This window comes from Microlunatus antarcticus (genome assembly GCF_014193425.1).
Lineage (GTDB): Bacteria > Actinomycetota > Actinomycetes > Propionibacteriales > Propionibacteriaceae > Microlunatus > Microlunatus antarcticus.
Map to the genome: position 1 here is coordinate 57,672 of NZ_JACHZG010000002.1, position 99,838 is coordinate 157,509.

Annotated in this window: 85 protein-coding genes and 3 rRNA genes (1 of these 88 running past the window's edge); 27 read left to right on the plus strand and 61 right to left on the minus strand. The window is 72.0% G+C overall.

Annotated features, from left to right (window positions below):
- On the plus strand, positions 1-985 hold the 3' portion of the coding sequence (locus tag FHX39_RS18185; RefSeq protein ID WP_183341833.1) for an aldo/keto reductase family protein. The gene continues 20 nt to the left of window position 1, outside the view; the window shows 985 of its 1,005 coding nt (coding positions 21-1,005); its start codon lies off the left edge, out of view; it ends in the stop codon at positions 983-985.
- Between the two features lie 71 nt (positions 986-1,056).
- Here the strand turns inward: FHX39_RS18185 and FHX39_RS22320 are convergent, their stop codons facing one another.
- From FHX39_RS22320 to FHX39_RS18205, 4 genes are read right to left on the minus strand one after another with little or no spacing between them, the layout of a single operon-like run.
- The gene (locus tag FHX39_RS22320) at positions 1,057-1,953 is read right to left on the minus strand and encodes an ABC transporter permease (RefSeq protein WP_198424014.1); all 897 of its coding nucleotides are present in this window, start codon (positions 1,951-1,953) and stop codon (positions 1,057-1,059) included.
- Positions 1,950-2,807 carry an ABC transporter permease gene (locus tag FHX39_RS18195; protein ID WP_332836968.1) on the minus strand — a complete coding sequence of 286 codons (858 nt, stop codon included), beginning with the start codon at positions 2,805-2,807 and terminating at the stop codon, positions 1,950-1,952. The genes FHX39_RS22320 and FHX39_RS18195 overlap by 4 nt, the downstream gene beginning before the upstream one ends.
- A complete protein-coding gene (locus FHX39_RS18200; protein WP_332836969.1) occupies positions 2,804-3,649 on the minus strand; it encodes an ABC transporter ATP-binding protein in 846 nt (281 codons plus the stop codon). Before FHX39_RS18200 ends, FHX39_RS18195 begins: the two co-directional genes overlap by 4 nt.
- A 35-nt stretch (positions 3,650-3,684) precedes the next feature.
- Complete coding sequence (locus FHX39_RS18205) at positions 3,685-4,791, minus strand: ABC transporter substrate-binding protein (protein ID WP_198424015.1); 1,107 nt, start codon at positions 4,789-4,791, stop codon at positions 3,685-3,687.
- A 250-nt stretch (positions 4,792-5,041) separates the two neighbouring features.
- On the opposite strand from FHX39_RS18205, the gene FHX39_RS18210 reads away from it, so the two are divergent.
- Together FHX39_RS18210 and FHX39_RS18215 are read left to right on the plus strand one after the other, a co-directional pair.
- Positions 5,042-6,385 (plus strand): hypothetical protein, encoded by a 1,344-nt coding sequence (locus FHX39_RS18210; protein WP_183341837.1) that lies wholly within the window; start codon positions 5,042-5,044, stop codon positions 6,383-6,385.
- An 85-nt stretch (positions 6,386-6,470) separates the two neighbouring features.
- On the plus strand, positions 6,471-8,441 hold the full coding sequence (locus FHX39_RS18215; RefSeq protein ID WP_183341839.1) for a M13 family metallopeptidase: 1,971 nt from the start codon (positions 6,471-6,473) through the stop codon (positions 8,439-8,441).
- Positions 8,442-8,562: 121 nt separating this feature from the next.
- Here FHX39_RS18215 and FHX39_RS18220 read toward each other — a convergent pair whose 3' ends face one another.
- The 19 genes from FHX39_RS18220 to FHX39_RS18310 form a co-directional block, all read right to left on the minus strand.
- On the minus strand, positions 8,563-8,976 hold the full coding sequence (locus tag FHX39_RS18220; RefSeq protein WP_183341841.1) for an ester cyclase: 414 nt from the start codon (positions 8,974-8,976) through the stop codon (positions 8,563-8,565).
- 211 nt (positions 8,977-9,187) lie between these two features.
- Positions 9,188-9,304, minus strand: a 5S ribosomal RNA gene (gene rrf, locus FHX39_RS18225).
- 99 nt (positions 9,305-9,403) lie between these two features.
- Positions 9,404-12,530: ribosomal RNA gene (locus tag FHX39_RS18230) — 23S ribosomal RNA — on the minus strand.
- Between the two features lie 368 nt (positions 12,531-12,898).
- Positions 12,899-14,416, minus strand: a 16S ribosomal RNA gene (locus FHX39_RS18235).
- The 16S, 23S and 5S rRNA genes sit together here, the layout of an rRNA operon.
- Positions 14,417-15,321: 905 nt before the next feature.
- Complete coding sequence (locus FHX39_RS18240) at positions 15,322-16,302, minus strand: polyprenyl synthetase family protein (RefSeq protein WP_408631506.1); 981 nt, start codon at positions 16,300-16,302, stop codon at positions 15,322-15,324.
- Between the two features lie 68 nt (positions 16,303-16,370).
- Positions 16,371-17,969 (minus strand): NADH-quinone oxidoreductase subunit NuoN, encoded by a 1,599-nt coding sequence (gene nuoN / locus FHX39_RS18245; RefSeq protein WP_183341843.1) that lies wholly within the window; start codon positions 17,967-17,969, stop codon positions 16,371-16,373.
- Complete coding sequence (locus FHX39_RS18250) at positions 17,969-19,531, minus strand: NADH-quinone oxidoreductase subunit M (protein ID WP_183341845.1); 1,563 nt, start codon at positions 19,529-19,531, stop codon at positions 17,969-17,971. Before FHX39_RS18250 ends, nuoN begins: the two co-directional genes overlap by 1 nt.
- Before the next feature lie 10 nt (positions 19,532-19,541).
- On the minus strand, positions 19,542-21,446 hold the full coding sequence (nuoL, locus tag FHX39_RS18255) for an NADH-quinone oxidoreductase subunit L (protein ID WP_183341847.1): 1,905 nt from the start codon (positions 21,444-21,446) through the stop codon (positions 19,542-19,544).
- A 16-nt stretch (positions 21,447-21,462) separates the two neighbouring features.
- Positions 21,463-21,759, minus strand: a complete 297-nt coding sequence (nuoK, locus tag FHX39_RS18260) for an NADH-quinone oxidoreductase subunit NuoK (protein WP_091075780.1) — start codon at positions 21,757-21,759, stop codon at positions 21,463-21,465.
- A 13-nt stretch (positions 21,760-21,772) separates the two neighbouring features.
- The gene (locus tag FHX39_RS18265; RefSeq protein ID WP_183341849.1) at positions 21,773-22,678 is read right to left on the minus strand and encodes an NADH-quinone oxidoreductase subunit J; all 906 of its coding nucleotides are present in this window, start codon (positions 22,676-22,678) and stop codon (positions 21,773-21,775) included.
- On the minus strand, positions 22,678-23,337 hold the full coding sequence (nuoI, locus tag FHX39_RS18270) for an NADH-quinone oxidoreductase subunit NuoI (RefSeq protein ID WP_183341852.1): 660 nt from the start codon (positions 23,335-23,337) through the stop codon (positions 22,678-22,680). Before nuoI ends, FHX39_RS18265 begins: the two co-directional genes overlap by 1 nt.
- Positions 23,337-24,680 (minus strand): NADH-quinone oxidoreductase subunit NuoH, encoded by a 1,344-nt coding sequence (nuoH, locus tag FHX39_RS18275; RefSeq protein ID WP_183341854.1) that lies wholly within the window; start codon positions 24,678-24,680, stop codon positions 23,337-23,339. The genes nuoI and nuoH overlap by 1 nt, the downstream gene beginning before the upstream one ends.
- Positions 24,677-27,172: an NADH-quinone oxidoreductase subunit G gene (locus tag FHX39_RS18280; RefSeq protein WP_183341856.1), complete on the minus strand. Its 2,496-nt coding sequence runs from the start codon at positions 27,170-27,172 to the stop codon at positions 24,677-24,679. Before FHX39_RS18280 ends, nuoH begins: the two co-directional genes overlap by 4 nt.
- Positions 27,169-28,491 (minus strand): NADH-quinone oxidoreductase subunit NuoF, encoded by a 1,323-nt coding sequence (gene nuoF, locus FHX39_RS18285; RefSeq protein WP_183342004.1) that lies wholly within the window; start codon positions 28,489-28,491, stop codon positions 27,169-27,171. Before nuoF ends, FHX39_RS18280 begins: the two co-directional genes overlap by 4 nt.
- A gap of 8 nt (positions 28,492-28,499) precedes the next feature.
- Positions 28,500-29,225 (minus strand): NADH-quinone oxidoreductase subunit NuoE, encoded by a 726-nt coding sequence (nuoE, locus tag FHX39_RS18290; protein WP_183342005.1) that lies wholly within the window; start codon positions 29,223-29,225, stop codon positions 28,500-28,502.
- 65 nt (positions 29,226-29,290) lie between these two features.
- Positions 29,291-30,709: an NADH-quinone oxidoreductase subunit D gene (locus FHX39_RS18295; RefSeq protein WP_183341858.1), complete on the minus strand. Its 1,419-nt coding sequence runs from the start codon at positions 30,707-30,709 to the stop codon at positions 29,291-29,293.
- Entirely contained in the window at positions 30,706-31,443 is a 738-nt protein-coding gene (locus FHX39_RS18300; protein WP_183342007.1) for an NADH-quinone oxidoreductase subunit C, read from the minus strand. The genes FHX39_RS18295 and FHX39_RS18300 overlap by 4 nt, the downstream gene beginning before the upstream one ends.
- A gap of 203 nt (positions 31,444-31,646) precedes the next feature.
- Complete coding sequence (locus FHX39_RS18305) at positions 31,647-32,201, minus strand: NuoB/complex I 20 kDa subunit family protein (RefSeq protein ID WP_183341860.1); 555 nt, start codon at positions 32,199-32,201, stop codon at positions 31,647-31,649.
- Positions 32,202-32,253: 52 nt separating this feature from the next.
- Positions 32,254-32,613 (minus strand): NADH-quinone oxidoreductase subunit A, encoded by a 360-nt coding sequence (locus FHX39_RS18310; RefSeq protein ID WP_183342009.1) that lies wholly within the window; start codon positions 32,611-32,613, stop codon positions 32,254-32,256.
- Between the two features lie 270 nt (positions 32,614-32,883).
- Between FHX39_RS18310 and FHX39_RS18315 the strand changes: the two genes are divergently transcribed.
- From FHX39_RS18315 to FHX39_RS18325, 3 genes are all read left to right on the plus strand, one after another.
- A complete protein-coding gene (locus tag FHX39_RS18315; protein ID WP_183341863.1) occupies positions 32,884-34,119 on the plus strand; it encodes a geranylgeranyl reductase family protein in 1,236 nt (411 codons plus the stop codon).
- A gap of 74 nt (positions 34,120-34,193) precedes the next feature.
- Positions 34,194-34,811, plus strand: a complete 618-nt coding sequence (locus tag FHX39_RS18320; RefSeq protein ID WP_198424016.1) for a PadR family transcriptional regulator — start codon at positions 34,194-34,196, stop codon at positions 34,809-34,811.
- Complete coding sequence (locus FHX39_RS18325) at positions 34,804-36,348, plus strand: MFS transporter (RefSeq protein WP_183341865.1); 1,545 nt, start codon at positions 34,804-34,806, stop codon at positions 36,346-36,348. The genes FHX39_RS18320 and FHX39_RS18325 overlap by 8 nt, the downstream gene beginning before the upstream one ends.
- Positions 36,349-36,386: 38 nt before the next feature.
- Here the strand turns inward: FHX39_RS18325 and mobA are convergent, their stop codons facing one another.
- Both mobA and FHX39_RS18335 read right to left on the minus strand, forming a co-directional pair.
- Positions 36,387-36,968, minus strand: coding sequence for a molybdenum cofactor guanylyltransferase (gene mobA, locus FHX39_RS18330; protein WP_183341867.1), 582 nt, complete (start codon positions 36,966-36,968; stop codon positions 36,387-36,389).
- A 3-nt stretch (positions 36,969-36,971) separates the two neighbouring features.
- Complete coding sequence (locus tag FHX39_RS18335) at positions 36,972-38,276, minus strand: isochorismate synthase (protein ID WP_332836971.1); 1,305 nt, start codon at positions 38,274-38,276, stop codon at positions 36,972-36,974.
- An 88-nt stretch (positions 38,277-38,364) separates the two neighbouring features.
- Here FHX39_RS18335 and FHX39_RS18340 point away from each other — a divergent pair, with 88 nt between their 5' ends.
- Positions 38,365-39,231, plus strand: coding sequence for a class II fructose-bisphosphate aldolase (locus FHX39_RS18340; protein WP_183341869.1), 867 nt, complete (start codon positions 38,365-38,367; stop codon positions 39,229-39,231).
- A 35-nt stretch (positions 39,232-39,266) separates the two neighbouring features.
- Positions 39,267-40,298, plus strand: coding sequence for a zinc-dependent alcohol dehydrogenase family protein (locus FHX39_RS18345; protein ID WP_183341871.1), 1,032 nt, complete (start codon positions 39,267-39,269; stop codon positions 40,296-40,298).
- A gap of 75 nt (positions 40,299-40,373) precedes the next feature.
- Here FHX39_RS18345 and FHX39_RS18350 read toward each other — a convergent pair whose 3' ends face one another.
- A complete protein-coding gene (locus tag FHX39_RS18350; RefSeq protein ID WP_183341873.1) occupies positions 40,374-42,023 on the minus strand; it encodes a DUF6297 family protein in 1,650 nt (549 codons plus the stop codon).
- On the minus strand, positions 42,020-42,664 hold the full coding sequence (locus tag FHX39_RS18355; protein WP_183341875.1) for an ABC transporter ATP-binding protein: 645 nt from the start codon (positions 42,662-42,664) through the stop codon (positions 42,020-42,022). Before FHX39_RS18355 ends, FHX39_RS18350 begins: the two co-directional genes overlap by 4 nt.
- Positions 42,665-42,919: 255 nt before the next feature.
- Between FHX39_RS18355 and sigK the strand changes: the two genes are divergently transcribed.
- The 4 genes from sigK to FHX39_RS18375 all read left to right on the plus strand — a co-directional run bounded on the left by sigK (position 42,920) and on the right by FHX39_RS18375 (position 46,948).
- A complete protein-coding gene (gene sigK / locus FHX39_RS18360; protein WP_332836972.1) occupies positions 42,920-43,486 on the plus strand; it encodes an ECF RNA polymerase sigma factor SigK in 567 nt (188 codons plus the stop codon).
- Positions 43,483-44,322: an anti-sigma factor gene (locus tag FHX39_RS18365; protein WP_183341879.1), complete on the plus strand. Its 840-nt coding sequence runs from the start codon at positions 43,483-43,485 to the stop codon at positions 44,320-44,322. The genes sigK and FHX39_RS18365 overlap by 4 nt, the downstream gene beginning before the upstream one ends.
- A 74-nt stretch (positions 44,323-44,396) precedes the next feature.
- The gene (locus FHX39_RS18370; protein WP_183341881.1) at positions 44,397-45,122 is read left to right on the plus strand and encodes a demethylmenaquinone methyltransferase; all 726 of its coding nucleotides are present in this window, start codon (positions 44,397-44,399) and stop codon (positions 45,120-45,122) included.
- Positions 45,119-46,948, plus strand: coding sequence for a TM0106 family RecB-like putative nuclease (locus FHX39_RS18375; protein ID WP_183341883.1), 1,830 nt, complete (start codon positions 45,119-45,121; stop codon positions 46,946-46,948). Before FHX39_RS18370 ends, FHX39_RS18375 begins: the two co-directional genes overlap by 4 nt.
- 28 nt (positions 46,949-46,976) lie before the next feature.
- Here the strand turns inward: FHX39_RS18375 and FHX39_RS18380 are convergent, their stop codons facing one another.
- The 3 genes from FHX39_RS18380 to FHX39_RS18390 all read right to left on the minus strand — a co-directional run bounded on the left by FHX39_RS18380 (position 46,977) and on the right by FHX39_RS18390 (position 50,124).
- Complete coding sequence (locus FHX39_RS18380) at positions 46,977-47,438, minus strand: group II truncated hemoglobin (protein ID WP_183341885.1); 462 nt, start codon at positions 47,436-47,438, stop codon at positions 46,977-46,979.
- Between the two features lie 66 nt (positions 47,439-47,504).
- Positions 47,505-49,130, minus strand: a complete 1,626-nt coding sequence (menD, locus tag FHX39_RS18385) for a 2-succinyl-5-enolpyruvyl-6-hydroxy-3-cyclohexene-1-carboxylic-acid synthase (RefSeq protein WP_183341887.1) — start codon at positions 49,128-49,130, stop codon at positions 47,505-47,507.
- On the minus strand, positions 49,123-50,124 hold the full coding sequence (locus FHX39_RS18390; RefSeq protein ID WP_183341889.1) for an o-succinylbenzoate synthase: 1,002 nt from the start codon (positions 50,122-50,124) through the stop codon (positions 49,123-49,125). The genes menD and FHX39_RS18390 overlap by 8 nt, the downstream gene beginning before the upstream one ends.
- Positions 50,125-50,166: 42 nt before the next feature.
- On the opposite strand from FHX39_RS18390, the gene FHX39_RS18395 reads away from it, so the two are divergent.
- The 4 genes from FHX39_RS18395 to FHX39_RS18410 all read left to right on the plus strand — a co-directional run bounded on the left by FHX39_RS18395 (position 50,167) and on the right by FHX39_RS18410 (position 54,858).
- On the plus strand, positions 50,167-51,339 hold the full coding sequence (locus tag FHX39_RS18395; RefSeq protein WP_332836973.1) for an AMP-binding protein: 1,173 nt from the start codon (positions 50,167-50,169) through the stop codon (positions 51,337-51,339).
- Positions 51,336-52,244, plus strand: a complete 909-nt coding sequence (locus FHX39_RS18400; protein ID WP_183341891.1) for a 1,4-dihydroxy-2-naphthoate polyprenyltransferase — start codon at positions 51,336-51,338, stop codon at positions 52,242-52,244. Before FHX39_RS18395 ends, FHX39_RS18400 begins: the two co-directional genes overlap by 4 nt.
- Positions 52,245-52,496: 252 nt before the next feature.
- Positions 52,497-54,008: a glycosyltransferase family 2 protein gene (locus FHX39_RS18405; RefSeq protein ID WP_183341893.1), complete on the plus strand. Its 1,512-nt coding sequence runs from the start codon at positions 52,497-52,499 to the stop codon at positions 54,006-54,008.
- Between the two features lie 160 nt (positions 54,009-54,168).
- On the plus strand, positions 54,169-54,858 hold the full coding sequence (locus FHX39_RS18410) for a hypothetical protein (protein ID WP_183341895.1): 690 nt from the start codon (positions 54,169-54,171) through the stop codon (positions 54,856-54,858).
- A gap of 43 nt (positions 54,859-54,901) precedes the next feature.
- On the opposite strand, the gene cds1 is transcribed toward FHX39_RS18410, so the two are convergent.
- Together cds1 and FHX39_RS18420 are read right to left on the minus strand one after the other, a co-directional pair.
- The gene (gene cds1 / locus FHX39_RS18415) at positions 54,902-55,993 is read right to left on the minus strand and encodes an L-cysteine desulfhydrase Cds1 (protein ID WP_183341897.1); all 1,092 of its coding nucleotides are present in this window, start codon (positions 55,991-55,993) and stop codon (positions 54,902-54,904) included.
- Entirely contained in the window at positions 55,983-56,906 is a 924-nt protein-coding gene (locus tag FHX39_RS18420) for an RNase H family protein (RefSeq protein WP_183341899.1), read from the minus strand. The genes cds1 and FHX39_RS18420 overlap by 11 nt, the downstream gene beginning before the upstream one ends.
- Before the next feature lie 91 nt (positions 56,907-56,997).
- Here FHX39_RS18420 and FHX39_RS18425 point away from each other — a divergent pair, with 91 nt between their 5' ends.
- On the plus strand, positions 56,998-57,639 hold the full coding sequence (locus tag FHX39_RS18425; protein WP_183341901.1) for a dihydrofolate reductase family protein: 642 nt from the start codon (positions 56,998-57,000) through the stop codon (positions 57,637-57,639).
- A 21-nt stretch (positions 57,640-57,660) separates the two neighbouring features.
- Here the strand turns inward: FHX39_RS18425 and FHX39_RS18430 are convergent, their stop codons facing one another.
- From FHX39_RS18430 to FHX39_RS18440, 3 genes are read right to left on the minus strand one after another with little or no spacing between them, the layout of a single operon-like run.
- On the minus strand, positions 57,661-58,305 hold the full coding sequence (locus tag FHX39_RS18430) for a dihydrofolate reductase family protein (protein WP_183341903.1): 645 nt from the start codon (positions 58,303-58,305) through the stop codon (positions 57,661-57,663).
- A gap of 24 nt (positions 58,306-58,329) precedes the next feature.
- Entirely contained in the window at positions 58,330-59,232 is a 903-nt protein-coding gene (locus FHX39_RS18435) for a glycosyltransferase family 2 protein (RefSeq protein WP_332836974.1), read from the minus strand.
- On the minus strand, positions 59,229-60,017 hold the full coding sequence (locus FHX39_RS18440; RefSeq protein ID WP_183341905.1) for a CDP-alcohol phosphatidyltransferase family protein: 789 nt from the start codon (positions 60,015-60,017) through the stop codon (positions 59,229-59,231). The genes FHX39_RS18435 and FHX39_RS18440 overlap by 4 nt, the downstream gene beginning before the upstream one ends.
- Positions 60,018-60,090: 73 nt before the next feature.
- On the opposite strand from FHX39_RS18440, the gene FHX39_RS18445 reads away from it, so the two are divergent.
- Entirely contained in the window at positions 60,091-60,351 is a 261-nt protein-coding gene (locus FHX39_RS18445) for a PLD nuclease N-terminal domain-containing protein (protein WP_183341907.1), read from the plus strand.
- 10 nt (positions 60,352-60,361) lie between these two features.
- On the opposite strand, the gene FHX39_RS18450 is transcribed toward FHX39_RS18445, so the two are convergent.
- Together FHX39_RS18450 and gndA are read right to left on the minus strand one after the other, a co-directional pair.
- Positions 60,362-61,597: a CDP-glycerol glycerophosphotransferase family protein gene (locus FHX39_RS18450; RefSeq protein WP_183341909.1), complete on the minus strand. Its 1,236-nt coding sequence runs from the start codon at positions 61,595-61,597 to the stop codon at positions 60,362-60,364.
- The gene (gndA, locus tag FHX39_RS18455; protein ID WP_183341911.1) at positions 61,594-63,108 is read right to left on the minus strand and encodes an NADP-dependent phosphogluconate dehydrogenase; all 1,515 of its coding nucleotides are present in this window, start codon (positions 63,106-63,108) and stop codon (positions 61,594-61,596) included. Before gndA ends, FHX39_RS18450 begins: the two co-directional genes overlap by 4 nt.
- A gap of 132 nt (positions 63,109-63,240) precedes the next feature.
- Here gndA and FHX39_RS18460 point away from each other — a divergent pair, with 132 nt between their 5' ends.
- Positions 63,241-64,209 carry a helix-turn-helix domain-containing protein gene (locus tag FHX39_RS18460; RefSeq protein WP_183341913.1) on the plus strand — a complete coding sequence of 323 codons (969 nt, stop codon included), beginning with the start codon at positions 63,241-63,243 and terminating at the stop codon, positions 64,207-64,209.
- 103 nt (positions 64,210-64,312) lie between these two features.
- Here the strand turns inward: FHX39_RS18460 and FHX39_RS18465 are convergent, their stop codons facing one another.
- Positions 64,313-64,459: a hypothetical protein gene (locus tag FHX39_RS18465; protein ID WP_183341915.1), complete on the minus strand. Its 147-nt coding sequence runs from the start codon at positions 64,457-64,459 to the stop codon at positions 64,313-64,315.
- A gap of 521 nt (positions 64,460-64,980) precedes the next feature.
- Here FHX39_RS18465 and FHX39_RS18470 point away from each other — a divergent pair.
- A complete protein-coding gene (locus tag FHX39_RS18470; RefSeq protein WP_183341917.1) occupies positions 64,981-66,438 on the plus strand; it encodes a protealysin inhibitor emfourin in 1,458 nt (485 codons plus the stop codon).
- A gap of 360 nt (positions 66,439-66,798) precedes the next feature.
- On the opposite strand, the gene FHX39_RS21485 is transcribed toward FHX39_RS18470, so the two are convergent.
- From FHX39_RS21485 to FHX39_RS18500, 6 genes are read right to left on the minus strand one after another with little or no spacing between them, the layout of a single operon-like run.
- Positions 66,799-67,515: a ZIP family metal transporter gene (locus FHX39_RS21485; protein WP_183341920.1), complete on the minus strand. Its 717-nt coding sequence runs from the start codon at positions 67,513-67,515 to the stop codon at positions 66,799-66,801.
- A 9-nt stretch (positions 67,516-67,524) separates the two neighbouring features.
- Positions 67,525-68,547: an ankyrin repeat domain-containing protein gene (locus FHX39_RS18480; RefSeq protein WP_183341922.1), complete on the minus strand. Its 1,023-nt coding sequence runs from the start codon at positions 68,545-68,547 to the stop codon at positions 67,525-67,527.
- A gap of 5 nt (positions 68,548-68,552) precedes the next feature.
- Positions 68,553-68,945 carry a universal stress protein gene (locus tag FHX39_RS18485; protein WP_183341924.1) on the minus strand — a complete coding sequence of 131 codons (393 nt, stop codon included), beginning with the start codon at positions 68,943-68,945 and terminating at the stop codon, positions 68,553-68,555.
- Positions 68,942-70,435 carry a tripartite tricarboxylate transporter permease gene (locus FHX39_RS18490; RefSeq protein ID WP_183341926.1) on the minus strand — a complete coding sequence of 498 codons (1,494 nt, stop codon included), beginning with the start codon at positions 70,433-70,435 and terminating at the stop codon, positions 68,942-68,944. The genes FHX39_RS18485 and FHX39_RS18490 overlap by 4 nt, the downstream gene beginning before the upstream one ends.
- Positions 70,435-71,016 (minus strand): tripartite tricarboxylate transporter TctB family protein, encoded by a 582-nt coding sequence (locus tag FHX39_RS18495; RefSeq protein WP_183341928.1) that lies wholly within the window; start codon positions 71,014-71,016, stop codon positions 70,435-70,437. The genes FHX39_RS18490 and FHX39_RS18495 overlap by 1 nt, the downstream gene beginning before the upstream one ends.
- The gene (locus FHX39_RS18500) at positions 71,013-71,990 is read right to left on the minus strand and encodes a Bug family tripartite tricarboxylate transporter substrate binding protein (RefSeq protein ID WP_183341930.1); all 978 of its coding nucleotides are present in this window, start codon (positions 71,988-71,990) and stop codon (positions 71,013-71,015) included. Before FHX39_RS18500 ends, FHX39_RS18495 begins: the two co-directional genes overlap by 4 nt.
- Before the next feature lie 170 nt (positions 71,991-72,160).
- Between FHX39_RS18500 and FHX39_RS18505 the strand changes: the two genes are divergently transcribed.
- Entirely contained in the window at positions 72,161-73,357 is a 1,197-nt protein-coding gene (locus tag FHX39_RS18505) for a TerC family protein (RefSeq protein WP_183341932.1), read from the plus strand.
- A 69-nt stretch (positions 73,358-73,426) separates the two neighbouring features.
- Here the strand turns inward: FHX39_RS18505 and FHX39_RS18510 are convergent, their stop codons facing one another.
- Positions 73,427-73,729: a DUF427 domain-containing protein gene (locus tag FHX39_RS18510; RefSeq protein WP_183341934.1), complete on the minus strand. Its 303-nt coding sequence runs from the start codon at positions 73,727-73,729 to the stop codon at positions 73,427-73,429.
- A 91-nt stretch (positions 73,730-73,820) separates the two neighbouring features.
- Here FHX39_RS18510 and FHX39_RS18515 point away from each other — a divergent pair, with 91 nt between their 5' ends.
- The gene (locus FHX39_RS18515) at positions 73,821-74,723 is read left to right on the plus strand and encodes a 2-deoxy-5-keto-D-gluconate 6-phosphate aldolase domain-containing protein (RefSeq protein ID WP_183341936.1); all 903 of its coding nucleotides are present in this window, start codon (positions 73,821-73,823) and stop codon (positions 74,721-74,723) included.
- 216 nt (positions 74,724-74,939) lie between these two features.
- Here FHX39_RS18515 and FHX39_RS18520 read toward each other — a convergent pair whose 3' ends face one another.
- The 3 genes from FHX39_RS18520 to FHX39_RS18530 are packed head-to-tail and all read right to left on the minus strand — an operon-like array spanning position 74,940 to position 79,720.
- Positions 74,940-77,411 (minus strand): phosphoketolase family protein, encoded by a 2,472-nt coding sequence (locus FHX39_RS18520; protein WP_183341939.1) that lies wholly within the window; start codon positions 77,409-77,411, stop codon positions 74,940-74,942.
- Between the two features lie 51 nt (positions 77,412-77,462).
- Positions 77,463-78,524 carry a glycosyltransferase family 9 protein gene (locus FHX39_RS22325; RefSeq protein ID WP_183341941.1) on the minus strand — a complete coding sequence of 354 codons (1,062 nt, stop codon included), beginning with the start codon at positions 78,522-78,524 and terminating at the stop codon, positions 77,463-77,465.
- Positions 78,521-79,720 (minus strand): glycosyltransferase, encoded by a 1,200-nt coding sequence (locus FHX39_RS18530; protein WP_183341943.1) that lies wholly within the window; start codon positions 79,718-79,720, stop codon positions 78,521-78,523. The genes FHX39_RS22325 and FHX39_RS18530 overlap by 4 nt, the downstream gene beginning before the upstream one ends.
- Before the next feature lie 66 nt (positions 79,721-79,786).
- Here FHX39_RS18530 and FHX39_RS18535 point away from each other — a divergent pair, with 66 nt between their 5' ends.
- Positions 79,787-80,683: a glycosyltransferase gene (locus tag FHX39_RS18535; RefSeq protein WP_183341945.1), complete on the plus strand. Its 897-nt coding sequence runs from the start codon at positions 79,787-79,789 to the stop codon at positions 80,681-80,683.
- A 57-nt stretch (positions 80,684-80,740) separates the two neighbouring features.
- Entirely contained in the window at positions 80,741-81,523 is a 783-nt protein-coding gene (locus FHX39_RS18540) for a lipase family alpha/beta hydrolase (protein WP_183341947.1), read from the plus strand.
- 104 nt (positions 81,524-81,627) lie between these two features.
- Here the strand turns inward: FHX39_RS18540 and FHX39_RS18545 are convergent, their stop codons facing one another.
- Genes FHX39_RS18545 through FHX39_RS22330 form a run of 3 tightly spaced genes read right to left on the minus strand, consistent with a single transcriptional unit; the run spans position 81,628 to position 84,451 of the window.
- Entirely contained in the window at positions 81,628-82,440 is an 813-nt protein-coding gene (locus FHX39_RS18545; protein ID WP_183341949.1) for an ABC transporter permease, read from the minus strand.
- Positions 82,437-83,378 carry an ABC transporter ATP-binding protein gene (locus FHX39_RS18550; RefSeq protein WP_198424018.1) on the minus strand — a complete coding sequence of 314 codons (942 nt, stop codon included), beginning with the start codon at positions 83,376-83,378 and terminating at the stop codon, positions 82,437-82,439. Before FHX39_RS18550 ends, FHX39_RS18545 begins: the two co-directional genes overlap by 4 nt.
- Positions 83,375-84,451 (minus strand): sigma-E factor regulatory protein RseB domain-containing protein, encoded by a 1,077-nt coding sequence (locus FHX39_RS22330; RefSeq protein ID WP_183341951.1) that lies wholly within the window; start codon positions 84,449-84,451, stop codon positions 83,375-83,377. Before FHX39_RS22330 ends, FHX39_RS18550 begins: the two co-directional genes overlap by 4 nt.
- Positions 84,452-84,629: 178 nt before the next feature.
- Between FHX39_RS22330 and FHX39_RS18560 the strand changes: the two genes are divergently transcribed.
- Positions 84,630-85,955 (plus strand): hypothetical protein, encoded by a 1,326-nt coding sequence (locus FHX39_RS18560; protein ID WP_183341953.1) that lies wholly within the window; start codon positions 84,630-84,632, stop codon positions 85,953-85,955.
- 32 nt (positions 85,956-85,987) lie between these two features.
- Here FHX39_RS18560 and FHX39_RS18565 read toward each other — a convergent pair whose 3' ends face one another.
- The 7 genes from FHX39_RS18565 to FHX39_RS18595 all read right to left on the minus strand — a co-directional run bounded on the left by FHX39_RS18565 (position 85,988) and on the right by FHX39_RS18595 (position 95,086).
- The gene (locus FHX39_RS18565) at positions 85,988-86,572 is read right to left on the minus strand and encodes a pyruvoyl-dependent arginine decarboxylase (RefSeq protein ID WP_198424019.1); all 585 of its coding nucleotides are present in this window, start codon (positions 86,570-86,572) and stop codon (positions 85,988-85,990) included.
- On the minus strand, positions 86,569-89,973 hold the full coding sequence (locus FHX39_RS18570) for a hybrid sensor histidine kinase/response regulator (protein ID WP_183341956.1): 3,405 nt from the start codon (positions 89,971-89,973) through the stop codon (positions 86,569-86,571). Before FHX39_RS18570 ends, FHX39_RS18565 begins: the two co-directional genes overlap by 4 nt.
- Before the next feature lie 128 nt (positions 89,974-90,101).
- Positions 90,102-91,193, minus strand: a complete 1,092-nt coding sequence (locus FHX39_RS18575; protein ID WP_183341958.1) for a VWA domain-containing protein — start codon at positions 91,191-91,193, stop codon at positions 90,102-90,104.
- Positions 91,190-92,149, minus strand: coding sequence for a VWA domain-containing protein (locus FHX39_RS18580; RefSeq protein WP_183341960.1), 960 nt, complete (start codon positions 92,147-92,149; stop codon positions 91,190-91,192). Before FHX39_RS18580 ends, FHX39_RS18575 begins: the two co-directional genes overlap by 4 nt.
- Complete coding sequence (locus FHX39_RS18585; RefSeq protein WP_183341962.1) at positions 92,146-93,060, minus strand: DUF58 domain-containing protein; 915 nt, start codon at positions 93,058-93,060, stop codon at positions 92,146-92,148. Before FHX39_RS18585 ends, FHX39_RS18580 begins: the two co-directional genes overlap by 4 nt.
- Before the next feature lie 17 nt (positions 93,061-93,077).
- Positions 93,078-94,160, minus strand: a complete 1,083-nt coding sequence (locus tag FHX39_RS18590) for an AAA family ATPase (protein WP_183341964.1) — start codon at positions 94,158-94,160, stop codon at positions 93,078-93,080.
- Positions 94,157-95,086, minus strand: coding sequence for a S1C family serine protease (locus tag FHX39_RS18595; RefSeq protein ID WP_232531477.1), 930 nt, complete (start codon positions 95,084-95,086; stop codon positions 94,157-94,159). The genes FHX39_RS18590 and FHX39_RS18595 overlap by 4 nt, the downstream gene beginning before the upstream one ends.
- Positions 95,087-95,187: 101 nt before the next feature.
- On the opposite strand from FHX39_RS18595, the gene FHX39_RS18600 reads away from it, so the two are divergent.
- Positions 95,188-96,015 (plus strand): SDR family NAD(P)-dependent oxidoreductase, encoded by an 828-nt coding sequence (locus tag FHX39_RS18600; RefSeq protein WP_183341966.1) that lies wholly within the window; start codon positions 95,188-95,190, stop codon positions 96,013-96,015.
- Between the two features lie 34 nt (positions 96,016-96,049).
- Here the strand turns inward: FHX39_RS18600 and FHX39_RS18605 are convergent, their stop codons facing one another.
- The 3 genes from FHX39_RS18605 to FHX39_RS18615 form a co-directional block, all read right to left on the minus strand.
- Positions 96,050-96,880, minus strand: coding sequence for an oxidoreductase (locus tag FHX39_RS18605; RefSeq protein ID WP_183341968.1), 831 nt, complete (start codon positions 96,878-96,880; stop codon positions 96,050-96,052).
- Between the two features lie 84 nt (positions 96,881-96,964).
- Positions 96,965-97,831, minus strand: a complete 867-nt coding sequence (locus FHX39_RS18610; protein WP_183341970.1) for a DUF4097 family beta strand repeat-containing protein — start codon at positions 97,829-97,831, stop codon at positions 96,965-96,967.
- Between the two features lie 86 nt (positions 97,832-97,917).
- The gene (locus FHX39_RS18615) at positions 97,918-98,403 is read right to left on the minus strand and encodes a histidine kinase (RefSeq protein ID WP_183341972.1); all 486 of its coding nucleotides are present in this window, start codon (positions 98,401-98,403) and stop codon (positions 97,918-97,920) included.
- Positions 98,404-98,556: 153 nt separating this feature from the next.
- On the opposite strand from FHX39_RS18615, the gene FHX39_RS18620 reads away from it, so the two are divergent.
- The coding region (locus FHX39_RS18620; protein WP_198424020.1) for a GH1 family beta-glucosidase at positions 98,557-99,838 on the plus strand (1,282 nt) is incomplete at its 3' end.

Genomic DNA, 99,838 nt, shown 5'->3' on the forward strand with positions numbered 1-99,838 from the left:
CCGCTCCGGCCTGAAGATCTCCGAGATCACCTACGGCAACTGGCTGACCCACGGGTCCCAGGTCGAGAACGACATCGCCACGCAGTGCGTGCGCGCGGCGCTCGACGCCGGGATCACCACCTTCGATACCGCCGACGCGTACGCCAACACCAAGGCCGAGACGGTCCTCGGCGACGCCCTCGCGGGCGAGCGGCGCGAGTCGCTCGAGATCTTCACCAAGGTCTACTTCCCGACGGGCCCCGCCGGCCCCAACGACTCCGGCCTGTCCCGCAAGCACATCCTCGAGTCGATCAACGGCTCGCTGACGCGGCTCAAGACCGACTACGTCGACCTCTACCAGGCCCACCGATTCGACTTCGAGACCCCGCTCGAGGAGACGATGCAGGCCTTCGCCGACGTCGTCCGCCAGGGCAAGGCCCTCTACATCGGCGTGAGCGAGTGGACCGCCGAGCAGCTGCGCGAGGCGCACGCCCTCGCGGTCGACCTCGGCGTCTCGCTGATCTCCAACCAGCCGCAGTACTCCATGCTCTGGCGCGTGATCGAGTCCGAGGTCGTGCCGACGAGCGAGGAGCTCGGCATCGGCCAGATCGTCTGGTCCCCGATCGCCCAGGGCGTCCTGACCGGCAAGTACGCGCCCGGTCAGCCGCTGCCCGAGGGCTCGCGGGCGACGGACGAGAAGGGCGGCGCCGACATGATCAGCCGCTTCATGAACGACCGCGTCCTGGGCGCGGTGCAGGAGCTGAAGCCGGTCGCGTCCGACCTCGGCCTCTCGATGGCCCAGCTGGCCGTCGCCTGGGTGCTGCAGAACGACAACGTCTCCGCCGCGATCATCGGTGCCTCCAAGCCGGAGCAGGTGGCCGACAACGCGGGCGCCAGCGGGGTCAAGCTCGACGCCGACGTCCTCAAGCGCATCGACGACGTGCTCGGCGACCTCCCGTCGACCGACGCCTCGCAGACGCGCTCGCCGGAGGGCCGCCCGAGCTGATCGGCTGAGCTGACGGACGAAGACGCCCCCTGAGCCGGCCGGCTCAGGGGGCGTTCTCGCGCTCGGAGGGCCTACCTGCGGGCGGACTTGCCCGCGTCCGGGCCCCAGGCGGCCAGCGCGGCGGCCTCGACGACGGCGGCGACCGCGTAGCCGACGATCGAGGTGACGACCGAGACGACGACGATGGCCCAGACGCCGGAGAAGTTGCCGCGGCCCTTGTAGGCGTTGAGGATCCCGCCGAGGCCGGTGAAGCCGGACAGCCACTCGGCCAGCATGGCGCCGACGATCGCTCCCGGCACCGAGATCCGGATCGAGGCGAACAGCGCCGGCAGGGCCGAGGGCACCCGCACCATGAGCAGCATCTTGAGGTCGGTGCCGCCGTTGACCTTGATCAGGTCGAGCGACATCGGCGACGCGGAACGCAGCCCGAGCACGATGTTCACCAGCGCGGGGAAGAGCACGACGATCGCCCCGATCGTCGCGATGCCGAGCTTGCCCTGCCCGAAGATCAGCAGCAGCACCGGCGCCATGGCGACCAGCGGCACCGAGCGCAGCAGCATCGCGATCGGCATGAACGCGAACTCGAACGGCTTCACGAGCACGAAGAGGGCAGCGATGACGCTCGCCACGACCAGGCCGGTGACGAAGCCGATCGCCGCGTCGCCGACCGTGACCAGCCACGCGTCGAACAGCTGCGAGCGGGCCGTCTCCGCGGTCAGGTTCGACGCCCGTACGGCCCGGGCCGGCGCGTCGCTGAACAGGTAGCCGAAGACGTCGAGCGGAGTCTTGCCGACGAAGCTGGACACGTCGAAGAGGCGCAGCAGCGCCACCCAGGCCACGGCGAGCACGACCAGGGCGACGACGACCACGAGCAGCGACGTGCCGAGCCGGCGGAGCGCGGCGGCGGCCACGCCCGCGTTCGAGACGCGCTCGGCCACGGGGGCCGCGTTGGCGACAGCGGCGGTCACAGCTGACCTCCGGAGCCCGACGACCAGGGGGTGACGAACCGCCCGACCAGGCCGATCAGCGCGTACGCGAGGCCCGCGACGGCGCCCGACACCAGGGCGAGGAACCAGAGCTGGGGTGCGTCGGAGTTGCTCTGCGCGGCGATCAACGCCCGGCCGAGGCTGCGGTCGCCGCCGCTGCCGAGGTACTCGGCGAGCACGGCTCCCAGGAACGCGGCCGGCGCGGCGATCTTGAGCGCGGCGAACAGGTTGGGCAGGGCGGCGATGATCTGGACCTTGCGCAGCTGGGTGAGGCGGCTGCCCCCGTACGCGGCGATGACGTCCAGGCTCGTCCGCGGCGCGGCGCGCAGCCCGAGCAGGGCACCGACGACGGTGGTGAAGAAGACGCTCAGCGCGGCCAGGGCGACCGAGGCGCCCTGCGGAGCGTCCCGGCCGGCGACGATGACGAGGATCGGGCCGATCGCGACGAGCGGGAGGCAGTAGGTGACGATCGCCATCTGGGTTGCGACCTGCTCGAGCTGGGGCACGAGCAGCACGAGCGCGGCCAGGAGCAGCGCGACGACGTTCCCGATGAGGTAGCCCTCGCCGGCGGCCGCGAGGGTGCCGGTGAGGTTGCCGAGCGTGTCGGTCCAGGTGGTCGCGGAGAACAGCTTGGCCAGCACGGCGCCCGGGTACGGGATCGCCCCGCTCGCGGTGAACAGCGTGCGGGAGGCGATCCACCAGATGACGATGATCGCCACGACGCCGACGATCCCGCCCACCCAGGTCGGCAGCCCGTCGACCCGGGTCCGCAGCGACGTCGGCGCGACAGGGGCGGTCGGGACCGGAGCGCTCGAGGCAGTGACCGGCGCGCTCACTCGGCCGTCTCTCCCCCGCGCCCGAAGAGGACCTCCGAGAGGCGGTCGTGGTACGCGTGGAACTCGGGCGTCCGCATCATGTCCGGCGTCCGCGGCCGCGGGAGGTCGATCGTCACGACCTCCACGACCTGCCCGGGCCGGGGGCTCATCACCGCCACCACGTCGGACAGGAACACGGCCTCGGCGATGCCGTGCGTGACCATGAGCGTGGTCGCGGGCTTCTCGGTCCAGATCCGGAGCAGCTCCACGTTCAGCCGCTGCCGGGTCATGTCGTCGAGCGCGCCGAACGGCTCGTCCAGGAGCATCACCGACGGCTTGACCACCAGGCAGCGCGCGATCGCGACCCGCTGCCGCATCCCGCCGGACAGCTGCGCCGGCTTGGCCTTCTCGAAGCCCTGCAGGCCGACGAGGGCGATCAGGTCGGCGATCAGACCCGGCTCGGGCCGGATGCCGGCCACCTCGAGCGGGACGCGGATGTTGCTCTCCACCGTCCGCCAGGGCAGCAGCGCCGCGTCCTGGAAGGCGATGCCCAGGTGGTGCTCGCGCTGGGTCTCCCCGGTCGACATCCCGTTGATCAGCGCCGTGCCCGACGTCGGCTCCTCGAGCCCGGCGAGGATGCGCAGGACCGTCGACTTGCCGCAGCCCGAGGGACCGAGCAACGACAGGAACGTCCCCTGCGCGGTCCCGAGGTCGGTCGGCGCCAGCGCCTGCACCTGGTTGCGCCCGAGCGTGAAGGTCTTGCTCAGGCCCTGCAGGTTGAGCCCGGTCGCCGCCTGCGGGGCGGCGGCCGGGTCACGGGTGGCGAGCAGGCGTGCCGCGGGAGCCGGGGAGGGTGTGACCACCCCGACATCCTGCGCCTGGACGGGCGACGTCACGGTCAGCCCTTGACGATCAGGCTCGGGTCGGCGGCGTAGATCTCGGACAGCAGGCTCATGTCGAAGAGGTCCGCCGCCGTGATCTGGGTGCCGAGCGCGCCGATGGCGGCGACGATCTTGGTCTGGAAGTCGTCGGTCAGCGTGAAGAGCCCGTTCGCCTTCGTGTCGTCGCTGACGATCAGCTTCAGCTGCGCCTCGAGCTGCTCGGTCTGGCCCTTGACGTCGAGCCCGAGACCCTTGCCGTACGTGTCGGCGGCCAGGGCGGCACCGGCGGCGGGGTCGGCGACGGCGTCGTTCCAGCCCTTGATCTCCGCGGTCAGGAACGCCTTGAGCTTGTCGCGGTCGCTCTCGAGCGTCTCCTGCGTCACGACGAAGGTCTCCGAGGCCAGCGGCAGGCCGTTGTCGGCGAAGGAGAGCGTGACCGGGGTGAAGCCCTTGGACTGCACGATGAACGGCTCGTTGGTCAGGTAGGCCATGAAGCCGTCGATCTTCTTCTCGGTCAACGGGGTCGGCTCGTACTGCACGACGGTCGTCTTGATCGTCGCCGGGTCGATGTTGTTGGCCTTCAGCAGGCCCTCGAAGATCGACTGGTTGGTGCCGGCCTGGATGCCGATCGTCTTGCCCGCGAGGTCGGCGAGCGTCCGGATCGGCTTGCCCTCCTCGAGCGAGAGGATGCAGAACGGGTTCTTCTGGAACGTCGCCCCGATGATCTTGAGCGGGGCGCCCTGCTCGGCGATGAGGCGGGCCGTCGCGTCGGGCGCGGAGAGGCCGACGTCGATCGTGCCGGCGACGACGAGCGCGTCCGCGCTGTCCACGGGGCCGGTCACGAGGTCGACGCTCTCGAAGCCCGCCTCCTTGTAGTAGCCCTTCGAGTCGGCGAAGAACTCACCCGCGAACTCGATGTTCTTGATCCAGGAGAGCTGGAGCGAGAGCTTGCCGTACGTGCCGGGGGCCACGGAGCTCGGGCCGGCGGCGGCCGCGCTGCTGCTGGCCGCCCCCTCCGGGGCCGCCGTGCCGCCGCAAGCGGCGAGAGCCCCGAGGCTCAGCGCGCCGAGGCCGCTCGAGGCCAGAAAGCTCCGACGGGTGGACTTCGAGGTGAAGAAGGGCACGGAGCCTCCAGGGCTGGACGTCAACGAGGTGCGGGCGCGCCACCGACGGACGCTGCCACACCGTCTCAACTCGGCTTGGCGACGTCGTGTCAGCCGTGTGACGGACAGGTTTCTGCGCTCGCCGTGCCGGGTGCGCCGACGCGTCCGGATCGTGCTCCGAAACCCGCTCGGACGAACCGGACGCGACCTAGAGTGTCGCCCGCGACGTCGGCAGCCGCCGACCCGAGGACCCGCGAGAAGGCACGAGAGCATGAGCCAACCGCCGCAGGGCGACCAGCCGCAGCAGCCTCCCCACCCGCCGCAGAACCAGCCGGCGCAGGGCAACCCGCCGCAGGGTCAGCCGCCGCAGGGCTATCCCCAGCAGGGTCAGCCGCAGCAGGGCTATCCGCAGCAGCAGGGCGGGTTCGGGCCCCAGCAGGGCCGACCCGGCCAGCCCCCGTACGCGGGCGGCCCCGGTCCCTACCCGCCGCAGCCGTACCCGCCGGCGCCGTACCAGCAGGGCCCCTACCAGCCGGGTCCGTACCCGCAGGGTCCTCCGCCGCAGGGCGGCTACCCGCCGGGCGGCTACCCGCCGGGGCAGGGGCCGAAGAAGAAGCGCACGGGCCTCTTCGTGCTCATCGGCGCGGGCGCGCTCGCGCTGATCCTGGCCGTCGTCGCCGTCGCGGTGAACCTCGGCGGGCGGGACGACGTCGCCGGGGGCGGCACGACGACCGGCGGCAGCACGGCAGCGGCACCGGCGGCGGCCACCGCCTCCGACGCGGTGAACGGCTACCTCCAGGCCGTGGCCAAGGGCGACGCCGCGGCCGCGGTCGCGTACGCCTACGACCCGTCGACGGTCGACACGACCGCCCTGACCCCCGAGGTCCTCGCGGCGTCGGGCAAGGCGGCCCCGATCACCGACATCCAGGTGGGTAGCTCCGACCCCGACTCGACGTCGGTCGCCGCGTCCTACCAGCTCGGGTCGACCCCGGTGTCGACGTCGTTCGACGTGCTGAAGGCCAGCAACGACACGTGGAAGCTCGTGACCGTCGCCACCGACGTCGACCTCACGTCGATGCAGGACAGCGGCATCCCGCTGCTGATGAACGGGAGCAAGATCAAGCCGGGCCCGCTCAGCCTGCTGCCCGGCTCCTACCGCTTCAGCAGCGGCGTGCGGAACTTCGACTACGGGTCCAAGCCGGTGCTCCTCGTGCGCTACCCGGCCGACTACCCCGACACCAGCCAGGTCCAGCCGCGGATCAGCAGCAAGGGCCAGGCCAGCGCGGTGGCCGCGGTGAAGAAGAGCTGGAACAGCTGCCTGGACAAGAAGGCCCAGAAGCCGAAGGGCTGCCCCAACCAGTTCGTCTACAAGGACTTCAACTTCCGGGACAGCACGGTCCGCTGGTCGCGCAAGGGGTCGGACCCGTTCAAGAACCTCAAGCCGACCTACTCCGACACCACGACGCTGCAGTACTACGTCAAGCGCGACCTGGCGCTCAAGGGCACCTGCACGGCCAGCGGTCGTACGGGCACCTGCACCGGCACCCTCAAGGGGACCGCCCAGGTGGAGGCCCGTCTGAAGGGCGACAAGATCACGGTGGACTGGCTGCAGTGAGGGCGGCGCGGCTGCCCCCTCCGCGGGCAGCCGCCCGGGCTCTGCGGCCCAGGTCGCGTCAGGCCTGCTCGGTAGCATCGGCCGGGTGACGCAGACCACCGACGAGACCGTTCCCGCCCTCGACCTCTCCGACTTCGACGACACCGTCCGGGTGCAGGACGACCTCTACCGCCACGTGAACGGTGCCTGGGCGGAGCGCACGGAGATCCCCGAGGACAAGCCGATGGTGGGGGCCTTCGTCGAGCTGCGCGACGCGGCCGAGGCGGCCGTCCGCGACATCATCACCACCGTCGAGCCCGGCGCCCCCGGCAGCGAGGCGCAGAAGATCGCCGACCTCTACGCGAGCTTCATGGACGCCGACGCGGTCGAGGCGGCCGGGGCGACCCCGCTGGCCGAGCCGCTCGCCGCCATCGCCGCCGTCGGCACCGTCGACGAGCTCGTGGGCCTGGTCGGACGGCACACCCGCCAGGGCGTCCGCGGCCTGTTCGACATCGAGGCCGAGTCCGACCCGGGAAACCCGGACCGCTACGTCATGTTCGTGGGCCAGGGCGGCCTCGGGCTGCCCGACGAGGAGTACTACCGCCTCCCCGCGTACGCCGACATCCGTACGGCCTACCGCACCCACGTGGCCGGCTCGCTCGCGCTGGCCGGGTTCTCCGACGCGGAGGCGCAGGCCGACGCCGTCCTCGAGCTGGAGACCGCGATCGCGGCCTGCCACTGGGACAAGGTCCGCACCCGTGACCTCCGCGCCATGTACAACCTGATGCCGCTCGCCGACTTCGAGGCGTCGGCGCCGGGCCTGCCCTTCGCCACCTGGCTCGCCGGGCTGGGGATGTCGGAGGAGGCCGCGGGCGAGCTCGTCGTCACGCAGCCGTCGTTCTTCACCGACGTCGCCGGCCTGCTCACCGAGGACCGGCTGCCGGCCTGGCGCTCGTGGGCCGCCTGGAGCCTCGTCTCCTCGCGCTCCCCCTACCTCGCCTCGGCCTTCGTGCAGGAACGCTTCGGCTTCTACGGCACGGTCCTCTCCGGCACCCCGGTGCTCAAGGAGCGGTGGAAGCGCGGCGTCGACCTCGTGGAGGGTGCGCTCGGCGAGGTCGTCGGCAAGGTGTACGTCGAACGCCACTTCTCGCCCGTGGCCAAGGACCGGATGGACACCCTCGTCGCCAACCTCATCGAGGCCTACCGACGCTCCATCTCCGACCTGGCCTGGATGACCGAGGAGACCAAGGCCCGGGCCCTCGACAAGCTGGGGAAGTTCCGCACGAAGATCGGCTTCCCCACGCAGTGGCGCGACTACAGCACGCTCGAGATCGTGCCCGGTGACCTGCTGGGGAACGTCGCCCGGGCGACGGAGTTCGAGCTGCAGCGCAGCATCGCCAAGATCGGTGCGCCGATCGACCGCGAGGAGTGGCTGATGACCCCGCAGACGGTCAACGCCTACTACCACCCGCTGCGCAACGAGATCGTGTTCCCGGCCGCCATCCTGCAGCCGCCCTTCTTCAACGAGCACGCCGACGACGCCGTGAACTACGGGGGGATCGGCGCCGTCATCGGTCACGAGATCGGACACGGCTTCGACGACCAGGGGTCGACCTGCGACGGGGACGGCCGCCTGCAGAACTGGTGGACCGACGCCGACCGCGAGGCCTTCGAGGAGCGGACGAAGGTCCTCGTCGCGCAGTACGACGCCCTCTCCCCCGTCCAGACGCCCGACATGCACGTCAACGGCTCCCTGACGATCGGCGAGAACATCGGCGACCTCGGGGGACTCTCCATCGCCCACCTGGCGCACCACATCGCCCAGGAGGGCCGCGAGCCCGAGGCGATCGAGGGCTTCACCGCCGAGCAGCGGCTGTTCCTGTCCTGGGCCGCGGTCTGGCAGACCAAGGCGCGTGACGAGCTCGTACGCCAGCGGCTCGCGACCGACCCGCACTCGCCGGCCGAGTTCCGCTGCAACCAGATCGTCCGCAACGTCGACGCCTTCTACGCCGCTTTCGACGTGCGCGCGAGCGACGAGCTGTGGCTCGAGGAGGACCAGCGCGTCAGCATCTGGTGATGGTCCTGCGGTGCTGAACCCGTCGAGGTCCTGTACGTCATGAGAACGACAGAAGCCCGGTTGGTCCCCTCTGCTTGAGGGAGACCAACCGGGCTTCTGCTTTCTCGTGACGAGAGGTCGTTCAACGGGTGAGGTGAGCGGGAGACCTCAGCTCGTCGCGGACGACGGCGTAAAGGTCGCCCCAGCACTGGACGATCTTCCCTTCGGCCCAGCGGTAGACGACCAGCTCCTGCACGCGGACCTGTCGACCCGTGGGTTCGACGTCACCGAACAGTCCGGTGTGCGTCCCCTCGTCGACGAGCCGGGCCACGATCGTGCTGCCCTCGACGAGCAGGTCCTGCAACGTCCACCGGAAGTCGGGAAAGCCGACGAAGATCTCGTTGATCCGGTCGACGTACGCGGAAAGCCCGTCGTCCGCCCCGGAACCACTCACGTCGTCCGCGACGAACTCGCCCAGCTCGTCGAACCGGCGTTCATTGCAGTACGCCAGGTAGCGCTCGTAGCGGGAGACGAGGTCTTTACGATCGGTGGCCATGCCGTCATGCCCACACAACGGCCTACCCGCTTAGCAGCGGGGCGAGCTGTGTTTTTGCGGTGCCGATCAACGTTCTTGTCGCGCGGAGACCTACCGTTCGCCACAGTCGACGAATGAACGGTTCTCGAATGCGATTGAGTCTACGGAATGCGTCTGGACGTAGAAACACCTCAGGGTCGACCACGAATGGTCGACCCTGAGGTGTTGTGTTGTCCGGCGACGTCCTAGTCTCCCACACGGTCTCCCGTGCAGTACCATCGGCGCTGTAAGGCTTAACTTCCGGGTTCGGAATGGGACCGGGTGTTTCCCTGACGCTTTGATCACCGAAACTCTATAGAGATGTGGTGCGAAACCAGTCTCGATCGGAGACGACTGGTCTTTCGACCGTGTCTCGAGAGACCTCACAGTGGACGCGTAGCATCTTTGTAGGAACAAGCCCTCGGCCTATTAGTATCGGTCAGCTCCACACATTGCTGTGCTTCCACATCCGACCTATCACCCAGTGTTCTGCTGGGGGCCTTACCAGGCTATCCTGTGGGAGCCTTCATCTTGGAGCGTGCTTCCCGCTTAGATGCTTTCAGCGGTTATCACTTCCGAACGTAGCCAACCAGCCGTGCCCTTGGCAGGACAACTGGCACACCAGAGGTTCGTCCGTCCCGGTCCTCTCGTACTAAGGACAGCCCTCCTCAAGACTCCTACGCGCGCAGCGGATAGGGACCGAACTGTCTCACGACGTTCTAAACCCAGCTCGCGTGCCGCTTTAATGGGCGAACAGCCCAACCCTTGGGACCGACTCCAGCCCCAGGATGCGACGAGCCGACATCGAGGTGCCAAACCATGCCGTCGCTATGGACGCTCGGGCAAGATCAGCCTGTTATCCCCGGGGTACCTTTTATCCGTTGAGTGACGGCGCTTCCACATGCCACCGTCAGATCACTAGTCCCGACTTTCGTCCCTGCTCGAGGTGTCCCTCTCACAGTCAAGCTCCCTTGTGCACTTACACTCGAAACCTGATTGCCAACCAGGCTGAGGGAACCTTTGGGCGCCTCCGTTACCTTTTGGGAGGCGACCGCCCCAGTCAAACTACCCATCAGGCACTGTTCCTGATCCAGATAATGGACCTAGGTTAGATATCCAGAACAACCAGAGTGGTATTTCAACGTTGACTCCACGACAACTGGCGTCGCCGCTTCACAGTCTCCCACCTATCCTACACAAGCTGTACCGAACACCAATACCAAACTATAGTGAAGGTCCCGGGGTCTTTCCGTCCTGCTGCGCGTAACGAGCATCTTTACTCGTAGTGCAATTTCGCCGAGTCCGTGGTCGAGACAGCGCCCAAGTCGTTACGCCATTCGTGCAGGTCGGAACTTACCCGACAAGGAATTTCGCTACCTTAGGATGGTTATAGTTACCACCGCCGTTTACTGGCGCTTAAGTTCACCGCCTCGCTCGTGAGAGCTAACAGTTCCCCTTAACGTTCCAGCACCGGGCAGGCGTCAGTCCGTATACATCGTCTTACGACTTGGCACGGACCTGTGTTTTTAGTAAACAGTCGCTTGGGCCTGGTCTCTGCGGCCTTTCACGCCAACCACAGCTTGTGTGGCGAACGCGTCCGGCCCCCCTTATCCCGAAGTTACGGGGGCATTTTGCCGAGTTCCTTAACCACGGTTATCTCGATCACCTTGGTATTCTCTACCTGACCACCTGTGTCGGTTTAGGGTACGGGCGGCTCTAGAACTCGCTCACGAAGATTTTCTAGGCAGCATAGGATCACTCACTCGCCGGTCCGTAGACCGACCAGCCGTCACGTCTCAGGCATCATGAAGTGCGGATTTACCTACACTTCGCCCTACACGCTTAGCCCGGGATCACCTTGCGGATACCATCGCCCGGGATGAGCTACCTTCCTGCGTCCCTCCGCAGCTTGCCTAATACAAGTCTGGTTCGCAGACTCGTCGACACATCACCCGAAGGCTCCGTGCGACTCGCGTGCTTAGCATCGCTCGCCTCGGCATGATCGCGCTAGCGCCGGTACGGGAATATCAACCCGTTGTCCATCGACTACGCCTGTCGGCCTCGCCTTAGGTCCCGACTTACCCAGGGCAGATTAGCTTGACCCTGGAACCCTTGGTCTTTCGGTGGAGGAGTTTCTCACTCCTCATTCGCTACTCATGCCTGCATTCTCACTCGTGTGCTCTCCACGGCTAGGTCACCCTGCCGCTTCATCGCGCACACGACGCTCCCCTACCCATCCACGCCCCTGCACCGAAGTGAGGGTGTTACGTAGATGACACAGCTTCGGCGGATGGCTTGAGCCCCGCTAAATTGTCGGCGCGGAATCACTTGACCAGTGAGCTATTACGCACTCTTTCAAGGGTGGCTGCTTCCAAGCCAACCTCCTGGTTGTCTCCGCAACTCCACATCCTTTTCCACTTAGCCATCGCTTAGGGGCCTTAGCTGGTGTTCTGGGCTGTTTCCCTCTCGACTACGAACCTTATCGCCCGCAGTCTCACTGCCGCGCTTGGCTTACCGGCATTCGGAGTTTGGCTAATTTCGGTAAGCTTGTGGGCCCCCTAGACTATCCAGTGCTCTACCTCCGGCAAGAAACACGCGACGCTGCACCTATATGCATTTCGGGGAGAACCAGCTATCACGGAGTTTGATTGGCCTTTCACCCCTATCCACAGCTCATCCCCCAGGTTTTCAACCCTGGTGGGTTCGGGCCTCCACGACGTCTTACCGTCGCTTCACCCTGGCCATGGATAGATCACTCCGCTTCGGGTCTAGAGCATGCGACTCGACGCCCTATTCGGACTTGCTTTCGCTACGGCTTCCCCACACGGGTTAACCTCGCCACATACCACTAACTCGCAGGCTCATTCTTCAAAAGGCACGCCGTCACCTCACCCTTACGGGCTCAGCTCCGACGGATTGTAGGCAATCGGTTTCAGGTACTATTTCACTCCCCTCCCGGGGTACTTTTCACCTTTCCCTCACGGTACTAGTCCGCTATCGGTCACCAAGGAGTATTTAGGCTTAGCGGGTGGTCCCGCCGGATTCACAGCCAATTTCAGGGGTTGGCTGCTACTTGGGGTGACACTCAGCAGTGACACACTTACGTCTACAGGGGTGTTACCTGCTATGCCGCGCCTTCCCAGAACGCTTCGACTTCATGTGTCATTTTTGACTGCTCGACCGGTCGACAGCACGGTCAGAATGGCCCCACAACACCGCACATGCAACGCCTGTCAGCTATCACACACGTACGGTTTGGCCTCTTCCGCGTTCGCTCGCCACTACTGACGGAATCACTGTTGTTTTCTTTTCCTGTGGGTACTGAGATGTTTCACTTCCCCACGTTCCCTCCAACCGCCCTATATATTCAGGCGGAGGTCGCCGGACATTACTCCGGTCTCTTTCGAGGTTTCCCTATTCGGAGATCCCCGGATCGAAGCTCGTTTACCAGCTCCCCGGGGCTTATCGCAGGTTACGACGTCCTTCATCGGCTCTTGGTGCCTAGGCATCCACCGATTGCCCTTAGTAGCTTGTTGTTACTACAAAGATGCTCGCGTCCACTGTGAAGTTCTCAACACACGGGCGGTAGCACAGCCCCACCACCGAGGTGGCGGGGTCTGAGTCCGCACAGAAAGAAAGGCTGCCACCCCAACCCCTTGACGGGGTTGGAGGGCGACCGAACCTTCAGGACCCAACAGCGTGCCCAAACCGACCCCCACCCTCGCCCCGGATTTCCACTCCCACGACTCCTCCTTACAAAGAAGAGCGGGTTGTACTCACGAGGCCAGCAGCAGACGCCGGCTCAATAGTCAATGTTCCACATTCCAGAGCTGCCCAGCCAGACACGAACGGCCTGGCACTGAGCGCATGGACCCACCCGAAGGCGAGCCGCAATGCTCCTTAGAAAGGAGGTGATCCAGCCGCACCTTCCGGTACGGCTACCTTGTTACGACTTAGTCCTAATCGCCAGTCCCACCTTAGACGGCTCCCTCCACAAGGGTTGGGCCACCGGCTTCGGGTGTTACCGACTTTCATGACTTGACGGGCGGTGTGTACAAGGCCCGGGAACGTATTCACCGCAGCGTTGCTGATCTGCGATTACTAGCGACTCCGACTTCATGGGGTCGAGTTGCAGACCCCAATCCGAACTGAGACCGGCTTTTTGGGATTCGCTCCACCTTGCGGTATCGCAGCCCTTTGTACCGGCCATTGTAGCATGCGTGAAGCCCTGGACTTAAGGGGCATGATGACTTGACGTCATCCCCACCTTCCTCCGAGTTGACCCCGGCAGTCTCCTATGAGTCCCCACCATGACGTGCTGGCAACATAGAACGAGGGTTGCGCTCGTTGCGGGACTTAACCCAACATCTCACGACACGAGCTGACGACAGCCATGCACCACCTGTACACCGACCTTGCGGGGGCTACATCTCTGCAGCTTTCCGGTGTATGTCAAACCCAGGTAAGGTTCTTCGCGTTGCATCGAATTAATCCGCATGCTCCGCCGCTTGTGCGGGCCCCCGTCAATTCCTTTGAGTTTTAGCCTTGCGGCCGTACTCCCCAGGCGGGGCACTTAATGCGTTAGCTTCGGCACGGAGAACGTGGAATGTCCCCCACACCTAGTGCCCACCGTTTACGGCGTGGACTACCAGGGTATCTAAGCCTGTTTGCTCCCCACGCTTTCGCTTCTCAGCGTCAGGTGATGCCCAGAGAACCGCCTTCGCCACCGGTGTTCCTCCTGATATCTGCGCATTCCACCGCTCCACCAGGAATTCCGTTCTCCCCTGCATCCCTCTAGTCCGCCCGTATCAAAAGCAGGCTCGGGGTTAAGCCCCGAGTTTTCACTCCTGACGCGACGGACCGCCTACAAGCCCTTTACGCCCAATAATTCCGGACAACGCTCGGACCCTACGTATCACCGCGGCTGCTGGCACGTAGTTAGCCGGTCCTTCTTCTGTAGGTACCGTCACTTGTGGCTTCGTCCCTACTGAAAGCGGTTTACAACCCGAAGGCCGTCATCCCGCACGCGGCGTTGCTGCATCAGGCTTGCGCCCATTGTGCAATATTCCCCACTGCTGCCTCCCGTAGGAGTCTGGGCCGTATCTCAGTCCCAGTGTGGCCGGTCGCCCTCTCAGGCCGGCTACCCGTCGAAGCCTTGGTGAGCCATTACCTCACCAACAAGCTGATAGGCCGCGAGCCCATCCCTGACCGCCGGAGCTTTCCACCCCAGTCCAGGAGGACCAGGGTCATATCCGGTATTAGCAGCTGTTTCCAGCTGGTATTCCGAAGTCAAGGGCAGGTTGCTCACGTGTTACTCACCCGTTCGCCACTCGTATGACCCCGAAAGGCCTTACCGTTCGACTTGCATGTGTTAAGCACGCCGCCAGCGTTCGTCCTGAGCCAGGATCAAACTCTCCGTTGAAAAATATCGGAAGACGACCCACACCCGAAGGCGCAGACCGTGGAACCGTCAAAAACAACGAGCTTGACCTTGACATTAGACCCAACTGGGTCAATCAATTTCAATCTCAAAGGAACCACACCCGACCAGAACAACCCCCAAGATAGGAGGCAGCCTCGCCGAGCACGGGTTCGATAGTGCTATTTGGCATTGACTTTTAAGCACGCTGTTGAGTTCTCAAACTTCGCTCGCACACCGCACCAGACCCTTACAGCCTGACTTGGGGCAACTCGATAAACACTACCCGGTCTCATCCAGCAGATCAAATCCGCCTTTTTCGACCCCCCCGATCTCCAGCCAGCTCCTGCTCGCCCAGAGGACGTGCAGAACCAGATGCTCTTGGTCTGAGGTTCCCCCGGCCGGCCGCACTCGCAAGCGCGTCCTTGACCCGAAGGGGATGCCCCTACTGTAGCCGAACCCTGCGAGGACGCAACTCGGGCCGACAAGATCATCAGAAGAGGCACTCCCCCTACCGGCACTCCCCCTACCGGCACTCCCCTACCGGCACTCCCCCTACCGGCACTCCCCCTACCGGCACTCCCCCTACCGGCACTCCCCCTACCGGCACTCCCCCTACCGGCACTCCCCCTACCGGCACGATCATCCGGAACCACCACCGAGCGGGGAGCACCGCCAGCTGCTGAGCCTTCGCGCACCAGCGAGCGACAGCCGGCGTACGGACGACGGCACGTGGCCGCGCCTCAGCCTTCGCACTGACCGGGAAGGCGTACGGGTGCAGCAAGGCAGGTCGCCGAGGCCGAAGGCGGGGCGAGCGCCGACGGCTCTGCCCCACGCACGGGGTCGTCAGACCGTTCGAGCCGCTCGGGCCCGGGGTGGTGGAGCAGAAGGAGGCGTTCGCGCCGTCGTCAGACGTTGCGGCTGACGACCGTGTCGCAGAGCTCCTCGAGGGAGTCGCGGGCCGGACCGCTCGGCAGTCCCTCGAGCAACCTCCGCGCCGCCTCCGCGCGACGGAGCACCTGGGTACGGGCCTCGTCGATGCTGCGGTGGCGGCGGAGGAGGCTCAGGACCTCGGCCAGGTCGGCGTCGGAGCTGAGGTCGGAGTCGAGCAGCGTGAGGAGGCGGGCGTCGGCGGGGTCGGTCGACGTCCGGGCGAGCAGCGTGGGCAGGGTCGGGATGCCCTCGCGCAGGTCGGTGCCCGGCGTCTTGCCCGTCTCGTCGCTCGTGATGTCGATGATGTCGTCGCTCAGCTGGAAGACGACGCCGATCTGCTCGCCGAAGTCGGCCATGAGCTGCTGCTGCGCCGGGGTCGCCCCCGCGAGCTTCGCGCCGAAGAGCGCCGAGGTCGCGATCAACGAGCCCGTCTTGTCGGCCACGACCTTCAGGTAGTGCTCGAGCCGGTCCTGACCCGGGGCCGGCCCCACCGTCTCGGCGATCTGTCCCTGGACCAGCCGGGCGAAGGTCCGGGCCTGCAGCCGGACGAACTCCGGACCCAGGTCGGCGACGAGGTCGGAGGCCCGGGCGAAGAGCAGGTCACCCACCAGGATCGCGACGGTGTTGCCCCAGCGGGCGTTGGCGCTCACCGACCCCCGCCGCAGGCCCGCCTCGTCCATGACGTCGTCGTGGTAGAGGCTCGCGACGTGGGTCAGCTCGACGACGACGGCCGCGCGCTCCACGTCGGCGTCGACGGCGGCGGGGCCCAGGTGCGAGGCCAGGACCACGAGCAGCGGACGGAAGCGCTTGCCGCCGGCCAGGATGACGTGCTGAGCCGCCTCACGCACCATCGAGCTCTCCGCCTCGGCCGCGTGGACCAGCGCTACCTCGACGCGGTCGAGCTGGTCGCGGACCGCGGTCTCGAAGACCGGGTCACGCGTCTGGCTGGCGAGCACGTCACTCCTTCAGTGGCGCCGGCGTGGCCTCCGGGCGCCCTCCAGCGTATCGGCTGCCTCAACGCCGGTCAGCGGATGAACTCGCTCGCCTGCTGGGCCATGGTCAGCAGCGGCCCGGGGTAGATCCCGAAGACCACCGTGGCCGCGACGCCGACCCCGACCGCGGCCAGCGTGGTCCAGCCCGGCCGGACGACCTCGGCCGGCCGTGCGGCGTTCTCCTCCGGGTCGGTGAAGAACATCAGCACGATCACGCGGATGTAGAAGAAGGCGGCGACGACGCTGATGACCACCGCGACGACGACGAGCCAGTGCAGCCCGCCGCTCCACGCGGCGGCGAACACCGACCACTTGCCGATGAAGCCGCTGGTGAGCGGGATCCCGGCGAAGCTGAGGAGGAAGACGGAGAAGACGAGCGCGGCGAGCGGTGACCGGCGGCCGAGGCCCACCCAGCTCGACAGCTGGGTCGCCTCACCGGTCGAGTCGCGGACCATCGTCACCAGCGCGAAGGCGCCGATCGTGGCGGCCCCGTACGCGACGAGGTAGAACATCACCGACGAGACGCTGGTCAGCGACCCTTCGCGAGCGCCGGTGACGGCCTGGGACGCCCCCACGAACGCCGTGAGGATGAAGCCCGCGTGCGCGATCGAGCTGTAGGCGAGCATCCGCTTCACGTCGGTCTGGGTGATCGCCAGGATCGACCCGACGGCCATCGTGGCGACGGCGACGGCGGCCATCAGCGGCTGCCAGTCCCAGCGGTCCGCGCCCAGGCCCACGTAGAAGACCCGCATGAGTGCGCCGATGGCGGCGATCTTGGTGCAGGAGGCCATGAACGCGGTGACCGGCGTCGGCGCCCCGGTGTAGACGTCCGGGGTCCAGGAGTGGAACGGCACCGCGCCGAACTTGAACAGCAGCCCCACCGCGATCAGTCCCATGCCGGCCAGCAGCAGCCCGGTCCCCTGCGGCCCGGTGCCCGAGACGCCGTTGCGGATGGCGTCGTCGATCCCCGACAGCAGGAACGAGCCGGAGTAGCCGTAGAGCAGCGCCATCCCGTACAGGAAGAAGGCGGACGACAGCGCGCCGAGCAGGAAGTACTTGAGCGCCGCCTCCTGGGAGAGCAGCCGGCGCCGGCGGGCCAGCCCGCAGAGCAGGTAGAGCGGCAGCGAGAGGATCTCGAGCGCGACGAACATGGTGATCAGGTCGTTCGACGCGGGGAAGAGCATCATCCCCGAGAGCGCGAACAGCGCCAGCGGGAGGACCTCGGTGTGCTCGCGCCGGGCCTCGATCGCCTCCCGCTCGTCGAGCGTCCCGGGCACGGCGGCAGCCATCGGCGCGAAGGCGCTGACGCCGGCCGTCACCTTGCGCTCGGCGAACATGCCGAACGAGACCGCGCCGAAGACGAGCAGGATCGTCCAGATGAAGGACGTCGGCCCGTCGACCGCGACCGACGCGACGCCCACGACGACGCCACCCCCGCCGGCGGACCAGTTCAGGACCGTGATGACGAGCGCGACGACCACTGCGACGAGCGCGATGACGATCTGGGCCGCCCGGCGCAGGTCGCGCGGGACGACGGCCTCGGCGAGCACCCCCACGCAGGCGGCGGCGAAGACGACGATGAACGGCAGCAGGAACGCGTAGCCGATCGTCGGTGCGGCGATGGTGCCCATCAGCGGGTTCCTCCCACGAGCGGGGCGGGGTCGCTGACGCCCACCGAGGTCTGGAGCAGCGCGGTCGACGGCTCGATCAGCGCGAGCACCGGCTTCGGGTACACCCCGAGCACGAGGATCAGCACGACCAGCGGCGCGATGGCCAGCCGTTCGCGGGTGCTCACCTCGGTCACGGTCGCGGCCACCGCCGGAGCGACCGGCCCGGTCATCGTCCGCTGGTAGGTCACGAGGATGTAGAGCGCGGCCAGCACGATCGCCAGGGTGGCGACCCCCGCGTACACGGGGTGCTTGCCGAACGTGCCGGCCAGCACCATGAACTCCGACACGAAGCTCGACAGACCCGGCAGCGACAGCGTCGACAGCCCGGCGAAGAGCAGCAGCCCGGCGGCGACCGGCGCCACCTTCTGCACCCCGCCGAAGTCGGCGATGTCGGCCGACCCACGCCGCTTGACCAGGTAGCCGGCGACCAGGAACAGCGCCGCCGTGGAGAGCCCGTGGTTGAGCATGTAGAACGTCGAGCCGGTGAGCGTCTGGCGGGTCAGCACGAAGATGCCCAGCACGATGAAGCCGAAGTGGCTGATCGAGGTGTAGGCGACGAACCGCATCAGGTTCTTGGAGCCGATGGCCAGGACCGCGCCGTAGACGATCGACAGCACCGCGAGCACGATCACCACCGGGGTGGCCCACTGGCTCGCCTCGGGGAAGAGGCCGAGGCAGAACCGGATCATCCCGAAGGTGCCGATCTTGTCCATGATCCCGACCATCATCGTGGCGCCGCCGGGGCTCGACTGCTCGGCCGCGTCGGGCAGCCAGGTGTGCAGCGGGACCAGCGGGGCCTTGATCGCGAAGGCGAACATGAAGCCGATGAACAGCCAGCGCTCCTGGCCCGTCCCGAGGGTCAGCCCGCTGAGGTCGGACAGCAGGTAGCTCGGCGTGCCGACCTGGGCGGAGGCGACGTAGAGCCCGATGACCGAGGCCAGCATCACGAAGCCACCGAGCAGGCCGAAGATCAGGAACTTGGCCGCGGCCTTCGAGCGGCGGGCGCCGGGGCCGAAGCCGCCGATGAGGAAGTACATCGGGACGAGGACGACCTCGAAGAACACGTAGAACAGGAAGACGTCGGTGGCCAGGAAGAGGTAGAGCGCGCAGGTCTGCACGGCCAGAACGAGGGCGAAGAAGACCTTGCTGTCGTAGCGGGCGGGCTCACCGGCCGGCCGTACGGTCCCGGGCGCCGGGACGCGGTCGTAGTCGCCCCAGGTGGCCAGGACGACGACGGGCGTCACGATCGAGGCGAGCAGCACGAGCGTCGCGCCGATGCCGTCGAGGCCCAGGGCGTAGTGCGCGCCGAGCGGGCCGATCCAGACGACGTCCTCGCTCAGCTCCATCCCGCCGCCGCCGCGGAGGCCGACGGTCAGCACGACGGCGAGCACGACCGTGACGAGCGAGGTGGCGAGCGCGACGACCTTGGCGGCGCCGCTGCGTCCGAGCAGCACGACGACCGCACCGAGCGCCGGCAGCAGGGCCAGGACGGTGAGCCAGGGGACTCCGGAGGTGGTGTTCATGCGTCCTTCCTCAGCCCAGCCGGCCGAGCAGGATGATGGCGCCGACGACGGCCGCGCCGGCGGTCATGGTGAGGGCGTACGAGCGGACGAAGCCGTTCTGCACGCGCCGCAGCCGTTCGGAGAAGCCGCTGATCACCGTGCCGGTGCCGTTCGCGACTCCGTCGACCACGCCCGCGTCGAAGCGGGTGATGTCACTGGTCATCCGGATGCCCGGGCGCATGAAGACCGCCTCGTTGAAGGCGTCGCCGTAGAGGTCGCGCCGACCGGCCCGGACGAAGGGCGAGCGGGTCGCGGGCTGCACGTCGGCGATCGCCTTCTGCGGCCCGAAGAAGACGAAGCTGACGGCGATGCCGGCCACCACGACGGCCATGGTCACGAAGCCGATCACCGTCGGGTGGATGAGGCCCTCGGTCTCGGCCTCGCCCTGCACCGCCGGGTTCAGCCACTCGGCGATCCAGCCGTTGAGGACGAGCCCGCCCACGACGGACGCGGCACCGAGGACGATCAACGGGATCGTCATCGTCAGCGGCGACTCGTGCGGGTGCACGTTCTTGCGCCACCGCTTGTCCCCGGCGAAGGTCATCAGCATCAGCCGCGTCATGTAGAACGCGGTCACGCCGGCCCCGATCAGCGCACAGGTGCCGGCGACCGGGCTCGCGTGGAACGCGGCCTCGATGATGTGGTCCTTGGAGTAGAAGCCGGCGAAGAACGGGAAGCCGATGATCGCCAGGTAGCCCGCGGCGAACGTGACGAAGGTGATCGGCAGCGCCCGCGCCAGCGCGCCGTAGTGGCGCATGTCGACGTCGTCGTCCATCGCGTGCATGACCGAGCCGGCGCCCAGGAACATGTTCGCCTTGAAGAAGCCGTGCGTGAGCAGGTGGAAGATCGCGAAGGCGTACCCCGCCGGGCCGATCCCGGCGGCCAGCATCATGTAGCCGATCTGGCTCATCGTGGAGCCGGCCAGCACCTTCTTGATGTCGTCCTTGGCGCAGCCGATCCAGGCGCCGAAGAGCAGGGTCACGGTCCCGACGATCACGACCACCTCGCTCGCGACGGGGGCGTGGAGGAAGATCGCGTGGCTGCGGACGACGAGGTAGACGCCCGCCGTGACCATGGTGGCCGCGTGGATCAGGGCCGACACCGGGGTCGGGCCCTCCATCGCGTCGAGGAGCCAGGACTGGAGCGGGACCTGCGCCGACTTGCCGCAGGCACCGAGCAGGAGCAGCAGCCCGAGCAGGGTGGCGAGCGGCACGCTCAGCCCGCCGATGCCGGCGTTCACGTCGACGAAGGCCGACGAGCCGAAGGCGGCGAGCATCAGCATCACGGCCAGCGACATCCCCATGTCGCCGACGCGGTTGACCACGAACGCCTTCTTGGCCGCCGTCGCCGCGCTCGGGCGCTCCTGCCAGAAGCCGATGAGCAGGTACGACGCGAGCCCGACGCCCTCCCAGCCGACGAACAGCACGAGGTAGTTGTCGGCGAGGACCAGCAGCAGCATCGAGGCGATGAAGAGGTTCAGGAACCCGAAGAACCGCCGGCGCCGCGGGTCGTGCGCCATGTAACCGATCGAGTAGACGTGGATCAGGCTGCCGACGCCGGTGATCAGGAGCACGAAGACGATCGAGAGCTGGTCGAGCTGGAGCCCGACGCGGATGTTCCAGGCGCCCGAGGTGATCCAGTCGTACAGCGGCACGCTCACCGAGCGCTGCGACTCCTCGCGGCCGAGCAGCTGCACGAAGTAGCAGAGCCCGATCGCGAACGACACGATCGGCGCCAGGGTGCCGAGGAAGTGGCCCCAGCGGTCGCCGGCCCTCCCGATCAGCAGGAGCACGGCGGCGCTGGCGGCCGGCACGGCGATCAGCAGCCAGGCCAGGGTGAAGAAGCCCGTCCCCAGGACGGGCGTCACGGTTTCCATCGGGGTGCTCTGCCTTTCAGAACTTCAGCAGGTTGGCGTCGTCGATGGAGGCCGACCGCCGGGTCCGGAAGATGGTCACGATGATCGCCAGGCCGACCACGACCTCGGCGGCGGCCACCACCATGACGAAGAAGGCCGCGATCTGGCCGTCCAACGCGCCGTTCTTGTGCGAGAAGGCGACGAGGGCGAGGTTCGAGGCGTTGAGCATCAGCTCGACGCACATGAAGGCGACGATCGCGTTGCGCCGGGTCATGAACCCGATCGTGCCGATCGCGAAGAGGATCGCCGACAGGACGATGTAGTGGTCGGTCATGCTGCGTCCCCCGTCACTCCGTGCCTCCGTCGGGCTCGGCCCCGGGGCCCGGGGTGTCGCCCCGATGACCCCCGTGCTTCTGGTCCTCGATCGGCAGCAGGTCCGCCCGTCGGGTCAGGGCCGCACCGGGCTTCGTCACCTGCGGCAGCTCGCCGTCGGCCTGGAGCTCGGCGATCGTGCGCTGGATCGGGCGTACGAGGTCGCGCCGGTCCGGCTGGCCGCTGCGGTTGCGCAGCGTGGCCGAGACCGAGAGCTCGCTCAGGGTGCCGTCGGGGAGCATCGCCGGGGTGTCGACCGCGTTGTGCCGGGCGTAGACGCCGGGCGTCGGCAGCGGGCCCGGGTGCTGGCCGGTCTCGGCGTAGCGGCGCATCCGCTCCCCCACCAGGTCGCCCTGGGTCTTGCGCTTGGTGAGGCGCTCACGGTGCGCCAGCACCATCGCACCGACCGCGGCGGTGATGAGCAGCGCGGAGGTCGCCTCGAAGGCGATGACGTACTTGGTGAAGATCAGGTTGGCCAGGCCCTGGACGTTCCCGCCGTACGCGGCGTTGTCCGCCCGCAGCCCGATGTCGGGACCCACGACGGCACGGCCGACGGCGAGGACCAGCAGCAGGCCGAAGCCCACGCCGGCCAGGACGGCGAGCGGACGCTGGCCGCGGATCGTCTCCACCAGCGAGTCCGCGGCGTCGACGCCGACGAGCATGAGGACGAAGAGGAAGAGCATGAGGATGGCGCCGGTGTAGACGATGATCTGCACGGCGAACAGGAACGGGGCGTCCAGCGCCGCGTACTGCACGGCCAGCGAGATCATCACCGCGGCCAGGCAGAGCGCGGAGTGCACCGGCTTGCGGGCCAGGATCATGCCGAGCGCACCCAGCACCATGACCGGCGCGAGCAGCCAGAAGGCGATGGCGGGGCCCATCAGAGGATCCCGCCGTTGCTCGTGTTCGGCTGGACGGAGCTGGTGCGGTCCTGCGGGTTCGGCCGGCCGCCCTGGTGCTTGCGCTTGTTCTCGTAGCCGGCGTTGACCGGCTCGGGGACGAAGCCGCTGATGTCACCCGCCCGGTCGTCGGGCGTGCCCATCGCGGGCAGGCCCATGAAGTAGACCTGCTCGTCGTCGCCGAGACGGCGCGGGTGCGGCGGCTGCTCCATGCCGGGCAGCAGCGGCCCGAGGAGGTCGTCCTTGTCGTAGATCAGGTCGGAACGGTTGTCGTTCGCCAGCTCGAACTCGTTGGTCATCGTGAGCGCCCGGGTCGGGCACGCCTCGATGCACAGCCCGCACAGGATGCAGCGCAGGTAGTTGATCTGGTAGACGCGGCCGTAGCGCTCGCCCGGCGAGAAGCGTTCCTCGTCGGTGTTCTGGGCGCCCTCCACGTAGATCGCATCCGCCGGGCAGGCCCAGGCGCACAGCTCGCAGCCGACGCACTTCTCGAGCCCGTCGGGCCAGCGGTTGAGCTGGTGCCGGCCGTGGAACCGCGGCGCGGTCACCTTGGGCTTGTTCGGGTACTCCTCGGTGAAGGTCTTGCGGAACATCGTCTTGAACGTGACGCCGAAACCGGCGACCGGGTCGAACAGACCCATCAGGAACGCCCTCTCTCGTACGTGTCGTCCGGATCGCGCTGGTACTCGGGCCCGTCGGCGTCGGTCGTCGAGCCGTCGGGTGAGGGCACAAGCCGTGCGAGCTCCGGCAGCACCTCGTCGCCCTGCGGCGGGACCGGAAAGCCGCCGGCGAAGGCGTCGAACTCCTCGGGCGCGGTCGGCGGCTCCTCCTCCTCCTCGCCCTTGGTGAAGAAGGTCGCCACGAGCAGCACCACGACGACCACGCCGAGCGCGCCCAGCAGCACGCCGCGGTTCACCCGCAGAGCCGCGATCAGGACGATCCAGACCAGGGAGATCGGGATGAGCCACTTCCAGCCGAAGCGCATGAACTGGTCGTAGCGCAGCCGGGGCAGGGTGCCGCGCAGCCAGACGAAGACGAACAGCAGCACCAGCATCTTGACCAGGAACCAGATGATGCCGAGGTAGCCGGCGTCGGCGCCGGGGATCAGGTTGAACGGGAAGATCGCGTGCCAGCCGCCGAGGAAGAGGGTCGTCGCGAGCGCCGAGACCGTGATCATGTTCATGTACTCGGCCATGAAGAACATGGCGAAGCGCATCGAGGAGTACTCGGTGTGGAAGCCGCCGACGAGCTCGCCCTCGGCCTCCGGCAGGTCGAAGGGGGCCCTGTTCGTCTCGCCCACCATCGAGATCAGGTAGATCACGAAGGACGGCAGCAGCTGCAGGCAGAACCAGATCGGGTACTGATGGCCGAAGATCTCCACGCGCGGGACGGCCTGCGCCGCGACGATCTCCGAGGTCGACAGCGAGCCCGCGTAGAGGAACACCCCGACCAGCGCCAGGCCCATCGCGACCTCGTAGCTGATCACCTGCGCGCTCGAGCGCAGGGAGCCGAGGAGCGCGTACGTGGAGCCCGACGACCAGCCCGCGAGCACGATGCCGTACACGCCGACCGAGGCGAGGGCGACGATGAACAGCACCGAGACCGGCAGGTCGGTGACCTGCAGGGGCGTCGTGATGTTGGTGAACGGGACCTTGACCTCGCCGGCGATCGGAATCACCGAGATGGCCACGACGGCCGGGATCGCGGAGACGAACGGCGCGATCATGAAGACGACCTTCTCGGCGGCCTTCGGGGTGAAGTCCTCCTTGAACATCAGCTTCATGCCGTCGGCGAGCGACTGCAGGGAACCGAAGGGGCCGTTCATGGTCGGGCCCTTGCGGTGCTGCATCAGGCCGACGACCTTGCGCTCGTACACGATCGTGAAGAGCGTCAGGACCATCAGCAGCACGAAGGCGAACAGGGCCTTGATCAGCACGACCCACCACAGGTCGTTGAAGAAGGGGGTCAGGTCGAGCGCGGTCATGCGGTGGCCTCTGCTTCCTGCACGGGTCGGAGGACACGCACCTGCACGAGGTCGCCGGGCAGCAGGGCGAGGTGCTCGCCGACCCCGAGACCCGGTGCCCGGGCCGGGAGCCAGACGACCCCGTCGACCATGCTCGACTCCACGAGCAGCGGCAGCGCGAGCTCACCCCGGTCGTTCGTGAGGACGACGTCGGCACCGGCGACGCCGTCGGGGCCGGTCTCGATCCCGTACGTCGCCGCGGTCGTCGGGCTGAGCCGCGCGACGGGCGGCCGGGCCGTGGCCGCCAGGTACGGGTCCCCGGCCAGCGCGTGGCTGTCGTCGAGCAGCATCCGCCAGGTGGCCAGGACCAGCTGGTCGCCGCGGGCGGCGGCGGGCTCGCCGGGACCGAAGGCGGGCGCCGGCGCCGGGCTGCCGTCCCAGGGACCGAGCTCGTCGAGCTCGGCCAGGGCGGCGGCCGGGGTCCGGAAGCCGAGCGGCTTGCCGAGGGCGTCGGCCAGGGCGGCGAGCACCCGGAGGTCGGACATGGCGTTCGGGGACTCGAGCACGGCCGGGAACGAGCGGCGACGGCCCTCCCAGTCGACGAACGTGCCCGCGCGCTCGGCCATCAGCGACACCGGGAGCACGACGTCGGCGCGCTCGGTGACCGACGACGCCCGCGTCTCCAGGCTGACGACGAAGCCGACGCGCTCGAGGCCGTCGAGCGCGGCGGCCGGGTCGGCCAGGTCGAACGGGTCGACCCCGCCGACGACCAGCGCCGCGAGCTCGGCGTCCGCGGCGGAGACGAGCATCTCGTCGCCGTCGGTGCCCTCGTCCCGCGGCAGGGAGCCGATGCCCCAGGTGGAGGCGACGTCCACGCGGGCCGACGGGTCGGCCACCGGACGGCCGCCGGGCAGCAGGGTCGGCAGGCAGCCGGCCTCGACCGCACCGCGGTCGCCGGCCCGACGCGGGACCCAGGCCAGCCGGGCGCCGGTGCGCTCGGCCAGGCGCAGGACCGCGCTCAGGGTGCCGGACAAGGCGGCGGCACGTTCGCCGACGAGGATGACGGAGCCGGAGTCCAGCTCTACCCCGGTGGCGCTGCTCCAGGCGTCCAGCCAGGCCGCCTCGGCGCCGGGGACGGTCGGGACGAGCGTCGAGCCGGCCTTGACGGCCCCCCGGGTGCGGTAGGGCGCGAGGGTCGCCGAGACGAGGCCGCGCTTGCGGTTCGCCTTGCGCAGGCGCAGGAAGATCGCGCCCGCCTCCTCCTCGGGCTCCAGGCAGACGAGCAGCACCGACGAGGCGGTCTCGAGGTCGCCGTACGTGACGCCGCACCCCGAGCCGGCGACGACGGCGGCCAGGAAGTCGGCCTCCTCGGCGCTGTGCGGACGGGAGCGGAAGTCGATCGAGTTCGTGCCGAGGACGCCGCGGGCCAGCTTGCTGTAGGCGTACGCGTCCTCGAGCGTCAGCCGGCCGCCGGTCAGGACGCCGATCCGGTTGCCGTGCTGGCCTGCGCCGGCGGCCAGCAGGCCCTCGGCGGCGACGTCGAGGGCCTCGGGCCAGGACGCGGGCCGCAGCACGCCGTCCTCGCGGACCAGCGGGCGGGTGAGGCGGTCGTCGCCGCGGCCGTACGCGAAGGCGAAGCGGTCCTTGTCGGTGATCCACTCCTCGTTGACCTCGGGGTCGTCGCCCGAGAGCCGCCGCATGACCTTGCCGCGGCGGTGGTCGACACGGATCGCCGAGCCGCAGGCGTCGTGCTCGGCGACCGACGGCGTCGAGACGAGGTCGTACGGTCGGGCGCGGAAGCGGTACTCCGCGCTGGTCAGCGCCCCGACCGGGCAGATCTGGATCGTGTTGCCCGAGAAGTAGGACTGGAACGGCTCGCGCTCGTAGATGCCGACCTGCTGCAGCGCCCCGCGCTCGATCAGCGAGATGAACGGGTCGCCGGCGACCTGCTCGGAGAAACGGGTGCAGCGCGCGCAGAGGACGCAGCGCTCGCGGTCGAGCAGCACGTTCGGCGAGATCGCGACGGGCTTGGGGTAGGTCCGCTTGACGTCGGTGAAGCGGCTCTCGCCGTAGCCGTTGCTCATGGCCTGGTTCTGCAGCGGGCACTCCCCGCCCTTGTCGCAGATCGGGCAGTCGAGCGGGTGGTTGACGAGCAGGAACTCCATGTTCCCGTGCTGCGCCTTGTCGGCGACCGGCGAGGTCACCTGCGTCTTGACGACCATGCCAGCTGCGACCTCGAGCGTGCAGGAGGCCTGCGGCTTGGGGATGCCGCGGCCGTTCCCGGCGTCGGGCACCTCGACGAGGCACTGGCGGCAGGCGCCGACCGGGTCGAGCAGCGGGTGGTCGCAGAAGCGCGGGATCGCGACGCCGATGAGCTCGGCCGCGCGGATCACGAGCGTGCCCTTGGGCACGGAGACCTCGACGTCGTCGATGGTGAGCGTGATGAGGTCCTCGCGCTGGGCGAGCTCGCCCCCGCTGGTGGAGCCTGCCGGCGGCTTGGCGGTGACGGTCATGCCGGGACCCCCTCGCGCACGAGGACCGTGCTGCGCTCGTACGGGAACAGCTCCCAGGCCGGGGTGTGCATCCCGGCCTCGAACTCGCTGCGGAAGTACTTGATCGCCGAGCTGATGGGCGAGGTCGCCCCGTCGCCAAGGGCGCAGAACGAGCGGCCGAGGATGTTCTCGCAGAGGTCGAGCAGCTTGTCGATGTCGCCCTCCTCGCCCTGGCCCGCCTCGAGGCGGTGCAGGATCTGCACCAGCCACCAGGTGCCCTCGCGGCAGGGCGTGCACTTGCCGCAGGACTCGTGCTTGTAGAACTCGGTCCAGCGCAGCACGACCCGGACGACCGACGTCGTCTCGTCGAAGCACTGCAGCGCCTTGGTGCCGAGCATCGACTTCTGCGCGGCCACGCCCTCGTAGTCGAGCGGGACGTCGAGGTGCTCGGGCGTCAGCATCGGCGTCGACGAGCCGCCCGGCGTCCAGAACTTCAGCTCGTGGCCCGCGCGGATGCCGCCGGCCAGGCCGAGCAGCTCGCGCAGCGTGATGCCCAGGGGCGCCTCGAACTGCCCGGCGTTGGTCACGTGGCCCGAGAGCGAGTAGATCGTCATGCCCTTGGACTTCTCGGTGCCCATCGAGGAGAACCAGGCCGCGCCGTTGCGGATGATGCTCGGCACGGACGCGATCGACTCGACGTTGTTGATCACGGTCGGGCTCGCGTAGAGGCCGGCGACCGCGGGGAACGGCGGGCGCAGCCGCGGCTGGCCCCGACGCCCCTCGAGGGAGTCGAGCAGCGCGGTCTCCTCGCCGCAGATGTACGCGCCCGCTCCGGCGTGGACGATGATCTCGAGGTCGTAGCCGGTGCCGAGCACGTTGGGCCCGCAGTAGCCGGCGGAGTACGCCTCGCGCACCGCCTGCTGGAGGCGGCGCACGACGTGCAGCACCTCGCCGCGGACGTAGATGAACGCCGTGCTCGCGCGGATCGCGTACGCCGAGATGATCACGCCCTCGACGAGGGTGTGGGGCGAGGCCATCATCAGCGGGATGTCCTTGCAGGTGCCCGGCTCGGACTCGTCCGCGTTGACCACGAGGTACTTGGGCTTCGGGTTGTCCTGCGGGATGAAGGACCACTTCATCCCGGTCGGGAAACCGGCGCCCCCGCGGCCGCGCAGACCCGAGTCCTTGACCACGGAGACGACCTCGGACGGCTCCATCCGCAGCGCCGTGCGCAGCGCCTCGTAGCCGCCGCGGCGCTCGTAGTTGCCGATCTTCCAGGCGCGGTCGTCGCCCCAGTTCGCGGTGAGGACGGGCGTGAGCACGCTGGCCGTCCGCTGCATCTCCTCGGTCACGAGGTCTCCTCGTCCTGGTCGCTACGGAAGTCGGCGGGGTCGGGCGCGCTCCAGCCGTTCTCGGCGGCGATCCGGAGGCCCAGCCGGGAGGTCGGTCCGGACGTGGGGCCCTCGTCGGCGCGCCCGTCCGGGAACCCGGCGAGCACCCGCTCGGCCTGCTGCCAGCTCACGACGCGGGCGCCGCGGGTCGGGGTGACCTCGTCGCCGGCGCGCAGGGCGTCGACGACCTCGCAGGCGCGCTGCGGCGTGGTCCGGTCGAAGAACTCCCAGTTGACCATCATCACCGGGGCCATGTCGCAGGCCGCGTTGCACTCGAGGTGCTCGAGCGTGACCATCCCGTCGTCGGTGGTCTCGTCGTTGCCGACCCCGAGGTGGCTCTGCAGCCGGGAGAAGACCTCGTCGCCGCCGAGCACCGCGCAGAGCGCCGTGGTGCAGACGCCGACGTGGTACTTCCCGACCGGCTTGCGCTTGTACATCGTGTAGAAGGTCGCGACCCCCGAGACGTCGGCGGTCGACAGCCCGAGCAGGTCGGCGCAGGCCTCGATCCCGGCCGGCGTCACCCGCCCCTCGACGCTCTGCACGAGGTGCAGCATCGGCAGCAGCGCAGACCGCGGCTGCGGGTAGCGCGCCGCGATCTGCAGCAGCTCCTCGCGCACGCCGTCGTCGATCAACGTCTCCGTCACCTCGTAGTCGAGGCTCGGCTCGTCGAAGTACGTCTTCATCTGGTGCTCGGGCGTGTGCTCCCCGTGCCGTCCGTCCGCGTCGGGACGCGGTTCCAGCAGCTCGCTCATCGGTCGACACCACCCATCACCGGGTCGAGCGACGCGACGGCGACGACCACGTCGGAGACCATCGCGCCCTCGCAGAGCGCGGGCATGGCCTGCAGGTTCGCGAAGCTCGGGTCACGGAAGTGCGCCCGGAACGGTCGCGTCCCGCCGTCGCTCACCACGTGCGCACCGAGCTCGCCGCGGGGCGACTCGACCGGCACGTACGCCTGCCCCGGCGGCACGCGGAAGCCCTCGGTGACGAGCTTGAAGTGGTGGATCAGCGCCTCCATGGACTGGCCCATGATGTGGCGGATGTGCTCGTTCGAGTTGCCCATGCCGTCGCTGCCGACGGCGAGCTGGGCGGGCCAGGCGATCTTGGGGTCGGCGATCATCACGGGCTGGCCCTCGGTGCGCTCGAGGCGCTCGACGCACTGCTCGACGATCTTGAGGCTCTCCCACATCTCGTTGACGCGGATGCGGAACCGCCCGTACGCGTCGGCGGTGTCCCAGGTCTGGACGTCGAAGTCGTACGTCTCGTAGCCGCAGTAGGGCTGCTTCTTGCGCAGGTCCCAGTCGTAGCCGGTGGCGCGCAGCGGCGGGCCGGTGACGCCGAGGGCCAGGCAGCCCGCGAGGTCGAGGTGCCCGACGCCGACGAGGCGGCCCTTGAAGATCGGGTTCTCGTTGCAGAAGGCGGCGTACTCGGGCAGGTGCTTGCGCATCCAGGCGACGAGGCCGCGGACCTTGTCGAGCCCGCCGACAGGCAGGTCCTGCGCGACGCCGCCCGGGCGGATGTACGCGTGGTTCATGCGCAGGCCGGTGATGGCCTCGAAGACGTCGAGGACCATCTCGCGCTCGCGGAAGCCGATGGTCATCACCGTCAGCGCGCCGATCTCCATGCCGCCGGTGGCGAGGCACACCAGGTGGGAGGAGATGCGGTTGAGCTCGAGCATCATCACGCGGATGACGCTGGCGCGCTCGGGGACCTGCTCCTCGATGTCGAGCAGCCGCTCCACGCCGAGGCAGTAGCTGGTCTCCTGGCTGAACGGGGACAGGTAGTCCATCCGCGTGCAGAAGGTGACGCCCTGGGTCCAGGAGCGGAACTCCATGTTCTTCTCGATGCCGGTGTGCAGGTAGCCGATGCCGCAGCGGGCCTCGGTGACCGACTCACCCTCCATCTCGAGGATCAGGCGTAGCACGCCGTGCGTCGACGGGTGCTGCGGACCCATGTTGACGACGATCCGCTCGTCGCCGCGCTCGGCCTGGTCGTCCGCGATCGTGTCCCAGTCCTGGCCCGTGACCGTGTAGACGTGGCCCTCGGCCGTGCCGGGCTCGCCGGCCGGTCCGGTGGCGAAGGGGTCTTCGCGGACGCCGTCGGGGTCGGCTGCCGGGTCGAACTGGGCCTTGCCCTCGGCGAAGGGTCCCGTGGTCGTGGTGCTCATGTGTAGCTCCTGCGCTGGTCCGGCGGCGGGACGGTCGCACCGTGGTACTCCACGTCGATGCCGCCGAGCGGGTAGTCCTTGCGCTGCGGGTGCCCCGGCCAGTCGTCGGGCATCAGGATGCGCGTCAGAGCGGGATGGCCGTCGAAGACGATCCCGAACATGTCGTACGTCTCCCGCTCGTGCCAGTCCGCGGCCGGGTAGGTCGCGACGATCGAGGGGATGTGCGGATCGCCGTCCGGGGCGCTGACCTCGAGGCGGATCCGGCGGTTGTAGGTCATCGACTGCAGGTGGTAGACCGCGTGCAGCTCACGGCCGGAGTCTGCCGGGTAGTGCACGCCGGACACGCTGCTGCAGAGCTCGAAGCGCAGGTGCGGGTCGTCGCGCAGGTGGCGCGCCAGCGTCGCCAGCTGGCCGCGGACGACGTGGAAGGTGATCTCGCCGCGGTGGACGACGACCTTCTCGATGACGTCCGACGTGCTCTTGGCCACGCCGCCGTTCGGGGGTCCAAGGGGGTCGTCCCCCTTGCTCGTGAAGTGGGCACCCATGCGCTCGTACGCCTCGTCCCACCAGCCGCCGAAGGGCTGCTGGGTCCCGCCCGGGAAGTCGATCGCCCGCGACAACCCGCCGTAGCCGGAGGTGTCGCCGGTGCCCTTGACCCCGAACATGCCGTGCTGGACCCGCAGGACCTCCGTCTCCGGCTCCACGGCGACGACGGCCTGCTCGGTCTCGGCCACGTCCTCGGCGGCGTCCGTCGAGGCGGTGCTGACCGCTGCCCCGGCGCCGGTCTGCGACCCCGCCGCGGTGCCGGCGTCGGGCTTCGACTCGCCCTCGGGGACGGCGCCCTTGACGGGGGCGTTCGCGTCGGACTCGCCGGTGACGCGCTCGGCCTGCGCGGCGTCGGACGCGGCCTTCGCGTTGTCCGCGTTCTGCCCCTCGCTCACCGGAGCAGGCCCTGGCGCTCGATGCTGGCCGGCCGCTCGAGCGCCAGCTGCTCGGCCTCCTGCGCGGCGAGCGTGGCGTGGTAGCCGATCGGGGTGTTGCGGACCTTGTCGCGCAGCTTGAACATCGCGTCGATCAGCATCTCCGGCCGCGGCGGGCAGCCGGGCAGGTACATGTCGACGGGCACGACGTGGTCGACGCCCTGGACGATCGCGTAGTTGTTGAACATCCCGCCCGTGCTGGCGCACACGCCCATCGCCAGGACCCACTTGGGGTTGGGCATCTGGTCGTAGATCTGGCGCAGGACCGGCGCCATCTTCTGGCTCACCCGGCCGGCGACGATCATCAGGTCGGCCTGGCGCGGCGACGCGCGGAAGACCTCCTGGCCCCAGCGGCCCGAGTCGTAGCGGGGTGCGCCGTACGTCATCATCTCGATCGCGCAGCAGGCCAGGCCGAACGTCGCCGGCCAGAACGAGGCGCTCCGCATGTAGCCGAAGATGTTCTCGACGCTGGTCAGCAGGACCCCGGTCGGCAGCTGCTCTTCGACACCCATGGCTACTTCTCTCCTGATACGGCGGACGCGGTGATCGTTCTGCGGTGCGCGCTCAATCCCATTCGAGGCCTCCGCGGCGGAGCACGTAGAAGTACGCGACGAAGACGGTGACGATGAAGAGCACCATCTCGACCAGCGCGAAGGTCCCCATGAGGTCGAAGCTCACGGCCCACGGGTAGAGGAAGACGATCTCGATGTCGAAGACGATGAAGAGCATCGCGGTGATGTAGTACTTCACCGGGAAGCGGCCGCCGCCGACGGGCTGGGGCGTCGGCTCGATGCCGCACTCGTACGAGTCGTACTTGGCCCGGTTGTAGCGCCCGGGGCCGACCAGGAGGCTCGTGACGACCGTCAAACCCACGAAGCCGGTGGCGATGATCAGCAGGATGACGATGCCCAGGTAGCCGCTCATCGGGTCGCCCCGGGGCTCGGGCACGGCGCAGCCACGCCAATGAGGGCGGTCAGAACGATCACGTTCTCCTCCTGCGCTGGAGTCTCCTGCGGGCGCTCGTGAATTCCTTCACGAAGTCCCGCGGCTCACTGTACGACGCTCGGCGCGAGGAGCGAACAGCGCCACGACTAGGCCAAACGCGATGAATTACGCAACGTCGGCGCTGCGGAAAGTTCTGCGGGCCCGGGGCGCAGGTGGGAGCGGCTGGCAGAATCGGGGCGTGGGCCGACCGTGAGCAACCATCCCGACCACGCCGACGTGCTCGTCGTCGGCGCCGGCCCGGCCGGGTCCGCCGCCGCAGCCTGGGCGGCGCGCCACGGTCTCGACGTGCTGCTGGCCGACGCGGCCGCGTTCCCCCGCGACAAGGCGTGCGGCGACGGCCTGACCCCGCGGGCCATGGCCGAGCTGGAGCGCCTCGGCCTGGCGGCCTGGGCGAGCGGACGGGTGACGAACCGGGGCCTGCGGGCCCACGGCTTCGGTCAGGTCCTCGAGCTGCCCTGGCCCGGCGGCCACCTGCCCGACCACGGCTCGGCCGTGCCGCGGACCGAGCTCGACGACCGCATCCGCCTCGTCGCCGACGCGTCCGGCGCCCGGATGCTCCTCGGGGCCCGCGCCGTGGACGTCGTCCGGCACGGCGAGCAGGTGACGGCGGTGCTCTTCGACACCGCGGAGGGCCGGGTCGAGGTCACCTGCCGCTGGCTGGTCGTCGCCGACGGCGTGCGCTCGCCGCTCGGGCGGATGCTGGGCCGGACCTGGCACCGCGAGACCGCGTACGGGGTCGCGGCCCGCGGCTACGCCGAGACCGGGCGCGACGACGACTGGATCTCCAGCCACCTCGAGCTCCGCGGCGAGCGGGGCGAACTGCTGTCCGGCTACGGCTGGATCTTTCCGCTCGGCGGCGGGCGCGTGAACGTCGGCGTGGGCACGCTCGCCACGGCGAAGCGGCCGGCCAACGTCTCGCTCAAGCCGCTCATGCGCTACTACGCCGACGGCCAGACGGAGCGGTTCGCGCTGACGAGCGAGGTCCGCGACCCCTCGTCGGCCCTGCTGCCGATGGGTGGTGCGGTGAGCGGCGTGTCCGGGCCGAACTGGCTCCTCATCGGCGACGCCGCCGCCTGCGTCAACCCGCTCAACGGCGAGGGCATCGACTACGGGCTCGAGACCGGCCGCTTCGCCGCCGACCTGATCGCGAGCGGCGACGAGGCGACGCAGGCCTGGCCCGCGCTGCTGCGCGAGCACTACGGCACGTCGTTCAGCATCGCCCGCCGGCTGGCCGGCCTCATCACCGTCCCCGGGCTCCTGGGCCGCCTCGGCCCGATCGGGATGCGTTCGCGGACACTGATGACGGTCGCGCTCCGCGTCATGGGCAACCTCGTGACCGAGGAGGACCGCGACGTCGTCGCCCGGGCCTGGCGCCTCGCCGGCCGGGCCAGCGTCGCCGTCGAGGGACGCCCGCCCTTCTCCTGAGCGGTCGCGCTCCCGCACCCCTCAACCTCCCGCAGCGCTTGCTCCGGCCCGACTACTCGTGCGAGAGTAGTCGCGTGTCCTCCATCCGGCTCTACATCCTCGACGCGCTCGCGCGCCGGGGTGACATGCACGGCCACCAGCTGCGGCTGCTGGCCGAGGAGGAGCACGTCCACCTCTGGACGGACATCTCGGTCGGCGCCCTCTACGGGGCGCTGAAGCGGCTCACCACCGAGGGGCTGCTCGCCGAGGTCCGCGTCGAGCGCGAGGGCAGCTATCCCGAGCGGCAGGTCTACGGCATCACCGACGCCGGTCGGACCGCGCTCGCCGAGCTGCACCGGGAGGGGCTCCATCAGGTCTCGTTCCGCCCCGACCCCTTCGACCTCGCGCTCAGCCGTCCGGACCCCGACCGGCTCGACGACCTGCCGTCCGCCCTCGAATCCCGGCTGGCCACCCTGCGGGCGCTGCTCGAGGCGACCGAGCGCCAGAACGTGCGGGCCCGCCCGTACCTCTCGCTCGGCGAGACCCACGCCCTGCTGCACCGCGAGCACCGGCTCCGCGCCGAGATCGCCTGGCACACCGACCTCGTCGCCGCCGTCGGCGACGTCATCGCGGACGAGAGGGTCCGGACGCTGACGCCCGACCCGCTCCCCACCGCTGCACCCGAAGACCCGAAGGACACCACCGATGACTGATCAGACCGCGACCCCGGTCGCCGCTCCGCCCGCGCACGGCGGGCCACCCTCCGTCGAGGTCCCCCGCCGCGCCTGGCAGGCGCTGGTCGTGCTGCTCGCGGGCATGTTCATCGCGCTGCTCGACACGACCATCGTCAACGTCGCGCTCCCGACCATCGAGACCAGCCTCGACGCCTCGGAGTCGACGCTGTCGTGGATCATCTCCGGCTACGCGCTCGCCTTCGGCCTCGCCCTCATCCCCGCCGGTCGGGTCGGGGACCGGATCGGCCACAAGTGGGTCTTCTTCACCGGCATCGCCCTGTTCACCCTGGCCAGCGCCGCCTGCGGGCTCGCCCAGTCCGACACGCAGCTCGTCGTGTTCCGCGTGGTCCAGGGCCTGGCCGGCGGCATCTTCGTGCCCGCCGTGACCGCGTTCATCCAGCTCCTCTTCCCCGGTCGGTCGCGGGGTCAGGCCTTCGCCATCATGGGTGCCGTCATCGGCGTCTCGTCCGCGCTCGGCCCGATCGTCGGCGGCCTGATCATCCAGGCCTTCGGCGAGACGAGCGGCTGGCGGCTGGTCTTCGGGGTCAACCTGCCGATCGGCGTGGCCACCCTCGTGGCCGCGGCGCTGCTGCTGCCGGCCAAGCACCCGGCCGACCCGGCGGGCAAGGCCGGGATCGACTGGGTCGGCCTGCTGCTGCTCACCGCCGGCCTGGTCGCCCTGCTCGTCCCCCTGATCGAGGGCCAGGACAAGGGCTGGCCGACGTGGACGTACGTCACGCTCGCCGGCGGAGCCGTCCTGCTCGTGGTCTTCGCCCTCTGGGAGATCGCGTACACCCGCCGCGGCGCGAGCCCGCTGGTCCCGCCGCACCTGTTCAGCCACGCGTCCTTCACCGGCGGCGTGATCCTGGCGCTCGTCTACTTCGCCGCGTTCACCAGCATCTTCTTCACCCTGTCGATCCTGTGGCAGACCGGCCTCGGGCACAGCGCCCTCGAGTCGGGCGTCGTGTCCATCCCCTTCGCGATCGGCAGCATCATCGCCTCGTCGCAGAGCAACAAGCTGGCCGAGCGCCTCGGTCGTACGGTCCTCGTGATCGGGGCCGGCCTGCTGAGCGTCGGGCTGATCTGGCTGTGGCTCGTGCTGCGGTCCAGCAACCCGGCCGGGCTGACCCACTGGGACCTGCTGCCGCCGCTGCTCATCGCGGGCCTCGGCAACGGCGCCTTCATTGCCCCGAACGCGCAGTTCATCATCGCCACCGTCGACCGCGCCGAGGCCGGCGCGGCGAGCGGTGTGGTCTCCACCGTCCAGCGCGTCGGCAGCGCCGTCGGGATCGCGATCATCGGCAGCGTGCTCTTCGGCTCGCTGGTGATCACCGGCCCGGACACGGTCGCCTCGGGCTTCACCACCGCCGCGGGGAACGCGATGGCCGTGAGCGCCGCGTTCAGCGTGGTCGCCCTGCTGCTCGTCTTCGCGCTGCCGAAGCGCACCGGGGGGCACGGCCCGGCCGCGCCGAAGCGCGCCGCAGTGGCTCAGGACGTGGCGCAGCCCACCGCCTGACCCGGCCCGACCCGAGAACGGGGAGGTTCTGACCGCGACTACGCGGTCGGAACCTCCCCGATCCGGTTCAGGTCCGCGGGGGTGTCGACGTCGAGCAGGGCACGGGGGTCCAGGACGACCCGGGCGGGTGGCGGGTCCAGCGACGCGAGGAGGCGGCGTACGGAGGCACCCGCTCCGAGGCTCGGCCCGGCCGCCTCGAGGACGCGACGCGCTCCGGCGGCGGTCCCGGCGAGCTGGAGCGGGAAGACCTGCCCGTCGTCCCCGTGGGCGACCACGAGGTCCGTCCCGACGAGGGCGTCCAGCAGGACCGGTACGGCCGCGCCCGCCCCCGGGGCGTCGCCCGGGAGGGTGCTCACCGTGTCGGCCCCCGCGACCAGCGCCGCGGCGAGTCCGGCCACCAGCGCCGCCGCCGGCCCACCGCCGGGTGGGTCCTCGCGGATGGACGAGACCGGCCGCCGGACGACCCGTTCGGGCCCGACGACGATCACCGGGAGGCCCGCGGGGACCGAGGCGAGGGTCGCGTCGAGCAGCGTTACGCCGTCGAGGTCGGTGACGAGCTTGTCGCTGCCGAACCGCCGGGACTCACCACCGGCCAGGACGACCACCCAGGTCCCGGGCACGAATCAGGGCAGCGCGGGGGCGAGCCGAGCCAGGGCGGGCCGGACCAACGCGGAGATCATCGGCGCGAGCTTGGCCTGCGCCTCCGCCCACTCGGCCTCGGGGTCGGAGCCGGCCACGATGCCGCAGCCGGCGTAGAGCCGGATCCGGCGCCGGTCGGTCTCGTCGAGGATCCCGCAGCGCAGCGCGATGGCCCACTCCCCCGCGCCCGTGGCATCGGTCCAGCCCACCGGGCCGGCGTAGCGCTCGCGGTCGAGGTGCTCCAGCGCGGCGATGCGCCCGCGGGCGACGTCGGTGGGGGTCCCGCAGACGGCGGCGCTGGGGTGCAGCGCGGCCGCCAGCCCGAGCGCGGTGACGCCCGGGGCGACGGCGGCGGTCACGTCGCTGGCCAGGTGCAGGACGTTCGGCAGCTCGAGGACGTACGGGTGCTCGGGGACGTTCAGCGCCGAGCAGAAGGGCTCGAGCGCCGCGGCCACGGAGGCGACCGCGTACTCGTGCTCCTCGAGGTCCTTGCTCGACCGCGAGAGGGCGTCCGCCCGGGCCAGGTCGGTGCGCCCGTCACCGGTGCGCTGGATGGTGCCGGCCAGTACGCGCGACGTCGCCAGGCCCGCCTCGAGCCGGATCAGCATCTCCGGCGTCGAGCCGACCAGACCGTCGACGAGGTAGGTCCAGCACCGGGGGTAGGTCTCGCTGAGCTGCCCCACGAGCCAGCGGGCGTCCAGGTCGGCGTCGGCGACCGCGACGAGGTCACGCGCGAGCACGACCTTGTCGAGCAGACCGGCACCGATGTCGCCGACGGCGCGGGAGACCGCGGCGCGCCACTGCTCGGGCGTCAGCGTGCCACCCTCGAAGCGCACGCCTGAGGGCGGCGGGGGCACGGACCCGGCCACGGGCGCAGGACGGCGCTCGTCCTCCTCCAGACCGATCTGGGTGAGCCAGGCCCGGCCGGCCCGGCGGCCGAGGACCGTGCGCGGCACGACCATGCCCGAGGGGACGGCCGTGTTGTCGGGGTCGAAGACGAAGCTGCCGAAGGCGACGAGACCGCTGCCCGGGATCGTCACGTCGAGGTCGGACTCGACGTCGCTCTGGGCGACGAGCGCGGTCCACCACTCCTCGGCGTCCTGCGGCCCGGCCGCCTTGTGGCGCACGACCTCGCCCCAGGCGACCATGCCGTCGCCGCCGCGCAGCCAGGCGACCGCGTCGGTCTCGGGCAGCATCGCGACGAGCGGTCCGGGGTCGGGCACCGTGACCGTCCGCACCCGCAGCCGCGGGGGGACCAGGGTCGCCCCGTCCAGGGGTGGACTGCTCACACCACAAATGTAGGTGGCTCCTAGGGTGGACCGTCGTGACGAGAACCCCGCTCCTGCGTGACTTCCGACGCACCCCCGGGTCGGGCCGGTGACCCTCGTCTCCACGGCCGACCTGCTGGCCGACGCGTACGCCCGCGGGACCGGTCTCGCGGCCCTCAACGTCATCACCCTCGAGCAGGCCGAGGGGACGGTGCTGGGGGCGGAGCAGGCCGGTCTGCCGGTCGTGCTGCAGGTCAGCCAGAACGCGGCCAAGTTCCACCTGGACGACCCGGCTCCGCTCGCCGCCGCGCTGCTCGTCCTCGCGAGGACCAGCCAGGTCGACGTGTCGCTGCACCTCGACCACGTGACCCGCGTCGACCTGCTGCACCGCACGGCCGAGTGCGGCTTCAGCTCGGTGATGTTCGACGCCGGGCCGCTGCCGTACGAGGAGAACGTCGCGGCCACCCGTGACGCCACGACGTGGGCGCACGAGCACGGCCTGCTGATCGAGGCCGAGCTGGGCTACGTGGGCGGCAAGGCCAGTCAGGTGGAGAGCGCCCACGGCACTGGCGTCCGCACCGACCCCGACCAGGCCGCCGAGTACGTCGGCGCCACCGGCGTGGACGCGCTCGCGGTCGCCGTCGGCAGCCGCCACGCGATGACCACCGCCGACGCCGAGCTCGACCTCGACCTGGTCGCCCGGCTGCGCGCCGCCGTCGACGTCCCGCTGGTGCTGCACGGGTCCTCCGGCGTCCCGCAGCCGACGATCGCCGCCGCGGTGGTCGCCGGGATGACCAAGGTCAACATCGGGACGATCACCACCGTCGCCTTCACGCAGGCGATCCGCCAGCACCTGGCCGACGTGCCGAAGGTGACCGACCCGCGGCAGTACCTGACCCCGGCCCGCAAGGCCGTCAGCGCCGTCGTCGCCGAGCTGGTGTCGACCGTCGCCCTCGCGGGCACCCGCTCCTCCTGATCCACGACCCCACCAGAAGAGAAGAGGCTCGTCCCGTGCGCGGTGTCTACCTGCCCGGCCACTCCGACGTCGACATCAAGCAGGTCCCCGACCCCGTCCCCGGACCCGGTCAGGTGCTGCTGGCCATGAAGGCGTCGACCATCTGCGGCTCCGACATCCGCGCCATCTACCGCGAGCACCTCCAGGGCGACCCGGCCGAGATGTACCAGGACGTCGTGGCCGGGCACGAGCCCGCCGGCGAGGTCGTCGCGGTCGGCCCCGACCCGGTCCGGCTGAAGGTCGGCGACCGGGTCTGCGTCTACCACATCAGCGGCTGCGGCCAGTGCGACGACTGCGTGCGCGGCTACCAGATCAGCTGCTCCTCCCCGAAGCGCGCCGCGTACGGGTGGCAGCGCGACGGCGGCCACGCCGACCTGATCCTCACCGAGGAGCGCGACTGCGTCGTGCTGCCCGACTTCGTGACGTTCCTCGACGGCGCCTGCGTCGCCTGCGGCTTCGGCACCGCGTACGAGGGCCTGATCCGCGCCAACGTGAGCGGCCGGGACAGCCTCGCCGTCGTCGGTCTCGGGCCCGTCGGTCTCGCGGCCGGCCTGCTCGGCGGCAAGCTCGGCGCCACCCCGCGCATCGGCATCGACCCCAGCCCCGAGCGACGCGAGCTCGCCCTCGAGCTCGGCGCGGTCGACGCCGCGTACGCCCCCGACCGGGCCGCCGACGCGCTGGACGTCCTCGGGGCCGGCGCGCACGTCGCCATCGACTGCTCCGGCAGCGGTCCCGGCCGGGCCACCGCGATCAGCCTCCTTCGCGCCCGGGGCCGCATGGTCCTGGTCGGCGAGGGCAACGGCCTCACCGTCGACGAGGTCAGCCCGACCCTCATCCACCCCTCGATCACGATCATCGGCTCGTGGGTCACCAGCCTCGAGCACATGCGCGAGCTGGTCGAGCGCCTGCCGGTGTGGAACCTCCACCCCGAGGTCATCGTCACCGACCGCTTCGGGATCGACGACGCGGACGCCGCGTACAAGCTGGCGGCGCAGGGACGGGCCGGCAAGGTCGCGCTCGTCCCCTGAGCCTGGTCCGACCCAGAACGGGTCGACCTGTGCACCGACATCGGTGCACAGGTCGAGCCGTTGCTGCGTGAGGGACTAGCGCTTGCGCTGCTTGGCCGTCGTGGCCTGGGCCTCGCGCTCGCGCTTCTGCAGGTCGAGCTGCCGCTGGGCGTCCTGCTGCCGGGCGCGCATCGAGTCGGCGTCGAAGGAGTTGAAGAGCACCACCGCCGTGATCGCCTCGATGGCGAGCGACCAGAGCGGGGAGAAGCCGAGCAGCATCGGCGCGGTCGCCAGCAGGCAGACGTCGAAGCCGCGGAACAGGTTGGTGACCAGCCCCGGGGGCAGCGCCCCCGCCTGGGTGGAGACCATCGGCTTGCTGAAGTCGACGCCCTTGGCCTGGGTCCAGCGGATGGCGGCCAGCAGACCGGCGCCCGCGGTGGCCACGGCCATCAGCGACGCGGTGCCCAGCGGGCGCTCGGCGCCGCCGGTGGCCACGCCGGCGAAGGCGGGGGCGACGAGCACGGCCCAGACCGCCGCCAGGATGGCGGGGGCGGTGACCATGGACATCTTGATCTGCGCCATCGAGAAGGGCAGGCACCGCGCGAGGCCGCCCGAGCGCGTGAGGACGCGCAGCCCGTTCAGCATCGGCACGATCGCCCCGAAGAGGGCCAACGCACCGAACACCGGGGTGACGGCGCTGAGGCCGAGGGCCTCCGAGGCGTACGGCACGACGAGCGTCCCGGCCCAGCCGATCAGGGGCTGCGGGAAACGTCGCAGCCGCTGCCACTCGCGCCAGGTCAGGGCCTGCAGCCCCTCGCCGCGACCCCGCTTCGGCGTCACGTGGCCGATCTCCATGGTCCGGCGCTGCACGACGATGTCGCGGGCCAGGCCGATGTCGAGGGCGAAGAACGCGCCCGAGATGCCCCGGACCAGCGAACCGCCGCTGACCAGCCGCGTACGACGGATCGACGCGAGCCGCGAGACGGCCAGCCCGCCGGCGACGAGCAGGACGACGAGCGCGAGCGCGGCGACGGCGCCGCCGATCTCGGTGCCCAGGCTGGTGGTGAGGGAGAAGGTCAGCCGGTCGGCAGCCACCCCGACCACTCCGAGGAGGGCGACCACGGCCAGGACGCCGAACACGAACGAGGCGGCCCGGCTGAGCTTGTGACGTTCGCGCCCCTGCTGCGCGGCCGCGGCGGCGACCGCGGCGGAGGCGGCGACGCCGGTGGCGACGGCCCAGACGGCCGCCTCGACCGCGGGCGACCCGGTCAGCAGGGACACGAGCCCGCCGATCAGCGCGCCGCCGACGAAGGACCCGACCAGCGCGGCCACGAGCCGGGACCGCAGCAGGCGGGAGCGCGAGATCGGGGCGTCGAGCAGCCAGAACCCCTCGGCCGCCGAGGCGAGCACGGGCCCGAACAGCCGGGCGACGGCCAGCGCGGTCGCGACCGCGGCGAGCACCGCGGCCCAGGGCAGCAGCGCCCGCGCGGAGAGGCAGGAGGCGCTGTCGCAGCCGGCCACGACGCGCTGCGCCTTGAGGATGACGTTGACCGTCATCGCGCCGATCATCAGCGCGGCGATGACGGCGACGTACGCGTCGCTGAGCGCCTGCCCCAGGTTGCGGGTGGCGCGGCCGCGGCGCCAGTCCTTCATCAGCCCGCGCAGCTCGCGGGTCGACGCCGTCGGCAGGACGGGGGGCTCGGGCAGGTCGGGCCCGTCGTTCTCGTCGAGCTCGGTGGAGCTCATCCGCGCGGGGCCCCGAGCGTGACCGTGCGGGTCGCGACGCTCTCGACCAGGGTGGGCTCGTGGCTGGCGAAGACGATCGCCAGGCCCTGCTGCCGCTCGGCCTGGAGCCGGCGCGAGAGCCAGCCGACACCTTCGACGTCGAGGCGCTGCTCGGGCTCGTCGAGGATCAGCAGCCGGCGGGGACGGACGAAGGCGGTCGCGAGCGCGAGGCGCCGGCGCTGGCCGGAGGACAGGGTCCCGGGGAGCTGGCCCGACTGGGGGACCAGCTGCACCTCCTCGAGCACCTCGTCGACCTGGGCGTCCGGGTCGGTGATCCCGTGGGCCCGGGCCAGCAGGTCGAGGTGCTCGACCACCGACAGGTCGGGGAAGAAGTCGAGGTCGTCGATGACCGTCGCGACGTCGCGGCGGACCTGGGGGTCCGTCTCGGACATCGGGTTGCCGCAGACCTCGATGGTGCCCTCGTCGGGCCGGTCGGCCCCGACCAGGCAGCGCAGCAGCGTCGACTTGCCCGCACCGTTGCGCCCGGTCAGCGCGATCGCCTCCCCGGCCCGGACCTCGAGGTTGAACTTGTCGAAGATCGTGTTGGGTCCGAAGGCACGGCGCAGGCCGGTCACCTTGAGCACGGTCGCGCGTTTGGCCACCGGAGAAGTGTGCCTCAGTGCAGCCAGACCAATCTTTGTCGACGCGGCCGCCGAACTGTTCCCGACGAGCCCGACCGACGGTCACCGGCCGTTCGAGCTCGGGGGAGGTCGTCAGGCATGTCAGCCGTGCTTTTCGCGCCCGCAACCCACGCGTTCCGCCTCCGGCCGGGGTACGGTCGCCGCGTGAATCTGTACGTCGCCGCTGACGGACCGGAGCCTTCCGGTCCTTCGGCGCGCGCTGCAGAGACCCCCGCGGTGCCGGACCGGGCACAGGAGGCGGCCGACCTCGCCGAGCTCGTGCACCGGGTGTCCCGCGGTGATGCAGAGGCCTTCGCCCGCCTCTACGACGCGACCTCGACCCGCACGTACGGCGTCATCTGGCGCGTGCTGCGCTCGGCCGACCACGCCGCCGAGGTGACGCAGGAGGTCTACACCGAGGTGTGGCGCCAGGCGACGCGCTTCGAGTCGACCAAGGGGTCGGTGACGGCCTGGATCACGACGATGGCCCATCGCCGTGCGGTGGACCGCGTACGTTCGGTGACGAGCGAGGTGGCCCGGGACGAGCACTACGCCAGGGCGGAGCCCGGCCGCGAGGTCGACCACGTCTGGGAAGGCGTGTCGGAGCGGCTCGACGCCGAGCGCGTCCGCAAGGGCCTCGAGGCGCTGACCCCGATCCAGCGGGAGGCGCTGACGCTCGCGTACTTCGGCGGTTACACCCAGAGCCAGGTCGCGGAACGGCTCAAGCTGCCCCTCGGGACGGTCAAGACCCGGATCCGTGACGGCCTCATCAGTCTGCGCAACGTGTTGGAGGTGGAGTCGTGAGCGAGATCCACGACGACGCCGCCGCGTACGCGCTCGACGCCCTCGACGCGACCGAGCGCGAGGCGTTCGAGGCCCACCGGTCCGGCTGCGCGGATTGCACCGCCGAGGTCGCCGAGCTCAGCGAGACCGCGTCGTTCCTCGTCCTGTCGTCGGCGGCCCCGCCGCTGCCGCCGTCGTTGCGCGCCTCCGTCCTCGCCGGCATCGCCGACGTCGAGCAGCTGCCGCCGCTCCCGGGCCGCCCCCGGCGCGCCCTCGCCTCGGTCGATCCCGTCGAGGTCGACGACCCGCCCGTGGTCGCGGACACCGCCGCGAGCCCGCTCGTCGACGAGCTCGCCCTGCGTCGGGTGAGCCGTCGGGCCCGCGTCCTCTCGGTCCTCGTGGCGGCGGTCACGGTCGTCGCCCTCGCGCTGGGCGGGGTGGCCATCTCGCTCGTGCGCCAGGCGCAGCAGCCCCAGGTCGCCGAGCCCCAGGTCACGCAGACGCCGCAGCCCCCGCAGGTCGACCCGGCGCTCCTCGCCGCGCCGGACGCGCGGATCCGTCGGACCAAGCTGATCGACGGCACCGAGGTGTCCTTCGTGGTGTCCAAGGAGCAGAACCGCGCGGCGTTCGTCAGCGCCGACCTCCCGTCGCCCGGCGCCGGGAACGAGTACCACCTGTGGACGCTGAAGGGCGACACCGTCGTCCGGCCCGACGCCACGCTGCCGGGCGGGACCAACCAGGTCCAGCTCTTCACCGGCCCGGTCTCCGACTCGACCGCGCTCGCCATCAACATCGAGCCCACCGGCACGGCGCCGCAGGCACCCACGACGGAGGTGCTCGGCGCCGTCACGATCTGACGCCTGCTCCCTCCTCCGACCGCCCGGGCACGACTCGCCCCGTTCTGTCGGAGCCCCGTGCCAGAGTTCCTCCCATGGTCGACGACGCAGGCGCTACCCCGGCTCGGGCCGGTGCCCGGGCCACCCTGGCCAAACGGCGTACGGACGTCTCCTCGATGTTCGACGACGTGGCCGCGCGCTACGACCTGGCCAACGACGTGCTGTCCCTCGGGCAGGACCGGGCGTGGCGTCGTGCGGTCCTCGAGGCGGTCGACGCCCGGCCCGGCGAACGGGTGCTGGATCTGGCGGCCGGCACCGGGACGTCGAGCGAGCCGTTCGCCCTCGCCGGCGCCACCGTGGTCCCGACCGACCTCTCGCTCGGCATGCTCCGCGTGGGCAAGCAGCGCCGACCCGCCCTGTCGTTCGTGGCCGCCGACGCGCTGCAGCTGCCGTACGGCGACGGCGTCTTCGACGCGGTGACCATCTCCTTCGGGCTGCGCAACGTCGAGGACACCCAGGCGGCGCTGACCGAGATGCGGCGGGTGACCCGACCGGGCGGCCGGCTCGTGGTCTGCGAGTTCTCCGCCCCGACGTGGGCCCCGTTCCGCCGGGTCTACACCGAGTACCTGATGGCGGCCCTGCCCCGGATCGCCTCCGTCGTGTCGTCCAACCCGGCGGCGTACCACTACCTGGCGGAGTCGATCCGCGCGTGGCCCGACCAGGCCGGGCTCGCCGGACGGATCACGACCGCCGGCTGGCGAGACGTCGCCTGGCGCAACCTCTCGGGCGGGATCGTCGCCCTGCACCGGGCGGTGCGATGACCACCTGCGCCCCGCTGCCGCTCGCCCCGGACCGGACGGACGGCGCGTCGGCCCCGACCACCCCGCCCGCCCCGAGCCGGGCCCTCGTCCTCGACGCCTGGGCGGCGCGCAGCTGCCCGGTCAAGACCCAGCACCGCTTCGACCCGCACGTCCCCGCGCGCGTGGTGGTGCCCGCCGCGCCCGACGACCCGCTCGCCCTCCGCGCCGAGGCCGCCCGGCGGCACGAGGCCGTGGTGCTGGAGCGGCTCATCGCCCGGTGCACGGGCCGGGTCGTCGACCTGAGGCTGCTCGCGGCGGACGGGCCCGAGGTCCAGGCGGCCGCCACCCGGTCGGCGCTCGCCGACGGCGTGGACGTGGTGGTGGGGGGCGTCCTGCCGCTCGACCTCGCCGGGCACCGCAGCGGCGCGCCCGACCTGCTCGTCCGGGGCGCCGACGGTCCCGACGGCCACCCGACCTACCACCCGGTCCTGGTCGTCTGGCACAAGGTGCTGACCGCCACCACCACCACCCCGGCCGAGGAGGGCGCCGAGGTCCCCGGGCTGCCCTGGACGTCCTTCGCGCGGCCCTCGCCGGTCGAGCTCCGGCGCCGGCCCGGTCTGGCCCTGCGGCTCCGCTCCGAGGAACGCGACCTGCGCCAGCTGGCGCACCACCACCGGCTCCTGCAGGCGGCGGGCTTCGGCGCCGCGACCGCGTGGGGCGGGCTCGTCGGCACGGACCCCCCGACCGGCAGGGACGACACGGACCCGACGGTGTCGTGGTGCGACCTCGAGGAGCCGTTGCTGCGGACCTACGACCCGGACGTCGCCGGCGGCTACCGCCTGGAGAGCGCGCTCGAGCGCTACGACGCCGCCTTCGCCCGGCGGCTGGCGGTCGCCGAGGCCGCACGCCGCGGCGAGCCGCTCCTCGAGCCGGTCGTCGTCCGCGAGTGCCCGACCTGCGCCTGGTGGCCGACGTGCCGCGCGCGCCTCGACGACGACGACGTCAGCCTGCGCATCGACCGCGGCGCCCTCGACCGGACCGAGGTCGAGGCGCTCCGCGACCTCGGCACGGGGACCGTCACCACGCTCGCCGGTGCCGACCTCGACGCCCTGCTCCCGGCGTACCTGGAGCGCGTCCCCCGCCGCAGCCACGCCGAGTCCCGTGTGCGGACCGCCGCCCGGCGCGCGCGGCTGCTCGTGGGCGGGGTGCCCTTCGTCCGTGAGACGTCGGGGCCGATCGACGTGCGCGGGGCCGGCGTCGAGGTCGACCTCGACATCGAGAGCTCGGCCGAGGGCCGCGTCTACCTGTGGGGGTTCTGGGTCGAGCGGCCAGGACACGCCGGTGCGGCCCCGGCGGCGGAGGGCGAGTACGTGGCGTTCGCCGCGTTCCGCGACCTGGACGAGCAGGCGGAGACCGCCCTGGCCGTGGAGGCGTTCACCTGGCTGCTGGCGCTGGTCGAGGCCGAGGGCCCGGACGGCGTGGCGGTCTACCACTACAGCGGGTACGAGCCGACCCAGATCGACGCCCTCGCGCGACGTTCCGGCGATCCCGTCCTCGCCTGGGCCTCGGCGTACGCGCGGGAGGGCTTCGTCGACCTGCTCGACGTCGTCAAGGAGCACTGGTTCGGCGTGAGCGGGCTGGGTCTCAAGCTCGTCGCGGCGCACGCCGGGTTCGCCTGGCGCGACGACGACCCGGGCGGCCTCAACTCGCAGCGCTGGTTCGCCGACGCCGTGCACGGTCCGGACCCCGAGATCCGGGCCGTGGCGGAGGCGCGGGTGCTCGCGTACAACGAGGACGACGTCCTCGCCACGCGGCACGTCCGGGCCTGGCTGCGCGACCAGACCTAGCCGCCTCTGCGCTCGTCGGGAGGGATGCCTAGCCCGTCCAGGGCGGCGCGACGCCCCACCCCCACCGCGGGACGGGGGCGTGCTCGGCGACGGCGGCCCCCGGCTGCGAGTTCGCCATGGCCAGGCGGGTGCCCCACTCGACGTAGGCGAGCAGGGCCGAGCGGAACTCCGGGTCCGACGGCAGGTCGGCGTCGTCCGCCGCCAGGCTCATCAGCGACACGAAGCGGTGGCGCTGCTCCGGGGTGATGCCGAGCCCGCGGTGGTGGGCGAGCATCGCCTCGTAGCCGCCGCGCTCGCCCGTGTACGTATCCGGACCGCCGAAGACCTCGACCCACCAGTCGGTCACGTGCTCCCGGTGCTCGGCGGTGACGCCGCCCGGGAAGAAGGGGGCGAGCAGCTCGTCGGCCTCCACCCGGTCGTAGAACGCCTCGATCAGGGCGCGGAGAGCGGGCGGGCCGCCGGCCCACTGGACCAGCGTCGGCTCAGCCATACCAGCATGATTACACCGTTACAACCGACGCGCCAGGTCTTCGTCCGGCAGGAACGGGCTCGCGCGCTAGCCGACGAGACCGCGGAGCGCCTCGTCGAGCTCCCGCCCGCGCGAACGGTCGAGCCGGACCTCGACCAGCTCGATCCCGGCGGGCGGCACCGCCAACGCGTGGCGTAGGTCCTCGGCCGTGGTGACCAGGCGGTACGGCAGTCCCGCGGCCTGCGCCAGCCCCTCGAGCCGGACGCCCTGCGGCGTCGCGAACACGCGCTCGAAGGACCGCGCGTGGGCCGGGGCGCCCTGCTCGAGGGTGGTGAAGATGCTGCCGCCGTCGTCGTTCACCACGACGAGGCGGACGTCCGGCCGGGGCTCGAGCGGACCGACCACGAGACCCGAGGCGTCGTGCAGCAGGGTCAGGTCGCCGAGCAGCGCGGTGACCGGGGACCCCGAGCCCCAGGCGATCCCGACGGCCGTGGACACGAGGCCGTCGATGCCCGCGAGGCCCCGGTTGGCGTAGACCGGGGGGCCTTCGGGCCCGACCGGCGCGAGGTCGAGGTCGCGAACCGGGTTGGACGAGCCGACCAGCAGCGCGTCGGACTCCCCGAGCGACGCCAGCACGACCTGCGCGACCTCGGGACCGGTGAGGCCCGGCCACCCGGCCAGCAGCGCGTCCAGGCGGGCGCGGGTCGACTCCTCGGCCGTCCGCCAGCGGGCGAACCAGTCCCGCTCGACGGCGCCCGGGACCGGCAGGGCGACGTCGTCGGTCACGGTCGTCGCGGAACGCCCCGGGTCGGGCCAGTCCGCGTACGGGGTCACGACGACGAGCTCCACGTCGGTCCGCGCGAGCAGCCAGCTCACCGGGCGCGACAGGGTGGGGTGGCCGACGACGACGACGCGCTCGACGTCGGCGGCCAGGCCCGTGAGCAGGAGGCGGTAGGTGCTGAACGCGGCCGGCCCGGACCGGGCGTTGCTCGACGCCTCGCCCAGCAGCGGCACCGAGGCCTCGGCCGCGCGGGCCGCCCAGGTCCGGCCGAGCACGGGCGGCGCGTCGCCGACGACGACGACCGTGCGCAGCCCGGGGTCCAGCGTGAGCGGCGCCGACGGGCCCGCCGGGCGCACGTCGGTCAGCACGACCTCCGGCAGCGGGCCCTCGAGGGCGTCCGGGTCGGGCACGAGCGGGTCGTCCAGCTCGACGTCGAGGTGCACGGGCCCGGGCAGCCGGCTCCGTACGCCGGTGGCGGCGGCGAGCAGACGGCCGACCTCGTACGCGGCGCTCCCCGCCTCCGCGACCGTCGCGCTCCCGCGGACGTGGCTCGTGAACAGCCCCTGCTGGTGGGTCGTCTGGTTGGCGCCGGTCCAACGCAGCGCGGCCGGCCGGTCGGCGCTGACGACGACGAGCGGGACGTGGCTGTGCCAGGCCTCGAGGACGGCGGGGTGGAGGTTGGCCACGGCGGTGCCCGAGGTGGTGACGACCGCGACCGGGCGGCCCGAGGCCTTCGCCAGGCCGAGCGCGAGGAACCCCGCCCCCCGCTCGTCGATGCGGACGTGCAGCCGCAGCGCACCGCGCCGGTCGGCCGCCCACAGCACCAGCGCGAGCGGAGCGCTGCGGGAGCCCGGCGCGAGGACGACCTCGCGCACGCCGCCGGCCAGGAGCGCGGCGACCAGGGTGCCGGCCAGCGCGCCCGCGTCAGGCACGGGCCGCCTCCGACGTCAGGGCCCGGGTCTGCGCCAGCCGGTCCCGCCAGGCGTGCGCGTCCTCGGGGGTCATCGCGGACGCGGCGAGCCGCTCCTCGTCGACGACGACCGGCCGGACCGGGAGCATCCCGCCGACCGGGCGCAACGGCTCGGTCACCACGTCGTCGGCCAGCAGCCCGATGGTGCCCAGGCCGCACGCGTACGGGAGGTCGGGCAGCGCGGCGGCCAGCGCCACCCCGGCCGCCAGGCCCACCGAGGTCTCCACGGCGCTCGACACGACCACGGGCAGCCCGATCCGTTCCGCGACCTCGAGGGCCGCCCGCACCCCGCCGAGCGGCGCGACTTTCAGCACCGCGACGTCGGCGGCGTCGAGCGCGACGACCCGGTAGGGGTCCTCGGCCCGGCGGATGGACTCGTCGGCGGCGACCAGGACGGGGCGGCCGGCGCGGGCGAGCCGGACCCGGAGCGCGGCCAGGTCCTCCACGGCCAGGCACGGCTGCTCGACGTACTCGAGGTCGAAGCGGTCGAGGGCTCGAACGGCACGTTCGGCTGCCTCGAGGTCCCAGGCGCCGTTGGCGTCGACCCGGAGGTGGCCGTCGGCACCGAGAGCGTCCCGCACCGCCTCGCAGCGGGCGAGGTCATCGGTCAGCGTCTGGCCGCGTTCGGCGACCTTGACCTTGGCCGTGGCGCAGCCGGAGGCGGCGACGATCGCGTACGCCTGCTCGGGCCCGACCGCCGGCACGGTGCAGTTGACCGGTACCTCGCTGCGGACCGCGTGGGGCCAGCCCTGTTCCGCCGCCTCGTCCGCGGCGCGCAGCCAGGGCACCAGCTCCGCGCCGGCGTAGTCCAGGAACGGGCTCCACTCGGCCCACCCCGCGGGCCCACGCCACAGCAGCCCCTGGCGCTGCGTCAGCCCGCGGAACCGCACCGGCATCGCCAGGCTGTACCCGCGCACCTCGCCGGATGCCGTCGGGTCGGTGGGCGCGCTCGTCACGACGTGGAGTCTCCCCCATCCCCCACGACCTAGGCTGGTTCGGTGAGCCCGGGCAGCACGACGACGCTGCTGCGCGCGGTCGAGGAGGCCGATCTCGCGGCCGCTGTGGGCGCCGCGCTCGACGGTGGCGCCCCCGTCGCGCCGCTGCCCCCCGAGCCCGTCGAACGGGCCCGTGCGCTCCAGGCGCTCCGGCTGGCCGAGCCCGCCGACGCCGACGCCGCGGTCGTCGTGCTGAGCTCCGGCTCCACGGCCGAGCCCAAGGCGGTCGTGCTGTCCGCCGCCGCGATCCGCGCGGGAGCGGAGGCGACCCACGCCCGGCTCGGCGGCCCCGGCCACTGGCTCCTGCCGCTGCCGGCCCACCACGTCGCCGGGCTGATGGTCCTGGCCCGCGCACACCTGGCCGGCTCGTCCGTCGTGCACCTGGAACGCGACCTGTCCGACCTGGTCGGCCGCGACCTGCCGAGCGGGCGCCGGTACCTGTCCGTCGTCCCGACCCAGCTCGTCCGCGCGCTGGAACGGCCCGCGCTCGTCGACGCCCTGGCTTCGCTGGACGCCGTCCTCGTCGGCGGCGGCGCTGTCGACCCCACGGTCCTGGAACGGGCCCGGGCCGCCGGCGTCCGGTGCGTCACCACGTACGGGATGAGCGAGACCTGCGGCGGGTGCGTCTACGACGGCGTCCCCCTCGACGGCGTCGACGTGCGGGTGGAGGGCGACGACCCCGACGGCGGACGGGTCTCGATCGCCGGACCGGTCCTGTTCTCCGGCTACCGCGGCCGGCCCGACCTGACGGCGGAGGCGCTCGTGGACGGTCGGCTCCGCACCGCCGACCGAGCCCGCTGGGATCGCTCCGACGTGACCGCACGCCTGCGGGTGCTCGGCCGGACCGACGACGTCGTGGTCAGCGGTGGTCACAACGTCGACCTCGCCGCCGTGGAGGCCCGGGCCCGCGCCTGGCCGGACCTGGGCACCGCCGAGCTCGCCGTCGTCGGCGTCCCGCACCCGCAGTGGGGCGTCGAGGTGGTCGCCGTCGTCGACACCGGTCTCGACACCGGTGCGACGTCGACCGGGCTCCGGAGCTGGGTGCGCGCCGAGCTGCCCTCGTACGCGGCCCCGCGCCGACTCGTCGTCCTCGACCGCCTGCCCCGCACAGGCAGCGGCAAGGTCGACCGCCGGCGGCTGCAGACCGACCTGATCGAGGAAGAGGACGCACGATGACCGCGCACGCAGACCAGACCCCCGCCGCCCGCGCCACCGCGGGGCAGTGGCTGGAGGGTGCGCGTCCCCGGACCCTGCCCGCCGCCGTGGCGCCGGTCGCCGCCGCCACGGGCCTCGCCGCGTTCGAGGGCGGGGCACGACCGGTCGCCGCCGTGCTCGCCCTCGTGGTCGCCCTCGCCCTGCAGGTCGGGGTCAACTTCGCCAACGACTACTCCGACGGCATCCGCGGCACCGACGCCGACCGCGTCGGCCCGCTCCGCCTGGTCGGTTCCGGGCTGGCACGACCCGCCGCCGTCCGCGCCGCGGCCTTCGCCTCCTTCGGCGTCGCCGCGGTCGCCGGCCTCGTGCTGGTCGTGCTCACCGGGCACTGGTGGCTCCTGGCCGTCGGTGCCGCGTCGGTGCTGGCCGCCTGGTACTACACCGGCGGCCGGCGCCCGTACGGCTACCGCGGACTCGGCGAGGCGTTCGTCTTCGTGTTCTTCGGGCTGGTGGCCGTGTGCGGGACGGGCTACGTCCAGACCGGGCGCATCAGCGTCGCCCTGGTCCTGACCGGTGTGTGGGTCGGCGCGCTGACGACCGCGATCCTCGTGGCCAACAACCTCCGCGACCTGCGCGGCGACGCCGCGACGGGCAAGCTCACCCTGGCCACCCGCCTGGGCGACCGGCGCACGCGCTCCTTCTACGTCGCCCTCGTGGCCGTGGGCGCCCTCGGGCTCGGCGGCGTCGCGGCGCTCACGACGCCCTGGGCCCTGGTCGGGCTGCTGCCGCTGCTGCTCCTGGTCCGGCCCTGCCGCGCGGTCCTGGCCGGGGCCGTGGGCCGCGACCTCATCGGCGTCCTCAAGGCGACCGGGAGCGCGGAGCTCCTGGCCGCCGTGCTCAGCGCGCTGGCCCTCGTCCTCGCCTGACCTCGACACCGGCCCGGAGCGGCTCTCCGTACGGCCTCAGCCCCACGCTGACACCGGTGTCGCGGGGATGCTGAGACGTTTCTGCGCTTCCTCAAGTTTTCCCGGGCAACCTCAGGAGAGTTGAAGCGTCAAGCCTTTCCGTTGAGGAAAGGCTGGGAGAAGACCGCACTTGTCTGAGCAGAGCCTGAAGGTTGAAGTCTCAATGTTGTGGATGTCAGCACAGGGCTGGCAGACCCCGAGGAGACACCCCCGATGAGCACCTTCTTCGAGCTTCCGCAGGACGCCGACACCGACGAGACCGACGAGGTCGTCGCCCCGGTGGCCCCGGTCGCCGCTCCGGAGACCGAGTCGGACGCATCCCTCTCGCGCTACCTGCACCAGCACCTCGCCGACATCGAGGCCCTGCCGACCTACCGCCCGCGCATCGGCGTCATCATCCCGGCCTACAACGAGGCCGAGTCGATCGAGGACGTGCTGCGCGGCCTGCTGGCCCAGACCCGGCTCCCCGACGAGATCCACCTGATCGTCAACAACACCAAGGACGAGACCTTCGCGCTGGCCGCCCCCTTCGCCGGCCTGCACAAGGGCCCGAAGGTCGCCAAGGGCCAGAAGCGCCAGCGCACCGAGGTCTTCGTGCACGACATCGGCCAGAACCCGGACAAGAAGGTCGGCGCCCTCAACTACGGCTTCGCCCTGATCCAGGACGCGGACTACCTGCTCGGCGTCGACGGCGACACGGTGCTCGCGCCGAACGCGGTCGAGAAGCTCGAGCAGGAGATCGTCTCCGACACCCGGATCGGCGGCATCTCGGCGATCTACTCGATCGACGACACCAACCTCAAGGGCCTCGTCGCCAAGCTGCTCATCGCCGGCCAGCGCACCCAGTTCGCGGCCTTCAACATGCAGAACATGCTCCGCGGCCGGAACATGGCCGTCCTCGGCGGGCAGTGCTCGATCTTCTCGATGAAGGCCCTCCGCGCGGTCATGGCCGAGAACCACCAGAAGACCCCCTGGGTCAACGACTCCGAGGTGGAGGACTCGCTGCTCAGCCTGCAGATCAAGTCGGCCGGCTACCTCACCAAGATCTCCGCCCAGGCCCGCGCCGACGTCGGCGGGATGACCACGGTCCGCTCGCTCGACGGCCAGCAGGTCAAGTGGAACTACGGCGCCATCGACCTGATGTGGCCGGGCCAGCGGGGCGACACGAAGGGCCAGCCCTTCCACCCGAACCTGCGGCTCCGCTGGGCCGAGAACTTCGGCATGGCGACGAACATCTTCACCCGCATCGCCTTCCTCGTCCTGCTCGTCTTCTCGCTCAGCATCCACGCCTTCGTCTTCTCGCCGATCTGGCTGATCCCGCCGGTCGTCGCGATCCTGCTGAACGTCCGCATCGCCTTCTCCATGAAGAACCGCAACGCCCGCGACGTCCTCTTCGCCGCGACCGGCGTCCCCGCCGAGATCTACATGTGGCTGCGCGCCGGCCACTTCGTCCGGGCCTGGGCCAAGTTCCTCTCCCGCGTCAAGGTCGACAACTGGGCCGAGCAGGCCAAGGCCGAGCGCGGCTCGGGCAACTCGCACCTCATGCCGCTGATCGTCCTCGCCGTCTCGTTCCTGGTCCTCGGCTACACCTGGTTCCAGCTGCCGGTCCTGATCCAGACCTCGATCCTGTGGCTCGGCTGGCCCGCCCTCTACGTCGTCACGATCGCCCAGACGGTGGTCATGCTCGGCAAGCTCTTCCGCCGCGAGCGCGGCTACAAGGTCTGAGCCCCCCCTCCCTGGGCTCAGTAAGAGCCGCCCGCATCTCCGCAGATCCCCTGCGTCGAGATGCGGGCGGTGTCAGACTCCGGCTCGTCGGGCTCACCGCCGGCCGTCCGCTCCCCCCGCACAGCACCTCCGAACCCCGAACCCCCGGAAGAAGATCCCGATGAAGATCCGCCGCCCGCTCTCGGCCGCCGCCGCTGCCGCTGCCCTCCTCGTCGCCGCCGGCTGCAGCACCCCGCCCTGGGAGGCCGCGAGCACCACCGCCACCCCGGTCGCCGTGCCCACGCCGGAGGTCGTCACCCCCGCCCCGGCCCCGGTGCGCGCCAAGGTCAAGAACGACCTGAGCCGCGGCGTCGCCAAGCACACGCTGGACGCCGGGGCCATCGAGCTCAAGACCGTCTACTACTCGAACATGCCGATGGCCCAGTGGACGCCCGAGGCGAACAAGCCGCTGACGCTGTCGCTCACCGCGGACTTCCCCGAGGGCTACAAGCAGGACATCTACCTCGCCGAGGTCGACGTGCGCATCGACGTGACCGGTCCGGACGGCCCGCTGGCCTCGCCGGCACCGATCGTCGACCAGGCCACGGTCTCCCCGGGCTACCTGATCAAGAAGCCCAACTCGTACGGCAACGTCTTCACCGTCCCCGCGGTGCCCGAGGGCGCCCAGTCGGTCACGCTGACCTTCACCTACCAGCTGCTGGCCCCGTCGAAGCCGAAGTCGAAGACCTACTCCAAGCAGGTCACCACCGACACCGTCACCGTGGCCATCAACAGCCCCGTCCCGGCGACCCCCGCCACGCCGACCCCGGCCCCGAGCGCGACCCCGACCCCGCTGCCCAGCGCGTCCTGAGCCGCGTCCGCCCCTAGCCCCTCGCGAGGCGCCGGGGCACCGGCTACCGGGTCTCGTCCCAGACGCCGGTGGCGAGGAAGTGGTCGAGCACCCGCGTGGGACCGGCGAGGTCCCAGCCGCGGGCCGCGACCCAGGCGTCGTCGTAGTAGCTGTTGGCGTAACGGCGGCCGTCGTCGCACAGCAGCGTGACCACGCTGCCCTGCCGACCCTCCGCCACCAGCTCGGCGACGAGCTGGCAGGCGCCCCAGAGGTTCGTCCCGGTCGACCCGCCGGCGACCCGGCCCATCCGGGCGGTCCCCCAACGCATCGCGGCGACCGACGCGGCGTCGGGCACGCCGATCATCCGGTCGACGACCTCGGGCACGAAGCTCGGCTCGACCCGCGGCCGCCCGATCCCCTCGATCCGGGAGCCGGTGGCGGTGACGGTCGCGTCACCGGTGCTCCAGGAGCGCCAGAAGGCCGAGCCCTCGGGGTCGACGACGCACAGCGACGTGGGCAGCCGGTGGTAGCGCAGGTAGCGGCCGATGGTCGCGCTGGTCCCGCCCGTGCCGGCCCCGACGACGACCCAGTCGGGGACCGGGTGCGGCTCGCGGCCCAGCTGCGCGAACATCGACTCGGCGATGTTGTTGTTCCCCCGCCAGTCGGTGGCGCGTTCGGCGTACGTGAACTGGTCGAGGTAGTGCCCGCCGCAGTCCGCCGCGAGCCGCTCGGCCTCGGCGTAGATCGCCCCCGGCTGGTCGACCAGGTGGCACCTCCCGCCGTAGAACTCGATTAGCTCGCACTTCTCCTTGACCGTCGTCGCCGGCATCACGGCGACGAAGGGCAGCCCGAGCAGCCGCGCGAAGTACGCCTCGCTGACCGCCGTCGAGCCCGACGACGCCTCGACCAGCGTCGTGCCCTGCTCGATCCACCCGCTGCACAGCCCGTACAGGACGAGCGAGCGGGCGAGCCGGTGCTTGAGGCTGCCCGTCGGGTGCACCGACTCGTCCTTGACGTAGAGCGAGACGCCCCACTCCGGCGGCAGCGGGAAGACGTGCAGGTGGGTGTCGGCGCTGCGGTTGGCGTCGGCCTCGACCTGGCCGAGCGCCCACTCGAGCCACGCGCGGTCGTGCGCCCGACCCTCCTCACCGCGCACGACGGCCCCCTTCGGGGGTGCCCTGGTGGAAGCGCTGGCGCCAGCGACCGCCGGAGCGCACCCAGACCGAGCTGCGCAGCGACGACCCGGCGTCGGTCAGGCTGCGCCACAGGAGCAGCACCACGTCGGGGGCGAGCGTCTCGACCGACAGCACCTCCAGGTCCGGGTCGCCGATCGGCGCGATCACGGCCAGCATCTCCGCCCGGCTCCAGCGCCGGCCCGAGGCGCCGAACTCGGTCCACGCCGGGTCGAGCAGCGCCGCCACCCGGTCCGGGTCGGCGCGCACGGCGTCGCTGAGGAGGGCCCGTTCCAGGTCGACGACCTCGTGGAGCACGCCGTCCCGGTCCTGCCCGCCGGAGGACGCGGCGGGGCCGGGCTCGGGGGCGGGCTCGGCGAAGGAGAGCAGGTCCTCGGCCGCCGCGACCGCCTCGACGGGGGCGGCGGACGCAGCTCCAGCATAGCCAGGTCCGGGGTCGTGCGGCCGCCGGGCCTGGAACGCGGTCGACGCGGCGACCGCACGGACGTCGGCCGCCTCGTTGAGCGGGTGCCCGGCGTGGCCCTTGACCCACTCGAACGTCACGCGGCGGCCCTTCATGGCCACGTCGATGGCCGAGATGAGGTCGACGTTCATGACCGGCTTGCCGTCCCCCTTGCGCCAGCCCTTGCGCTTCCAGCCCGCCATCCACTTCGTCACGACGTTGATCACGTACGTGCTGTCGCAGTAGACGAGCAGGTCGTCGTCGACGTGCGCAGTCTGGCGCAGCAGGTCCAGCACGGCCATCAGCTCGCCCATGTTGTTGGTGCCGCGCGGCCAGCCGCCGCTCGCCCAGCACCCCTCGTCGACGTACCAGGCCCAGCCGGCCGGGCCGGGGTTGCCGAGAGCCGAGCCGTCTGCGGCCGCCACGATCGTCACGGCCCCAGTCTCTCGTGCCGGCGCCCGGGGCGATGATTCTGGCGCCGGTGGTGGTCTACCTCCTCACGCACCCCGACGACAGGAGCACGACATGGGCCTCATCCACCTCGAGCTGTTCGCCACCCTCGACCTCGTCGCCCAGGCGCCCGGGGGTCCCGACGAGGACCCGGAGGGCTTCCCGTACGGCGGCTGGCAGGCGCCCCTGCTGGACGAGGTCTCCGGCGCGCAGGTCGGCGCGGCGTACGAGGGCAGGGACGCCCTCCTGCTCGGGCGCCGGACCTACGACATCTTCGCCGCCTACTGGCCCCGGCAGAGCGGGGGCGAGGACGGGGCGATCGCCTCGCTCTTCAACCGCATCCCCAAGTACGTGGCCTCCCGGGGCCGCGCCGACCTGTCCTGGGCCGGGTCCACCCAGCTCGGGCCGGACCTGCCCGCGGCCGTGCGCGAGATCCGGGAGCGGCACGAGCACATCAAGGTCGTCGGGAGCCTGGACCTGGTGCAGACCCTCGTGCGGGAGCGCCTCTTCGACCGGCTCGACCTGTGGGTCCACCCGATCGTCCTGGGCGTGGGCAAGAAGGTGTTCGCGTCGGGCGCGGTGCCGACCAACCTGACGCTCCTCGAGCCGCCCGTGGCCGGGGGCTCGGGCACCGTCTACCTGCGCTACGCGCTCGCCGACGGCGTGCCCGGGACGGGCGACATGGCCGCCCCCGACCGCGGCGTCGGCGACGCCTGAGCGGCGACCCGCGCAGAACGGTCAGCGGCGCCAGAACAGGTGGTGCACGACACCGCTCTCGCTCGGCGCCACGTCGTGGTGGTAGCGGTCGTCGAGCTCCTCGGGGCTCTCCCAGAGCCGGCTGCCCGCCCCCAGCTGTACCGCGGAGACCGTCACGTGCAGCGTGTCCACGAGGCCGGCGTCGAGGAACTCTCGGACGGACTGCGCCCCTCCCCCGAGGCGGACGTCACGGCCGTCGGCGGCCTCGCGCGCCCGCGCGAGCACCTCGGCCGGCGTGCCCGAGACGAAGTGGAAGGTGGTGCCGCCCAGCGTGAACGACGGACGCGCGTGGTGGGTGAGCACGAAGGCCGGCGTGCGGAAGGGCGGCTCGTCGCCCCACCAGCCCTGCCAGGCGTGGTCCTCCCACGGTCCCCGCTGCGGGCCGAACTTGTTGCGGCCCATGATCTCGGCGCCGATGTTCCGGTCGTAGTCGCGGGTGAAGTAGTCGTCGAGCCCCCGGCTGCCACCCCCGTCGGTCCGGTAGACCCAGCTCGCGGTGGCCGGAGCCCAGGCGAGCAGGGTGCTGGGGTCGGCGTGCCCGAAGGGGTGCTCCAGCGACTGGCCCTCCCCGGCGCCGTACCCGTCGGCCGAGACGCCGAAGTTCTGGACCCTCAACAGCTGCTGCACGTGCTCTCCTCGTCCGCACCGAGCTCAGAGCACGGGCGGGTGCCCGGCCTTCGCCATCCGCCAGACCGTGCGCCACGACATCGGGCGCCGTTCGCCGCCGTCCTCCACGAGCCCGAGCCGGTAGCCGCGCAGCGTCTCGCGCACCGCCTCGCCCGAGCGCAGCCGGATCCCCCCGATCGCGGCCCAGGCGGCGACGTACGCGGCCCCGACCGGGAGGGGCAGGTTCCGCCGCGCCAGCCAGACCCGGTTGCGGGCCTGGTAGCGGTAGAACTCGGCGTGCCGCGTCGGCTGGATCGCCGGGTGGTGCACCTCGATGCCGCCGTCGTAGCGGACGTGGAAGCCGGCGTCCCAGACCCGCCAGGCCAGCTCCACGCCCTCGTGGGCGTACCAGAACGGCTCCGGCCAGCCGCCGGCGTAGTCGAAGGCGGTCCGCCGTACGGCGACCGCGCCCTCCCAGACGTTCATGGCCGGGCTGCTCCGGCCCGGGTCGCCGACCCGGACGCGCGGGGTCCAGCGCCGCGGCGCCTCCCGGCCCTCGGGGTCGACCACCCGCGGCTGGATGAGCCCGAGCGTCGGGTCTGCCGCGAGCTGGGCGGCCATCCGCGACAGCACGTCGTCGGTCGGGAGCACGGCGTCGTCGTCGAGGAAGAAGAGCAGGTCGCCGGAGACCTCGCCGACGCCGGCGTTCCGGCCGGCCGGGATCCCGCGGTTCACCGGCAGCCCCAGCCCGCGGACGCCCTCCGGCAGCCCGGTCGGCTCCCAGCCGTTCCCGACCACGACGACGTCGAGCACCACGTCGCGCTGGGCGAGCAGCGACTCCAGCCCGGCGCGCAGGTCGGCGGGCCGGTTGCCCATCGTGAGGACCACGACCCCGAACGGCGTGGGCTCGGTCGTCGTGGGCTCGTTCACCTCGCCCGTCCCGCTCACCGCAGCCTCGAGGAGCCGAGGACGGCCACGAGGTGGCCGACGACGGTGACGACCGCCGAGGCCAGCATCAGCAGGAGCAGCACCTGCGTGGCCACGCCGCCGACGAAGAGGTCCACGACCGCCGCGACGAGGATCAGCAGCGACATCTCGATCGAGTGGAAGATCCGGTGGAACGGGACCAGCCGGGCCGCGCGTCGCGCCGTCCGCAGCATCCCGGCCCTCGGCACGCGGACGCCCTCGACGTCGGCCACCTGCGACATCCCGGCGTAGTGCCGGGCGACGTGGACGAGGTCGTTCTCGACCTTGTTGAGGCAGACCAGCAGGCCCAGGGCCAGACCGGCGCTGATCCAGACGCTGCTGAGCCCGGGCCCGCCGTTCGCCCGGACACCCAGCGCGACCGCGATCCCGCACTCGGCGACGTAGTGGCCCACGCGGTCGAGGTAGACCCCGCGCGGCGACGAGGTCTGGCGCCAGCGGGCGACCTCGCCGTCGCAGCAGTCGACGAGCTGCTGGAGCTGCGCGAAGACGACGACCCCGATCGCCCCGGCCAGCGTCGGCCAGCCCGTGGACACGGCGGCGAGCGCCGCGCACAGGATCATCAGCCAGGTGACGGCGTCGGCGGAGAAGCCGAGCCGCAGCAGCACGCGCGTGAGGTAGGGGGAGAGGTCGCGCAGGTAGAGGTGGGCCACCCAGTGCTCGGCCCCGGCCCGCGTGCGGACGCTCGGCGGCTGGGTCACCTCCCGCAGCTGCGCGATCGTCGGGTGCGCAGGGCGCTCGGTGAGCATCGGGTCAGCCTAGGTCGGGCAGCGTCTTGTCCGTCCTTGCCGCGCCTCTGGCGCGCCCGCATACTCTTGGCCCATGGGGCGCTTCCTCCCGCTGGTGATCGTGGCACTGCTCACGATCTACTGCGTGGTGGAGGTCGCGCAGGCGCCGCCGTACGCCGTCCGTCGCGCACCGCGCTGGCTGTGGGCCGTGGCCGTGATCTGCCTCCCGCTCGCGGGGGCGCTGGGCTGGCTGTTCCTCGGCCGCCCGACCGCCGAGTCCCGCGGCGAACCCGGCCGCAACCTGGGCCGACCCAAGGCCCCCGACGACGACGTGGACTTCCTGCGCGGTCTGTGAGCCCGAACGGTCAGCGCGTCGACGCGAGCGACCAGGCCGCCTCGACCGCCGCCTCGAACCGGCGGGTGCTGGCTCCTTCGGCGGTCTCGCCGAAGTAGTACGCCGAGAGGTCCGCCAGCAGCGGGTCAACCGCCCGCTCCGACCCGGGCTCTCCCAGGCCACGGCTCCCCAGCACGTCGAGCACCGAGCCGGCCGCCGACGCCGGGAGCAGCGGCAGCTCGTCGAGCAGCCGGGACGCGGGACGGTAGGCCTCCGACGACGCCGGTTCGGTGACGACGAGCGGCTTGCCCGTGGCGAGCCAGTCGTAGGCGACCGAGGACAGGTCCGTGACGCAGGCGTCGGCGAAGTCCCACTGCCACCCGTACGGGCCGCTGTCGACCAGGTGCCGGTCACCGTCGCGGGCGAGCACCGCCCGGACCGCGCGGTCCGCCTCGGCGTGGCGGGGCGAGCTGAGACCCGTGCGCGGGTGCGGCCGGTAGACCACACGGACGTCCGGGTCGGCGACCAGCGCCTCGACGAGCTCGACGCCGTGGCTGACCAGCGACCCGTACGCGACGCTCGGCCGGTCGCCCTCCCAGGTCGGGGCGTACCAGACCCGCACCCCGCTGCCGCGCGACCAGTCGGGTGCGCCCGGGTAGGCGTGGTCGAGCTGAGGACGGCCGACCGGGACGGTGCGGGCGTCCGCGTCGAAGCCGCGCAGCGCCGCCCCGAGCCGGTCGCGACCCGCCGGACCGCCGACGAAGGTCAGGTCGTACGCCTTGTGCTGGTTGGAGACGCTGTAGGCCTTGTCGCTCTCGCCGTGCCCGAGCTGGACGTGCACGGGACCGGCGAAGCGGAGCATCCGGAAGTTGCGCTCCACCTGGTTGACGTAGAGCACGACCCGCACGTCGCGCTCGTCGACGAGCCGTTCCAGGGCGCCGCTGCCCTGGGCGAAGGCGACGGGCAGGGTGCTGCGCGCCAGCACGGCCTCCCCGGTGTCGGGCCGGTCGACCACGACGAAGGTCGGCCGCGTCCGCGCGAGGTGCTCGAGCGGGCGGCGCCACTGCTCCAGCTGGAACAGGTTGTCCGGGTCGGTGCAGAAGTAGACCGCGACCCCGCCGTTGGGAACGAGGCCGTTCTGCTCCGCCCTCTCGGCGAACCCGCCCGCCGCCACGGAGTTGCGGGCACGCCGGACGGCCTCGGCGCCCAGACCGGCCGCCCGACGCAGGCGAGCGGCGCCGGGCAGCTCGGGGAGAGGGAGCTTCACGAGATCGGCTGGTCGACCTTCTTCTCGTCGGTGTGCGTGCTCTTGTCCGCCTTGAAGTCCCCGCCCACCGCCGTCTCGGAACGGTCGCCGCTCCACTCGACGTGGAACGTGCCCTCGCGGTCCACGCGTCGGTAGGTGTGCGCGCCGAAGAAGTCGCGCAGGCCCTGGATCAGCGCCGCGGGCAGGTGGTCGGCCCGGACGCCGTCGTAGTAGGCGAGCGACGACGAGAACGCCGGCGTCGGGATGCCGTTGAGCGCCGCACCCGAGACCACCCGGCGCCACGCCTCGAGGCACTCGTCGATGACGCCGACGAAGAAGTCGTCGGCGATGAGCAGCGGGAGGTGCTGGTCGCGCTCGTAGGCCTCGGTGATGCGGTTCAGGAAGCGCGCCCGGATGATGCAGCCGCCGCGCCAGATCCGCGCCATCGCGCCGCGGTCGATGTCCCAGCCGTACTCGGTGCTGGCCGCGGCGATCTGGTCGAAGCCCTGGGAGTAGGCGACGACCTTGGAGGCGTAGAGCGCGCGCCGGACGTCCTCGACGAAGGCGTCGGCGTCGTCTGCGCTGGTCGGTCGGTGCCACTCCACGGTGCCGGCCGGCAGCACGCCCCGGGCCGCCTCGCGCTGAGGCACGGAGCCCGAGAGCGCCCGGGCGAAGGTCGCCTCCGCGATCCCGGTGATCGGCACCCCGAGGTCGAGCGCGTTCTGCACCGTCCAGCGGCCGGTGCCCTTCTGCTCCGCCTGGTCGAGGACGACGTCGACGAGCGCCTGGCCGGTGGTCGCGTCGGTCTGGGCGAGCACGGTGGCGGTGATCTCGATGAGGAACGACTCGAGCTCGCCCTTGTTCCACTCGGTGAAGATCTCGGCGATCTCCGCGGGGCTCTTGCCCGTACCCCGGTGGATGAGGTCGTACGCCTCGGCGATCAGCTGCATGTCGGCGTACTCGATGCCGTTGTGCACCATCTTGACGAAGTGCCCGGCGCCGTCGGGGCCGATGTAGGTGCAGCACGGGACGCCGTCGACCTTGGCCGAGATGTCCTCGAGCAGCGGGCCGAGGGACTCGTACGACGTGCGGGACCCGCCCGGCATGATCGACGGACCGTTGAGCGCGCCCTCCTCGCCCCCGGAGACGCCGCTGCCGACGAAGTGCAGGCCGTGCTCGGCCAGCGCGTTCTCGCGACGGATGGTGTCGGGGAAGTGCGCGTTGCCCGCGTCGACGACGATGTCGCCCTCCTCGAGCAGCGGCACGAGCTCGTCGATGACCGCGTCGGTGCCCGGGCCGGCCTTGACCATGATGATGACCTTGCGCGGCTTGGCGAGGGAGGCGACGAAGTCCTCGAGGCTCTCCGAGGCGAGGAACGTGCCCTCGTCGCCGGCCTCGTCGAGCAGCGCCTGCGTCTTGGCGAAGGTGCGGTTGTGGATGGCCACGACGTGGCCGTGGCGGGCGAAGTTCCGGGCGAGGTTCCGCCCCATGACGGCCAGTCCCGTGACCCCGATCTCGGCTTGCTGGCTCATGACCCTGCTCCTTGTCCTGTTTATGACATCATCGTGCGAGGACGGACCGTCGCTCTTCGGAGCGTATCCGTTCGGGTCGGACGGGCGGCTCCTCCCCCAGGGGTCTGGTCAACGACGTTCGAGGGCCGAAGCTTGTTGGAACCGCTGGGCATCCCCGCCGACGCGGAGGCGCTCTACGTCGTGCTCGCCTCGCTCGACGAGGCCACGGCGCAGGAGCTCACGCAGCGGACGGGCACGCCGGTCGCCCAGGTCGCCGCGCACCTCGACACGCTCGCCGATCTCGGCCTGGCGGTGGCGCTGGGCGAGGGCCTCTGGAACTCGCTCCCCCTCGGTGACGTGGTCAAGGGTCTCGAGCTGCGGCGCCGCGCCGAGATCGAGGCCGCCGTGATCGCGGCGGACACGCTGCAGAACCAGCTGCTCGCCGCGTCCCACAGCTCCGAGGACGACGTGCAGGTCTTCGTCGGCCAGACGTCGTGGGCCGAGTACACGCGGCTGTGCGACGAGACGACGTCCGAGATCTGCCTGTTCGACAAGCCCCCGTACGTCGGCGGGCCGTCGATGCTGTCGCCCGACGAGCTCCGGGAGGCGTCCGGGGAGTGGCGCGCCCTGGAGCGCGGGGTCTCGCAGCGCAGCGTCTACCACCCGGGCTTCGACCCGGAGCGGCTCGAGGAGATGGCGCTCTTCGCCAACATGGGCGAGAAGTCGAGGACGGCACCGGTGCCGATGAAGCTCGTCCTCTTCGACGCCAAGATCGCCTGGATCCCCTCGATGCCCTCCTACATGCCGGGTCACGAGCGGCGGGCCAGCTTCGTGCGGCACCCGCTGATCGTCGAGTCGCTCGTGTGGCTCTTCAACGCGGTGTGGGACACGGCGATCCCGATCACGGCCGGGACCTACCTCAACGGCGACCCGCGGCGCCAGATGCTGATCTCGCTGATGATGAGCGGCTCGACCGACGACGCGATCGCCAACCAGCTCGGGATCAACGTGCGCTCCGTACGTCGCTGGATCGCCGAGCTGATGGACGAGCTGGGCGTCACCACGCGCCTGCAGCTGGGCGCGGCACTGGTCCGCGCCGACTCCATGCGCACCAGCGGCTGACCCGCCGAAGAACCCTGCGGACGCCAAGAAGGGTGCCTCCGGACGGAGACACCCTTCTCGCGAGCAGGTCCTGCGCGGCCGCCGACCGGCGGCCGAGCGTGGATCAGTAGCCGCGACCGAGCTGGACGACGCGCACGACCTGCGCGGCGTCGGCGGGCCCGCCCAGGAAGAGGAAGGCCACGGTGGCGCCGGCCACGACGGAGGTGGCGGAGAGACGGACGGCCTTGCGGAGGGTGAGAGAGGAGAACATCTGATGAATCCTTTCTTATTCGGCCCTTGATACGAGAATTTTTTGCACCAAGGGCCGCGTTGGGGGGTCGTTCGGAACGTTATGCGGTTTCCACGACCCGGTCACCCTGGAGCAGCGTCAGGTTGAGGACATTTCCGGATGCGGACACGGCAAAATCGCGTTAGGTGCTCTTTCCACCCCAACGCGCACACAGCCGGACGCTGTCCGTTCTCCGCCTTCGACCCTGAGTGCGGCCCCTCTTCCCGCGGACGACCCGGCGAGCGCGGGCCCTCGGGCCCGGCGGTCTCGGCGGTGGCGCGTCGTGCAGCGCCAGGGGTGCGTCCTGACACGCACCTCGTTGTCGTGTGACACACTTCACCCGCAAAGGCGTAAGGTCAAGCACATCGCCGTTCTGTCCCCGGTAGGGACGACGCCACGGCGTGCCCCCTGGCGCTTGCCGAGCTGCTCGGGCACTCTGCCCCGGGCCGCGCGCGGCCCGTCCTCCTCCGCGCACTGTCGGACCCGGGTGTCATCGTAGGGAGATGACGACGACCACCCCAGCCCCGTCCGTGGGCACCCCGCCGCAGCGCTGCGGCTTCGTCCCGCCGTACCTCCTGCAGCGGGTCACCGAGACCTCCCGGGAGCGCCGTCTGGTCGCGGACGGGCGCGACACCCTGGCCGTCGACGAACGGATGCGCACCCGACGGGCCGAGGCGTCGTCCACCACCCCGCCGCTCGCCCCCGACGCCGGCGGCAACCGCGTCGTCTACGACGCGCAGGGCGCCGAGGTGCTGCCCGGGACGCGCGTGCGCGACGAGGACGACCCGCCCACGGGCGACGCGGCCGTCGACGAGGCGCACGACCACTCCGGGGTCGCCTGGGACCTCTTCGCCGACGTCTTCGACCGGCGCTCGGTGGACGGTGAGGGGACACCGCTCTCGGTGACCGTGCACTACGGCCGGGACTACGACAACGCGTTCTGGGACGGCACCCAGCTGGTCTTCGGCGACGGGGACGGCCAGGTCTTCGACCGCTTCACCAAGCCGCTCGACGTCACGGTCCACGAGTTCACCCACGGGGTCACGCAGTTCACCGCCGGGCTGACCTACCAGGGCCAGTCCGGGGCGCTCAACGAGAGCGTCAGCGACGTGTTCGCCGCCATCGCCAAGCAGCGCGCGCTCGGGCAGAGCGCCGACGAGGCCGACTGGCTCATCGGCGTGGGCCTGTTCCTGCCCGACGTGAAGGCCACGGCCCTGCGGTCGATGATCGCGCCGGGCACCGCGTACGACGACCCGCGGCTGGGGCGCGACCCGCAGGTCGCCAGCATGGACGCCTACGTCGAGACCGAGGAGGACAGCGGCGGCGTGCACATCAACTCGGGCATCCCCAACCGCGCCTTCGCCCTGGCCGCGAAGGGGATCGGCGGCAACAGCTGGGAGCGCCCGGGGCAGGTCTGGTACGCCGCCATCACCGGCGGCGGCGTGACGCCTTCCACGGACTTCGCCGGCTTCGCGCGGGCGACCGTCGACGCGGCGACGGGGTTGTTCCCCGACGACGCGTCCGTGGCGCAGCAGGTGACCCTGGCGTGGCAGGAGGTGGGCCTGCTGCTGGACGGCTCGGCCGCGGTCGCCGCCCCGCTGACCCCGGCCGCCCCGGCCGCGCCCACCGAGCCCGCCGAGCCGTCCGGTTCCGCCTCCCAGGGGGTCCCGGCCCTGCCGGGCGAGGACGGCGACGACGTCGTCGCCGTCCGTCGCACGGGCGGCTTCACCGGCGTCCCGCGGTTCGCCGAGATGAGCCTCGGGAACGACGACTCGGCCGACGAGCTGCGCCGCCTGCTGAGCCAGATCAGCGTGTCCGGCCTGGCCCCGTCGGAGCCGAGCCCGGACCGCTTCACCTACACGGTGGCCTGCCGGTCGTTCGAGCTGACGGTCCCCGAGCAGGACCTCACGCCCGAGCTCACCCGGGTCGTGCAGATCGTGCTCGACCAGCAGGACCGCTAGGTCGTGTCTCGCGATCTCCGGCAGGTGCAGGCGTGGCATCCGCGCCCGATCCGGCCAGGAGGAGGAGCGAAAGCGCAGCGGGCTGCGCTGAGCGACTCCGACGCAGCCGGTCGGGATGCGGGGCCGCGGCTGCGCCCGCTGGAATCGAGAGACACGACCTAGCCGCTGACGAACGTCAGGTGAGCTGGAGGATCACGATCACGAGGATGATGATCACCAGGATGCCGATGATGGTGCCGATGAGACCTCTGTTCATGACTGCTCCTTCGGTTGGGGTTCTTGACGCAGCAACCTAGACCACCCCTTCGGGTGGTCTGATGCAACCCCACCTCCGCGCGTGTCGCACGCGGGGGTGGGGCGTCAGCCGACGAGCTCGGACAGGACGAGGTAGATCAGGAAGCCGACGAAGAAGCCGACGCTGCCGATGCTCGTCTCGCCCTTCGCGTGGGCCTCCACGAGCAGCTCCTCGGTCGCCAGGTACATGAAGGCGACGGCCCCGAAGGCGAGGACGCCGGCCAGCAGCGTCGGGCTCGCGCCCGAGAGCGTCGCCACCCCGACCGCCGTCCCCGCCACGGTCAGCAGCGCCAGGACGACCGGGGCGAACGCCACGAAGCGGCGCGAGACCGTCCCCGCCAGCGTGGCCGACAGCGAGAGCCCGACGAAGAGGTACTCGACGGTCAGCGCCACGGTGAGCAGGACCCCGACGCGTGCCGCGGAGGCGAAGCCCGCGCCGAGGATCAGCCCGTCGATGAAGAAGTCGACGCCGATGGCCACCATGAGCCCGATCGGCAGCCCGGCGTGCCCGGCGGCCTCGCGCCGGTGCTCCAGGTGCTCGCTCGCCGCTCGGAAGCCGAACATCACCGCGATCCCCGCCGCGAAGCCCGCGACCGCGACCAGGGGTGAGCGTGCGAGCACGCCGGGCAGCAGCTCGATGGCCGCCGCGGCGAAGACGACCCCGGCCGCGAAGTGCTGGAGGCCGCTCGTCAGACGTTCCCCCGGCGCCCGGACCGCGGCGACGGCGCCGGAGAGGGCGGCCGCCAGGACCGGCACCAGTGCGAACAGCAGCGCGGCACCCACGGGTGGAGGTTAGACCTCGCGGGTCACGGGTCCGAGCAGGGCGGTCGTGCCGGCCGCGTACGCCCACCGCGCCCAGCCGAGCGGGGTGGAGCCGTGGTCGTCGTCGAGGACCTCCGGATCGGCACCGCCGTCGAGCAGCGCCCGTGCGAGCTCGACGTCGTCGGCCCACGCCGCGTGGTGGAGCAGCGTGCGCCCGTGGACCTTGGCGTCCAGGTCGCCGCCGGCCGCGACCAGTGCCCGGACGCCGTCGGGGGTGCCGGCAGCGGCGATGGGCGGGAGGTCCGTCTGGGACCAGGGCGAGGGGTCGTCGGCCGGGGTGCCCTCGACGAACCCGTATGCCGCCAGCAGCGCCAGCCGGTCGGTCAGCCCGTGCGCCCGGGCCCGGTCCACCTGCAGGGCGACCAACCGCTGCGGGGTCGCCTGCCGCTCCCCCAGCCGCCGGCGCCACGTCCCGCCGTTGCCCCGGCCGAGGCCGTGGGCGAGCAGGACGCGGAGGTGCCCGTCGTCGCGTCCGAACATCCGGTTGTAGAGCGTCTGCCCGTCGTCCGGATCCGCCCCGCGGTCGAGGAGCAGCCCGGCGAGCGCGTCGCCCTGCGGGTGCCGCGGCGTACGACCCGGTCCCTGCTCGCCCTCGCCGAAGCACCCGGTCAGCACGGTGAAGGGCGGGGCCTCACCGCCGAGCAGCACGCCCGCGTCCGGGTCGGCGCCCGCGTCGAGCAGGAGCCGGGCCGCACCGTACGCGTCGTCCTGCGGCACCCGCGCGTACGCCAGGCTCATCAGCGGCGTGAAGCCGTCGGGCCGGCGGACGTCGGCGAGCCCGGGGTCCGCCCGCAGCAGCGCGGCCAGAGCCGGCGCGTCCCCGGTCGCCGCGGCGACGTGGACGTCACGACGGGGCAGGTCCGGGTGGTCGGCGAGCAGCGTGACGGCGGCGCGCCAGCGGTCGGGACCGTCGTCGACGTAGGTCAGGCATGCGAGCGCGAGGAACGTGGCCGCCGTAGCTTGTCCTGAGCCTGCCGAAGGATTCTCGGCCACGCGGTCTACGCCTTGACCGCGAGCACCGCGTGGTGGGCGGTCAGCAGGATCCGGCTCGCCGCGCTGCCGAGAATCAGCTTGCCCACCGGCGACCGGCGGCGCAGCCCGATGACGATCAGGTCCGCGCCGACCTCGTCGGCGATGGCGTCGAGGTCGTCCGCGACGTCGTCGTACGTCGTCGGCTGCCGGAGCTCCGTCTCCAGGTCGAGCGCGTCGAGCTCCGCCTGGAGCGCGGCGAGCCCGTCGCCGGCCAGGTAGCGGTCGTCGACCAGCGCGTCCCCGCGGGTGGTGTTCACGACGACCAGCCGCGCCCCCCTCAGCCGCGCCTCGCTGATCCCGGTGTCCAGGGCCGCCCGGCCCTCGGGGCTGGGGACGTAGCCGACCACCACCGCGCTCACGCGGGCACCGCCTCTCGGGCACGGATCTTGCGCAGGACCGGGGGACCGACGACCGCCAGCACGGCGACCAGGAGCACGACCACGCTGAAGGGCGAGGACACCAGCACGGTCAGGTCCCCGTCGCTGATGGCGAGCGCCCGGCGCAGGTTGGTCTCGGCCACCGGCCCGAGGATCAGCCCGATGACGGCCGGCGCGACCGGCCAGCCGAAGCGGCGCATGGCGAAGCCGAGGAGCCCGATGACCAGCAGGATGACGAGGTCGAGCGGGTCGGCGTTGACCGCGTACGAGCCCAGCGAGGCGAACATCAGGATGCCGGCGTAGAGGTAGGGCCGCGGGATCTTCAGCAGCTTCACCCACACGCCGACCAGCGGCAGGTTGAGCACCAGCAGCATCGTGTTGCCGATGAACAGCGAGGCGATCAGCGTCCAGACCAGCGACGACTCGGTCGTCAGCAGCGTCGGGCCCGGCTGGATCCCGTAGCCCTGGAACGCGGCCAGCAGGATCGCCGCGGTGGCCGAGGTCGGCAGACCGAGCGTCAGCAGCGGGACGAGCACGCCGGCCGCGGCGGCGTTGTTCGCCGCCTCCGGTCCCGCCACGCCCTCGATCGCGCCCTTGCCGAAGTCGGGGTGCTTGGAGAGGCGCCGCTCCGTCGCGTACGACAGGAACGTCGGGATCTCGGCGCCCCCGGCGGGCAGCGCACCGAAGGGGAAGCCGAACGCGGTCCCGCGGAGCCACGGCTTCCAGGAACGTCGGAAGTCCTCGCGGGTCATGAAGCTGCCGCTGCTGCTCATCACCTCGACGGGCCCGTGGCGCAGCCTCGAGGCCACGTGCAGGGCCTCGCCGACCGCGAAGAGCGCGACGGCGACGACGACCACGTCGATGCCGTCGGCCAGCTGCGGGACGCCGAAGGTGAAGCGCTGCTGCCCGGTCAGCAGGTCCGTGCCGACCAGGCCGAGGAACAGCCCGATGCACAGCGAGGCCAGCCCGCGCAGCGGTGAGGCGCCCAGCACCGTCGAGACCGCGACGAAGGCGAGCAGCGCGAGGGCGAAGTAGTCGGCCGGGCCGATCGCCACGGCCAGCGTGACCACGGCGGGAGCGACGAGGGCGAGCAGCAGGGTGCCGATGGTGCCGGCGACGAAGGAGCCGATGGCCGCGGTGCCGAGGGCGGCCGCACCCCGGCCCGCCTTGGCCATGAGGTTGCCCTCGAGCGCGGTCATGATCGAGCTCGACTCGCCGGGGGTGTTCAGCAGGATCGAGGTGGTCGAGCCGCCGTACATCCCGCCGTAGTAGATGCCGGCGAACATGATGAACGCGCCGGTCGGCTCGAGGACGTACGTGATCGGCAGCAGCAGCGCGACCGTCATGGCCGGGCCGATGCCGGGCAGCACGCCGACCGCGGTCCCCAGCAGGGTGCCGATCAGCGCGAAGAGCAGGTTGAGCGGCGTGACGGCGTCGGCGAAACCCTGGCCGAGCTGGACGAGGGCGTCCATCAGCCGATCCACCCGGTCGCGAGCTCGAGCAGGATCCCGCCCGGCAGCACGACGCCGAGGGCCTTGACGAAGACCAGCCACACCACGACCGACACGATGCCGCCGGCGATCAGCGGGCGGACGACGCCCCGCGAGCCGAGGGACCAGGCGACGACGCCGAACATGAGCGTCACCGAGAGCGGCCAGCCGATGACGTTGATCAGGAGCGCGTGCGCGAGGAACGCCAGCGAGATGATCCCGACCGCCCGCCAGGAGGTCTTCGCGTCCGGGTCGACGTCCTCGCCGGCCTCCTCGGGGCCCTGGTCGCCGCGCAGCACGCGGATCGCCAGCACGCCGCCGATCGCGATCGTCGCGGCCCCGACGAGGTAGGGGAAGAAGCGCGGGCCGACCGTGTTCGACGACCCCGGGATGGTGATGGAGCCGGCGCCGATGACGAGGTAGATCCCGAGCAGCAGCAGGAGCGTGCTCAGTGCGAGCTCGCCGTTGTTGCGCGGGCGGCGCGGGGACTCCGCGACCTCCCACGGCTCGGGCGTGCGCGGGTCGACGGGGGCCGGTGCGGACGCCGGCTCGGGCGCGCTCACACGAGCCCGATGTCGCGGAGGATCTGGGTCACGCGTCGCTCCTCGTCGGCCAGGAACCGGCCGTAGTCCGCCCCGGTCAGGAACTCGTCGTCCCAGCCCTGGTTGCTCAGCACCTCGCGCCACTCGTCGGTGTCGTGCGCCTGCTGCACGAGGGCGATGAGGTCGGTCAGCGCCTGCTCGCTGATGCCCGGGTGGGTCATCAGCCCGCGCCAGTTGGAGACGACGAGGTCGAAGCCCGACTCCTTGATCGTCGGCACGTCGGGGACCTGCGGGGACCGCTCGGGGCTCGAGACGGCCCAGCCCTTGAGGTCGCCCGAGAGCACCTGCTCGCCGTACTCCCCCACGCCCGAGATGCCGGCCGCGACCTGGTTGCCGAGCAGCGCGGCGAGCGACTGGCCGCCGCCGGAGTAGGCGATGTAGTTGATCTGCTTGGGGTCGACGCCCCCGGCGTCGGCCAGCAGCCCGGCGAGGACCTGGTCCGTGCCCCCGGCCGATCCGCCGGCGATGGGCAGGCCGCGCGGGTCGTCCTTCCAGGCGCGCACGAAGTCGGCGAGGGTGTCGTACGGGGAGCTCTTGGGCGCCACGATGATCTCCGGCTCGCCGAGCAGCCGGGCGACCGGGGTCACGTCGGCCAGGCCCACGGCCGACTCGTTCGTCTCGATCGCGCCGACCATGACGAGGCCCATCATCATCATCAGCGCGTCGTCGGTCTCGCGCGAGAGCTGGCCGAGCCCGATCGTGCCGCCCGCGCCCTCGACGTTGAAGACCTGCACGTTCCGGGCGATACCCGTGGACCGGATCACGCGCTGCAGCAGCCGCGCCGTCGTGTCCCAGCCACCACCGGGGCTGGCCGGCGACATGATCCGCAGCCGGGACAGGTCCCCGGGCTGGGCGACGGTGCCGGCGCAGCCCGTCGCCGCGAGGGCGGTGGTGCTCAACGCCCCCGCCAGGAACGTGCGGCGACTCAGCTCCACCCGTGTGCTCCTCGACGTCGTCGTCCGGATCGTGCCCGCGGATCGTGCCCGCTGGGCTCGGTGAGGGAAGACCCTAGCCGGTCAGGCCCGGGGCCGTCGCGAGGGGCGGGGGCCGACCGGCGCCCTCAACTATTCTGGTGTGCCGCCCGTTCCCGACGAAAGCGCCCCGAATGGACGTCACACCCCTCGCCTGGACCCTGACCATCGTCTTCGTGGTCGGCCTCCTGGTCTTCGACTTCGTGTTCCACGTGCGCAAGGCGCACACCCCCACGCTCTCCGAGGCGGCCCGCTGGTCGGCCGTCTACGTCGGCATCGCCCTGGCCTTCGGGGTCGGCGTGCTGGTGATCGGTGGCACCGAGGCCGGCGGAGAGTACTTCGCCGGCTACATCACCGAGAAGGCGTTGTCGGTCGACAACCTCTTCGTCTTCCTGATCATCATGACCAGCTTCAAGGTCCCCCGCGCCGACCAGCAGAAGGTGCTGCTCTTCGGCATCGTCTTCTCGCTGATCGCGCGGACCGGCTTCATCTTCCTGGGCGCCGCGCTGATCAACAGCTTCGCCTGGGTCTTCTACCTCTTCGGCCTGATCCTGCTCGTCACCGCGGGCAACCTGCTCAAGCCCGAGGGGGAGGACAGCCACGGCGCCGACAACGTCATGATCAGGATCGCGCGCAGGCTGTTCAGCACGTCCGAGCACTACGACGGCGACAAGCTGTTCACGGTCGAGGACGGCAAGCGCGTGATGACGCCGATGCTCCTCGTGATGGCCGCCATCGGTGGCACGGACATCCTCTTCGCGCTCGACTCGATCCCGGCGATCTTCGGGCTCACGCAGAACGTCTTCATCGTCTTCACCGCGACCGCCTTCTCGCTGCTCGGCCTGCGCCAGCTCTACTTCCTGATCGACGGCCTGCTCGACCGCCTGATCTACCTCACGTACGGGCTCGCGGCGATCCTCGCGTTCATAGGCGTGAAGCTGATCCTGCACGCGCTGCACGAGAACACCGTGCCGTTCATCAACGACGGCGAGCACGTGAACGTCTTCGAGATCAGCACCGGGCTGTCGTTGTCGGTCATCCTCGGGGTCCTCGTGGTCACCGTCGTCGCCTCGCTGGTCAGCCCGAAGGGTCGGGCGCAGAACGCCGTCTCCAACGCCCGCCGGCACGCCTCGCAGTACCTCGACACGAACTTCGAGACCGACCCGCAGCTGCGCTCGAAGATCTGGGACAAGCTCGTGGGCGAGGAAGAGACGATGCGGGGGCTGCCCGAGAAGTACCGCGCCCGCATCCGCGAGGAGGACAAGCTCATGCGCCTCCTCGGCGAGGCCCACGCCGAGCACGACGCGTACCTGGCGCAGACCTCCCGCTGACGCAGATCACGAGAGCGCCCCCTGAGCCTGTCGAAGGGCTCAGGGGGCGTTCGCACGTACGCGGGCGGGTCAGCCGCTGACCTCGACCCCCGGCGCGAACGCGACGTAGTTGCTGAAGTCCTTCCCGACCCGCTGCACGGCGCCGTCGATCAGGTGCGGGTAGGCCCAGGCGAGGTCCGGCCGGCGCTTGCCGTCGACGACGACATCGAAGTACTGGCACGGGCCCTTCCACGGGCACGTGTACGGGGTGGGGCTGGGCTCGAGCCGGTCGCTGCCGACGCTGGCCGGGGGGAAGTACCAGTTCCCCTCGATCTTGATCAGGTCCTCCTGCGGTGCCTCGGCGATCACGGTGCCGTCGACGGTGGCCTTCATGCGGTGCTCCTTCGTGGTGCTGCGGACGGACATCCTGCCAGCCATCGTCACCCCTCGTCCCGCGCGCTTGGGCGAGGGGCACGATGAAGCCATGGAACGTCCCACCACCGCCCACCCGCTGCTGATCCTCGCCATGGACCAGCGGGACTCGTTCGCCAAGCTCTTCGGCACCGAGGAGGACGAGGCGACGCCGGAGCAGGTCGAGCGGATGCGGGCGGCGAAGACGCTGGTCTACCGCGGCGTCGCCGCCGTCGCCGACCAGGTCGAGGACGCCCAGATCGGCGTGCTGGTCGACGAGGAGTACGGCCCGGCGGTCCTGGAGCAGGCGCACGCCGACGGTCGGGTGCTGGCGTACCCGGTCGAGAAGAGCGGGCAGCACCTCTTCGACCTCGAGTACGCCGACGCGACGCCCGAGCACATCGCGCGCTGGCAGCCCGACTACGTCAAGGTGCTCGTCCGGATGAACCCGGACGACAGCAGTGCCGACACCCAGGACCAGCTGGGCAAGCTCGCCTCGCTCTCGGCGTCGCTGCACGGATCGGGGCTGCCCTTCCTGCTCGAGCTGCTCGTCCCGGCGTCGGACGCCCAGCTCGCGTCGGTGGGCGGCGACAGCACCGCGTACGACCGTGACGTCCGGCCCGGTCTGGTGGTGCGGGTCATGGAGGCCGTGCAGGCCGCGGGCGTCGAGCCCACGCTGTGGAAGATCGAGGGGCTGGAGACGGCCGAGGCCGCCCGGCGGATCGTGGCCGGGGCCCGGGCCGGCGGTCGCGACGCCGACTGCATCGTTCTCGGCCGCGACGCGCCGCAGGAGAAGCTCGACCACTGGCTGCAGGTCGCGGCGGGGGTGGACGGCTTCGTCGGCTTCGCCATCGGGCGCTCCATCTGGAAGGAGGCGCTCGAGCAGTACCTCCGCGACGCCGACGAAGCCACGTTCCTGGAGACGGTGGGGGCGAACTACCTGCACTACGTCCGGACGTACCTCGCGGCCCGCTGACCTGCCCACGCGGGCAGCAACCCGACCTCGGCGCCCCGACCAGCAGCGCGCGGACCACACGGCCCAAACCACAGCGCGCCGACCACAGGAGTTTCACGTAAACGTGAAAGACCGGTGCTCACCACAGCAGATCTGCCGTGGTGAGCAGGGGAGTTTCACGTCAACGTGAAACTCCTGAGGCGGCCCGGACGCGAGCAGGCCCGAGCCGTGAGGGGGTCAGCCCTGCCAGGTCCAGCTGGAGACGGCGGGGTCGTCCATGCCGTGCTCGCGGGTGTAGGTGCGAGCGCGCAGGCGCGCGTCCTCCATCTCCTGGCGGAGCCCGGCGCACCGCGCGCCCAGCGCAGGAACCCGGTCGATCACGTCCATGACCAGGTGGAAGCGGTCGAGGTCGTTCAGCATGACCATGTCGAACGGCGTGGTCGTCGTGCCGCGTTCCTTGTAGCCACGCACGTGGAACTGGTTGTGGTTGGTGCGGCGGTAGGTCAGGCGGTGCACCAGCCACGGGTAGCCGTGGAAGGCGAAGATGACCGGCTGCGTCGCGGTGAAGAGTGTGTCGAACTCACGGTCGGGCATCCCGTGCGGGTGCTCGGCCTCGGGCAGGAGCCGCATGAGGTCGACGACGTTGACCACGCGCACGCGCAGGTCGGGCAGGCGCTCCCGCAGGATCGACGCGGCGGCCAGCACCTCCAGCGTCGGCACCTCCCCGGCGCTCGCCAGCACCACGTCCGGCAGCGTGCTGACGTCGTCCTTGTTGCTGGCCCACTCCCAGATCCCGGCGCCGCGCGCGCAGTGCAGGGCGGCGTCCTCCACCGACAGGTAGTCGAACTGCGGCTGCTTGCCCGCGACGACGACGTTCACGTAGTGCCGCGACCGCAGGCAGTGGTCGAAGGTCGACAGCAGCGTGTTGGCGTCCGGCGGCAGGTAGATCCGCACCACGGACGGGTCCTTGTTGAGCACCACGTCGAGGAAGCCCGGGTCCTGGTGGGTGAGGCCGTTGTGGTCCTGGCGCCACACGTGCGAGCTGAGCAGGTAGTTCAGGCTCGCGATCGGGCGCCGCCACGGCACCTGCGCGCTGGTCTGCAGCCACTTCGCGTGCTGGTTGAACATCGAGTCGACGATGTGGATGAACGCCTCGTAGCAGGTGAAGGCCCCGTGCCGGCCGCTGAGCAGGTAGCCCTCCAGCAGCCCCTCGCACATGTGCTCGGACAGGACCTCGATCACCCGCCCGGAGCGGTCGAGGCGCTCGTCGAACGGGCCCTCCCCGATCTCCCACTTGCGGCCGGTCACCTCGAGGATGTCCTGGAGCCGGTTGCTGGCCAGCTCGTCGGGCGCCATGGTCAGGAAGTTCGTCGGGTTGTTCTTCGTCACGTCGCGCAGCCAGCCGCCGAGCACCCGCGTGGCCTCGTGCGACTGGACGCCCGGGGCCGGGACGTCGACCCCGTAGTCGCGCCAGTCGGGCAGCTGCAGGTCGCGCAGCATGCCGCCGTTCGCTACCGGGTTGTCGCTCATCCGCCGGGTGCCGGTCGGGGGCAGGGCGAGCAGCTCGGGGACCGGGCGACCCTCGTCGTCGAAGAGCTCCTCGGGCCGGTAGGCCTTCATCCACTGCTCGAGGACGGCGCGGTGCTTGCTGTCGGTGTGCGCGCTGGGGAGCGGCACCTGGTGGGCGCGGAACGTCCCCTCCACGCGCTGGCCGTCGACCTCGGGCGGGCACGTCCAGCCCTTCGGGGTCCGCATGACGATCATGGGCCAGGCCGGGGCCGAGCTGTCCGGACCGAGCTCCGACGGCGCGCTGCGCGCCTGCTGCTGGATGGCCGCGATCTTGTCGAGGCAGGTCTCGAGCGTCTCCGCGAACGCCTGGTGCACGGTGCCCGGGTCGTCGCCGGAGACGATGTGCGGGTCGTAGCCGTAGCCGCGCATCAGCTCGAACAGCTCGGACTCGGGGATGCGCGCGAGGATCGTCGGGTTGGCGATCTTGAACTCGTTGAGGGCCAGGATCGGCAGCACCGCGCCGTCGCGCGCCGGGTCGATGAACTTGGCCGCGTGCCAGCTGCCGGCCAGCGGTCCGGTCTCGGCCTCGCCGTCGCCGACCACGCAGAAGACGGTCAGGTCCGGGCTGTCGAGCGCGGCGCCGTACGCGTGCAGCAGCGAGTAGCCGAGCTCGCCGCCCTCGTGGAACGAGCCGGGGGTCTCGGGCGCGCAGTGGCTCGGGACGCCGCCCGGGAAGGAGAACTGGTGGAAGAACGACTGCATGCCGCGCGCGTCCTGCGGGATGTGGCTGTAGAGCTCGGAGTAGGTGCCCTCGAGCCAGGCGCACGCGTTCGGGCCGGGGCCGCCGTGCCCGGGACCGGCGACGAAGACGGCGTCGAGGTCGCGTTCCTTGATCAGCCGGTTCGCGTGGACGTACGCGAGGTTGAGCCCGGGCACGGTGCCGAAGTGGCCGAGCAGCCGCGGCTTCACGTGCTCGGCCTGCAGCGGCTCGCGCAGCAGGGGGTTGGCCATGAGGTAGATCTGGCCGACCGCGAGGTAGTTCGCGGCCCGCCACCAGGCGTCGACCAGCCGGAGCTCCTCGGGGTCGAGCACCCCCGGTGGCGTGCCCAGCTCGTACGGCGTCGGCGCGATCGTCGGACCACCGCCGGCGTCGTCGAAGTCCGCGGAGGTGTCTCCACCCATGCTGGCCAGCTGTGTCATGTCCACAAGGTAGGGCCGGACCTCCCGACCCCGAAGGCCGCCTACGTGAACCTACGGCGACCGTTCGAAGCGAACGCGCGGTGTGAGGACAGCCGCCGCGACCTCCTCGACGCCCAGGTCGGCCAGGCAGGCCGGGTCGTCCCCGGTGAGCGGGCAGCGCGCCGACCACCAGCACTCCTGCTCGGTGATGGCCAGCGGGCGCCGGACCTCGCAGCCGGGCAGGCCCTGCAGCGACGCCCCGAACCGCGGGTCGAGCCCGTAGCGTCCGACCACGGTGGGACCGAAGAGGCCGACGGCGTACGCACCGACCGCCGTCGCGAGGCGCACCGGCCCGGTGTCCCCGCCGACCACGACCCCGCCGCGCTCGCCGACGACGGCCAGGTGCGCGGCGAGCGCGCGCAGGTCACCGGGCGGGAGGAGGAAGGTTCCGGGGACGGGTGCGCTGCCCGCGACCCCGGCCGTGAGCACAGGCCGGCCCGCCGCCCCGGCCCGGGCAGCGAGCTCGGCCCAGCGCTCGGCCGGCCACTCCTTGACCCGCATCCCGGACCCGGGCACCAGGACGACTGGCGAACTTCTGACGCGGGAACGACCTGTGGTGTCGTCAACCGCCCAGAAGTCTTGCAGCCGGGTGCGCGCTGCGGCTCGCTCTCGCTCGGTGAGGGTGATCACGAGCGGCTCGTCGGCGTACGCGGGGTCCACGAGGCCGTCGGCGGCCAGCAGCCGGAGGAACCGGCGGTCGATCCGCTCGTCGGTGGGCGGGGAGCGCCACAGGTTGGTGACCGCCTGCGGTGCCCGGGCTGCGCAGAGGTCGGCGATGCCGTCGTACGTGGTCGTGGTGACGACGAGGTCGTACGCGCTCCCCGCCGCCTCGGCCGCGTCGAGCTCGGCCTCGACGGCCCGACGGGGAGCGCCGTCGGCGTGGTCGCTCGTGCCGACGACCCGCGCGACGAGCGGGTCGTGGGCCAGCAGCGCGTCGCCGGGCGTGAAGGTGAGGACGGTCAGCTCGGCGGCGGGGTGGCTGCGGGCGAGGGCGTGCACCGCGGGCAGGAGGAGCAGCACGTCGCCGAAGCCGCCGAGCAGCTCGACGACCAGGATCCGCCGGAGCCCCGTCACGTCCCGAGCGCCGAGTCGTAGACGGCGCGGTGCCTCGCCGCGATCGTGGCCCAGCCGCGGCCGGCCGCCAGCGCCTCGCCGCGCCGCGCCACCGTCCCCGCGAGCGCCGGGTCGTCGAGCAGGCGCCGGACCGCCGCGGCGATCGCCGCCGGGTCGCGCCGTGCGGCGACGTCGAGGACCGTGACGCCGTCGACCAGCGCGGGGTCGCGGGTGTCGGCGACGGTGGCGAGCACGGGTGCTCCGTGCTCCAGCGCGGCCAGCAGCGACCCGCTCTTGGTGGTCACGCCCGCCGTGAACGGCAGCACCACGGCGTCGGCCGCGGACAGCAGCTCCGACACGGCGGAGCCGTCGACCCAGCCGGTCAGCCGTACGCGGTCGCCGACCCCGCGGTCCGCGATGCGCTGCTCGACCTCCGCGCGGAACGACCGCGCCTCGGCGCCCGGCAGCGCGAGCGAGGCGAAGCCGCCCGCCACCTCCACGTGCACGTCGACCCCCGCGTCGCGCAGCAGGGCGGTCGCGTCGACGAGCTCACGCACACCCTTGACCGGGTGCACGAAGCCGAAGAACACCAGCAGCGGCACCCCGTCGGCCAGACCGAGCCGGCCCCGTACGCGGTCCCGCACCCGAGCCCGGGCGGCGGCGGCGTCGGGCGCCGGACCGGGGACGTTCGGGCCGATGGGGATCAGGGTCGGCTCGCGGTGCAGCCGGCTCCGCACCAGGCTCGCGTGACCCTCGTTCGTCACGACCAGCGCCCGGCTCCGCGGCCCGAGGAGCCCGCTCTCCCGGTCGCGGCGACCGCCACGTTCCAGGGTCGGCCACACCCGCGGCGGAACCCACGCGGGCCAGGCCCACCCGCCGTACTCGTGGAGCGTCGTGACGACCGGCGTCCGCAGGAACGCGGGCAGCGCGCCGACCGCACCCGACCACCCGTACGCGGAGGGGGCCCACTGCACGTGCACGAGGTCGACGCCCAGGCCGTCGAGCGCGCGGGCGGCGCGGTGGACGTTCCGCGCGGACCAGTCCGGCGTGACCGGGAACGCCTCCGTGGCCGCGGAGCCGGGCTCGGCGACGCGTGCGGCCACGACGACGTCGGTCGCCGGGTCGGCGGCCCGGAGCTCGGTGGCCAGGCGGCGGACGTAGTCGGCCACGCCGTCGCGCTCGGGCGCGTAGGTCCCGCAGACCAGGGCGACGCGCACCGTGCTCCCTCCGCCGACGACCCGGCGCCCAGGAACGGGTGCCGTCGGCGTGCCACGATCTGCGACGTGCCGGCCCCCGATCCTGCCTCGTCCACGAGCCGGACGACGGGAACCTCGCTGCTGCGGGGCGCCGTCCCGCACCGCGACGACCTCGACGTGCTCATCCCCACGCGCGACCGGGCCGCCGCCCTCGCGGTCACGCTGGCCGGCCTGCTGTCGCAGGACCTCACCGCCCGGCTCGTGCTGGCGGACCAGACGCCGGGCTCGAGCTCGGTCGAGCAGCCCGAGATCGCGAGCCTGCTGTCGGTGATGCGGCTGCGCGGCTGGGAGGTCGAGGTCGACCACCGGCAGGAGCCGGGGCGCGGGGTCACCGAGCAGCGCCAGCACCTCCTCGACCGGGCCCGCCGCACCTACCTGCTGATGCTCGACGACGACGTCCTGCTCGAACGCTGGGTGCTGCGCCAGCTGATCGAGGCGATGGACGTGCTCGGGTGCGGGTTCGTCGGCATGGCCCACGCCGCGGCGTCCTACCTCGACGACGTCCGGCCGGCCGAGCTAGAGACGTTCGAGCTGTGGCCGGGCGGGCAGGTCGAGCCCGAGCGGGTCCGCAAGGGCGACCCGGGCTGGGAGCGCTGGCGGCTGCACAACGCCGCGAACGTGCAGCACCTGCTCGACCGCCTCCCGCCCGGCGCGCTCGACGCCCGGGGGTGGGCCGCGTACAAGGTCGCCTGGGTCGCCGGGTGCGTGCTGTTCCGGAGCGACGCGCTGCGCGAGGTCGGCGGCTACGGCTTCTGGGCCGACCTGCCCCACAACCTCCGCGGCGAGGACGTCGTGACCCAGCTCCAGGTCGCGGAACGGTTCGGCGGCGCCGGCCTGCTGCCGTCGGGGGCCTGGCACCTGGAGCTGCCGACGTCCATCGAGGACCGCGGCGTCGACGCGTACGCGGCCGTGCTCGAGGACTGAGCCCGCTCGGGCGCACGACTAGCCTGGCGCCCCGCTCCACACCGAGGAGGACGCACGGTGCTCGAGGCCCTCTCGCCCCAGCGACGTCGACTCGTGCTCGGCGTGCTCGCCGTCGTGGCCCTGCTCGTGCTGGCGCTCGTGGTCACGCTGGTCGTCCGGGCGGTGACCCGCGACGGGCCGGTTCCGCAGGACCGGCCGGGACCGGTGCTGCTGGTGCCCGGTTACGGCGGACGTACGGCGTCCCTCGACCCGCTCGCCGCCGTCCTCCGCTCCGAGGGGCGCGCGGTCACGGTCGTGGACCTCGTCGGGGACGGCACGGGGGACCTGGACGCGCAGGCCGACCACCTGGCCGACGTGGCCGACGGGGTGCTGCGGACGAGCGGCGCACCCTCGGTCGACGTCGTCGGCTACTCCGCCGGCGGGGTCGTCGTGCGGCTGTGGGTCCGCGACCACGGCGGTGCCGCCCAGGCGCGCCGGGTGCTGACCCTCGGGTCGCCGCAGCACGGGACGAGCGTGGCCGCGCTCGGGGCCGAGGTCGCCGGTGGCTGCCCCACCGCCTGCGAGCAGCTCCTGCCCGACAGCCCGCTGCTCCGCCGCCTCAACGCGGGCGACGAGACGCCGTCCGGGCCGGAGTGGGCGACGGTCCGGTCGAGCGCCGACCAGGTCGTCACGCCCACCGCGTCGGCGGCGCTCGACGGCGCGCTCAACGTGGTCGTGCAGGACAACTGCCCGGACGCGACGACGTCGCACTACGAGCTGCCCGCCGACCCCGTCGTGGCCGCAACCCTGCGCTCCACCCTCGGCGCCGGGCCGATGGCGTCGCCGGGTGCCGCGTGCTGAGTTGCACCGCGGCGCCGGTTTCCTGACCCTCGTCGGGCCAGAACCACGCTCGAGGCCGCATCCTCGGCGACGAGCGTCAGAAAACCGGCGTGAGCGCGAACCTGCTAATCGTCCACGTCGGAGGTGGCGAAGTTCGCCCAGGCGGCGAGGCCGAAGACGACCAGGTAGCCGAGCTGGACGAGCGTCCCGCGCACCACGTCGCCCCACAGGACCGGGTCGCGGAACAGGTCGACGAAGGCGAGCCAGTAGCGCGTCGGCAGGAAGGGGTGCAGGCCCTGCGCCGCGTCGAGGCCGAGCAGGACGGTCGAGCCGATGAGGACGCCGACCGTGCCGAGGGCGGCGCCGATCGAGGAGCTGCTCACCGTCGACAGGAACAGCGCCACCGCGGCCACGCCGAGCATGCAGACGACCATGTACGCGAGCGCGAGCGCCGTGCGCCAGGCCAGCTGGGTCGGGGTGAGGGTGGAACCGCTGAGGCTGACCGTCCCCGCGGCGGGGGCCGTGCCGAGCAGCAGCCGTCCCTCGACGTACGCGACGACGGCGACCACGATCACCGCCAGGATCACGAAGGCCACGACGGTCACGAGCTTGGCCACCAGCAGCCGTAGCCGGCTGGCCGGGCGGACGAGCAGGTAGCGCAGCGTCCCGGACTGGACCTCGCCGGCCACGGCGTCGCCGCCGAGCACCGAGACCGCGATCGGCAGGAACAGCGGGAGCACGACCCCGAGGGCCGCGAGCGGGAAGAGCGTGCCGTCGCTCAGCACCGCGGACAGGAACGGCGGCCCCTCGCCCGGCCCCGGCGCGATGTCGGTGACGGCGAGCAGGATCGCGACCAGCGTCGGCAGGGCGACGAGCATGCCCAGGATCACCCAGGTGCGCGGCCGCAGGACGAGCTTGACCAGCTCGACCCTGATCACGTCAGCACCTCGACCCGGTCACGCCGTGGAGCCGGTTCGACGTGGCTCGCCTCGAGCACCACCTGCTCCAGGTCGCGCTCGTACGGGCCCAGCCGCGCGACGCGGACGCCCGCACCGACCAGGTGCCGGTTGAGCCCGGCGGCGTCGTCGGCGCGCACGAGCAGCCGTTCCCCGTCGACGTCGACGACGGCGTCGCCGAGCAGCATCGTCGCGGCGCGCGCGTCCGGGCTGTGCACCGCGACCAGCCCGGTCGGGCGGAGCAGGGTGTCGAGGCGTTCCTGCAGGACCAGCCGACCCCGGTCGAGCACACCGACCGTGGTGCACATCTGCTCGATCTCGGCGAGCAGGTGGCTGGAGAGGAAGATCGTCGTGCCGGCGGCGTTCAGCGCGAGGAGCAGCGTGCGGATCTCGCTGATGCCCTGCGGGTCCAGCCCGTTCGTGGGCTCGTCCAGCACGAGCAGCCGTGGTCGCCGCATCAGCGCCGACGCGAGCCCGAGCCGCTGCCGCATGCCCAGCGAGTACGCCTTCACCGGCCGCCGGTCGCCCGGGTCGAGGCCGACCTGCTCGAGCACCTCGTCGATGCGCCGGCGGCGCTGCGCCCGCGGCAGCGCGTCCGGTCCCGCGGCGTCGAGCAGGGACAGGTTGAGCCGGCCGGACAGGTGGTCGTACGCCCCCGGCCCCTCGACCAGCGCGCCCACCTGCGGGAGCACGGTCGAGCGCGCCTCCGGCATCGGCAGGCCGAGCACCTCGACCTCGCCGCCGGTCGGCAGGACGAGCCCGAGCAGCATCCGCACGGTCGTGGTCTTGCCCGACCCGTTGGCGCCGAGGAAGCCGTAGACGTCGCCCTCGGCGACCTCCAGGTCGACCGCGTCGACGGCCCGCAGCTCGCCGTAGCGCTTGGTCAGCGCGCGGGTCCTGATCACCGGCTGGTCGCTCATGCGCCCTCCTGGAGCTGCGCGGCCGCAGCGGTCAACGTCTCGGGGGTCACGGTCCCGGCCAGCAGGAAGCCGCCCCCGCGCCCGGGCAGGCGCGTGAGCAGGACGCTGATGGGACCGACCGGCGCCAGGGTCCCGGCGGCGGTCTGCGTGGCCGCGGCGTTGCGGCCGAGCTGGTCGCGCAACGGGCGCGCGACGTTCCCGCGCAGCGGGAAGACGATCATGGTCGTGGGCCCACGCCCGTAGACGCCGACGGCCCCCGGGTCCTGGCCGTCGCGGGTGGCGAGCCCGGCGACCGTGGCCGGCAGGTCGACCTGCTCGAGCGCGTTGGCGGCGGCGGCCACGTCCGTGGACTCCTCGTACGCCAGCGTCACGCCCTCGGGCGCGCGGAACCGGACGTCCGCCGGGTCCGGGGCCGCCAGCGTGACCTCGGTGAAGGCGGTGGTGAGGGCGGGCACAGCGGCACCCGCCCCGTAGAGGTCGACCCGCAGCGGCAGGCCGGTGACGGGGTCGGCCCACAGGTCGACGTGGTCGACCGTGCTCGCGGCGTCCGCCGGGGTCAGGCGGAGACCGGCGGCGTCCACCCCGGCGACGCGCTCGGGAGCGATCACGCTCACCTCGTCGGCACGCGCACCCTGGAACAGGTCGCGCCCCAGCGTCGCGGGCAGGACGTCGACGGCGTCCGGCAGCCGGATGGTCGAGACCGGGGAGAACGTCGCGCGCTCGGACTCGAAGATCCAGCGGACCTGGCCGCCCCCGTCGCGGAACGTGTCCGTCTCGCCCGTGCTGCGGATCCGGTCGACCCGCCAGCTGCGCGGCCCGCGCCACCACGCCCGCAGCTCCACCTGCTGGCCGAGGAGCTGACCCAGCGTCGCGAAGGAGTCGTTGTCGGGCAGCTGCAGCGACCCGCGGCTCTGCGCCCGGCCCGACCAGCCGACCGACCCGGAGTCCTGGATCCTGGCGACGAGCTCGGCGGCCTGGGGCTGGGCCACGGCACCGGGGGCGCGGTGCCGCACGGCGACCGGGACGCCCACGAGGAGCACGGCGGCCAGCACCACCACGAGCCAGCGCCTCACGACGGCCACGGTACGTGGGGAGCCCTAGCGCGGGGCGGTCCGCGCACCCCACGTACGCCGGGCCTCGACGCCTCCGCCTGAACGTCTCCTGGACGTTCCCGGAGAGGAGTTTGAGAGCGTTCACACCCACCCGGGTCGCCTCGCACCGGCCCGACCGCAAGCGCTTACAGTTCGAGGCGTGCAGGTCCACGTCGAGACCGAGGTCGGCGGTGCGGACCTCGAGATCCTGCACCCGCTCTACCTCCGTGCCTTCGCCCCGCTCGTCACCCGCGCCGCCGCCCGGCACGTCCTCACCCGGGACGAGTTCGACGGCGAGATGGCGGACCCGCGGATCCTCAAGCTGCTCGTCCGCGACGACGACGGCGTCCCGGTCGGCCTCACCACGCTGACCCGCGACCTCACGGCGGTCCCCTGGGTCAACCCGTCGTACTTCTGGACGCGCTTCCCCGACGCGGCCGGGCGGGACGCGCTGTTCTACCTGGGCTACACGCTGGTCGACCCCGAGCGTCGCCGTTCGCAGGCGCTGCTGCTGATGGCCTCCGAGGTCAAGCACCAGCTCGAGTCGACCCGCGGCGTGGTCGGCTTCGACACCTGCGCGTACAACGACGAGCACGGCGTCGGCCGCTGGACGGGCTGGCTGTTCGGTCCGAGGAGCACCGTCGCGTCGCTCGACACGCAGACCTACAGCGTCGCGGACTACCGGCACGGGCGGCTGCCGACCGAGCCCGTCGCCTCGCCGCAGGTGGCCGTCGACGACCTGCGCCTCGTCTCCCTCGCGGAACGTCCCGACCTCGTCGAGGAGATCGGTGCCCTGCTCCTCTCGCGGTGGCCCGTGTTCATGCTCGCCGGCCACCCCGGGCACGACGAGGAGCTCGAGGAGCTGCTGCAGAGCTTTCCCGAGCACCAGGTGCTGGCGCTCGACGCCGAGGACCGCGTACGGGGCGTGGCGTCCTCGCTGCCGCTCGACTGGGACGGGACGGCGGCTGACCTGCCGTCGGGCTGGGACGGCGCCGTGAGCCGGGCGGCCGCGCTGCGCCGTTCCGGTCGGCCGGCGAACGCGGCGTCGGCCCTGTCGATCACGGTCGCCCCCGACGCGGCCCGACGCGGCCTCGCGGTCCGCTTCATCGAGGCCCTGCGGGAGGCGACCGCCCGGGCCGGCGGTCGGGCGCTCATCGCCCCCGTCCGGCCCGTGCTCAAGGAGCGCTACCCGCTCGTGGCCATGGAGGAGTTCCTGACCTGGCGGACCCCGGAGGGCGAGCCGTTCGACCCCTGGGTGCGCACGCACCTGCGCCTGGGGGCACGGATGCTCGGCGTCGCCCCGGTGTCGATGACGATCACCGGCACGGTCGAGGACTGGCGGACGTGGGTCGAGGACCCGCTGCCCGGGCCGGGGACGTACGTCGTGCCCGGGGCCCTCGCCCCGCTCGTCGTGGCCGACGGGACCGGCACCTACCTCGAGCCCAACGTCTGGCTCGTCCACGACGTGGAGCCCCACCGCTCCTGAGCCTGCGGGTCCTGAGCCCTGCGGGTCCGGACCTACCAGCCGACGACGGCGTACGGGACGACGACCAGGGCGCAGACGGGGTCGCCCTCGCAGACGACGCCCTCGAGCACCCACTCCGGCGGCGCGAACTCGGCCACCTCGTCGGTGGTCATGTCCTCCAGGCTCGTCCTGATGTCGGTCGTGACGGCCTCCGGGGTGGGCCCGTGGTGCTCGACGAAGAACCCGCCCTGGCCGTCGACGCGCTGCGCCCAGCCGACCCCGGCCCACACCTGCTCGCCCGGCACGTCGGTGCCGTGCTCGGCGTAGACGCAGTAGACCCGGTCGCCGTGGTGGCCGTCGACGACGTCGTCGGGGCGCGCGTCCCGCCAGCGGGCGGGCAGCGCCGGCCCCTGGTCCACCCGGCCGACCCCGACGGCCGTCCCGGGCGGGATGACGCTCGAGAGCCGGACCAGGTTGTAGTGGCCGAGCCCGACCGCCGTCAGCGCCCGGTGGAACGCGGCGAGCCCGGTCCGGGCCGTCGCCGTCGCCCCCAGGACCGGCAGCCGGTGCGGGACCAGGCCGGCGCCGGGCGGTCGCGCCGCGGGCGTGCGGGGACCGTCGACGAGCTCGGCGCTCACGCCGCGCGACCCGCGATCGCGTCGAGCTCGTGGACCGCGAGGCCGAGCTCCTCGGCCAGGTCGTCGAGCAGCCCCGGCGCGTGCTCGAGCACCCGGCAACCGCCGTGCTCCAGCTCGCCGCAGAGCGCGGCGACCCGGACGGCGCCGATCGTCGCGGCCGAGCCCTTGAGCTCGTGGGCCGCCATCGCGAGCGCCTCGTCGTCGCCGCGCCCGACGCAGTCCCGGATCGCGGCGAGCCGGTCCTCCGCCCGCCGTGTGAAGGACGAGATGAACGTGGCCAGCAGGCTCCCGCCGTCGGGCGTGCGCAGCTCGGCCAGCCCCTCGATCTGGTCGGCGTCGATGTGCCCCAGGTCCTCCACGAGCGAGAGGTCGGCCGGGTCGTCCCGGGCGGCGAGCGGGCCGTCCTCGTGGGGCGGCGGGGCCCAGCGGTCGAGCACCTCGGCCAGCACGTCGGGATCGATCGGCTTGGCCACGTAGTCGTCCATCCCCGCGCCCAGGCAGCGCTCCCGGTCGGAGACGAGCGCGCTCGCGGTGATCGCGACCACCGGGGTCCGGGCGTGCCCGCGCTCGGCCTCGCGGATCCGTCGGGTCGCGGCGAAGCCGTCCATCACCGGCATGTGGCAGTCCATGAGCACGACATCGTAGGTCTGGCGGCCGAGCGCCTCGAGCGCCTCGAGCCCGTCGCGGGCGACATCGGTCTGGAAGCCGAGCCGTTCGACGAGGCCCCGGGCGACCAGCTGGTTCAGCTCGTTGTCCTCGACGACCAGCACCCGGCCGCGGGACGGCGGCGGGACGGCCGCGAGCGAGCGCTGCGCCTGGCCCTCGCCGTCGTCGCCCCGCCGTCCGCGGCCGGTCATCAGGCGGACGATGGCGTCGTAGAGCGCGGCCGCCCGCACCGGCTTGTTCAGCCAGCGGGCGACGCCGACCTCCGCCAGCATCGGCTGCGGCAGCCGCGGCGCCGAGCTGAGCATGATCATCGGCAGCCCGGCCGTCTCCGGGTCCGCGTTGATCAGCCGGGCCAGCTCGAGCCCGTCCACGTCGGGCATCAGCATGTCGAGGATCGCGAGGTCGTAGCGGCGGTGCGCGGCCCGCACGGTGCGCAGCGCCTCCTGCGCGTGGGCCGCGCTCTCGACGGCGTCGACCGCGATCCCCCAGGCGCTCAGCTGGCCGGCCAGGATCGTGCGGTTGGTGGCGTTGTCGTCGACGACGAGCGCGTGCAGCCGGGCCGGCAGCGACCCGAGCGCCGGCAGGTCGGACAGCGCCGGCGGCGCCAGCTCGGCGACCGGCAGCCGGACGTCGAACCAGAAGGTGCTGCCCTCGCCCGGGGTGCTCCGGACGCCGACCTCGCCGTCCATGGCCTCGACCAGCCGCCGGACGATGGCCAGCCCCAGCCCGGTGCCGCCGTAGCGCCGCGTCGTCGACGCGTCGGCCTGCGAGAACGAGTCGAAGAGCCGCGGCTGGTCGGCCTCCGCCACCCCGATCCCCGTGTCGACGACCTCGACGTGGACGCCGACGGTGCCGCCCTCGACAGGAGTGCTGGTCACCCGGATCCGGACCTCGCCCTGCGCGGTGAACTTGACCGCGTTCGAGGCGAGGTTGAGCAGCACCTGACGGACGCGCATGTGGTCGCCCCGGACGCCCCGCACCGCGTCCAGGTCGAAGTCGACGAGCAGCTCCAGCCCCTTCGCGTACGCCGCGGGCGCGAGCAGGTCGCCGACCTCCTCGACGAGCCGGCGCAGGTCGAAGTCGTCGGAGTCGAGCACGACCTTGCCGGCCTCCAGCTTGGAGAAGTCGAGGATGTCGTTGATCACGTCGAGCAGGGCCTGCCCCGCGTGGTGGACGCCCTCGGCGTAGTCGCGCTGCTGCGCGTCCAGCTCGGTGTCGAGGAGGAGCGAGACCAGGCCGATGACGCCGTTCATCGGCGTCCGGATCTCGTGGCTCATGGTGGCGAGGAACTCCGACTTCACCCGCGACGACCGGAGCGCCTCCTCGCGGGCCTCCTCGAGCGCCTCGGCCTCACGCTTGCGCTCGGTGATGTCCTGCGCCGAGAACGAGATGCCGACCACCCCGCCGCAGGCGTCCCGGACCGGGGAGACGGTCATGGCGATGGGGACGGACGTGCCGTTCGGCCGGCTCCATTCGGACTCGATGGTCGGCAGCTCCTCCTCGCGCGCGGCCGACTGCAGCATGGCCACGAGGAGCTCCTGGGTCTCCTGCGGGAGGAAGTCCGGGCTCTGGCCGATCACGTCGACGGCGCGGTAGCCGAAGAGCTCCTCCGCGGCGGGGTTCCAGGTGGAGACCGTGCGGTCCAGGTTCCAGCCGACGACGGCGTCGCGGGAGGAGGTGACGATCGAGCCCACCGTCGCGAGCTCGGACGTCCGCTCGGCGACCTTCCGCTCGAGGTCGCGCGTCAGCGTGAGGTTCTCGTAGACGATCATGACCTGGCGCGCAGCGACCGTGATCAGCAGCAGGAGACCGGCGGCGATCAGGAACGGGTCGTCCACGATCGGGTGCAGGGCCAGGACGACGCCCGCCGCCGCCACCGGGACGTACGGCAGCAGCTGGGCGGTCAGGTCGAGGTTCCAGTGCCGGCTCCCGGCGGAGCGCGCGGCGGTCTGGGACGACAGCCCGATCAGCACCGGGACCGCGACCCAGCCGAGCACCAGGGGCGTGCCGGTCGCTCCGGTGGCGCCCTCGGCCAGGAGCCGCACGTACAGGCTGTCGGTGACGGCGAGGGCGAGCAGCCCCGCGCCCATGCAGAACCAGCCGAGGCGGTCGGCGACCGCCTGCCGCATGCCGAGCGTGAGGACCACCGCGCAGATCGCGATGTCGGCGACCGGGTACGCCAGCGTGGCCAGTCCGGCGGGGGACGACAGGTCCATCGCCTGGCGGAGCACCCCGAGCACGGTGCCCTCGCTGACGATCAGGACGGAGGTCGTGATGACCACCGCGTCGACGACGCCGCGGAAGCGGGAGATCAGGCGTTCCGGAGGACGTGGGAAGAGGAACAGCGCGATGAGGAGCGGGACGCAGTAGCCGAGGTAGCTGAGGATGTCGGAGACCCGCGACGGCTTGGACTGCGTGCCGTCGAGGATCCCGATGGTGAAGAAGACCTGACCGAGCATCCCGAGGCTCAGCGCCACCGTGACGAGGGTCCACGCCCGCCGCGACGGCGTGGGACGCCGGGCCGCCTGGACGCAGCAGACGACGCCGAAGGTCATGGAGGCCAGGAGCGCGACGTTGCCGACCAGGAGCCGGTGGCCGGTCTCGGGCGGCCCGCCGGCGAGGTGGACCCCGACGACGGCCGCGAGCAGACACCAGGCCACCAGCTGGGCGGCGAAGTCGAACCACCGGTTGGAGGTCGCCCGGGCGAGCAGGGGCGGGTGGGCGACGGCCGTCACGTCGACCGTCGGGCCGTGCCGCAGGAGATCTCGGAGAACATCAGTGCGTTTTCTTTCGTCCATCCCCCGATGACGGTGTCCGCACGAAATCTACTGCACGGCGGTCCGGCCCGCCCGCGTCGGACGCGTCAGCGCGAGCCGACCGAGCCGCCGGGGACGACCGGCACGCCCGGCGCCCGGACGCGGTTCCACCACAGGGAGAGCCCGACGGCGAGCACGACGAGCAGCCCGCCGCCGCCGGCGAACCAGGACGCGACGTCGACCTCCTTGCGCGCGACCGTCACCTGGCTCGGCAGGTCGGCCAGCGCCAGGGTCAGCTGGTCGGCGTCCAGCGCGCGGTAGTACTCGCCGCCGGTCGTCTTCGCGACGCCCTCGAGCGCCTCCTCGTCGATGACCAGCGGGCTGCGGCCGCCGCCGAACCCGCGACCGCCGCCGCCGAAGCCGCCGCCCCCGCCGGCCCAGCCGCCCGCCTGCTGGCCGGTGCACGCCATCCGCGTCGGGGTGGTGGTGCCGAAGCCGATCGTGAAGACGCGGAGCCCGCGCACCGCGGCCGTCTCGGCGGCGGTCGCGGGCTCGACCCCCTGGGTGTTGGCGCCGTCGGTGAGCACGACGATCACGTCCGGGGCGACCCCGGAGCGCTGGGCCGCCTCGGCGTCGACGCCGCTCGGCGCGACGGTCGGGTCGACCGCGGCGATGCCGTCGATCGAGGTCATGATCGCCGAGCCGATGGCCGTGCCGCGGGCCGTCGACAGCCCGTTCACGGCGGCGACGAGCGCGTCGGTGTCGGTTGTCGGCGGCACCTGCAGGCCGGCCACCCCGGCGAAGGCGACGAGCCCGATGCGGGTCTTGCCACCCTCGTTCTCGATGAACCTGATCGCCGCCTGCTGGGCCACCGTGATCCGGTTGGGCTCGACGTCGGTCGAGCACATGGAGCCCGAGACGTCCATCGCCAGCATGATCGTCGTCGAGTCGGACGCGACCGGGACGCTGGCCTGCGGCCGCGCCGACCCGACGCCGAGCGCCGCGAAGCCCAGCAGGAGCAGCAGGCTCGGCAGCAGCCGCACCCACCGCGTCTTCTTCGGCAGCGCCGCGCGCACCAGGGCGATCGAGGTGACCCGTACGGCTGCCCGTCGCCGGCGACGTCGGAGCAGCCACGTCAGCGCGAGCACCGCCGGGATCGCCAGCAGGGACAGCAGGGCCCAGGGCCAGGTGAAGGTCATACGAGACGGCCCGTCCTCAGCGCGGTCAGGACGGCGCCCGCGACCAGGAGCGCGAGCGCGAGGGCCGTGACACCGCCGGCCAGCGGGACGTCCTGCTCGGCGACGGTCAGGCGGAGGTCGATCCCCGAGGCGACGTCGTCGAGCTGGGCGGCGTCAGAGGCCGGGTGGTAGGCGCCGCCGGTCGTCTGCGCGAGCTGGGTCAGGCGGTCGGTGTCGAGGGCGGTGTGGAGCTGGAAGCCGTCGACCTCGACGTTGGCGCCGGACGCGGTGCCCACGCCGACCGTCTCGAGGTGGACGCCGGCGTTCTGTGCCAGGGTCGCCGCCGTGGTGGCGGCCTCCGCGCTGCCGCTGGAGTCGCCGCCGTCGGAGAGCAGCACGATCGTCGCCGAGCCCCAGTAGCCGAGTTCGGGCAGGGCGCCGCTCTCGGGGAGGGTCACGGTCTTGCCGGTGATGGCGCTGAGCGAGCCGAGGATCGCCGAGGACAGGGACGTCCCGCCGGAGAGCCGCAGGGCCTGGACCGCGGCCTTGGACGCCGCCCGGTCGGCCGTCGGCAGCGAGGTCGTGAGCGCACCCTGGTCGAAGCCGACCACGCCGATGTCCACGGTGTCGGGCTGCGCGTCGATGAAGGCGTCCGCCGCCTGCTGCGCGGCCGCCAGCCGGCTCGGGGCCACGTCGGTGGCCCCCATGCTGCTCGACACGTCCATCGCCAGCACGACCGTGCCCGCGCTCCGACCGACCGGCAGCGCGGCGGCCGGTCCGGCCCAGGCGACGGCCAGGAGGAGGACGCCGCCCAGGCTCAGCCAGAGGGCGAGCGGCACCCCGGCGCGGCCCGGAGTGGCGATGCCCGCCGCCGCCAGCGCCGCGGAACGTCGCCGCGTGAGCCGGACGGCGACGACGACCAGCGCGCCGGCCACGAGCAGGCCGAGGACGAGCAGGACGGGGTGCGCGAGGCTCACCGGACGCCACCACGTACGGGCCCCCGGGTCTGCGCGACCACGTCGACGAGCGTCGTCATCAGGTCGTGGGCGGTGTCGACACGGTGCAGCGGCACGCCCGCGCGCCGCATGCCGGCGCCCAGCCCGGCCTCGCGCTCGTCGACGCCCTCGCGGAACCGCGCGCGGAACCAGGGGTCGCCGGAGTCGATCAGCACCTGCTCGCCGGTCTCGGCGTCCTCGACCACGACGAGCCCGACCTCGGGCAGGGCGTCGTCGGCCGCGTCGACGACCCGCAGGGCGACGACCTCGTTGCGGTGGGCGAGCTGCATCAGGGGACGTTCCCAGTCGCCGGTGCCGATGAAGTCCGAGACCACGACGACGAGGTTCCGTCGGGCGAGGCCCGCGACCGCGCTCAGCATCGCGGCGAGGTCGGTGGTCCGGCCCGGGGGCGTCGACCCGGCGTCCGGCGACGTCCGGGTCAGCTCGTGGCCGATGCGCAACGCCTGGCGGCGGCCGGTCCCCGGCGGGACGATGCGCGCGGCACCCGCGCCGTAGAGCACCGCGCCGACCCGGTTGCCGCTGCGGCCCAGCAGGCGGGCCAGCACGAGCGCGAGCTCGCCGAGCACGTCCTGCTTGCCCCGGCCGGGGCCGCCGACGCTCATCGACGCAGAACGGTCCAGTACCAGCCACGAGGTCAGCTCGCGGTCCTCGCTGAACTCGCGCACCTGCGGCTCGTCGAGCCGGGCGGTCACGTTCCAGTCGATGTGGCGGGCGTCGTCGCCCTCGACGTAGGCCCGCAGCCCGGCGAAGTCGAGGCCGCTCCCCCGCCGCGCGGTCCGGTAGGCGCCCTGGACGCGCCCGTCGAGCTGCCGCACGACCCGCCACTCGAGGCGGTGCAGCAGCGCGTCGGCGCGCGTGGTGGGGGGCGGCATGGCCGGGGTCGCGTCCGTCAGCCCTGGAGGACGACGTCGGGCGAGGGCACGGCGCGCAGGACGCGGACGAGGACGGTGTCCGCGTCGAGCCCGTCGGCCAGCGCCTCGTACGAGAGCACGACCCGGTGGCGCAGCACGTCCAGCGCGAGCTCGTCGACGTCGTGCGGGAGGACGTAGTCGCGCCCGCGCAGGAAGGCCAGGGCCCGTCCGCCCAGGACGAGCGCGATCGTCGCGCGCGGGCTGGCCCCGTACGTGACGTACCGGTCGAGGTCCCCCAGGCCCACCGAGGCGGGCGAGCGCGTGGCGGCGACGAGGCGTACGGCGTAGTCGACGATCGCCGGGTCGACGTAGACCTGGTCGACCTGGCCCCGCATGGCCACGAGGTCCTCGGGGCTCAGCATCACCTGCAGCGCGGGGCTCGGCACCAGCGCGCGGTCGACGATCGCGTGCTCCTCGTGCGGGCTCGGGTAGCCGACGACGACCTTCATCATGAAGCGGTCGACCTGCGCCTCGGGGAGCGGATAGGTGCCGTCGGACTCGATCGGGTTCTGGGTGGCCATGACCAGGAACGGCTCCGGCACCCGGAACGTCTCGCGCCCGATCGTCACCTGGCGTTCCTGCATGACCTCGAGCAGCGCGCTCTGCACCTTGGCCGGGGCGCGGTTGATCTCGTCGGCCAGCAGCAGGTTGGCGAACACCGGACCGAGCGACACCTCGAACTCACCGGTGCGCTGGTGGTAGACCCGCGTGCCGACCAGGTCCGCGGGCACCAGGTCAGGGGTGAACTGGATACGCTGGAACTGACCGCCGATCGCGCCGGCGAGGGACTTCACCGCCAGCGTCTTGGCCAGTCCGGGCACGCCCTCGACCAGCAGGTGACCGCCGGCCAGCATGGCGACCGCCATCCGCTCGAGCAGCACGTCCTGGCCGACGATCGTGCGCTTGACCTCGAAGAGCACCTGCTCGAGCGGGTTCGCGACGGCGTTGTTCGTGTCCGCGGCGCTGGCCTGCCGGGCGGCCTGGGTCTGCTGCGCCTGCTCGACGCTCGCGCGCGACCAGGGGTCGTTGCCGGGGCTCGCGCCGCTGGGGTCCGGGCTCATATCTGGGGTCCTCCTCCTGGGCCGGGTCCGTCGCCGCCGCCGGAGAGGGCGGCGCCGATCGGCACGGCGAAGCCGATCCCGGCGAAGGCGTCGTCCCCGCCCGGGTCCGCGATGGACACGACGACGCCGACCACCAGGCCCTGCGCGTCCAGCAGCGGACCGCCCGAGCTGCCCGGGTTGACCGCCGCGTCGAACTGGATCAACCCGCTGATGGAGCCGGCCGTGGTCTTGCTCGTGCGGTTCAGCCCCGACACGATCCCGCTGCTCGTGCTGGCGCGGAGCCCGAGCGGGTTGCCGAGGGCCACGACGTCCGCCCCGACCGCGACCCCGCCGCCCAGGGCCGCCGGGACGACGACCTCCGGCAGCTTCTGCGGCTCGAGCGTGGCGGTGTCCTTCTCCGGGTTGGTCGAGGCGATCTCCGCCTTCGCCTTCGTGCCGTCGGCGAAGAGGACCGTGAGGTCGCCGCCGCCGGAGATGACGTGGTTGGCCGTGAGGATCGTGCCGGTGTCGGTCACGACCGTCCCGGAGCCGAGCGAGCCCCTCGAGGTCTGGATCAGCACGACCGAGGGCACGACCTGCGTGTAGAGCTGCGGCACCGGGAGCGGAGTGGCCGTCGGTGCGGGGGTCGGGGTCGGCGAGGGCGAGGTCTCCGCGTCGGAGGCGGCCGAGGTCGACCCGAGCCGGAAGGCCAGCGCCGCGATCACCGCGATGGCCACGACCAGCACCGCGCTGGCCAGGACGAGCCAGCGCCAGGACGCCGTACGCCGGGGTGCGGCCGACGCCTCGGGCGTGGTGTCGATGACGTCGACGTCCCCGGGGGCCTGGCCCGCGCTCGCCGCGGGTGCAGCGGTCGTCGGACGGCTCGCGACCTCGTCGGCACCGGGCGCGCGGAACCCGCGCATCCGCCCAGCCCCGGTGGGGTCCATGCGGACAGCCTAGGGACGATCCCTGGCAGCGGGCTGTGAGTTGCCGGTCTCCCGCACACTCGGGGAGCACCTGTTCCGCCCGACGAGAGGCACTGCCACCCATGCCCAACCAGACCATCGTGATCACCGGCGCGAGCGACGGGATCGGGGCGGCCGCCGCCCGCAAGCTCGTCGCGGACGGCCACCTGGTGGTGCTCGTGGGCCGCTCGCCCGAGAAGACCGCAGCCGTCGCCAGGGAGCTGGCCGCGCCGTACCACGTGGCCGACTTCTCCGACCTCGGCCAGGTCCGGCGGCTGGCCGACGAGCTCGGGACGGCGTACGACCGGATCGACGTCCTCGCGAACAACGCCGGCGGGATCATGGGCCACCGCACGCTGACCGGGGACGGCCACGAGCTGACGTTCCAGGTGAACCACCTGGCGCCGTTCCTCCTGACGAACCTGCTGCTGCCGCTGCTGACCGCCAGCCAGGCCAAGGTCATCCAGACCTCCAGCATCGCCGCGCGGCTCTTCGGCCACGTCGTCCTCGACGACCTCGACCTGGAGCGGGGCTACAGCCCCGACCGCGCGTACGGGAACGGCAAGCTCGAGAACATCCTCTTCACCCGCGAGCTCGACCGCCGCCATCGGTCCGACGGCATCGCCGCCGCCGCGTTCCACCCGGGCGTCGTCGGCACCAACTTCGCCAGCGACACGACCCACCCGATGCGCTTCCTCTACCAGACCCCGGTGATCAACAAGCTCTTCACCATCAGCCCCGAGCGGGGTTCGCGCGGCCTGCTGTGGCTCGCCGAGAACACGCCCGGCGCCACCTGGCCGACGGGTGAGTACTTCGAGCACAACAAGGTCGCGAAGTCGAACCCCCAGGCCCGCGACGCCGACCTCGCCGTCGGCCTCTGGGACCGCAGCGCGGAGATGGTCGGCCTCTGAGCCCGGGGGTCACCTACCGCTGAGCCGCTCGGTCTCACTCGTCGAAGTCGGTGCCCCGGCTCAGCGTCTCCCAGGTGTCGACCTCGTCGAGCAGGGAGTGGAGCGCGGTGCGGAAGCCGTCCGACGCGTCGTTGCCGAGCAGCAGCATGAAGGGCGGGTTCGGGGACTCGACGGCCTCGATCAGCGCGGCGGCCGCCTTGTCGGGGTCGCCCTTCTGGGTGCCGTGGACGGTGTCGTTCTCCTTGCGGCGCTTGCCGGCGGTGTCCGCGTAGTCCGCGATCGGCTTTGACGACTGCGTGAGCGAGCGGCCGGCGAAGTCGGTGCGGAAGCCGCCGGGCTCGACGGCCATCGCGGTGATGCCGAGCGGCGCGACCTCCTTGCGCAGCGACAGCGTCAGCGCCTCGATGGCCGCCTTCACCGCGGCGTAGTAGCCGGAGCCCTCCGGCGAGATGCGCGCGCCGATCGACGACAGGTTGACGATCGTCCCGGAACGTCGCGCCCGCATGCCCGGCAGGACGGCCTTGACCGTCCGGACCATGCCGAAGACGTGGGTGTCGAAGAGCTGGCGGACGTCCTCGTCCTCTCCCTCCTCGACCGCGGCGCGGTAGCCGTAGCCCGCGTTGTTCACGAGGACGTCGACGCCGCCGAACCGCTCCTCCGCCGCCTTGACGACCGAGGTGACCTGGTCGTCGTCGGTGACGTCGAGCGCGAGGGCGAGCGTGTTGTCGGGGTGCGCGTCGGCCAGGTCGGTGACCTTCGTGACGTCGCGGGCGGTGACGACGGCGTTGTCGCCGCGGGCCAGGACGGCCTCGGCGAACGCGCGGCCGAGCCCGGTCGAGCAGCCGGTGATGAGCCAGGTGGCCATGGGGGTTCTCCTTCGTGCAGCGGCGGTGGGGGCGGGCGACCGGACGTCGGTCGAGCCCGCCGCGCCCCACGATGCCTCATCGGGTCAGCGCAGCGTGGCGCGCTCCTCCGCCGTACGCCGCACGCTCACGTCGCCGAACTGCGTCCGGGCGCGCACCGAGACCGACGGCTCGGACCCGGACGGCGCCCGGTCGGCCTCGAGCTCGTTGCGGACGCGACCGTTCTTCGACGCCAGGTCGAGCCAGGCCGGGACCCCGGCCCGGACGCCGACACCGACCTCGCCGTACGCGCTCTCCGCCTCGACCGAGCCGCTCACGACCTCGTCGAGCCGGATGCTGCCGTACGCGGTCTTCGCCACGACGGAGCCGAGCGCCCGGCCGACCTCGAGGTCGCCGTACGAGAGCCGCGCCTCGAGGTCGCCGCCGGACTCGCCGACGCCGACGCTGCCGTGGGACGCCTTGAGGAGCGCGTCGCCCGCGACCCGGCCGAGCCGGATCGAGCCGTGGTCGGCGGTGACCTCCACGCTCCCGTCGGAGTGCACCACGTCCACGCTCCCGTGGCCGGCCCGCAGCCACAGGTCGCCGGTGCTGTCGAGGTGCGCGCCCCCGGACAGGGCCTTGACGCGAGTGGCGCCGAGGCGGCCCTCGGTGCGGACGGCTCCGACCGCGATCTCGGCGGTCAGCCGCGACCCGGTCGGCAGCTCGACCCGCACGTCGACCGACTCGCCCGGTCCGACCAGGCTGAAGCGCGGCTTCGGCGTGACGACCGTCAGCCGCTGGCCGTCGAGCTCGACGGTCGTCCCGGCGGCGCCACGTCGGTCGGCGTCCTTCGCGGGGTTGGTCGGGGACACGGTGACGACGGTGTCCCCGCGGTCGCCCGCGACGACGTCGATCGCGCCGACGGAGACGTTGATCGCGAGGTCGATCGGGCCGGGGGTGCTGTAGGTGGGCATGCGAGCGCCTTCCTTCTGAGCGTGTGGGTCCGACCGCGCGGTGCCGCGCGGCGGGTGGAGAGGTGGTGCTGGAGCCGGGCTGAGGGCTAGCGCGCCCAGCCGGCGAAGTTGTCGCCCGTGCGCAGCGTGCGCTGGGCGGCCCGCCGCTGCTTGGGCTGGAGCGCCGCCGCGACGGCCTGGACGAGCCAGGTGTTGACGGACACCCCGTCGGTCGCGGCCGCCTCGTCGACCCGCACCTTGAGGGCGTCGGGCAGCCGGAGGGTGGTGCGCGAGGTGCTCACGTCGTCGAGGTCGATCCCAGGCGCGGGTCGCTCGTCCTCGACCTCGGTGTGCGTCAGGTCGACCACGAACTCGACCTCGCGGCCGCGCAGCATCAGGTCGACCGACCCGGGGGCGAGGTCGCGCGTGATCTCGCCCGTGGCCGCGGCCAGCGCGTCGAGCAGGACCAGGCGGGTCGCGGCCTCGAGCGCGGAGGTCAGGCGCTGGGCCACGGCCTGCGTGTCCTCCGTGCCGTTCTCCGCGGCGGCGGCCAGCTGCCGCTGGAGGTCATCGACGTACGGTCCCAGGTCCATGGCACCATGGTGACACTACAGTGGTGTCACGTCAAGCCTCCGTGGTGTCATTCTTCAACGGGAACCGCGCCCTGGCGTCTGGGTTCCGTCGCGGAGGCCTGGTGTGGCACTCTCGTGGGAACGATCCCACGACGGCATCAGGAGCACCGAGCGATGAACACGGCGGCGATGAACGGCTTTCCCGACACGTTCGTCTGGGGCGCGGCGACGGCCGCGTACCAGATCGAGGGCGCGACGACCGAGGACGGCCGCGGCCCTAGCATCTGGGACACGTTCGCGCGGGTGCCCGGCGCGATCGTCGACGGCTCGAACGGCGACGTCGCCGACGACCACTACCACCGCTACGCCGCCGACATCGCGCTGCTGGCCGGGCTCGGCTTCACCGCCTACCGCTTCTCGATTGCCTGGTCGCGCGTCCTCCCGACGGGCGGCGACGAGGTGAACCAGGCCGGGCTCGACTTCTACCGGCGCATCGCCGAGACCTGCCACGCGCACGGGATCACCCCGTACGCGACGCTCTACCACTGGGACCTGCCGCAGCCCCTCGAGGACGTGGGCGGCTGGCTCGTGCGGGAGACCGCGGAACGGTTCCGCGACTACGCCGTCACCACGGTCGACGCGCTGGCCGACGTCATCAGGCACTGGACCACGCTGAACGAGCCCTGGTGCTCGTCGCTGCTGGGCTACGGCGCCGGCGTCCACGCGCCGGGGAAGCAGCTCGGCACCGAGTCCCTGCACGCGGTCCACCACCTGCTGCTCGGCCACGGCCTGGCGGTCCAGGCCGTCCGCGAGCGGCACCCCGAGCTGTCGCTCGGGATCACGGTCAACCTCTACTCGGTGCGCCCGGGCAGCGGCTCCGCGCTCGACGCCGAGGCCGTACGCCGGGTCGACGGCCTGCAGAACCGGCTGTTCCTGGACCCGCTGCTCCTGGCGACGTACCCGGCGGACGTGCTGACCGACACCGGCACGACCGACTGGTTCGCGGAACGTGCCGACGACCTGGCGACCATCGCCACCCCGCTCGACTTCCTCGGCGTCAACTACTACAGCCGCCACACGGTGGCGGGTCCCGCGGACGGGGTGTTCGCGGACCCGACGCAGCCCAGCTCCACCCCCGGCAGCGAGCGGGTCCAGTACGTCGACACCGGCGCCCCGAAGACCGACATGGGCTGGGAGGTCCACCCCGACGGCCTCGTCGACGTGATCGAGCTGGTCCACGAGCGCGCCCCCGAGCTGCCCGTCCTCGTCACCGAGAACGGCGCCGCGTACGTCGACGTGGTCGAGGCGGACGGCAGCGTCCACGACCCCGACCGCCGGCAGTACTTCGAGGGCCACGTCGAGGCCTGCCGGGAGGCGATCCGACGCGGGCTGCCGCTGCAGGGCTACTTCGCCTGGAGCCTGATGGACAACTACGAGTGGGCCTTCGGCTACACCA

What these genes read in the sequence shown, in the direction of transcription:
- FHX39_RS18405 (WP_183341893.1), top strand. Translation starts at nt 52,497, where the DNA reads ATGAGCACCTTCTTCGAGCTTCCGCAGGACGCCGACACCGACGAGACC.
- FHX39_RS18595 (WP_232531477.1), bottom strand. Translation starts at nt 95,086, where the DNA reads ATGGACCCCACCGGGGCTGGGCGGATGCGCGGGTTCCGCGCGCCCGGT.
- FHX39_RS18510 (WP_183341934.1), bottom strand. Translation starts at nt 73,729, where the DNA reads ATGAAGGCCACCGTCGACGGCACCGTGATCGCCGAGGCACCGCAGGAG.
- FHX39_RS18440 (WP_183341905.1), bottom strand. Translation starts at nt 60,017, where the DNA reads ATGCTCACCGAGCGCCCTGCGCACCCGACGATCGCGCAGCTGCGGGAG.
- FHX39_RS18505 (WP_183341932.1), top strand. Translation starts at nt 72,161, where the DNA reads ATGGACGTCACACCCCTCGCCTGGACCCTGACCATCGTCTTCGTGGTC.
- nuoH (WP_183341854.1), bottom strand. Translation starts at nt 24,680, where the DNA reads ATGACCGCGCTCGACCTGACCCCCTTCTTCAACGACCTGTGGTGGGTC.
- FHX39_RS18610 (WP_183341970.1), bottom strand. Translation starts at nt 97,831, where the DNA reads ATGCCCACCTACAGCACCCCCGGCCCGATCGACCTCGCGATCAACGTC.
- FHX39_RS18445 (WP_183341907.1), top strand. Translation starts at nt 60,091, where the DNA reads ATGGGGCGCTTCCTCCCGCTGGTGATCGTGGCACTGCTCACGATCTAC.
- FHX39_RS18490 (WP_183341926.1), bottom strand. Translation starts at nt 70,435, where the DNA reads ATGGACGCCCTCGTCCAGCTCGGCCAGGGTTTCGCCGACGCCGTCACG.
- nuoK (WP_091075780.1), bottom strand. Translation starts at nt 21,759, where the DNA reads ATGACCGACCACTACATCGTCCTGTCGGCGATCCTCTTCGCGATCGGC.
- FHX39_RS18250 (WP_183341845.1), bottom strand. Translation starts at nt 19,531, where the DNA reads ATGAACACCACCTCCGGAGTCCCCTGGCTCACCGTCCTGGCCCTGCTG.
- FHX39_RS18515 (WP_183341936.1), top strand. Translation starts at nt 73,821, where the DNA reads ATGGAACGTCCCACCACCGCCCACCCGCTGCTGATCCTCGCCATGGAC.
- FHX39_RS18470 (WP_183341917.1), top strand. Translation starts at nt 64,981, where the DNA reads ATGACGACGACCACCCCAGCCCCGTCCGTGGGCACCCCGCCGCAGCGC.
- FHX39_RS18380 (WP_183341885.1), bottom strand. Translation starts at nt 47,438, where the DNA reads ATGGCTGAGCCGACGCTGGTCCAGTGGGCCGGCGGCCCGCCCGCTCTC.
- gndA (WP_183341911.1), bottom strand. Translation starts at nt 63,108, where the DNA reads ATGAGCCAGCAAGCCGAGATCGGGGTCACGGGACTGGCCGTCATGGGG.
- nuoE (WP_183342005.1), bottom strand. Translation starts at nt 29,225, where the DNA reads ATGAAGACGTACTTCGACGAGCCGAGCCTCGACTACGAGGTGACGGAG.
- FHX39_RS18210 (WP_183341837.1), top strand. Translation starts at nt 5,042, where the DNA reads ATGAGCCAACCGCCGCAGGGCGACCAGCCGCAGCAGCCTCCCCACCCG.
- FHX39_RS18400 (WP_183341891.1), top strand. Translation starts at nt 51,336, where the DNA reads ATGACCGCGCACGCAGACCAGACCCCCGCCGCCCGCGCCACCGCGGGG.
- FHX39_RS18375 (WP_183341883.1), top strand. Translation starts at nt 45,119, where the DNA reads ATGACCACCTGCGCCCCGCTGCCGCTCGCCCCGGACCGGACGGACGGC.
- FHX39_RS18295 (WP_183341858.1), bottom strand. Translation starts at nt 30,709, where the DNA reads ATGAGCACCACGACCACGGGACCCTTCGCCGAGGGCAAGGCCCAGTTC.
- FHX39_RS18280 (WP_183341856.1), bottom strand. Translation starts at nt 27,172, where the DNA reads ATGACCGTCACCGCCAAGCCGCCGGCAGGCTCCACCAGCGGGGGCGAG.
- FHX39_RS18575 (WP_183341958.1), bottom strand. Translation starts at nt 91,193, where the DNA reads ATGACCTTCACCTGGCCCTGGGCCCTGCTGTCCCTGCTGGCGATCCCG.
- FHX39_RS18310 (WP_183342009.1), bottom strand. Translation starts at nt 32,613, where the DNA reads ATGAGCGGCTACCTGGGCATCGTCATCCTGCTGATCATCGCCACCGGC.
- FHX39_RS18265 (WP_183341849.1), bottom strand. Translation starts at nt 22,678, where the DNA reads ATGGGCCCCGCCATCGCCTTCTGGCTGCTCGCGCCGGTCATGGTGCTG.
- FHX39_RS18425 (WP_183341901.1), top strand. Translation starts at nt 56,998, where the DNA reads ATGGGCCTCATCCACCTCGAGCTGTTCGCCACCCTCGACCTCGTCGCC.
- FHX39_RS18550 (WP_198424018.1), bottom strand. Translation starts at nt 83,378, where the DNA reads ATGAGCGACCAGCCGGTGATCAGGACCCGCGCGCTGACCAAGCGCTAC.
- FHX39_RS18305 (WP_183341860.1), bottom strand. Translation starts at nt 32,201, where the DNA reads ATGGGTGTCGAAGAGCAGCTGCCGACCGGGGTCCTGCTGACCAGCGTC.
- FHX39_RS18585 (WP_183341962.1), bottom strand. Translation starts at nt 93,060, where the DNA reads ATGCCGCCCCCCACCACGCGCGCCGACGCGCTGCTGCACCGCCTCGAG.
- FHX39_RS18615 (WP_183341972.1), bottom strand. Translation starts at nt 98,403, where the DNA reads ATGGACCTGGGACCGTACGTCGATGACCTCCAGCGGCAGCTGGCCGCC.
- FHX39_RS18600 (WP_183341966.1), top strand. Translation starts at nt 95,188, where the DNA reads ATGCCCAACCAGACCATCGTGATCACCGGCGCGAGCGACGGGATCGGG.
- FHX39_RS18370 (WP_183341881.1), top strand. Translation starts at nt 44,397, where the DNA reads ATGGTCGACGACGCAGGCGCTACCCCGGCTCGGGCCGGTGCCCGGGCC.
- FHX39_RS18465 (WP_183341915.1), bottom strand. Translation starts at nt 64,459, where the DNA reads ATGTTCTCCTCTCTCACCCTCCGCAAGGCCGTCCGTCTCTCCGCCACC.
- nuoL (WP_183341847.1), bottom strand. Translation starts at nt 21,446, where the DNA reads ATGGAAACCGTGACGCCCGTCCTGGGGACGGGCTTCTTCACCCTGGCC.
- nuoI (WP_183341852.1), bottom strand. Translation starts at nt 23,337, where the DNA reads ATGGGTCTGTTCGACCCGGTCGCCGGTTTCGGCGTCACGTTCAAGACG.
- nuoF (WP_183342004.1), bottom strand. Translation starts at nt 28,491, where the DNA reads ATGCAGCGGACGGCCAGCGTGCTCACGCCCGTCCTCACCGCGAACTGG.
- FHX39_RS18590 (WP_183341964.1), bottom strand. Translation starts at nt 94,160, where the DNA reads ATGAGCCCGGACCCCAGCGGCGCGAGCCCCGGCAACGACCCCTGGTCG.
- FHX39_RS18520 (WP_183341939.1), bottom strand. Translation starts at nt 77,411, where the DNA reads ATGACACAGCTGGCCAGCATGGGTGGAGACACCTCCGCGGACTTCGAC.
- FHX39_RS18220 (WP_183341841.1), bottom strand. Translation starts at nt 8,976, where the DNA reads ATGGCCACCGATCGTAAAGACCTCGTCTCCCGCTACGAGCGCTACCTG.
- FHX39_RS18325 (WP_183341865.1), top strand. Translation starts at nt 34,804, where the DNA reads ATGACTGATCAGACCGCGACCCCGGTCGCCGCTCCGCCCGCGCACGGC.
- nuoN (WP_183341843.1), bottom strand. Translation starts at nt 17,969, where the DNA reads ATGGGCACCATCGCCGCACCGACGATCGGCTACGCGTTCCTGCTGCCG.
- FHX39_RS18410 (WP_183341895.1), top strand. Translation starts at nt 54,169, where the DNA reads ATGAAGATCCGCCGCCCGCTCTCGGCCGCCGCCGCTGCCGCTGCCCTC.
- FHX39_RS18350 (WP_183341873.1), bottom strand. Translation starts at nt 42,023, where the DNA reads ATGAGCTCCACCGAGCTCGACGAGAACGACGGGCCCGACCTGCCCGAG.
- FHX39_RS18605 (WP_183341968.1), bottom strand. Translation starts at nt 96,880, where the DNA reads ATGGCCACCTGGCTCATCACCGGCTGCTCGACCGGGCTCGGCCGCGCG.